The 113,089-nt window shown below is 56.4% G+C and carries 108 protein-coding genes and 4 tRNA genes (1 of these 112 only partly in view); 57 read left to right on the top strand and 55 right to left on the bottom strand.

The window, feature by feature from the left end; genetic code table 11:
• The 4 genes from ACE38U_RS06470 to lsrK form a co-directional block, all read right to left on the bottom strand.
• Positions 1–186, bottom strand: the 5' portion of a protein-coding gene (locus tag ACE38U_RS06470; RefSeq protein WP_176982720.1) for a sensor histidine kinase. The gene continues 1,116 nt to the left of window position 1, outside the view; only the first 186 of its 1,302 coding nucleotides appear in the window; its start codon is at positions 184–186; its stop codon lies beyond the left edge, outside the window.
• Positions 183–923 (bottom strand): response regulator, encoded by a 741-nt coding sequence (locus ACE38U_RS06465; protein WP_176982721.1) that lies wholly within the window; start codon positions 921–923, stop codon positions 183–185. The genes ACE38U_RS06470 and ACE38U_RS06465 overlap by 4 nt, the downstream gene beginning before the upstream one ends.
• Before the next feature lie 51 nt (positions 924–974).
• Entirely contained in the window at positions 975–1,958 is a 984-nt protein-coding gene (locus ACE38U_RS06460; protein WP_375529373.1) for an alpha/beta fold hydrolase, read from the bottom strand.
• Positions 1,959–2,146: 188 nt separating this feature from the next.
• Entirely contained in the window at positions 2,147–3,721 is a 1,575-nt protein-coding gene (lsrK, locus tag ACE38U_RS06455) for an autoinducer-2 kinase (RefSeq protein ID WP_375529372.1), read from the bottom strand.
• A 169-nt stretch (positions 3,722–3,890) separates the two neighbouring features.
• Here lsrK and lsrF point away from each other — a divergent pair, with 169 nt between their 5' ends.
• Positions 3,891–4,781 carry a 3-hydroxy-5-phosphonooxypentane-2,4-dione thiolase gene (gene lsrF / locus ACE38U_RS06450; protein WP_038476011.1) on the top strand — a complete coding sequence of 297 codons (891 nt, stop codon included), beginning with the start codon at positions 3,891–3,893 and terminating at the stop codon, positions 4,779–4,781.
• Positions 4,778–5,068, top strand: a complete 291-nt coding sequence (gene lsrG, locus ACE38U_RS06445) for a (4S)-4-hydroxy-5-phosphonooxypentane-2,3-dione isomerase (RefSeq protein ID WP_038476008.1) — start codon at positions 4,778–4,780, stop codon at positions 5,066–5,068. Before lsrF ends, lsrG begins: the two co-directional genes overlap by 4 nt.
• Before the next feature lie 113 nt (positions 5,069–5,181).
• On the opposite strand, the gene ygjG is transcribed toward lsrG, so the two are convergent.
• Positions 5,182–6,579 (bottom strand): putrescine aminotransferase, encoded by a 1,398-nt coding sequence (ygjG, locus tag ACE38U_RS06440; RefSeq protein WP_375529371.1) that lies wholly within the window; start codon positions 6,577–6,579, stop codon positions 5,182–5,184.
• 200 nt (positions 6,580–6,779) lie between these two features.
• Between ygjG and ACE38U_RS06435 the strand changes: the two genes are divergently transcribed.
• Positions 6,780–6,977, top strand: coding sequence for a hypothetical protein (locus tag ACE38U_RS06435; RefSeq protein ID WP_375529370.1), 198 nt, complete (start codon positions 6,780–6,782; stop codon positions 6,975–6,977).
• A 4-nt stretch (positions 6,978–6,981) separates the two neighbouring features.
• On the opposite strand, the gene ACE38U_RS06430 is transcribed toward ACE38U_RS06435, so the two are convergent.
• From ACE38U_RS06430 to proP, 6 genes are all read right to left on the bottom strand, one after another.
• On the bottom strand, positions 6,982–7,704 hold the full coding sequence (locus ACE38U_RS06430) for an ABC transporter ATP-binding protein (RefSeq protein WP_038476002.1): 723 nt from the start codon (positions 7,702–7,704) through the stop codon (positions 6,982–6,984).
• Positions 7,691–8,524, bottom strand: coding sequence for an ABC transporter ATP-binding protein (locus tag ACE38U_RS06425; RefSeq protein WP_375529369.1), 834 nt, complete (start codon positions 8,522–8,524; stop codon positions 7,691–7,693). Before ACE38U_RS06425 ends, ACE38U_RS06430 begins: the two co-directional genes overlap by 14 nt.
• Positions 8,517–9,350, bottom strand: coding sequence for an ABC transporter permease (locus tag ACE38U_RS06420; protein ID WP_176982725.1), 834 nt, complete (start codon positions 9,348–9,350; stop codon positions 8,517–8,519). Before ACE38U_RS06420 ends, ACE38U_RS06425 begins: the two co-directional genes overlap by 8 nt.
• A complete protein-coding gene (locus tag ACE38U_RS06415; RefSeq protein ID WP_375529368.1) occupies positions 9,350–10,393 on the bottom strand; it encodes an ABC transporter permease in 1,044 nt (347 codons plus the stop codon). The genes ACE38U_RS06420 and ACE38U_RS06415 overlap by 1 nt, the downstream gene beginning before the upstream one ends.
• Before the next feature lie 86 nt (positions 10,394–10,479).
• Positions 10,480–12,048, bottom strand: a complete 1,569-nt coding sequence (locus ACE38U_RS06410; RefSeq protein WP_038475990.1) for an ABC transporter substrate-binding protein — start codon at positions 12,046–12,048, stop codon at positions 10,480–10,482.
• A gap of 929 nt (positions 12,049–12,977) precedes the next feature.
• Positions 12,978–14,483, bottom strand: coding sequence for a glycine betaine/L-proline transporter ProP (gene proP, locus ACE38U_RS06405; RefSeq protein WP_375529367.1), 1,506 nt, complete (start codon positions 14,481–14,483; stop codon positions 12,978–12,980).
• 304 nt (positions 14,484–14,787) lie between these two features.
• Between proP and ACE38U_RS06400 the strand changes: the two genes are divergently transcribed.
• Positions 14,788–16,308 (top strand): methyl-accepting chemotaxis protein, encoded by a 1,521-nt coding sequence (locus ACE38U_RS06400; protein ID WP_375529366.1) that lies wholly within the window; start codon positions 14,788–14,790, stop codon positions 16,306–16,308.
• Between the two features lie 32 nt (positions 16,309–16,340).
• Here the strand turns inward: ACE38U_RS06400 and ACE38U_RS06395 are convergent, their stop codons facing one another.
• Positions 16,341–17,030 (bottom strand): response regulator, encoded by a 690-nt coding sequence (locus tag ACE38U_RS06395; protein ID WP_038475981.1) that lies wholly within the window; start codon positions 17,028–17,030, stop codon positions 16,341–16,343.
• Positions 17,031–17,040: 10 nt separating this feature from the next.
• Positions 17,041–18,657 (bottom strand): ATP-binding protein, encoded by a 1,617-nt coding sequence (locus tag ACE38U_RS06390; RefSeq protein ID WP_375529365.1) that lies wholly within the window; start codon positions 18,655–18,657, stop codon positions 17,041–17,043.
• 304 nt (positions 18,658–18,961) lie between these two features.
• On the opposite strand from ACE38U_RS06390, the gene ACE38U_RS06385 reads away from it, so the two are divergent.
• The 12 genes from ACE38U_RS06385 (at position 18,962) to uxuR (ending at position 30,535) form a co-directional block, all read left to right on the top strand.
• Positions 18,962–20,326, top strand: coding sequence for a 2-hydroxycarboxylate transporter family protein (locus ACE38U_RS06385; protein WP_375529364.1), 1,365 nt, complete (start codon positions 18,962–18,964; stop codon positions 20,324–20,326).
• 23 nt (positions 20,327–20,349) lie between these two features.
• The gene (locus tag ACE38U_RS06380; RefSeq protein ID WP_375529363.1) at positions 20,350–21,219 is read left to right on the top strand and encodes a fumarylacetoacetate hydrolase family protein; all 870 of its coding nucleotides are present in this window, start codon (positions 20,350–20,352) and stop codon (positions 21,217–21,219) included.
• 4 nt (positions 21,220–21,223) lie between these two features.
• A complete protein-coding gene (gene citC, locus ACE38U_RS06375; RefSeq protein ID WP_176982731.1) occupies positions 21,224–22,267 on the top strand; it encodes a [citrate (pro-3S)-lyase] ligase in 1,044 nt (347 codons plus the stop codon).
• 24 nt (positions 22,268–22,291) lie between these two features.
• On the top strand, positions 22,292–22,585 hold the full coding sequence (gene citD, locus ACE38U_RS06370; RefSeq protein WP_061278918.1) for a citrate lyase acyl carrier protein: 294 nt from the start codon (positions 22,292–22,294) through the stop codon (positions 22,583–22,585).
• The gene (citE, locus tag ACE38U_RS06365; protein ID WP_038475963.1) at positions 22,582–23,457 is read left to right on the top strand and encodes a citrate (pro-3S)-lyase subunit beta; all 876 of its coding nucleotides are present in this window, start codon (positions 22,582–22,584) and stop codon (positions 23,455–23,457) included. The genes citD and citE overlap by 4 nt, the downstream gene beginning before the upstream one ends.
• An 11-nt stretch (positions 23,458–23,468) precedes the next feature.
• Complete coding sequence (gene citF, locus ACE38U_RS06360) at positions 23,469–24,992, top strand: citrate lyase subunit alpha (protein ID WP_375529362.1); 1,524 nt, start codon at positions 23,469–23,471, stop codon at positions 24,990–24,992.
• Between the two features lie 5 nt (positions 24,993–24,997).
• Positions 24,998–25,537, top strand: coding sequence for a citrate lyase holo-[acyl-carrier protein] synthase (gene citX / locus ACE38U_RS06355; RefSeq protein WP_375529361.1), 540 nt, complete (start codon positions 24,998–25,000; stop codon positions 25,535–25,537).
• On the top strand, positions 25,515–26,360 hold the full coding sequence (gene citG / locus ACE38U_RS06350; protein ID WP_375529360.1) for a triphosphoribosyl-dephospho-CoA synthase CitG: 846 nt from the start codon (positions 25,515–25,517) through the stop codon (positions 26,358–26,360). Before citX ends, citG begins: the two co-directional genes overlap by 23 nt.
• A gap of 86 nt (positions 26,361–26,446) precedes the next feature.
• Complete coding sequence (curA, locus tag ACE38U_RS06345) at positions 26,447–27,478, top strand: NADPH-dependent curcumin/dihydrocurcumin reductase (protein ID WP_176982736.1); 1,032 nt, start codon at positions 26,447–26,449, stop codon at positions 27,476–27,478.
• Between the two features lie 551 nt (positions 27,479–28,029).
• Complete coding sequence (gene cspE, locus ACE38U_RS06340) at positions 28,030–28,242, top strand: transcription antiterminator/RNA stability regulator CspE (protein ID WP_038475948.1); 213 nt, start codon at positions 28,030–28,032, stop codon at positions 28,240–28,242.
• Positions 28,243–28,499: 257 nt separating this feature from the next.
• Positions 28,500–29,684 carry a mannonate dehydratase gene (gene uxuA, locus ACE38U_RS06335; RefSeq protein ID WP_375529359.1) on the top strand — a complete coding sequence of 395 codons (1,185 nt, stop codon included), beginning with the start codon at positions 28,500–28,502 and terminating at the stop codon, positions 29,682–29,684.
• A 74-nt stretch (positions 29,685–29,758) separates the two neighbouring features.
• Complete coding sequence (gene uxuR / locus ACE38U_RS06330; RefSeq protein WP_038475942.1) at positions 29,759–30,535, top strand: Uxu operon transcriptional regulator; 777 nt, start codon at positions 29,759–29,761, stop codon at positions 30,533–30,535.
• A gap of 11 nt (positions 30,536–30,546) precedes the next feature.
• On the opposite strand, the gene ACE38U_RS06325 is transcribed toward uxuR, so the two are convergent.
• The 5 genes from ACE38U_RS06325 to ACE38U_RS06305 form a co-directional block, all read right to left on the bottom strand.
• Positions 30,547–31,344 carry an anti-sigma factor family protein gene (locus ACE38U_RS06325; RefSeq protein ID WP_038475940.1) on the bottom strand — a complete coding sequence of 266 codons (798 nt, stop codon included), beginning with the start codon at positions 31,342–31,344 and terminating at the stop codon, positions 30,547–30,549.
• Entirely contained in the window at positions 31,341–31,889 is a 549-nt protein-coding gene (locus ACE38U_RS06320; protein ID WP_176982337.1) for an RNA polymerase sigma factor, read from the bottom strand. The genes ACE38U_RS06325 and ACE38U_RS06320 overlap by 4 nt, the downstream gene beginning before the upstream one ends.
• Positions 31,867–32,319: a tetratricopeptide repeat protein gene (locus tag ACE38U_RS06315; RefSeq protein WP_375529441.1), complete on the bottom strand. Its 453-nt coding sequence runs from the start codon at positions 32,317–32,319 to the stop codon at positions 31,867–31,869. Before ACE38U_RS06315 ends, ACE38U_RS06320 begins: the two co-directional genes overlap by 23 nt.
• A 100-nt stretch (positions 32,320–32,419) precedes the next feature.
• Positions 32,420–33,010: a cytochrome b gene (locus ACE38U_RS06310; protein WP_375529358.1), complete on the bottom strand. Its 591-nt coding sequence runs from the start codon at positions 33,008–33,010 to the stop codon at positions 32,420–32,422.
• Between the two features lie 123 nt (positions 33,011–33,133).
• On the bottom strand, positions 33,134–34,228 hold the full coding sequence (locus tag ACE38U_RS06305; RefSeq protein WP_038475934.1) for an adenosylhomocysteinase: 1,095 nt from the start codon (positions 34,226–34,228) through the stop codon (positions 33,134–33,136).
• 221 nt (positions 34,229–34,449) lie between these two features.
• Between ACE38U_RS06305 and ACE38U_RS06300 the strand changes: the two genes are divergently transcribed.
• Complete coding sequence (locus ACE38U_RS06300; protein ID WP_375529357.1) at positions 34,450–35,034, top strand: histidine phosphatase family protein; 585 nt, start codon at positions 34,450–34,452, stop codon at positions 35,032–35,034.
• Between the two features lie 57 nt (positions 35,035–35,091).
• Here the strand turns inward: ACE38U_RS06300 and ACE38U_RS06295 are convergent, their stop codons facing one another.
• From ACE38U_RS06295 to ACE38U_RS06285, 3 genes are all read right to left on the bottom strand, one after another.
• A complete protein-coding gene (locus tag ACE38U_RS06295) occupies positions 35,092–36,765 on the bottom strand; it encodes a carbohydrate porin (protein ID WP_038475932.1) in 1,674 nt (557 codons plus the stop codon).
• A gap of 89 nt (positions 36,766–36,854) precedes the next feature.
• A complete protein-coding gene (locus ACE38U_RS06290) occupies positions 36,855–38,177 on the bottom strand; it encodes a PTS sugar transporter subunit IIC (protein WP_038475930.1) in 1,323 nt (440 codons plus the stop codon).
• Between the two features lie 133 nt (positions 38,178–38,310).
• The gene (locus ACE38U_RS06285) at positions 38,311–38,625 is read right to left on the bottom strand and encodes a PTS sugar transporter subunit IIB (RefSeq protein WP_038475928.1); all 315 of its coding nucleotides are present in this window, start codon (positions 38,623–38,625) and stop codon (positions 38,311–38,313) included.
• 196 nt (positions 38,626–38,821) lie between these two features.
• Here ACE38U_RS06285 and ACE38U_RS06280 point away from each other — a divergent pair, with 196 nt between their 5' ends.
• The 3 genes from ACE38U_RS06280 to ACE38U_RS06270 all read left to right on the top strand — a co-directional run bounded on the left by ACE38U_RS06280 (position 38,822) and on the right by ACE38U_RS06270 (position 42,092).
• Entirely contained in the window at positions 38,822–39,565 is a 744-nt protein-coding gene (locus ACE38U_RS06280) for a GntR family transcriptional regulator (protein WP_052048991.1), read from the top strand.
• Positions 39,566–39,757: 192 nt separating this feature from the next.
• On the top strand, positions 39,758–40,651 hold the full coding sequence (bglK, locus tag ACE38U_RS06275; RefSeq protein ID WP_375529356.1) for a beta-glucoside kinase BglK: 894 nt from the start codon (positions 39,758–39,760) through the stop codon (positions 40,649–40,651).
• Positions 40,652–40,661: 10 nt separating this feature from the next.
• Entirely contained in the window at positions 40,662–42,092 is a 1,431-nt protein-coding gene (locus ACE38U_RS06270; RefSeq protein WP_038475924.1) for a 6-phospho-beta-glucosidase, read from the top strand.
• 50 nt (positions 42,093–42,142) lie between these two features.
• Here ACE38U_RS06270 and ACE38U_RS06265 read toward each other — a convergent pair whose 3' ends face one another.
• Genes ACE38U_RS06265 through ACE38U_RS06240 form a run of 6 tightly spaced genes read right to left on the bottom strand, consistent with a single transcriptional unit; the run spans position 42,143 to position 47,957 of the window.
• Entirely contained in the window at positions 42,143–42,907 is a 765-nt protein-coding gene (locus ACE38U_RS06265; protein WP_375529355.1) for a cysteine hydrolase family protein, read from the bottom strand.
• A complete protein-coding gene (locus ACE38U_RS06260) occupies positions 42,907–43,335 on the bottom strand; it encodes a cupin domain-containing protein (RefSeq protein WP_038475918.1) in 429 nt (142 codons plus the stop codon). The genes ACE38U_RS06265 and ACE38U_RS06260 overlap by 1 nt, the downstream gene beginning before the upstream one ends.
• Before the next feature lie 3 nt (positions 43,336–43,338).
• Positions 43,339–44,283 (bottom strand): ABC transporter permease, encoded by a 945-nt coding sequence (locus ACE38U_RS06255; RefSeq protein WP_375529354.1) that lies wholly within the window; start codon positions 44,281–44,283, stop codon positions 43,339–43,341.
• Complete coding sequence (locus tag ACE38U_RS06250; protein ID WP_038475915.1) at positions 44,280–45,395, bottom strand: ABC transporter permease; 1,116 nt, start codon at positions 45,393–45,395, stop codon at positions 44,280–44,282. The genes ACE38U_RS06255 and ACE38U_RS06250 overlap by 4 nt, the downstream gene beginning before the upstream one ends.
• A complete protein-coding gene (locus tag ACE38U_RS06245; RefSeq protein WP_375529353.1) occupies positions 45,379–46,935 on the bottom strand; it encodes an ABC transporter ATP-binding protein in 1,557 nt (518 codons plus the stop codon). The genes ACE38U_RS06250 and ACE38U_RS06245 overlap by 17 nt, the downstream gene beginning before the upstream one ends.
• A 14-nt stretch (positions 46,936–46,949) precedes the next feature.
• Entirely contained in the window at positions 46,950–47,957 is a 1,008-nt protein-coding gene (locus ACE38U_RS06240; RefSeq protein WP_375529352.1) for a BMP family protein, read from the bottom strand.
• 124 nt (positions 47,958–48,081) lie between these two features.
• On the opposite strand from ACE38U_RS06240, the gene ACE38U_RS06235 reads away from it, so the two are divergent.
• Positions 48,082–48,981, top strand: a complete 900-nt coding sequence (locus ACE38U_RS06235; RefSeq protein WP_154187050.1) for a LysR family transcriptional regulator — start codon at positions 48,082–48,084, stop codon at positions 48,979–48,981.
• A 27-nt stretch (positions 48,982–49,008) separates the two neighbouring features.
• On the opposite strand, the gene ACE38U_RS06230 is transcribed toward ACE38U_RS06235, so the two are convergent.
• Entirely contained in the window at positions 49,009–49,827 is an 819-nt protein-coding gene (locus tag ACE38U_RS06230) for a creatininase family protein (RefSeq protein ID WP_375529351.1), read from the bottom strand.
• A 430-nt stretch (positions 49,828–50,257) separates the two neighbouring features.
• Here ACE38U_RS06230 and ACE38U_RS06225 point away from each other — a divergent pair, with 430 nt between their 5' ends.
• The 3 genes from ACE38U_RS06225 (at position 50,258) to ACE38U_RS06215 (ending at position 53,163) form a co-directional block, all read left to right on the top strand.
• On the top strand, positions 50,258–50,707 hold the full coding sequence (locus ACE38U_RS06225) for a cupin domain-containing protein (protein ID WP_038475901.1): 450 nt from the start codon (positions 50,258–50,260) through the stop codon (positions 50,705–50,707).
• Between the two features lie 297 nt (positions 50,708–51,004).
• Positions 51,005–52,696, top strand: coding sequence for a methyl-accepting chemotaxis protein (locus ACE38U_RS06220; RefSeq protein WP_375529350.1), 1,692 nt, complete (start codon positions 51,005–51,007; stop codon positions 52,694–52,696).
• Positions 52,697–52,863: 167 nt separating this feature from the next.
• Positions 52,864–53,163, top strand: a complete 300-nt coding sequence (locus tag ACE38U_RS06215) for a DUF1889 family protein (protein ID WP_038475895.1) — start codon at positions 52,864–52,866, stop codon at positions 53,161–53,163.
• A gap of 604 nt (positions 53,164–53,767) precedes the next feature.
• Here ACE38U_RS06215 and ACE38U_RS06210 read toward each other — a convergent pair.
• Positions 53,768–53,843 (bottom strand) — tRNA-Ile (locus ACE38U_RS06210).
• Between the two features lie 126 nt (positions 53,844–53,969).
• Here ACE38U_RS06210 and mug point away from each other — a divergent pair.
• A complete protein-coding gene (gene mug, locus ACE38U_RS06205; protein ID WP_038475892.1) occupies positions 53,970–54,476 on the top strand; it encodes a G/U mismatch-specific DNA glycosylase in 507 nt (168 codons plus the stop codon).
• A 271-nt stretch (positions 54,477–54,747) separates the two neighbouring features.
• Here mug and rpoD read toward each other — a convergent pair whose 3' ends face one another.
• The 3 genes from rpoD to rpsU form a co-directional block, all read right to left on the bottom strand.
• Positions 54,748–56,592 (bottom strand): RNA polymerase sigma factor RpoD, encoded by a 1,845-nt coding sequence (rpoD, locus tag ACE38U_RS06200; RefSeq protein ID WP_038475889.1) that lies wholly within the window; start codon positions 56,590–56,592, stop codon positions 54,748–54,750.
• Between the two features lie 150 nt (positions 56,593–56,742).
• A complete protein-coding gene (gene dnaG / locus ACE38U_RS06195; protein WP_038482969.1) occupies positions 56,743–58,488 on the bottom strand; it encodes a DNA primase in 1,746 nt (581 codons plus the stop codon).
• Positions 58,489–58,641: 153 nt separating this feature from the next.
• A complete protein-coding gene (rpsU, locus tag ACE38U_RS06190; protein WP_001144069.1) occupies positions 58,642–58,857 on the bottom strand; it encodes a 30S ribosomal protein S21 in 216 nt (71 codons plus the stop codon).
• A 249-nt stretch (positions 58,858–59,106) separates the two neighbouring features.
• Between rpsU and tsaD the strand changes: the two genes are divergently transcribed.
• Complete coding sequence (tsaD, locus tag ACE38U_RS06185; protein WP_038475886.1) at positions 59,107–60,120, top strand: tRNA (adenosine(37)-N6)-threonylcarbamoyltransferase complex transferase subunit TsaD; 1,014 nt, start codon at positions 59,107–59,109, stop codon at positions 60,118–60,120.
• A 158-nt stretch (positions 60,121–60,278) separates the two neighbouring features.
• Positions 60,279–61,073: an indole-3-glycerol phosphate synthase TrpC gene (gene trpC / locus ACE38U_RS06180; RefSeq protein ID WP_375529349.1), complete on the top strand. Its 795-nt coding sequence runs from the start codon at positions 60,279–60,281 to the stop codon at positions 61,071–61,073.
• Positions 61,074–61,194: 121 nt separating this feature from the next.
• Here trpC and plsY read toward each other — a convergent pair whose 3' ends face one another.
• The gene (gene plsY, locus ACE38U_RS06175) at positions 61,195–61,815 is read right to left on the bottom strand and encodes a glycerol-3-phosphate 1-O-acyltransferase PlsY (RefSeq protein WP_038475880.1); all 621 of its coding nucleotides are present in this window, start codon (positions 61,813–61,815) and stop codon (positions 61,195–61,197) included.
• Between the two features lie 107 nt (positions 61,816–61,922).
• Here plsY and folB point away from each other — a divergent pair, with 107 nt between their 5' ends.
• Positions 61,923–62,291, top strand: a complete 369-nt coding sequence (gene folB, locus ACE38U_RS06170) for a bifunctional dihydroneopterin aldolase/7,8-dihydroneopterin epimerase (protein WP_038475877.1) — start codon at positions 61,923–61,925, stop codon at positions 62,289–62,291.
• Positions 62,292–62,407: 116 nt separating this feature from the next.
• Positions 62,408–63,229, top strand: coding sequence for an undecaprenyl-diphosphate phosphatase (gene bacA / locus ACE38U_RS06165; protein ID WP_038475874.1), 822 nt, complete (start codon positions 62,408–62,410; stop codon positions 63,227–63,229).
• 12 nt (positions 63,230–63,241) lie between these two features.
• Here the strand turns inward: bacA and ACE38U_RS06160 are convergent, their stop codons facing one another.
• Positions 63,242–64,483 (bottom strand): multifunctional CCA addition/repair protein, encoded by a 1,242-nt coding sequence (locus ACE38U_RS06160; protein WP_038475871.1) that lies wholly within the window; start codon positions 64,481–64,483, stop codon positions 63,242–63,244.
• Positions 64,484–64,564: 81 nt separating this feature from the next.
• A complete protein-coding gene (locus ACE38U_RS06155; protein WP_375529348.1) occupies positions 64,565–65,185 on the bottom strand; it encodes a TIGR04211 family SH3 domain-containing protein in 621 nt (206 codons plus the stop codon).
• Between the two features lie 235 nt (positions 65,186–65,420).
• Between ACE38U_RS06155 and ACE38U_RS06150 the strand changes: the two genes are divergently transcribed.
• Genes ACE38U_RS06150 through hldE form a run of 3 tightly spaced genes read left to right on the top strand, consistent with a single transcriptional unit; the run spans position 65,421 to position 71,078 of the window.
• A complete protein-coding gene (locus tag ACE38U_RS06150; RefSeq protein ID WP_375529440.1) occupies positions 65,421–66,719 on the top strand; it encodes a CYTH domain-containing protein in 1,299 nt (432 codons plus the stop codon).
• 26 nt (positions 66,720–66,745) lie between these two features.
• On the top strand, positions 66,746–69,601 hold the full coding sequence (glnE, locus tag ACE38U_RS06145; protein ID WP_375529439.1) for a bifunctional [glutamate--ammonia ligase]-adenylyl-L-tyrosine phosphorylase/[glutamate--ammonia-ligase] adenylyltransferase: 2,856 nt from the start codon (positions 66,746–66,748) through the stop codon (positions 69,599–69,601).
• A gap of 49 nt (positions 69,602–69,650) precedes the next feature.
• Positions 69,651–71,078, top strand: a complete 1,428-nt coding sequence (hldE, locus tag ACE38U_RS06140; protein WP_038475862.1) for a bifunctional D-glycero-beta-D-manno-heptose-7-phosphate kinase/D-glycero-beta-D-manno-heptose 1-phosphate adenylyltransferase HldE — start codon at positions 69,651–69,653, stop codon at positions 71,076–71,078.
• A 48-nt stretch (positions 71,079–71,126) separates the two neighbouring features.
• Here the strand turns inward: hldE and ACE38U_RS06135 are convergent, their stop codons facing one another.
• Both ACE38U_RS06135 and ACE38U_RS06130 read right to left on the bottom strand, forming a co-directional pair.
• The gene (locus ACE38U_RS06135; RefSeq protein ID WP_176982829.1) at positions 71,127–72,470 is read right to left on the bottom strand and encodes an NCS2 family permease; all 1,344 of its coding nucleotides are present in this window, start codon (positions 72,468–72,470) and stop codon (positions 71,127–71,129) included.
• 16 nt (positions 72,471–72,486) lie between these two features.
• Positions 72,487–74,274 carry an adenine deaminase gene (locus ACE38U_RS06130; protein ID WP_375529347.1) on the bottom strand — a complete coding sequence of 596 codons (1,788 nt, stop codon included), beginning with the start codon at positions 74,272–74,274 and terminating at the stop codon, positions 72,487–72,489.
• Between the two features lie 135 nt (positions 74,275–74,409).
• Here ACE38U_RS06130 and ACE38U_RS06125 point away from each other — a divergent pair, with 135 nt between their 5' ends.
• Positions 74,410–75,336: a LysR family transcriptional regulator gene (locus ACE38U_RS06125; RefSeq protein ID WP_038475852.1), complete on the top strand. Its 927-nt coding sequence runs from the start codon at positions 74,410–74,412 to the stop codon at positions 75,334–75,336.
• 20 nt (positions 75,337–75,356) lie between these two features.
• A complete protein-coding gene (locus ACE38U_RS06120; protein WP_375529346.1) occupies positions 75,357–76,097 on the top strand; it encodes a CDP-diacylglycerol diphosphatase in 741 nt (246 codons plus the stop codon).
• 40 nt (positions 76,098–76,137) lie between these two features.
• On the opposite strand, the gene ACE38U_RS06115 is transcribed toward ACE38U_RS06120, so the two are convergent.
• The 6 genes from ACE38U_RS06115 to ACE38U_RS06090 form a co-directional block, all read right to left on the bottom strand.
• A complete protein-coding gene (locus tag ACE38U_RS06115) occupies positions 76,138–76,647 on the bottom strand; it encodes a YjjA family protein (protein ID WP_038475845.1) in 510 nt (169 codons plus the stop codon).
• 150 nt (positions 76,648–76,797) lie between these two features.
• A complete protein-coding gene (locus ACE38U_RS06110; protein WP_038475842.1) occupies positions 76,798–77,226 on the bottom strand; it encodes an organic hydroperoxide resistance protein in 429 nt (142 codons plus the stop codon).
• A gap of 95 nt (positions 77,227–77,321) precedes the next feature.
• On the bottom strand, positions 77,322–77,768 hold the full coding sequence (locus ACE38U_RS06105) for a MarR family winged helix-turn-helix transcriptional regulator (protein ID WP_176982826.1): 447 nt from the start codon (positions 77,766–77,768) through the stop codon (positions 77,322–77,324).
• A 72-nt stretch (positions 77,769–77,840) separates the two neighbouring features.
• Positions 77,841–78,314 carry a threonine/serine exporter gene (locus ACE38U_RS06100; protein ID WP_038475836.1) on the bottom strand — a complete coding sequence of 158 codons (474 nt, stop codon included), beginning with the start codon at positions 78,312–78,314 and terminating at the stop codon, positions 77,841–77,843.
• A complete protein-coding gene (locus tag ACE38U_RS06095; RefSeq protein WP_038475833.1) occupies positions 78,305–79,081 on the bottom strand; it encodes a threonine/serine exporter family protein in 777 nt (258 codons plus the stop codon). The genes ACE38U_RS06100 and ACE38U_RS06095 overlap by 10 nt, the downstream gene beginning before the upstream one ends.
• 109 nt (positions 79,082–79,190) lie before the next feature.
• Positions 79,191–79,649, bottom strand: a complete 459-nt coding sequence (locus ACE38U_RS06090) for a YbaK/EbsC family protein (protein ID WP_176982825.1) — start codon at positions 79,647–79,649, stop codon at positions 79,191–79,193.
• 210 nt (positions 79,650–79,859) lie between these two features.
• Between ACE38U_RS06090 and ACE38U_RS06085 the strand changes: the two genes are divergently transcribed.
• Positions 79,860–80,165: a PTS sugar transporter subunit IIB gene (locus ACE38U_RS06085; RefSeq protein ID WP_038475827.1), complete on the top strand. Its 306-nt coding sequence runs from the start codon at positions 79,860–79,862 to the stop codon at positions 80,163–80,165.
• Between the two features lie 13 nt (positions 80,166–80,178).
• Positions 80,179–81,525, top strand: a complete 1,347-nt coding sequence (locus ACE38U_RS06080; RefSeq protein ID WP_375529345.1) for a PTS sugar transporter subunit IIC — start codon at positions 80,179–80,181, stop codon at positions 81,523–81,525.
• Between the two features lie 44 nt (positions 81,526–81,569).
• Here the strand turns inward: ACE38U_RS06080 and fhuF are convergent, their stop codons facing one another.
• From fhuF to ACE38U_RS06065, 3 genes are all read right to left on the bottom strand, one after another.
• Positions 81,570–82,361: a siderophore-iron reductase FhuF gene (fhuF, locus tag ACE38U_RS06075; protein ID WP_375529344.1), complete on the bottom strand. Its 792-nt coding sequence runs from the start codon at positions 82,359–82,361 to the stop codon at positions 81,570–81,572.
• A gap of 132 nt (positions 82,362–82,493) precedes the next feature.
• Positions 82,494–82,859 (bottom strand): hypothetical protein, encoded by a 366-nt coding sequence (locus ACE38U_RS06070; RefSeq protein ID WP_375529343.1) that lies wholly within the window; start codon positions 82,857–82,859, stop codon positions 82,494–82,496.
• A 108-nt stretch (positions 82,860–82,967) separates the two neighbouring features.
• The gene (locus tag ACE38U_RS06065; protein WP_375529342.1) at positions 82,968–84,032 is read right to left on the bottom strand and encodes a GGDEF domain-containing protein; all 1,065 of its coding nucleotides are present in this window, start codon (positions 84,030–84,032) and stop codon (positions 82,968–82,970) included.
• Positions 84,033–84,298: 266 nt separating this feature from the next.
• On the opposite strand from ACE38U_RS06065, the gene ACE38U_RS06060 reads away from it, so the two are divergent.
• Complete coding sequence (locus tag ACE38U_RS06060; RefSeq protein ID WP_038475813.1) at positions 84,299–84,538, top strand: DUF1435 domain-containing protein; 240 nt, start codon at positions 84,299–84,301, stop codon at positions 84,536–84,538.
• Between the two features lie 39 nt (positions 84,539–84,577).
• Here ACE38U_RS06060 and ACE38U_RS06055 read toward each other — a convergent pair.
• From ACE38U_RS06055 to rsmC, 4 genes are all read right to left on the bottom strand, one after another.
• Positions 84,578–84,664, bottom strand: a tRNA-Leu gene (locus ACE38U_RS06055).
• A gap of 46 nt (positions 84,665–84,710) precedes the next feature.
• Positions 84,711–84,797: transfer RNA gene (locus ACE38U_RS06050), tRNA-Leu, on the bottom strand.
• Between the two features lie 31 nt (positions 84,798–84,828).
• Positions 84,829–84,915 (bottom strand) — tRNA-Leu (locus tag ACE38U_RS06045).
• 122 nt (positions 84,916–85,037) lie between these two features.
• Positions 85,038–86,069 (bottom strand): 16S rRNA (guanine(1207)-N(2))-methyltransferase RsmC, encoded by a 1,032-nt coding sequence (gene rsmC / locus ACE38U_RS06040; protein ID WP_375529341.1) that lies wholly within the window; start codon positions 86,067–86,069, stop codon positions 85,038–85,040.
• 107 nt (positions 86,070–86,176) lie between these two features.
• Here rsmC and ACE38U_RS06035 point away from each other — a divergent pair, with 107 nt between their 5' ends.
• The 14 genes from ACE38U_RS06035 (at position 86,177) to yjjJ (ending at position 100,368) form a co-directional block, all read left to right on the top strand.
• Positions 86,177–86,596, top strand: a complete 420-nt coding sequence (locus ACE38U_RS06035) for a DNA polymerase III subunit psi (protein WP_038475807.1) — start codon at positions 86,177–86,179, stop codon at positions 86,594–86,596.
• Positions 86,565–87,008, top strand: a complete 444-nt coding sequence (rimI, locus tag ACE38U_RS06030) for a ribosomal protein S18-alanine N-acetyltransferase (RefSeq protein WP_038475804.1) — start codon at positions 86,565–86,567, stop codon at positions 87,006–87,008. Before ACE38U_RS06035 ends, rimI begins: the two co-directional genes overlap by 32 nt.
• An 18-nt stretch (positions 87,009–87,026) precedes the next feature.
• The gene (gene yjjG, locus ACE38U_RS06025; protein WP_038475801.1) at positions 87,027–87,704 is read left to right on the top strand and encodes a pyrimidine 5'-nucleotidase; all 678 of its coding nucleotides are present in this window, start codon (positions 87,027–87,029) and stop codon (positions 87,702–87,704) included.
• 100 nt (positions 87,705–87,804) lie between these two features.
• On the top strand, positions 87,805–89,394 hold the full coding sequence (gene prfC, locus ACE38U_RS06020; RefSeq protein ID WP_038475798.1) for a peptide chain release factor 3: 1,590 nt from the start codon (positions 87,805–87,807) through the stop codon (positions 89,392–89,394).
• A gap of 315 nt (positions 89,395–89,709) precedes the next feature.
• On the top strand, positions 89,710–90,321 hold the full coding sequence (gene osmY, locus ACE38U_RS06015; RefSeq protein ID WP_176982821.1) for a molecular chaperone OsmY: 612 nt from the start codon (positions 89,710–89,712) through the stop codon (positions 90,319–90,321).
• Positions 90,322–90,454: 133 nt separating this feature from the next.
• The gene (locus ACE38U_RS06010) at positions 90,455–90,616 is read left to right on the top strand and encodes a DUF1328 domain-containing protein (RefSeq protein ID WP_032299797.1); all 162 of its coding nucleotides are present in this window, start codon (positions 90,455–90,457) and stop codon (positions 90,614–90,616) included.
• Between the two features lie 293 nt (positions 90,617–90,909).
• Positions 90,910–91,983 (top strand): patatin-like phospholipase family protein, encoded by a 1,074-nt coding sequence (locus ACE38U_RS06005; protein WP_375529340.1) that lies wholly within the window; start codon positions 90,910–90,912, stop codon positions 91,981–91,983.
• A complete protein-coding gene (locus ACE38U_RS06000; RefSeq protein ID WP_176982819.1) occupies positions 91,980–92,756 on the top strand; it encodes a TatD family hydrolase in 777 nt (258 codons plus the stop codon). Before ACE38U_RS06005 ends, ACE38U_RS06000 begins: the two co-directional genes overlap by 4 nt.
• Positions 92,757–92,926: 170 nt before the next feature.
• Entirely contained in the window at positions 92,927–94,204 is a 1,278-nt protein-coding gene (locus ACE38U_RS05995; protein ID WP_038475786.1) for a NupC/NupG family nucleoside CNT transporter, read from the top strand.
• Between the two features lie 345 nt (positions 94,205–94,549).
• A complete protein-coding gene (gene deoC / locus ACE38U_RS05990; protein ID WP_176982818.1) occupies positions 94,550–95,329 on the top strand; it encodes a deoxyribose-phosphate aldolase in 780 nt (259 codons plus the stop codon).
• Positions 95,330–95,511: 182 nt separating this feature from the next.
• Complete coding sequence (gene deoA / locus ACE38U_RS05985; RefSeq protein ID WP_038475781.1) at positions 95,512–96,834, top strand: thymidine phosphorylase; 1,323 nt, start codon at positions 95,512–95,514, stop codon at positions 96,832–96,834.
• A gap of 52 nt (positions 96,835–96,886) precedes the next feature.
• The gene (gene deoB / locus ACE38U_RS05980; RefSeq protein WP_038475778.1) at positions 96,887–98,110 is read left to right on the top strand and encodes a phosphopentomutase; all 1,224 of its coding nucleotides are present in this window, start codon (positions 96,887–96,889) and stop codon (positions 98,108–98,110) included.
• 59 nt (positions 98,111–98,169) lie between these two features.
• Complete coding sequence (deoD, locus tag ACE38U_RS05975; RefSeq protein ID WP_008460099.1) at positions 98,170–98,889, top strand: purine-nucleoside phosphorylase; 720 nt, start codon at positions 98,170–98,172, stop codon at positions 98,887–98,889.
• Between the two features lie 150 nt (positions 98,890–99,039).
• Complete coding sequence (yjjJ, locus tag ACE38U_RS05970; RefSeq protein ID WP_176982816.1) at positions 99,040–100,368, top strand: type II toxin-antitoxin system HipA family toxin YjjJ; 1,329 nt, start codon at positions 99,040–99,042, stop codon at positions 100,366–100,368.
• Here the strand turns inward: yjjJ and lplA are convergent.
• A complete protein-coding gene (lplA, locus tag ACE38U_RS05965) occupies positions 100,365–101,381 on the bottom strand; it encodes a lipoate--protein ligase (protein ID WP_375529339.1) in 1,017 nt (338 codons plus the stop codon). The two genes, yjjJ and lplA, sit on opposite strands and share 4 nt — an antisense overlap.
• Before the next feature lie 74 nt (positions 101,382–101,455).
• Positions 101,456–102,091 (bottom strand): YtjB family periplasmic protein, encoded by a 636-nt coding sequence (locus ACE38U_RS05960; RefSeq protein WP_038475764.1) that lies wholly within the window; start codon positions 102,089–102,091, stop codon positions 101,456–101,458.
• A 149-nt stretch (positions 102,092–102,240) separates the two neighbouring features.
• On the opposite strand from ACE38U_RS05960, the gene serB reads away from it, so the two are divergent.
• The 3 genes from serB to nadR are packed head-to-tail and all read left to right on the top strand — an operon-like array spanning position 102,241 to position 105,894.
• On the top strand, positions 102,241–103,218 hold the full coding sequence (gene serB, locus ACE38U_RS05955; protein WP_038475761.1) for a phosphoserine phosphatase: 978 nt from the start codon (positions 102,241–102,243) through the stop codon (positions 103,216–103,218).
• Positions 103,219–103,232: 14 nt separating this feature from the next.
• Complete coding sequence (gene radA, locus ACE38U_RS05950; protein ID WP_176982815.1) at positions 103,233–104,615, top strand: DNA repair protein RadA; 1,383 nt, start codon at positions 103,233–103,235, stop codon at positions 104,613–104,615.
• Positions 104,616–104,661: 46 nt separating this feature from the next.
• On the top strand, positions 104,662–105,894 hold the full coding sequence (gene nadR, locus ACE38U_RS05945) for a multifunctional transcriptional regulator/nicotinamide-nucleotide adenylyltransferase/ribosylnicotinamide kinase NadR (protein ID WP_038475755.1): 1,233 nt from the start codon (positions 104,662–104,664) through the stop codon (positions 105,892–105,894).
• Positions 105,895–106,659: 765 nt separating this feature from the next.
• On the opposite strand, the gene ettA is transcribed toward nadR, so the two are convergent.
• On the bottom strand, positions 106,660–108,327 hold the full coding sequence (ettA, locus tag ACE38U_RS05940; RefSeq protein ID WP_038475753.1) for an energy-dependent translational throttle protein EttA: 1,668 nt from the start codon (positions 108,325–108,327) through the stop codon (positions 106,660–106,662).
• A 242-nt stretch (positions 108,328–108,569) separates the two neighbouring features.
• On the opposite strand from ettA, the gene sltY reads away from it, so the two are divergent.
• A complete protein-coding gene (sltY, locus tag ACE38U_RS05935; RefSeq protein ID WP_176982209.1) occupies positions 108,570–110,504 on the top strand; it encodes a murein transglycosylase in 1,935 nt (644 codons plus the stop codon).
• A gap of 55 nt (positions 110,505–110,559) precedes the next feature.
• Positions 110,560–110,898, top strand: coding sequence for a trp operon repressor (trpR, locus tag ACE38U_RS05930; RefSeq protein WP_038475749.1), 339 nt, complete (start codon positions 110,560–110,562; stop codon positions 110,896–110,898).
• Between the two features lie 5 nt (positions 110,899–110,903).
• Here trpR and yjjX read toward each other — a convergent pair whose 3' ends face one another.
• Positions 110,904–111,422, bottom strand: a complete 519-nt coding sequence (gene yjjX / locus ACE38U_RS05925) for an inosine/xanthosine triphosphatase (RefSeq protein WP_038475748.1) — start codon at positions 111,420–111,422, stop codon at positions 110,904–110,906.
• A 52-nt stretch (positions 111,423–111,474) separates the two neighbouring features.
• Between yjjX and gpmB the strand changes: the two genes are divergently transcribed.
• The gene (gene gpmB / locus ACE38U_RS05920) at positions 111,475–112,122 is read left to right on the top strand and encodes a 2,3-diphosphoglycerate-dependent phosphoglycerate mutase GpmB (protein ID WP_038475745.1); all 648 of its coding nucleotides are present in this window, start codon (positions 111,475–111,477) and stop codon (positions 112,120–112,122) included.
• On the opposite strand, the gene robA is transcribed toward gpmB, so the two are convergent.
• The gene (robA, locus tag ACE38U_RS05915; RefSeq protein WP_176982207.1) at positions 112,119–112,988 is read right to left on the bottom strand and encodes an MDR efflux pump AcrAB transcriptional activator RobA; all 870 of its coding nucleotides are present in this window, start codon (positions 112,986–112,988) and stop codon (positions 112,119–112,121) included. The two genes, gpmB and robA, sit on opposite strands and share 4 nt — an antisense overlap.
• Between the last annotated feature and the right edge of the window lie 101 nt (positions 112,989–113,089).

The following is a 113,089-nucleotide window of genomic DNA, read 5'->3' as shown; positions in this document are numbered from 1 at the left end:
CGGTAGCTTGTCGAGGATCGCCACGCTGGTGGAAACGTTGTTTTGCAGGTTATCCAGCATCACGCTGCGGGCGCTGTTCATTCGCTCAAGAGTGGTCAGCGCCAGGGTCAGGCCGTTAGCCAGCAGCAGGCCGACGAGAACGATGAGAAACAGCCGGGACAGCAGGGAGCGGGGCCACAGCCTCATTCTCGCGCCTCAACGATGGTGACGGGCATGGAAAGTACATAGCCTTCGCTACGCACGGTTTTGATGTAGGCAGGAGTCCGCGCATCCTCGTTTAAGCGCTGGCGCACGCGGCTGACCAGCAAATCGATCGAGCGCTCGAACAGCTCGGCATCGCGGCCCTGAGTCAGATTTAGCAGCTGATCGCGCGTCAGCACGCGCTGCGGGTGATCCAAAAACACGCGCAGCAGGCGGTATTCCGCGCCGCTCAGCGCAACGATCGTGCCCTGTAAATCAATCAAGTGGCGAGCGGAAGTATCCAGCTTCCACTCGCCGAAAGCGATGATCCTGCCCGCTTCGGTCACCTGCAAATTGGGCGGCAACGCGCGGAAGCGGCGGAGGATCGCTTTGATCCGCGCCAGCAGCTCGCGAGCGACAAAAGGCTTAACCACGTAGTCATCTGCACCCATCTCCAGGCCGAGGATCCTGTCGGTATCTTCGTTTCTGGCGGTCAGCATCAGGATCGGCAAGTCTTTATGTTTATCGCTGCGCAGCTGGCGGCAGAGCGTCAGCCCGTCGTCGCCGGGCATCATCACGTCCAGCACCACTAAGTCGACGTGCTGCTTGTCCAGCACGGCACGCATCTCCTTGCCGTTTGCCGCGCCGCTTGCCCGGTAGCCTGATTTTTCCAGATAGCTGACGATAAGCTCGCGAATATCGCGGTCGTCGTCCACCACGAGAATATGATCGATGTGTTCCACCTGGGGCTCCCGGCGCTAAAAGTGAAGGCTAAAACTAGCATAGCTTTTTTACTACAGCTTACCGGCATCTACTACTGCCTTCACAAACGCTTCCGGCGCTTCCTGCGGTGGGTTGTGGCCTATATTGCCGCTGAAGGTGCGGTGTTCATACTTGCCGGTAAATTTCGCGGCATACGCTGCCGGTGCAGGATGTGGTGCCCCGTTATTGGCGCCTTCAATCGTGATGCTCGGTACGGTGATGTTCGGCAGTGCGGCCAGCTTTTTCTCATCCGCCGCGTATTTCTGCTCGCCGTTTTCCAGCCCCTGACGCCAGCGATAGTTGCTTAGCGTAATGGCGACGTGATCCGGGTTATCCAGCGATTTGGCGCTGGTATTGAAGGTTTCGTCGCTGAACTTCCAGCCCGGCGAAGCCTGCTGCCAGATCAATCTGGCGAACTCATGGGTATTCTTCTCGTAGCCTGCCGCGCCGCGTGGGGTCGCGAAATAGAACTGATACCACCATTGCAGCTCGGCCTGCGGCGGCAGCGGTTTTTTCCCCGCTTCCTGGCTGCTAATCAGATAGCCGCTGACCGACACCAGCGCTTTGACGCGCTCCGGGTGCAGTGCCGCCACGATATCCGCCGTGCGTGCGCCCCAGTCATACCCGCCGAAAATGGCCTGTTTGATATGTAATGCGTCCAACAGCGCAACCGTATCCTGAGCCAGCGCGGCAGGCTCGCCGTTGCGCGGCGTGGAAGGGGAAAGGAAGCGAGTGCTGCCGAAGCCGCGCAGGTTAGGCACGATAACCCGGTAGCCCTGCTTTGCCAGCTCCGGTGCTACCGTATCAAAACTGTTGATGTCATAGGGCCAGCCGTGCAGCAGCACAACCGGCTGCCCGTCTTTTGGGCCGAGATCGACATAGCCGACGTTAAGCACGCCTGCGTTAATCTGTTTTATCTGATTAGCATCGAAACCCGCCGCTTCCGCCTGGCAGGCGAAAACCACCGAGAGGGAAAGTGGAGCAATCAGCGCAGACAGGGTGAATTTGTTGAACATGATGTTTTCTCCGAAGCCGTTATAAAGTGTTCGGCTATCACATCATGGGAATGTAGGTGGCGTGTTTCCCAATCAGCTCTTTTTGCATGACGGCGTATCTGGCGGAGTCGTAGATACAGTGTGATACAAAGCGGTTTTACCCTCACCCTGGCCCTCTCCCTGAAAGGGAGAGGGGATAAAAAATGTTCTCAGTCCCCTGGTACAATCCCCGGCGCCTGCCACATCGATGTCGTCAGGCCGCTGTCCACCAGCGTTAACTGGTCGGCATACACCTTTTGCCACTTGCGCTTCATCTCGTCGTAAAGCTCGCGGTGCGCCGGGTTCGGCGTGAACTCCCGCTGCCATTGCACAAGGCGCTCGCCGGTATTGGCCAGCGAATCGAAAATCCCGGCACCAACGCCTGCGGCAATGGCACAGCCCAACGCCGTTGCCTCTTTCACTACCGGAACACGTACCGGCAGGCCGGTGACATCGCTGAGGATCTGGCTCCACAGCGCGCCTTTTGAACCTCCCCCGGCGAAGACGAGCGAGTCGAACTTCACGCCAGAAAAGCCGGAAATCTGCTCCAGGTTACAGGCGGAGACAATCGCCGCGTTTTCCTCTAAGGCGCGAAATAGCGTGGCTTTGTTGCACTTCTCAGGGTCAATGGAAAGGTTAATGAATGACGGTGCGGCGTGGTACCACTGCTTGAAATGCATGGCGTCGGAGAAAATTGGCATCACGCCGTGGGAGCCCGCGGGCACGCGGCCTGCCATCTCTTCCATCAGCGCGTAGGTATCCACGCCGAGGCGCCCGGCAAGCAGCTTTTCTTCCGCGCAAAAGGCGTCCCGGAACCAGCGCATCGTCAGGCCGGTAAAGAAGCTGATCGACTCCGCCTGCACCATGTTGTGAATTACGTGCGGGTTAATGCGGATGTTCATATCTGGATCGGTTTTGATTGCCGGCAGGTTGACTACCTGCTGCCAGAACGTGCCGCCCAGCACCGCCGTTTGCCCGGCCCTGACGATGCCCAGCCCCAGGCAGCCCAGCTGAACGTCGCCGCCGCCCATCACCACCGGCGTGCCTTTCTGCAGCCCACTTTCTTCGGCAGCCTGCTGCGTTACGCTGCCCAATAAGGTGCCGGTTTCTTTCACCGGAGAAAGTATGTCGGCACGTAGCCCTGCCATATCGAGCAGAGCAGGGCGCCAGTCGCGGGTCGCCAGGTCCAGCATGCCGGTGGTGCCGGCGTTAGAAGGGTCAACCGCCAGCTCGCCGGAAAGTTTGGCGGCCAGCCAGTCGCTAATCATCGTGATGGTGGCCGCTTTGCGATAGATGTCCGGGCGATGGTGCGCCAGCCATAGCAGGCGCGGCATGGCGCTTAACGCCAGCGTCTGGCCTGAAACGTGGTACACCTCAGACTCGAACTGAAAGTCATGGATCTCCTTAAGCTCGCTGACCTCGCGGCTGGCGCGGGCGTCCACGTTAGCACAGGCCCAGACGGGCTCGCCGCTGCGATCGTAAAGGACGATCCCTTCCCGCATCGAGCAGCAGGAGACGGCGCTTATTGCCGAAGACGAGAGATTTGCCTTGTGCAAGGCCTCGTGGATGCAGCGGCAGGCGAGCTGCCAGTTGACGGTGAGATCGAATTCCATCGATCCCGGTACGTCGGTCACGCTGAGATGCTTCCATTCGGCCTGGCCAACGGCGATTTGCTGGCCCGATGTATCGAAGATAACGGCGCGGATACTGCCCGTTCCGGCGTCCAGTGCAAGTAAATAACTCATTCGCAGACCTCTTCCGTCGCCAGTTCAATAAATAAACTCTTATCTATTGCGAGCGATCTGGCCGATCTATTTGGATGTTTTGTGATCGCTGCACGGTTGCAATCGCCGATCCCTGACTAAGTTTTTGAACACTATCTCTTATTCACACACGGATCCGGGAGAGGACGTCATGGCAGATCTGGATGATATTAAGGACGGAAAAGACTTCGGTATTGGCCAACCGCAGGAGAACCGGGCTTTTTACCTGAAGGGAAGCGGGGCACTGGACTGGGGCATGCAGTCGCGGCTGGCGAGGATCTTTAACCCGAATACCGGGCGCACCGTAATGCTGGCCTTCGATCACGGCTATTTTCAGGGGCCAACCACCGGGCTTGAACGGATCGATCTCTCGATTGCGCCGCTGTTCCCTGAAACGGATGTGCTGATGTGTACCCGCGGCATTCTGCGCAGCGTAGTGCCTCCGGCAACCAACAAGCCCGTTGTGCTGCGCGCCTCAGGCGGCAACTCCATTCTTAGCGAACTCTCGCGCGAAAGCGTCGCGGTGACGATGGAGGATGCTTTACGCCTCAACGCCTGCGCGGTGGCCGCACAGATTTATATCGGCAGCGAGTATGAGCACCAGTCGATCAACAACATCATCAAGCTGGTGGATGAAGGCACGCGCTACGGCATTCCTACGCTGGCGGTGACCGGCGTCGGCAAAGAGATGGCGCGTGATGCTCGTTATTTCTCGCTGGCGAGCCGCATTGCCGCCGAACTTGGGGCGCAGTTTGTGAAAACCTACTTCGTCGAGGAAGGTTTTGAGAAAGTCGCCGCCAGCTGCCCGGTGCCGATCGTCATCGCCGGAGGCAAAAAACTGCCCGAACAGGAAGCGCTGGAGATGTGCTTTAAGGCGATAGACCAGGGCGCGTCCGGCGTGGATATGGGGCGCAACATCTTCCAGTCTGAAGCCCCGCTGGCGATGCTGCAGGCGGTGAAAAAAGTCGTGCACGAGAATATGTCGGCCCGCGAAGCTTATCAGTTCTGGCTTGAAGCGAAACATCAGGGAGATAAGGCATGAACGTAACGCTGGTAGAAATTAACATTAAGCCCGAGCGCGTCGACGAGTTTCTGGCGGTGTTTCAGGCGAATCACGAAGGGGCTATCAAAGAGCCCGGCAATTTGCGCTTCGACGTGCTGCAGGACCCGGATGTCGCGACGCGATTTTTTATCTACGAGGCTTACCTGGATGAGGCTGCAGTGCTGGCGCACAAGAAGACGCCGCACTACCTTGCCTGCGTTGAAAAGCTGGATGAGATGATGTCTGAGCCGCGTAAGAAGCGGAGTTTTATCGGGCTGCTGCCGTAGAGATTGCCCCTCACCCTGTCCCTCTCCCCAGAGGGGAGAGGGGATAAAAAAACGGTCAGCAGGCACGGAAAACTCCCTCTCCCTTTCAGGGAGAGGGTTGGGGTGAGGGTCAATCAGCTTTCCTGCGCCTCTGCCGTCTCATCCTGCGTCACTCTCAGCCGGTAAAGCGCGCGTTTAGCGCACTCCAGCACGTGCTCACATTGCTCAATCGTCAGGGTCAGCGGCGGCTCAACGCGAATGGTTTTTGAATTATTCAGCGTACCGGCCACCAGCACCTGCTGGCGGAACATCTGGCTGGCAAAGTTATAACCGATGTCGTTGTCGCGGAACTCAATCGCCATTAACAGCCCCTGGCCGCGCGCCTCAACGATGAGGTCCGGGAACTCACGGGCCAGGGCCCGGAAGCCATCCAGCAGCAGCTGCCCTTTCTGGGCCGCCTGAGCGGGCAGATTTTCTTCCAGCAGATAGTGGATGGTTGCCAGCGCCGCCGCACAGGCCAGCGGGTTGCCGCCAAAGGTGGTGGTGTGCAGGAACGGGTTATCGAACAGCACGGAAAACACCTCTTCCGTCGCGACCGTGGCGCCTATCGGCATTACGCCGCCGCCCAGCGCTTTTGCCAGGCACAGAATGTCCGGCTGCACGTTTTCGTGCTCGCAGGCAAACATCTTGCCGGTGCGTCCCATCCCGGTTTGCACTTCATCCAGAATCAGCAGTACGCCGAACTCGTCACAAAGCTGACGCACCGCAGGCAGGTAGCCCGGCGGAGGCAGGATCACGCCGCCTTCTCCCTGGATTGGTTCAAGGATCAGCGCCGCCACGTCATCGCCGGTTTTGCGGCATTCGCTGAACTGGCTGCGCAGCGCGTCGATATTGCCAAACGGTACATGGCGGAAGCCCGGCAGCAGCGGCATAAACGGTTTGCGGAACGTGGATTTCGCCGTGGCCGAAAGCGCACCCAGTGATTTTCCGTGGAACGCGCCGCTGGTGGCAATAAAGGTAAATTTACCCCGAGGCGACTGGTATGCCTTCGCCAGCTTTATGGCCGCTTCAACGGATTCGGTGCCGCTGTTGCTGAAGAAACTGTATTTGAGTTTACCCGGAGTGAGCGTGGCCAGCGTTTTAGCGAGCATCGCCCTTAGAGGGTCGAGCAGTTCCTGGCTGTGCAGGGGCTGTTTTTCCAGCTGATGCTGGACGGCGGAAACTACGACTGGATTACGGTGCCCCACGTTAAAAATGCCGAACCCACCCAGGCAGTCGATGTACTCTTTGCCCTGAGTGTCGACAAGCGTATTCAGGCTGCTCGCTTGCCACTCTACGGCTCCGTAATCCCCGCCGGCGGTAACGGACTTGCGGTACTCAAGAAATCCCGGGTTAACATGCTGCTGGAAGCTGTCGATAACCTCCCGGTTTAGCGCCTTCATCTCCTCATGGGTAAGTGACTTCTTTTCGATTATGTTCAGTGCGTGCGCCGTACAGGCAAGTGCCGAGGCGCTGGAAGGTAACCTGTTCAAAATGTGCTCCTGGGTGTGGCGTATCACGCGATACACAAAATAAGTATTGCAGGGATTGCGCCAGGTAACGTTCCGTAAGTGAAATCGGGATAAACGCCCGCAGGACTGCATCTGTGCAATAATTAATCACAATGGATTACATTTTGCGTGTTTTAATGCTGGCGGCGGCGACGTGATTTAGAGGGAAATAGGGGGTTTTGATGTATAAAAAGGACGTTTGCCCTGAAAGGGTGCAAAAGAGCGATTCATTAGCGATGGCCTGCCCCGGATCAGGCCAGAGGCCGACCCTGTACAGCGCCATTGGGCGCGCAGACAAAGCCATGTATTACGGCCAAAACACCGGCCGCAATCGCTGCATTCTGGCTTTGTCTGACGAGGAAATGGTGACGCTGGAATAATGCGTTACGCGTGCGCCATTCTGTGTTCACCGTTAACCAGCGCGGTGCGATCGAAGCTGCGCTCAATCACGCCATTCGCCATAAATGCCGCGCGGTCCGACATATGGGCAATCACGTCGGCATCGTGGCTGACCAGCAGGTAGGTCATACCGTGCTGCTGCTTCAGGCGGTTCAACAGGTTAAGGATTTCAGCCTGTACCGACATATCCAGCGCGGAAGTTGGTTCATCAAGCAGCAGGATTTTCGGGCGCAGCAGCAGCGCCCGAGCGATAGCCACGCGCTGGCGCTGGCCGCCGGAAAGCTGGTGCGGGTAGCGTTTCGCCGCATCGGCCGGCAGCCCAACCTGGCTTAACGCTTCTTCCACGCGTGCTTCGATATTGCTTTCACCGTGGATTTTTAGCGGTTCAGCCAGCGTGCGCCAAATCGTGTGGTTGGGGTGCAGTGAGGCGTAAGGGTCCTGAAATACCATCTGCACTTCGCGGCGCAGGGCTCCCTGAAAACGCCTCCCGGCAACAATGTTATTGCCCAGCAGTTCCACGCTGCCTTTCCACTCACGCTGTAGCCCGGCAAGCACGCGCAGAATGGTCGATTTCCCGCAGCCTGAAGCGCCAATCAGGCTAAAGGTTTCGCCCTGCTCAATCGCAAAACTGGCCCCGGCGACGGCGGTTTTGATGCCGCCTTTTGCGGCAAACTCGACGCCCAGATTATCAATCTTAACGATCGCCATGACTCTCTCCTGGCTGGAATTCGCTGCGGTTCAGCGTCGGCAGCATCTGCCCATAGGTGTCGGCATTTGGACGGCAGGTCCAGAGCGTGCGCGTGTAGGGATGCGTGGCCTGCGGCAGAGCGCTCGCCGCCATTTCATCCACTTTTTGCCCCTGATACATCACCAGCACGCGGTGGCAGTGTTCCGCCACCAGCGGCAGGTCGTGGCTAATCAGCAGCAGCGCCATTTGCCGCTGTTCGCACTGGGCTACCAGCAGCTCAAGGATTTGGTTGCGCAAGCGAGCATCCAGCGCCGAGGTTGGTTCGTCGGCAATCAGTACTTTCGGGTTATTAGCGAGCGCAATGGCGATCATCACGCGCTGGCCCATGCCGCCGGACAGCTCGCCGGGGTAACGCTGCAGCACCGCGTCCGGCAAACCCACGGACTGCACCAGCTCGCGGCAGCGATCGCGGCGTTCGGCGGAGGACAGCTTTTGGTGCAGGCGGAGCGCCTCGTCAATTTGCTGCAGCACGTTTTTCACCGGGTTTAGCGCATAGCGCGGGTCCTGCAGCACCATGGCGATATCGCTGCCGCGCAGCTGGTTCCAGCTACGGGCGTTCATATCGAGCAGGTCGTGCCCCATCACGCTAAGCTGCTCCGCGCTCACTTTGCCTGGCTTACGCACCAGCCCCATCAGGGCTCGCGCCGTCATGGATTTTCCTGAACCGGATTCCCCGACCAGCGCCAGGCGTTCATTGCCGAGGGTGAAGGAAAGGTTGCTGACAACCCGGCTGCCGGGGTAGTCGATATTCAGCCCGGAAACGGTAATTCTGTTAGTCATGTTGCGGCTCCAGCACGTCGCGCAGGCCATCGCCCAGCAGGTTAAAGGCCAGGCTGCTCAGCAGAATGGCGGTGCCAGGAATAGCGGCAATCCACCATTGATCGAAAATCACCTGCATCCCGTCGGCAATCATTGAGCCCCACTCGGACATCGGCGGACGGGCGCCGAGGCCCAGGAACCCGAGTCCGGCGGCGGCAAGAATAATCCCGGCAAGATCCAGCGCCAGGCGCACGATGGCGGAAGGCAGACACAGAGGCAGGATGTGGCCGCCCAGCAGCCGAATGCCTTTAATTCCCATCATTTCTGCGGCGGCAAGATAATCACTGTGGCGCAGCCGCTGTATTTCGCTTCTTGCCTGGCGCGCATAGGCAGGCCAGGTTGTCAAAGCGAGCGCCAGCGCGCCGTTAACCAACCCTGGGCCAAGCATCGCCACAAAAGCGAAGGCCAGGATCAGGCGCGGCATCGACATCACTACGTCGGTAAAGCGCATCAGAATACGCTCCAGCCAGCCGCCGTAATAGCCGGAAAGAATGCCAATCAGCAGCCCAACCGGCAGGGTAATGACCGTAACCAGCAGCACCAGGCCCAGCGCCGGGCGGGTGCCGTAAAGCAGGCGTGAAAGCAGGTCGCGACCGTAGCTGTCGGTACCCAGCAGATGGTGAGCGTTGGGTGCCTGCAGGCGCGCGGCGGCGTCCTGCCAGTTAGGATCGAACGGGGCCAGCAGCGGGGCAAACAGCGCAATAAGCACCAGCCCGGCAATGATAATCAGCCCGCTGAGGGCGGCCGGAGAGCGCAGCATGCGTCGCAGGAAAAGAGAAGACGGCATTAGCGGATCCTCGGATCGGTGGCACGCACCAGTATGTCGGTCAGGTTATTGATCAGCACAAACGACACGCCGATCAGCAGCGTGCCGCCCATAATCGCGGTGGTATCACCGGCAAACAGCGCGGTGGTGAGATAGCGGCCAATGCCCGGCCAGGAGAAGACGGTTTCCGTCAGCACGGCACCTTCCAGCATGCTGGTGTAAGCCAGCGCGATCACGGTGAACAGCGTGCCGCGAATGTTCGGCAGAACGTGGCGCAGCAGAATCGTCATGTCACCTGCGCCTTTCGCGCGAGCCAGCGTAATGTACTCTTTATTCATTTCGCTGAGGCAGGCCGTGCGCGTCAGGCGGGTGATGCTGGCGAGAGAATAATAGGCCAGCAGCAGCACCGGCAGAATCAGGTGGTTAACGGCGTTGAGGAACGCGCCTTTATCGCCGGAAAGCCAGGTATCAATCAGCACGAAGCCCGTTTTGGCCTCGACGCTGTACTGGTAAATATCATCGAGCCTTCCCGGCCCGGCGCTCCACTGCAGGCGGGCATAAAACAGCGCCAGCATCAGCAGGCCGAGCCAGAAAATAGGCACCGAGTTACCGAGCAGGGTAAACGTGCGCACCGCGAGATCCCACGGCGAACCGGCAAAGCGGGCGCAAAGCACGCCAAAAAGCACGCCCAGCACGCTGCCGATGATGAGCGCGAGGGTGGCAAGCTCAAGCGTGGCGGGGAAAGCCGAGAGTAAATCATGCAGCACCGGCTGGCCGGTTGAGCTGGCTATGCCCAAATCGCCGTGGGCAAGATTGACGAGGTAATGCCAGAACTGCACGGGCAGCGACCGATCCAGCCCTAGCTGGTGGCGAACCTGATCGTAAGTGGACTGGCTGGCGTGATCGCCGACGATTTGCAGCACTCTGTCCACCGGGGAAAGCGCGGACAAAGCAAAGGTAATCAGCAGCAGGCCAATAAGGGTGAGAGCAAGGGTAAATATTCCCTGAAGCAGGGTAAGCAGCGGGCGCCGCAGGCGCTGCGACGAGGGAGAAACTTCGGGCATGGGTAACTCTTTTTATGCGCTGATGGTGATTAACCTCTCGCCCCGTTTCTTTGATGGTGAAAAGGGCAGGGCGAGAGGCCGTTCAGTTATTTAGTGACGTTATCGTAATACACCATATCCGCATTCAGGCCTTGCTGATAGCCCTTGATGTTATCGCGCACCACAACCTGGGTTTTACCCTGGTCGACAAACACGTACGGGGAGCTACGCTGCAGCTCCTCCTGCAGTTTGGTATAGAGATCTTTGCGTTTGGCCGGATCGGCTTCCGCCACGGCGGCCAGCGTTTGTTTGTTCAGTTCCGGAATCTGCCAACCGTTCAGCCCGGCCACGGTGCTCGCTTTGCCGTCGTTATAGGCAAAGGCGCTGGCGTTGGAGTGGGCGTCGAAATAGTCCGGGATCCACAGGCGGATAGCGGCCTGGTGCTGCTTCGCACGAACGCGGGCGTAAACCTGGCTACCTGCCGCAGGCAGCAGATCCACCTTCACGCCGCCCTGGGCAAAGCTCGCCTGCATCGACTGCGCGATGGTGATAAACGGCGGTTTGTTTTCCACGTCCAGCGAGAAATGGGCGTCTTTGATGCCCGCTTTCGCCAGGATCTCTTTCGCTTTCGCCGGGTCGAATTTAAACGGCGTGTTTTCCAGTGCGCCAGGGAAACCGACCGGCAGGAAGCTCTGGTGCACGAAGTACTGGCCTTTCAGCAGATCTTTGGTGATGCCCTGATAATCAACCAGGTAGCGGGCCGCTTCCCACAGCGCAGGGTTTTTCAGCAGCGGGTTGGCATTGTTGCCGACGTTAAACACCAGGTAGTTTTGCTCGGCGGAAGGAATGCTCAGCACCTTCACGCCCGGTTTGCCCTCGAGCGCGCTGGTTTGGTCAGAGCCTAAATCACGGGCGATATCGGCGTCACCTTGCTGAATCAGCAGGCGGCGAGCGGCCGGATCGGGCACGTTTTTAATGATGATGTTTTTCACTTTTGGCGCGTCGCCAGGGGATGTCGGATTGGCATCCAGGACGATAGCCTGATGCGGCTGGTAGACGCGCATTTTGAACGGGCCGCTGCCGGCAGAGTGCATTTTCAGCCACTCGTTGCCGAAGTCGCCCGCTTTCACGTTGGGTTCAACCGCTTTTTCATCGACGATGGAGGCGATTGGCGTGGAAAGAATATTCAGGGCTACCGCCGGGCTTACGTCCGCGGTCCAGTGCACTTCCAGCGTGTGGTCATCCACTTTCTTCAGCTGGCTGGCGATGTTATCCGGCTGCCAGCCCAGCACGTTAAGAATAAAGGCCGGGGATTTGTTCAGCGTCACCGCGCGGGTGTAGGAGAAGATTACGTCTTCCGGGCGCAGCGGGTTGCCGGAGGCGAATTTAGCGTCCGGGCGCAGCTTGATGGTTAGCTTCTTATTCGCCGCATCGCCCTGCCAGCTTGCCGCCAGAATCGGCACAACTTTGGCCGGATCGGTACGGTCTGCCTGCACCAGGCGCTGGTACAGGCTTGGCACGGTCTGGATGCTTGAGAGTTCGTTGGCTTCGGCCGGATCAAGGCTGACGATGTCATCCAGGCCTTGAGCAACCACCAGGGTATCCGGTGGCGTGGCAGCGTGAGAAGCTGCAGACAGCGCAGCCAGCAGCAGTAATGGCAGGACTTTCTTTTGCATGTGTGTACCCTGTAATGGTGTTTTTTATCGGTTTTTCTCTGTGTATTTACGTTAGGTGAGTTATCTCAATTCACAAAGTCAAAATTGCGCTTTGCATATAAATATACGATATATCCAATGCGATAAAGTGATGAAAACTTGAGGCGGGGTCGCCGTCAGGGAGGATTACTCCGTCTCTAGAAATGGTCTCGATTATGCAGGGTCGGCTAAGGTTCCGTTCACCCGCAGATCTATTTTTCCCTGTACGTTCAGAGCACGGTGAACGTGTTCGGGGGATAACGCCATCCCCCGAACAGCCCCGGCGCCCGGCGAGCTCATCGCCGCTAAAGCGGTAAACCCACCGGCTATCACCCAAACATTCGGGGTCGTTCGCGATTCGTTCCCGACGATCGCTCTCTTTCGCTGCTCCCGGCAGCTCAACCCCGCCTGAGTTGGGTCATAACCGGGGACGATGAGAGCCGGGAACAAGGGCATGGCTTTAGGACTTGTAGCAACTTTTATGTTCAGTGTGGCTATGAGCCTGAAGCGAGGCACGGTTCCGGCTTAAATCGCCTCCGTTTTCTCTCCGACTGGCCAGGGTCCGGACGTCGGGAACGGCCGGAGGCTGAGAGCGTCGGGAACGCATCTCAGCCAACCCAGGACTGGGAGATAAAACGGAGGTCTGCCGCTTTAGCGGTCGATTTATTTGGCCGGGAGTCCGGGGTCTCGGGGGAATGACGGTGATTCTCCCGAGACGTTCACCGGTATAATGGTGACATGTGAAGCAGCTCTGGAAGTGAACGGAACCCTATCTGGCTCTGCATTATCGTGGATATTTGCCACGAAGAGGCAGAGCTGGAAAAAGAGCAAAAAAAAGCCCCCACGCGCAGGTGAGAGCTCTCTATTCATCCCCTCTCCCCCACGGGGAGAGGGTTAGGGTGAGGGGAAAACTACTCGTTAATCCTCGGGTGCTGATCCACCAGCAGTGAACGCTTCGCCTGCAGATCTTCGATTTCCTTATCCAGGTCCTCAATTTTCTGCTCGATATTGTCGTGGTGCTCCTGAACAATTTCACGCGCTTCCGCAATGTCCGATGCCGCCGGCGTCGCGCCTTTCAGCGGTTTATTGGCGGTTTCTTTCATGGTGACAGCGGTGATACAGCCGATAACCGCCACCACCATCAGGTAGTAAGCCGGCATCATCAGGTTCTGGGTGGTTTCCACCAGCCATGCGGCAACCGTTGGCGTCACGCCCGCAATCAGCACCGAAATATTAAAGGCGCTGGCCAGGGCGCTGTAGCGGATATGGGTCGGGAACATCGCCGGCAGCGTGGAGGCCATCACGCCGATAAAGAAGTTCAGCACCACCGCCAGGGTCAGCAATCCGGCAAAGATCAGACCAATCACGCCGCTGTTAATCAGCATAAAGGCCGGAATCGACAGCAGGAACAGGCCGAGACTGCCCAGCAGGATAAACGGCCGACGGCCAAAGCGGTCGCTCAGCAGGCCAATCATCGGCTGAACGAACAGCATCCCCACCATAATGGCGATGATGATCAGCACCCCGTGCTCTTCCGAATAATGCAGGTTATGCGAAAGATAACTCGGCATGTAGGTCAGCAGCATGTAGTAGGTGACGTTGGTCGAGATAACAATGCCAATACAGACCAGCAGGCTGCGCCAGTGCTTGGTGGCAATCTCTTTGAACGAAACTTTTGGACCGTCTGCCAGACCTTCGCGATCGCCCTGCTCCATTTTCTCAACGTGCTGCTGGAACGCCGGAGTTTCTTCCAGCGCGTGGCGCAGGTAGAGGCCGATGATGCCTAACGGCAGCGCGAGGAAGAACGGAATACGCCAGCCCCAGTCGAGGAAGTTCTCTTCGCCGACGATAGCGGTGATAAGCACCACCACGCCCGCGCCGCAGACGAACCCGGCAATCGAACCGAAGTCCAGCCAGCTGCCCATAAAGCCGCGCTTACGGTCAGGCGAGTACTCCGCCACGAAGATAGAGGCCCCGGTGTATTCGCCGCCTACCGAGAAGCCCTGAGCCATTTTTGCCAGCAGCAGCAGGATAGGTGCCCAGATGCCGATGGTGGCATAGGACGGAATCAGCCCGATAGCAAACGTACTGAGCGACATGATGACGATGGTGATAGCCAGGATTTTCTGACGACCGTATTTATCCCCTAGCATCCCGAAGAACAGGCCGCCCAGTGGACGAATCAGGAAAGGAACAGAGAAGGTCCCCAGCGCGGCGATCATCTGAACGCTCGGACTGGCATCCGGGAAGAAGACTTTACCTAGTGCGTAAGCAACAAAACCGTAAACACCAAAATCAAACCATTCCATCGCGTTGCCGAGTGAAGCGGCAGTGATGGCTTTTTTCAGACGCGCATCGTCAATGATAGTGACGTCACTGACCTTGATCGGTCTGACTTTCTTTTTCCTTTTTAGCATCTTTTATCCTCGTGTTTTCCTTGCGGGGGTAAAAATTCCCTCTGTAAGTGTAGTGCGCCGCGCAAGAAGCGCTGGCGAAAACTGCAGCACTCAGATGAGGCGGCAATAAAACGAAGTGAAAAGTAATAACCAATTGAAACTATGTGAAATGTAATGCTTAAGCTAGTCTCATAAATTATGTGGCTAATACTTAGAACTGTGATCAATATCAAATTTTTAAACTAAAGTAAAATTTCATCCCGCCGAAATAACATGCATACCACCAAAGCATTAACATCTGGATAACCTCTCAAAGGGAGTTGCTATGTCCGCCCATGTGCCGGTCACCCAGCGTGAATACACGCTTGATGACGATACGACCCTGATGTCCACCACCGATCTGAAAAGTTACATCACGCATGCGAACGATACCTTCGTGCAGGTCAGTGGCTTCCCGCTACATGAACTAAGCGGCGCCGCGCACAATCTCGTGCGGCATCCCGATATGCCAAAGGCGGCCTTTGCCGATATGTGGTTTACCCTCCAGCAGGGCGAACCGTGGACCGGCATCGTGAAGAACCGCCGTAAAAACGGTGACCATTACTGGGTACGTGCCAATGCGGTACCGGTGGTGCGTCACGGCAAAACTACCGGCTATATGTCTATTCGCACCAAGGCCTCGCCGGAAGAAATTGCTGGGGCAGAACCGCTCTACAAGGCGCTGAATGAAGGCCGCAGCAATAAGACCATTTATAAAGGGCTGGTGCTGCGTAAGGGGCTGTTCGGCAAACTGCCCACGCTATCTTTGCGCTGGCGCATCCGTGGGCTAATGAGCGGTTTGTTTATTCTGCTGATGGCCTCGGCGTTCGTGCTGGGACAAAGCCCGCTGCAAATGCTCGCCATCGCGGCGTTTACCGCCTTAGCTTGCGTATTGCTGGAATGGCAAATTGCTCGCCCGCTGGAAAACGTTGCCCGCCAGGCGCTGGAAGTGGCGACCGGCAACAGCCACCGCGTGAAGCACCTTCAGCGCAGCGATGAAATCGGCATTATCCTGCGCTCCATCGGCCAGCTTGGGCTGATGTGCCGCTGGCTGATAAACGACGTCAGCAGCCAGGTGGCGAACGTGCGCAGCGGCAGCGAGGCGATGGCGAAAGGAAACGACGATCTGAATGAGCGTACCCGTCAGACGGTGGTCAACGTGCAGCAGACGGTCGCCACCATGAACCAGATGGCGGCGTCGGTACAAACCAACTCGGAAACCGCGTCGGCGGCGGACAAACTCTCCAGCTCCGCCAGTGATGCGGCGGCGCAGGGCGGCCAGGCTATGGAAACCGTGGTGACCACCATGGATGACATTGCCGACAGCACCCAGCGCATCGGTTCTATCACCAGCCTGATCAACGATATCGCTTTCCAGACCAATATTCTGGCGCTTAATGCCGCTGTAGAAGCCGCCCGTGCCGGTGAGCAGGGCAAAGGGTTTGCCGTGGTGGCCGGGGAAGTACGTAACCTGGCGCAGCGTAGCGCCAGCGCGGCCAACGACATCCGCAAGCTGATTGACGCCAGCGCCAGCAAGGTGCAGTCCGGCACGGTGCAGGTTCACGAGGCGGGGCGCACCATGCAGGACATCGTGGCGCAGGTGCAGAACGTCACCCGGCTTCTCGGGCAGATAAGCCACGCCACGTCTGAGCAGGCGGATGGCCTGGCGGACATTACCCGCGCGGTGGCTGAACTGAACGCCATCACGCAGAAAAATGCCGAGCTGGTGGAAGAGGGGGCCCAGGTGTCGGCGATGGTTAAACACCGCGCGACTCGCCTGCAGGATGCGGTCACGGTTCTGGGCTAAGGCGTTCAAAGCGGATAGTTTGCGCTATTCGCTTAGCTCCGTTTATACAGGCGGCGAGGATGACCAATCTTGCCGTACAGCATTTCGACGCTGAGAAAGCCTTTCTCAACGCAGTGTTCCAGGTAGCGGCGGGCGGTGGTTTTGCTTAGCCGTGTTTCGCTGACCACGTCGTCAACCGAGAAGCAGCGCTGGGCCTCGCCTTCGCGGAACAGGCGCTGCACCAGCTCCAGCGTATTTTCCTCGATACCCTTGCTGCCCGCGTCCAGCGGGGCATTTCGTGCCTGAAGCTCGTAAAGCTTATCGACGTTCTGCTGATCGACCACCTTCCATTCGCGCTGCTGCTGGCTGAACTGGACAAAGCGCTCCAGCGAGTGGCTGAGGCGCTTCCACGATACCGGCTTGAGGATGTAGTCAAACGCCCCGCTGCGAATGGCCTGGCTGCAGGTGTCCATATCGCTGGCGGCGGTGATAAAAATCACCGAGCAGGCGTGCTGCTTGAGCAGGTCGCTGCCAAACAGCGTGATGCCTTTGCCGTCCGGCAGGTAGTTATCCAGCAGGATCAGCTGCGGCTGCTTTTCCAGCATCAGGCGCTGCGCGCTCGCCAGGCTGTTGGCTATCCCGACCAGGTGGAGGTGAGGGTGCTTATCAATCAGCTCGGCGTGGAGTGCGGCAAGTTCGCTTTCATCCTCCACGATAAGCACGTTAATCATTTCATTTTGCATACTCAAAGCCTTACGTTGGGTTGAGGTCGCTCCCCGGAACGACAACGTCTGGAATAAATACCGAGAACACGGTGCCGCTCGGCAGGTTGTCTGAAACCTCCACGGTGCCCTTCGCCAGCGCCACGTAGCTGGCGATAAGGTGCAGGCCGAGCCCGTGGTCGCCGTGGGTTTTGGTGGTGACGCCCGGCGTGAAAATGTGGTCGCGCAGCTCAGGCGCAATGCCGACGCCGTGGTCGGCCACTTCGATAACCAGCTCCCGGTCGTTCATCACGATATAAACTTCCACCGGCTGGTGCTCGCCTTCGGCGCGCTGGGTGGCTTCGATGGCGTTATCCAGCAGGTTACCAATAATCGAAATCAGCTCGGATTCCGGCACGTTAGACGGCATTCTCGTCATGCTGCAGGCCGGGTCGAACGCCAGCGACACGCCTTTTTCTCGTGCTCTGGCATATTTCCCCAGCAGCAGGCCGCACAGCGTGGCGGAACAGAAGCGTGCGGAGACAAAATCCAGCACTTCCTGCGCGTGCTCGGACTGCGCCTTGATATAGCGTTTGGCGTCGTCGTAGCGGGCCATATGCAGCAGCCCGGCAAGCGTTGCCATGCGATTAAGCTGCTCGTGCCGCATGATGCGCAGGTTGTCCACGTAACGCTTAACCTGGCTGAGCTGGAAGCTCAGGCTATCAATGTCTTTACGGTCGCGGAAGGTGATAACCCAGCCCTGCAAAACGCCCTCAAGTTCGATGCGGACCCGGCTGGCGAGCACGCTAAGATCGTTAAAGGCGCAGATTTCATCGTGGGTATCCCGCGCCAGCATTACCTGCGGATCAAAAAACGTTACCGGCTCGATCACCTCGGAGATTTGCTTGCCGCGGATCTCGCGCGAAGGCTGTTCCAGGCCAAGCAGTTTCTTCGCCGCTTTGTTGATCACCTCGATCTGCGAGCGGCTGTCAATGGCGATCACGCCCTCATAAATCGACTCCATCATCGCTTTTTGCTGGCGCACCAGCAGGCTGATCTGCCGTGGCTCCAGCGAGAACATCTGCTTTTTGATGCTGCGCGTGAAGTACCAGGAGAAAACAAACAGCGCCAGCAGCAGGATCACCGCCGCCAGCAGGATGTTGATCACCTTGCCGGACGTGACGTCATCCAGGTAGCTCTTCAGATAGCCCACCGACACGATGCCAATCACTTTGCCGTGCTGGTCGAATATCGGCGCTTTGCTGCGCAGCGACAGGCCAAGACCCCCCTGGCGCAGCGTGGTGATGCTTTTGCCCCGCAGCACCTCTTCGTTATCGCCGCCAACCAGGGTTTTGCCCACCCGGTCGGCATGCGCGGAATGGTAGAGGTGGATGCCGTGTTCGTCGCCGATGACGATAAAGCTGGCATCGCTATGGATGACCAGCTTTTGCATAAAGTCGTGTATCGCCGGAATATCTTTTTTTTCTACCGATTCCCGCAACGAAGGAATTAAAGCAATATCCTCTGCCTGCATTCTCGCCCGGGTACTCATTTCCTGGTAAAGCTGGCGGCCAACGTCGAAATAGTAATAGGTCCCGAGCATGGCAAATAGCACGGAAAAGAAAGCAACCAGATAGATAAATAAGCGTATTTGAAAGGAGACTTTCATAGGCCAGCGTGTATTCAGTGAGGCAAAACGGCAGCTTAACACCTATAAACCGCTGGCTTCGCGGCTTTGAGCGAAAGTTTGAACAACCTCACGCAACGGCACTTTTCGGCAATTTCAGCCGATTTTTTCCTTCTCTTAAGGTTTATCTAAGCCTGGGAATAAAAACCATAAAAACCACGGCGGGAATTAAAACCATTAACGTCATAGATGCCTTTAAATTAACGGTTTTAATCTGCTATCCCTCACATTACATAGGTATTTAATCTTTTAGTCTGCCCCGACAAATTAAAAAAGGGGCTTGAATATGAGCACGACCGATGATTCCTACAACATCATTCCTGAATCTATTGATATTAATAAGCCGACGCTCAAGGAGCGCTGGTGGCATATTCTCGACAGCTGGAAGGTGGGCATCATCCCGCTGCCGCTGTTTGTGCTGGCCGGGGCGCTGATCGCCATCGACTGCCTCGGCGGTAAGCTGCCGAGCGATATCGTGGTGATGGTGGCGACGCTGGCCTTCTTTGGCTTTGCCTGCGGCGAGTTTGGCAAGCGCCTGCCGGTGATTGGCAAGATGGGCGCCGCCGCCATCTGTGCCACCTTCATCCCTTCCGCGCTGGTGTATTACGGCCTGCTGCCGGATGCGGTGGTGGAGTCCACCACCAAATTCTATAAATCCACCAACATTCTTTACCTCTACATCTGCTGCATCATCGTCGGCAGCATCATGAGCATGAACCGCACCACGCTGATTCAGGGTTTCCTGCGCATCTTCTTCCCGATGCTGTGCGGCGAAGTGGTGGGCATGGTAGTCGGCATGGGCGTTGGTCTGGCTTTAGGCCTTGAGCCGTTCCAAATCTTCTTCTTCCTGATCCTGCCGATCATGGCCGGAGGCGTGGGGGAAGGGGCGATCCCGCTGTCTATCGGCTACGCCACGTTGCTGCATATGGACCAGGGCGTAGCGCTGGGGCGCATTCTGCCTATCGTGATGCTGGGCAGCCTGACGGCTATCGTTATCTCCGGCTGCCTGAATCAACTGGGTAAACGCTTCCCGCACCTGACCGGTGAAGGTGAGCTGATGCCGGGCAAAACCAACGGCGGCGAAAAAGAACAAACCGCTGCCCTGTTTAGCGGCAAAGCGGACGTTACCACTATCGCTTCCGGCGCGCTGCTGGCAGTGCTGCTCTACATGGTAGGCATGCTGCTGCATAAACTGATTGGCCTGCCTGCGCCGGTCGGCATGCTGTTTGTCGCGGTGCTGATCAAGCTCTGTCACGGCGTTTCCCCACGTATGCTGGCGGGTTCTCAGGTGGTTTATAAATTCTTCCAGACCGCCGTGACCTACCCGATTCTGTTTGCCGTCGGCGTGGCGATCACCCCGTGGAACGAGCTGGTTGACGCTTTCACCCTTACCAACCTGCTGGTGATCGTCAGCACCGTCAGCGCGCTGGTGGCGACCGGCTTCTTCGTCGGGAAAAAGATCGGCATGCACCCAATCGATGTAGCCATCGTCTCCTGCTGCCAGAGCGGGCAGGGCGGCACCGGCGACGTCGCGATTCTTACCGCCGGCAACCGTATGTCGCTGATGCCGTTCGCCCAGATTGCTACCCGCATCGGTGGGGCGATCAACGTTTCGGTGGCGCTGCTGGTGCTTGGCAACTTTCTTGTCTGATTTTTGATTAACCAGGAACTGTTATGAAACTCGCAAGTTATTTACTTCAGGGTCAGCGGAGCTACGGCGTGGTTACACCGGAAGGCATCATCGACCTGGGCCGCCGTTTAGGCTCGCGTTTTGCGGACCTGAAAGCGCTACTGGCGGCGGACGCCGTGCATGAAGCGCTGGCGTTTGCCGGGCTGAAGGCCGATGTTGCGGCCGCAGACGTTCGCTGGCTGCCGGTCATCGAACGCCCGGAGAAAATCCTCTGCGTTGGCATGAACTACGCCGACAAGCGCAAAGAGTTCGACCAGCACAACCCCGCCCCGACGCTGTTTGTGCGCTTCGCGGACTCCCAGACCGGGCATGATTCCCCGGTGGTGAAACCTCATCATTCCAGCGAATTCGACTACGAAGGCGAGCTGGCGGTGATCATCGGCAAAGGCGGCGTGGACATTGCCGCGGCGGATGCGCTGAGCCACGTGGCCGGCTACAGCTGCTATATGGACGGTTCGGCGCGCGACTGGCAGCACACGTGGTTTACCGCCGGGAAAAACTGGCCGCAGACCGGCGCTTTTGGCCCGTGGATGACCACGGCGGATGAAATTCGTGACCCGCACGATCTGGCGATCCGCACCTGGCTGAACGGCCGCATGGTGCAGGAAGACAACACCAGCAGCATGATCCACAAGGTGGCCGAGCTTATCGAATACATCTCAACCTTCACCTCGCTCAGCGCGGGCGACGTGATTATTACCGGCTCTCCCGGCGGCGTTGGCAAGAAGCGCACGCCACCGCTGTTTATGAAGCCGGGCGACCGCATCGAGGTTGAGATTGAGCGTATCGGCCATCTCAGCAACGTGATCGTTGAGTCCCGCGTGGCGCAGGTTTCAGGGGCGGTGGCCCACTAACGCTATGTTCCAGTCCAACCCTATCGAGTTCAGCACCGTCGATCCGCAGCGCCAGCCGCAGGCGCTGGCGGCCATACGGGATCTGCTGGGGCGTAACCAGCTCGGGCTGGACGGCGACATTCAGCTGTTCGTCGTCGCCCTTGCCGGGGCAAAGATCGTCGGCTGTGCGGGGCTGGCGTGGCGCACCATCAAGTGCGTGGCGGTGGATGAAGCCTGGCGCGGGGATAACCTCAGCGTGCGGCTGCTGGGGGAAATTCAGCATATCGCGATGGAACGCGGGCAGGCGCATCTGTTCCTGTTTACCCGCCCGTACAACCTTGACCGGTTTCGCCAGAGCGGTTTCTGGCCGCTGGTGCAGGTCGACGAGGCTGCGGTGCTGATGGAAAACACGCCTGTCGGCATCAGCCGCTACTGCGCCGGGTTGGAAAAATTGCGCAAACCGGGAAATCGGATCGGCTCCATCGTGATGAACGCCAACCCGTTCACCCTCGGCCACCGCTACCTGGCCGAACAGGCGGCGGCGCGCTGCGACTGGCTGCATCTGTTTGTGGTCCGTGAGGACGCTTCATTTTTTCCGTTCGAGGAGCGGTGGGAGATGGTTCGCCAGGGAGTGGCTCACTTACCCAACGTGATTGTGCATCCCGGCTCTGACTACCTGATCTCCCGCGCCACCTTTCCGGGTTATTTCCTGAAAGAAAGCGGGCTTATCGACAAAACCTGGAGCGCAATGGACCTGATGATTTTCCGTGACTACGTCGCTCCGGCGCTGGGCGTGACCCACCGGTTTGTCGGCAACGAGCCGTTCTGCGCCGTCACCCGCGAGTACAACCAGGCCATGCGCTACTGGCTGGAGGTGCATCGCCACCACAGCGCGGCGTCGATTCAGGTGGTCGAGCTGCCGCGTAAATGCCATGCCGCCGGACGAGAGATTTCCGCCTCTGAAGTCCGTGCCTTACTCAAGAGCCAGCAAATGGCCCGCATCCGGGAAATTGTCCCGGACAGTACCTTTAGCCATCTTCAGCGGCACTACGCGCTGGATATGGCCTGATTTCTTTAACCAGGACAAAGCCTTATGAGAATCGTAAAGCAAGCCTTAGCCGGGACGTTGGAGTCCAGCGATCTGCTGGTGAGAGTGGCCCCCGCCGAAGGCGAGTTCAGCCTGATGATCCACAGCGAAGTACAAAAGCAGTTTGGCGACCAGATTCGCCGGGTGGCGGAGCAAACCCTTGCCCAGCTCGGCGTGAAAGAAGGGATTTTTATTCTGGAAGACAAAGGCGCGCTGGACTGCGTGATCCGCGCCCGTTTGCAAAGCGCGGTGCTGCGCGCCGCCGATGCCGAAAAAATTGACTGGGAAAAACTACAATGAAAAAACTCCGTCGCAGCATGCTGTTCCTCCCCGGCGCCAACGCCGCCATGCTTTCCACCGCCTTTATCTACCGCCCGGATTCGATCATGTTCGACCTGGAAGATGCCGTGGCGCTACGTGAGAAAGATACCGCCCGCGTGCTGGTGTTCCACGCCCTGCAACACCCGATGTACCGGGACATTGAAACCGTGGTTCGCATTAATCCGCTGAATACGCCGTTTGGCCTGGACGATCTTGAGGCCGTGGTGCGCGCAGGTGTGGACGTGGTGCGCTTGCCTAAAACCGACACGCCGGAAGACATCTTCCTGCTGGAGTCTCACCTCGAACGCATTGAGAAAGCGTGCGGGCGCGAGCCTGGCTCCACCAAACTCGTGGCAGCGATTGAATCCGCCGTGGGCGTGATCAACGCCGTTGCCATCGCGCGTTCTTCCCCGCGCCTTATCGGCATTGCGCTGGCGGCCTTTGATTACGTGATGGATATGCAAACCGAACGAGGCGATGGCACGGAGCTGTTCTATGCCCGCTGTGCGGTACTCCATGCCGCACGCGCCGCCGGGATTGACGCATTCGATGTGGTTTGGTCTGACGTGAATAACGAAGCCGGGTTCCTGCGGGAAGTCGAGCTGATCCGCAAAATGGGCTTCAACGGCAAATCGTTGATCAACCCCCGGCAGATCGAGCTGCTGCATAACGCGTACGCGCCAACGCAGGACGAAGTCGACTATGCCCGCCGGGTCATTGCCGCCGCCGATGAAGGGGAGCGCAACGGCCTGGGCGTGGTGTCGCTCAACGGCAAGATGATCGACGCGCCAATCATTAACCATGCGCAGGTGGTGCTTGAGCGCGCCACGGCTTCCGGCGTGCGTCGCTAAGGATAAAAACAATGAGCAATATGACCGAACTTTTACACCTTGAGTACCCGCACCTTTCTCACCTGCGAAGCTTTGACGGGGCACATCAAACCACCCCGTGGCTGGCGGATGCCGAAGCGAAGAAAACTCGCAAGCTTTGCGACACGCTGGAGCAGGCGATTGCCCAAAGCGGGCTGAAAGACGGCATGACTATCTCCTTCCATCATGCTTTCCGGGAAGGCGATCGGGTGATTAATCACGTGGTTGCCACGCTGGCCCGCCTCGGCTTTAAAAATCTGACGCTGGCTTCAAGTTCGCTAATGACCTGCAACGAGGCGCTGATCGAACCCATTCGCGACGGCGTGATTAGCCGTATTTACACCTCCGGCATGCGCGGCAAACTGGCTGAAGCTATTTCTCACGGCCTGATGGCCGAACCGGTACAGATTCACTCCCACGGCGGGCGCGTGAAGCTGCTGCAGGACGGCGAGCTGAAAATCGACGTGGCGTTTCTCGGCGTGCCGTGCAGCGATGAATACGGCAACGCCAACGGTACCCACGGTAAATCCTGCTGTGGATCGCTGGGCTACGCCAAAGTGGACGCCCATTTTGCCCGCAAGGTCGTGCTGTTAACCGAAGAACTGGTGCCGTTCCCCAACATGCCCGCCAGCCTGATGCAGGACGAGGTGGACTACATCGTTCAGGTCGATACCGTGGGTGACCCGGCAAAAATCAGCGTCGGGGCGGCGCGCGTCACCAGCAACCCGCGTGAGCTGATGATTGCCCGTACCGCAGCCGAAGTCATTGAACATTCGGGTTACTTCCGCCACGGCTTTTCCATGCAGACCGGCTCCGGGGCGGCGGCCACCGCCTGCACGCGCTTTATGGAGGAAAAAATGGAGCGCAACGGCGTGGTGGCACGCTTTGCCCTCGGCGGGATCACCGGCAGCCTGGTGGATCTCCACGAAAAAGGGCTGATCGAAAAACTGCTTGATACCCAGTGTTTTGACGGTCAGGCGGCGGCCTCGCTGTCGCGCAATCCTAACCACATTGAGATCTCCACCAACGTCTACGCCAACCCCGGAGCGAAGGCCACGAGCTGCGACCAGCTTGACGTGGTGATCCTCAGCGCGCTGGAGATCGACATCGACTTTAACGTCAATGTGATAACCGGATCGGACGGCGTGATGCGTGGCGCATCCGGCGGGCACTGCGACGTGGCGAGCGCGGCAAACCTGACGATTGTGGTTGCTCCGCTGCTGCGGACCCGAATTCCGACCGTCGTCAAACGGGTGACCACGCAAGTCACGCCGGGTGAAAGCATTGACGTGCTGGTGACTGATCACGGCGTGGCGGTTAACCCGGCCCGCCCGGAGATCCGCGCGCGGCTTGAAAGCGCGGGGATGAAGATCGTCAACATCGAAGATCTTTATCAGCGCGCCATTTCCCTGACCGGCGAACCGAAGCCGATCGAATTTACGCCGCGCATCGTCGGTGTGATCCGCTACCGCGACGGCAGCGTGATCGACGTGGTGCGCCAGGTAAAAGAGGAGTAAGCCAAATGAGTGAAACGCTTCTGGAGGTGCAGGGCGTTACCCTTGCCGCCCTGCTTGAGGCCAAAGAGCGACGGGCGAACCGGCAGCACGAGTGGCTGCTTAAGCATAGCCAGCCGGTGCTTTCCCTGACGCTGGTAACGCCGGGCCCGCTGAAAGACAGCATTCGCTATCGTAACTGCATGGCGGTGGCGCTGCAGGCCTGTGACCAGCTGCTGTGGCGCTATCGCTGGCCGGTTCTCGAGCGGCGGGTGCTGTGGCTGCCGACCGGCGCCGAAGCGATGTGGAGCGTGGCGCACTCCGCCAGCGAGCTTAAAGCGGCCACGGTCGAGCTGGAGCAAACCCATCCGCTCGGCAGGCTGTGGGATGCGGACGTGATTTGCCCGCAAAACGGCCCGGTGGGGCGAACCTCGCTGGACCTGTCGGGGCGGCGCTGCCTGGTGTGCAACGAGCCCGCGCATGCCTGCGCGCGTTCTCGCCGCCACCCCATGGATGAAGTCACCGCGCGCGTTGAGAGGCTGATAGATGGCTGGTTTGCCAGGGATTAACCCAGCTTCTGCCGCCGCACCGGATGTGCCAGGTCTGGTGCGGCAGGCGCTGCTGGACGAAGTTTGGTTGACGCCAAAGCCGGGGCTGGTGGACGGCGCCAACAGCGGCTCGCACCGCGATATGGATCTGCCGATGTTTCTCGACAGCATCGCCGCCATTGGCCCCTGGTTCAGCACGTTCCACGCTCTGGGGCGTGAACATGCGGGGCGCGGAGCCTGCGAGATGCTGCGGCTGATCCGTCCGGCGGGCATCGCCTGCGAGCAGGCAATGTACCAGGCCACCCAAGGGGTGAATACGCACAAAGGCGGCGTGTTTTCGCTGGGGCTGCTTTCAACCGCCGCCGGCCGCCTGCAGGGGCAAGGCAAAGCGCTCAGCGCATCGGCTTTATGTGCCAGCGTGAGTGAGATATGCAGCGGACTCGTGGAAAGAGAGCTGGTCGCGGCCCGTAAGGCTTCGTCGGTTGGTGAAAGGCTCTATCAGCAGTTTGGCCTGACCGGCGCACGCGGCGAGGCGGAAAGCGGATTCCTGACGGTGCGCCAGCACGTGCTGCCTTACTGGCAGACTGAGAGTTGCCCGAAACGTCGCCGGCTTAATGCGATGCTGCGCCTGATGGCCGCTAACCCGGACACTAACCTGGTTTCACGCGGCGGGCTGGCCGGGCTGCGCTATGTGCAACGCTATGCCGCGCGCTTGCTGCAACAGGGCTGGCACGAGGACGATCTCCGGCAAATGGACGCCGACCTTATCGGCCGTAATCTTAGCCCCGGCGGAAGCGCGGATCTGCTGGCGGTCAGCGCTGTTTTAGCGGAAATTGCGGCGTAACGGCTATCCAGCACGAATTTCATGCTAATGCCGCGGTTTTTTGTCTAGTCTGAGGTTTTCACTCTGGAAAATAAAAGGAGTACCTCATGGCTCAGACCGCAGATAAAAACCGCCGCTTTGTGCTGGCTAAGCGCCCGCAGGGAATGCCGACCCGCGAAGATCTCCATCTGGAAGAAGTGACTGTTCCAACCCCCGGTAAAGGCGAGGTGCTGCTGCGCACGCTTTTCCTGTCCCTCGACCCGTATATGCGCGGGCGCATGAGCGACGCTAAATCCTACTCGGCGCCGATTGGCATCGGTGAAGTCATCGTCGGCGGCACCGTTAGCAGGGTGGAAAGCTCGCAGCATCCTGATTATCAGCCGGGTGACCTGGTGCTGGCTGATTCTGGCTGGCAGGACTATTCGATTTCAAATGGAGAAGGCCTGCGGAAGCTGGATAAAAACATGTCTCACCCTTCCTGGGCGCTGGGGCTGCTCGGCATGCCGGGCTTTACCGGCTACATGGGGCTGACCGATATCGGCAACCCGCAGCCGGGTGAAACCGTAGTTGTAGCTGCCGCCAGCGGCGCAGTGGGCTCCATCGTGGGGCAAACGGCTCGCCTGCGCGGCGCTAAGATCATCGGCATTGCGGGTGGTGAAGATAAATGTCGCTATGTAAAAGAGACCCTGAAGTTTGATGAGTGCCTCGATCACCGCGCCAGCGATTTTGCTGCACAGCTGGCCAAAGCCTGCCCGAACGGCATCGACGTCTATTTTGAAAACGTCGGCGGCGCGGTGTTTGACGCGGTCTTCCCGCTGCTGAATACCAAAGCGCGTATCCCGGTTTGCGGCATGATCAGCCAGTACAACGGCGGCAGCAGCGCGTTTGAGCACGATCGTCTGCCTGAGCTGATGGCAACCATTCTGAAAAAACGCATGCGCGTGGAAGGGTTTATCATCAGCCAGGATTACAGCCACCGCTACGAGGAGTTCTTTAAGCAGATGAGCGCGTGGATCGCCGCCGGAGAGATTGAGTTCCGTGAAGATATCGTGGACGGCCTGGAGAATACCGTGGAGGCGTTCCAGGGGCTGCTGTCCGGGAAGAACTTTGGCAAGTTGATCGTGAAGATAGCGGAATAGGGTTTAGGCTCATCGTCAGTATATTGAGTGTCGGGATATATCTTTAGCCCCGTAACAGCCCCGGCGCCCGGCGAGCTCATCGCCGCTAAAGCGGTAAACCCACCGGCTATCACCCAAACAGTCGGGGTCGTAACCGGGGGCGATGAGAGCCGGGAACAAATCTTCCCCTCACCCCAGCCCTCTCCCCAAAGGGGCGAGGGAGAAAACAAAAGTTACGGGAAACAATATTTATTCCCTCTCCCTTCCAGGGAGAGGGTGAGGGTAAAAATAAGAAGCGAGGCACGGTTCCGGCTTAAATCGTCTCCTTAAATGAGAATTTTTTTTATTTATTCTTAACCCTTGCTAAATCACTTCGGACGTGAGAGATTAGCACCCGGTTTGGAACACAGACCTTATGAAAGCAGTTTTAGTAAAGCAGTCCTCAGTTCAAGCGCTATCTTAGATATCCCTTCTTCTCGAGTCTCCTCCTAAGTGCCCGAATAAGTCCAACTCTGCTGAACAGACCATGTTCGCCGCGTTTAGTGGCTCAAGAAAACGAAAAGGTAATATCTATGTCTAACAAAATGACTGGTTTGGTAAAATGGTTCAACGCTGAGAAAGGTTTCGGCTTCATCTCTCCTACCGATGGCAGCAAAGATGTATTCGTACACTTCTCTGCAATCCAGAGCGATAACTTCAAAACCCTCGACGAAGGTCAGAAAGTTGAGTTCTCTATCGAGAACGGCGCTAAAGGCCCAGCTGCTGCTAACGTTGTTGCGCTGTAATTCAGCCTGACGTTTCAGAAGTGAAAAAAACCCGCTACGGCGGGTTTTTTTGTGCCTGCAGTTTAGAGATGTCCTATAGCTTTTGCCCATACCCTCGCAATGCTGTGTGTTAAATTGTGATTTTGGTTAACCAATTGTCGCGTGTAGATTGACACACCACTCAAATTGGCTGAACTTAGATGCCATCTGGCGCATAAATAACGGCGCTTAATCAAAAATATTTATTGGTCAACCAATTTGAGCTGTAAGGGGATATCATGAAGCAAACCTGGCGCTGGTATGGTCCAAACGATCCGGTCACTCTGGCCGATGCCCGGCAGGCGGGGGCGACGGGCATCGTCACCGCGCTGCACCACATTCCCAACGGTGAAGTCTGGCCGGTCGAAGAGATACAGAAACGTAAAGCCGTGGTGGAGGCTGCCGGGCTGGTCTGGTCGGTGGTGGAAAGCGTACCTATCCATGAAGAGATCAAAACCCACCGTGGGCAATATGATTTATGGATAGAGAATTACCGCCAAAGCCTGCGCAATCTGGCTGAATGCGGCATCTACACCGTGTGTTACAACTTTATGCCGGTGCTGGACTGGACGCGAACCGACCTTGAATACCCGCTACCGGATGGTTCTAAAGCGCTGCGCTTTGACCAAATCGAGTTCGCCGCTTTTGAGCTGCATATTCTGAAGCGCAAAGGGGCAGAGGCCGATTACAGCGCGGAAGAAATCGAGCAGGCAAACCGTCGCTTCGCGGAAATGCGTGATGACGAGAAGGCGCGGCTGACCCGCAACATCATCGCTGGCCTGCCCGGGGCGGAAGAAGGCTACACGCTCGACCAGTTCCGCGCCCAGTTGGACACCTACAAACACATCGACAAAGCGAAGCTGCGCGAAAACTTTGCGTACTTCCTTGAGGCCATCATCCCTGTCGCCGAGCAGATGGGAATTAAAATGGCGGTGCACCCGGACGATCCTCCGCGCCCAATCCTTGGCCTGCCGCGCATTGTTTCTACCGTGGAGGATATGCAGTGGATGGTGGATGCGGTCAACAGCCCGGCAAACGGCTTTACGATGTGCACCGGCTCCTACGGCGTGCGGGAAGATAACGATCTGGTCGGGATGATTAAACGCTTTGGGCCTCGAATCTACTTCACGCACCTGCGCTCGACGCTGCGGGAAGATAATCCGAAGACGTTCCATGAAGCCGCGCACCTCTATGGCGATGTGGATATGTATGAAGTGGTGAAAGCGATCGTCGAGGAAGAGCAGCGTCGCGAGGCGAACGGGCAGCGCGAGCTGATTCCTATGCGCCCGGATCACGGCCATCAAATGCTGGATGACCTGAATAAAAAGGTGAATCCAGGCTATTCCGCGATTGGTCGCCTGAAAGGGCTGGCGGAAGTGCGCGGCGTTGAGATGGCGATTCAGCGCGCGTTCTTTGGTAAATAGCACTCGCCGGGCCAGGGAATGGGTCAACCAGTTATGCTATAGTCCGGCTCATTCCCTACCTGCCGTGAGTAAAGATGAAACAGCAAATCCAGGACAAACCTTCCGCGCAGCCGCAGCGGCCTTATCAGGAAGTTGGCGTGATGCTGCGAGACATGATTGCGCGGCAGCAGTATGCCCTGGGGGACCGTCTTCCGCCGGAGCGTGAAATCGCGGCGTTGCTGGCGGTTAGCCGCACCGTAGTGCGCGAAGCGCTGATCATGCTGGAGATTGAAGGGTTGGTGGAAGTGCGTCGCGGCGCTGGCATATTTGTCGTTGCTATGCCCCATCAGACGGTTAACGCGCCGGTGAGCCAGTGCAACGATGCCGGGCCGTTCGAGCTACTGCAGGCGCGCCAGCTGCTGGAAAGCAATATCGCCGAGTTCGCCGCTCAGCAGGCGACCCGGGAAGATATCCTGAAAATGCGCCAGGCATTGCAGATACAAGAGCAGGAGCTGGTTTCCGGCGGGAACGAAAGCGGCGACAGGCAGTTCCACCTTGCCGTGGCCGAGGCCACCCACAACAGCATGCTGGTGGAATTGTTCAAACAATCCTGGCAGTGGCGTGAAAATAACCCGATGTGGATCCAGCTGCACAGCCATCTGGAGAACAACCACTATCGGCAGGAGTGGCTTGCCGACCATAAACAAATCCTTGCGGCGCTGATCAAGAAAGACGCCAAAGCCGCGAAACATGCGATGTGGCAGCATCTGGAAAACGTCAAAAATCGGCTGCTGGAGCTGTCCGATATCGACGATATTAATTTTGACGGCTACCTTTTTGAATCCTGGCCGCTGAACGAGCCTGGGCGTTAACCCCGCCAGCTTCACACGAGCCGCTGTTGCAGCAGCTTCCCGCTTTGCTGTAAATCCTGCTGCGGATTACGGCCTGTCAGCACATATTCATACCCCTTGCTGCGCCACCAGACCAGGTTTAGCCCGCGGCGGACTTCATGCTTCAGCGCTGTACTGTCGCTCGTTTTGCTGCGGGAAATGCACAGCGCCATCGGCCCAAAGCTGGCGTGCAGATAAGCCATCTGCGCGATGGAGGTGCTGTCGTAACGCAGCATTCTCACGCTTTTTAGCTCTGCTTCAGGGATCTCAACGGCCGCCTGAGTGAGCGTCAGGCCGATATCCTGCTGCATACGGTTCAGGCCGCTTTGCAGACCTTGGGGCGTGACGTTGATGTCGGCCAGCGTTTCGGCGCTGTAGAGCGACATGTACTGCGCAATGAGGTCGCGAATTTCCGGCTCGCCGCTGAGCTTTTGTTCACCAGGGCGAATAAAGCGCCCGGCCAGCACTCCGACGGCGAGAAAACTCAGCGAAGCGGCTATCAGGCTGCGGCGGCTGACGCCTTTCGCCTGCGGCTTCACGTTCACCGGCTGATGAAGCAGGACATTCAACTTTTGCTCCATGCGGCTGACCGGCGCTTCCTCCAGCAGAGGCGCAAAAGCCTGTTCCCAGGGCTGGTTACTTTGCATTAATCGTTCAACACGAGCGGCCAGATCGGCATCGTCATTAAGCTGTTGGTCAAAGGCGCGGCGTTCGTCATCGCGCATCTCACCGTCCAGCCAGGCCACGATAGCCTCATCGCTCCACGGAGCGGAGAAGGATTGACGCGTCATTTGAGCTCCTTCTTCATCGTCGGCATCAGGTGTTTGGCGAGCGTCAGGCGTGCGGCGGCCAGGCGGCTCATCACGGTGCCAATGGGAATGGCCAGCGTGTCGGCCGCTTCCTGATAGGTGAAACCTTCGACATAAACCAAAAACACGGTGTTGCGCTGCGCTTCGGGAAGCTCGCTGACCTGCAGCAGCAGCGCGTGGTACTGATGTTTGTCTTCGGTGCTTTCGCTGTCCGCAAGCTGACTCAGTTCGTCGCTGTCGACAAAGCCCTGGCCCTGGCGAACACGCAGGGCGCGAATTTCATTGATCCAGATAGAGTACAAAATCGCAAACAGCCAGCGGTCGATGCGGGTGCCGGACTGAAATTGACTGCAGCGCTCCAGAGCGCGCACGCAGGTGGACTGAACCAAATCTTCAGCCACATCGCGATTGCGGGACAGCACCATGCCGTAGCGCCAGAGGCGGGCAAGGTGCTGTCCCAGCTGTAAACGAACTTCGTTGACGGTGATTTTTACGTCCTCAAACTTAGGACTCCGGGTGCCCGTCAATGGCGGCTTTCAAATCGCGATACTCCTCGCAGCCGGTTCCGCAGAGCGTTTTAATGGTGGCCAGTTGGGCCTTCGCCAGGTCCGGGCGCCCTTTAATCATCCAGGCTTCGCCGAGGTACTCACGCACTTTGGCGTAGTGCGGATCCAGGGCGATAGAACGCTGATAATAGCCGATCCCTTCGTCGGTGCGCCCCAGTTTTCTTGTGGCGTAGCCGCGGTAGTTCCAGGCTTCACGCGTGTTGGGCTGCTGCAGGGTATCCAGCAGGTTTAACGCATCCTGATAACGGCCAGATTTTGCCAGATGATAAGCGTACTGCGTCTTATCGCCGTCGCTTAACATACTGCTCTTTTCCACGGTACAAGTTTTGTTTTTGCTGTCATACACCTGGCCTTTCGGGCAGTCCGGCGTTTTGGAATCATCGTCGCCCATGGCGCTGGCGGCGGCGGAGTAGAAAAGCCCGCTGGCAACCAGGCACAGCAAAGGCAGCAGTTTACGGCTTGAAGGCATGTTCATGGTGTCGTCCTGTAGGTTAACGAGAGTTGCCTTTGCAGGCGGGAAGCATGCGGCGCAGCGTGCCGTCACGCAAAACATAGTGGTGGAGCAGGGCGGCGGCGGCGTGCGCACCCGCCAGCAGGATCAGCGCCCAGGCCACGTTGTTGTGCAGCATTGCCAGGGTATGGCGCAGCGTCGGATCGACGTTAAACACGTCCGGGACTTCAAAGAGGTTGAAGAACCAGAAAGGCTCGCCCTGCGCCCAGCGGAACAGGAAGCCAAGCGTGGCCTGTGTCAGCAGCAGGATGTAGAGCACGCCGTGCGTGGCGTGGGCGGCGATGCGAAACGCACCCGGCATCGGTACTTTTTCCAGCTTTCTGGAGGGGGAGAAAGCGGCGCTGATGCGCCAGACCAGCCGGACTAAAATCACCGCACCCAGCAGGATGCCAAATGAAATGTGTAGCGATTGCAGACCTTTGCGCAGCGGCGTGCCTCGCTCAAGGACTTCCCATATGTGAGCGCTGGCGAACAGGAATATCACGCAGAAAGCGGTGACCCAGTGCAGGGACATGCTAAAGGCGTCGTAGCGCTTGCGGGGCAGCCGGGTTTCGGTGGGCAGGTAGCTCATGATTGTCTCTTCTTCAGGGTCTGGTAAGGAGTAAACAATCGGGGCGGAGATTTTATTCGGCGAGGATGAAAAAAAAGTCAGGCCCCCGAAAGAGGCCTGACTTGATAAGGGTTGGAGGGCAGCTTACAGCGCTTTTTCCCACACGGACTGAGGCAGCAGATACACCGCTTTTTCAGCGTGCTGGCCGTCGGTCACAATATGTTTGATGCCGCTCGCCATCACGGCCAGCGTCACGTCGAAGGCGTTCAGGCTGTCACCGAAGCCGGCGGTCAGGTTGAGCATTGAACCGTTCGCCATCAGGTAAAGCGTCTTGCCGTTCAGCTGGTAGGCGTTGATAAACGGCATCACTTCTTCGGTCGGGTATTGCTGCAGGTAGCCGCAGTCGATCTCTTCCGCAACATGGCCGACGTTTAGCACGAACACGCCGTCTTTGGCGTTATCCAGTACCGCTGCGCTGACGACTTTTTTCGCGCCGGTTGCGGTGGCGACCACGTCGGTGGTGGCAATCACGTCATGAATATCAACCACGTGCCAGCCGTCGTAGGCGGCCTGCAGGCGGCGAGCCGGGTCTAATTCGGCAACCATTACCTGGCCTCCGTAGGCTTTGGCGGCGGCGGCAACGCCCTGGCCCACCAGGCCATAGCCAATCACCAGCACTTTCTTTTCGTGCAGGGTAAGGTGAGTGGTCTGGAAGAAGGTCTGCCACGCGGTGAGGCCGACCATATGGCGGTTGTGAAGCCCTTCTTTTACCGGCAGATCGTCCCAGTTAAAAATCGGGTAGCCGGGGCGAAGATCGGCGAGGCGGTTGACGCCGGAGCCGGTGGCTTCCAGGCAGGCGACCACGTCGCCAAACTCGCCGCGTTGATGCAGCAGCGTGGTGATGTCCGCGCCCATTTCGCACAGGTGGGTTGGGCGCCAGGCTATCGCTTTTTCCCACGAGTTGCGCCAGTCGGCGTCGCTCATATTGCGCCATGCGCAGGCTTCCGCTCCGGCGGCGACCAGGTAAGCGACAACGTCATCCTGCACGGTGGTTGGGTTGCAGGTGGTGAGGAAGACCTGGGCATTTTTCTTCAGCAGGCCTTCAACCAGCGGGATCATTTTCAGGTCGAGATGCATGTTGCAGGCGATACGGACGTGGCTTAAGTCTGGCAGCGACTGAACCTGCTTAAGGGTACGAACCATGTGACGGGTAGACCACGCAATCTCTTTGTTAAACATCTCGCTCTGGGTACTCACGGCTTTTCCTTATTAATTGTTTTTACTGATTTTTATAGAATATATCATCGTGTTAAGGGGCATCAGAATAGCAAAATGGCGGGCGGTTGTTAACCGATGAAGCTGGCGGGGCAAGTGTGATTTCTGCTTACCAATGTTTTGTTTTTTCCCTCGATTTCTTCTCTATAGTAGAAGCTTCATCCCCTGATAAAAACGAGAAAAACATGATCAAAAAAGCGCTTGTTGTGTTGCTGAGCAGTGCCTTGTTGACCCCGATGATAGCGAAGGCCGACAGCACCATAGTGTTCCTGCGCCACGGCGAGAAACCGGCTAACAATAGCGGACAGCTGACCTGCAAAGGGTTGAACCGCGCATTACAGCTGCCTTCGGTTCTGTTAAGCCAGTACGGCAAGCCGGATGCTATTTACGCCTCCGCGCCGAAAGAGAACAAAACCGGCAGCTCGCTGCGCCCGTTAACGACCATCACGCCGACCGCCATCCGAGTTTCTCAGGCTATCGACCTGCGCTACCACGCCGGGCAGACGGACGAACTGGCGGATGATTTATTGAAAACCCAAAGCAGCGGTCGCCTGACTTTTGTCTCCTGGGAGCACAAAAACCTGGTGGTGGCGGCGCAGAAGCTGGTGAAGGAAACCGGCGGCGATCCTGCCGTGGTGCCGAAGTGGCCGGGCAGCGATTTTGATTCGCTGTACATCATCAAACTGGACGATCAAAAGCGATTTAAATCTTTCACCCACGGCGCGGAAGGGCTGAACAACGTGCCGGATAGCTGCGCGGGCGCAAGCTGAATAAAAAAGAAAACCCGTCTTCGCAGACGGGTTTTTTATGCGTTTAGCGCAAGTGGATTACCACCACACTTCGGCCTGAACGCCTGCCATAAACTCGTTTTTGCTGTTCTCGTTAAAGCGGAAGTCAGACAGCTCGTTATCCAGGATATTCAGGTATGTGCCGTAGAAACGAATCTCAGGACGCGAGCCGAGCAGGCTTGGGCCAACCTTCAGAGCGTGATAGAGCGTGGTTTTGTAGCCAGACTCTTTCAGGTTCACGCCCTGCTCGGTTTTGTTTTTCTGGGTAAACCAGCTCAGCTCCAGGCCGGTCTGGTTCCAGGTATCCCAAATCCACGCCGGGCGAATAACGGCCCGAATGCTGCTGAAGTCGCTGTGGGCGCCGCTCTCATAGCTGTAGACATCGCTACCCTGGGAGTAAACCAGCGCGTTCGCCATGATGATTCTGTCCGCGAGGTACATTTCGCCCTGCGAAATCAAACGCCACGCTACGCCGTCAGTCTGGTCGCCATAGTAATAACGGCCCGGTGCCATTGAGTTGCTGGCCCCCGAGAAGTTCGCGAAGCTGCTGGCATAAGAGTTATTGGCCACCTGCAGGGTGAACTCGTTGAAGGTGTCACGCGGCAGATCCTGACGCACAATGGCCGTCGCCATCCAGGTATCCTTCAGCTTAAAGAAGGAGCCGTTATTTTCGTTGTCTTTCTGGTCGTCGGTTTTATTGGCAAAGGCGTATTTGCCCATCAGAGACAGCGAGCCTTTTTCCCACAGCGGAATGTTGCGGTAGCGCAGGTCAACCGAGTTGGTGTTCATCTGCGTGGTGTGGCTGAAGTCGCGGGAATAAACGTCGACGTCATTACGGCTGAGAGAGGCGTCAAGCTGGCCCACGCCAAGGTTCCAGTTCTGGATCCCCACGGCGGCGGCCACCTGGGTCGTTAATGACTTCCAGTCGAGCATCTGGATTTCGTATTCTGGCAGCTTGTGTTTACCCACCCAGAAGTCAGCTTCCGGCGCAAACGGCAGGAAACCTCTGGTGGTCAGGAAAATATCGCTGAACTGCATGATATTTTCGTTGCCGTTGTTATCGCCAAACCAGGCGTCGTTATACTGCTCGCCGACGTTACCATCGTAGGTCACGATGGCGTTGGCAGTTTTGCCGTCCTGGTTGTAGACGCGTTGGTTCAGCGTTAAGTCGAACCAGCCGCTCATCTCGTTCCCGAAACGCCCGAGTGACCCGGCGGCGTAGGTTTGCGCTGACCCGTGGTTTGCCGCCGCCCAGCCGGAGCGGAAGTAGCCTTCGTAGCTAAAGCCAATATCGTCCTTAATGTATTTGCTGATGTCTTTCAGGGTGACGTTTTGTACGCTGGTTTTGCCACCTTCATTATTTACAACGGCCACTTTCTGAGTGCCTTTAACCGGCGTTGGCGGCGATTTGGTGTCGAGATGATTATTTTCATTCTCGATGTTGTCGGCTACCGGAGAATAGACCGTCGGGTTAACCTGCGCCGTCGTGGACTGAACGTTGTTGCCGGTTGGCTGCAGTTGAGCGACCTTATCTTTATATACGGCTAACTCTTTCTGCGTTTTATTTAATTCTGATTTGTTTTCTGATAATTGTCTTTCAAGCAATTCCAGACGCTGCTCAACCGTTAATTTTGCCGCCATTACGCTGGTTGAGGATAACGCCAGAAGGATGGATGAAGACAATAAGCTAACCTTCAATAAACTTGAATTCATAGAATGTCCCAGAAGTATAATTATTATTTGCCTCCGGCTTGAATAGCCGGAGGCGGGTGAAAATTAAATTGCTATCATCGGTTTATTTATTACTGCGCCGCCTGCGCTGCATTTACCTTATTGGCGGCAATGACGAACGGTAAATAAATTAGCGTGGAGATGGCCAGGCATAGCAGCCCGACAATCAGCGCCATCCAGTTCCCCCCGGTGCCGAAGAAGGCAATGAGCGGCCCCGGCGTCGTCCACGGTACGGCGTAGGCAATCGGCGGAATAATCTCCAGCGTGACAAAGGTGTAGCCCACCAGAGAGTTCACGAAAGGCACCATAATGAATGGAATGATCAGAATCGGGTTCAGGACGATCGGCAGGCCAAAAATCACCGGTTCGTTGATGTTAAACAGGCCGGGCACGAAGGCCATTTTTGCCAGGTCGCGGTAGTCGGCGCGGCGGGAGGCGATAAAAATAGCCAGCAGCAGGCCAAGCGTCATCCCCGAGCCGCCGTAGTTGGCGAAGGCGTCGTTGATGCTCCCCCAGGTGATAGGGTATGGCGCGCCCCACGTTGAACCGTTGGAAGCGGCGAACGAGAGGTTTTCGAGGTTAGCTTCGGAGAAAATAGTCTCGCGAATAGCCGCCGTGGTGTTCGGCCCGTGAATACCCAGCACCCACAGGAAGTTGGTGACCAGGCCAAGCACCAGCACCGCGACGATATTGGTGCCCATGTTTTTCAGCGGCGCCTGAATCAGGGTATAAATCAGCTCGTTCAGGCCGTTAGGGGAGATTTTCGTCAGGCAGTAGTTCAGCACCGAGAAGAAAATCATCACGAAGAAGATAGGAATCAGTACTTTAAAGGAGCGGGCTACCGCCGGCGGTACGGCGTCCGGCATGGTGATGGTAATTTTCGGGTTGCGCGCCAGGCGGCAGAAAATTTCCCCGGTAATCAGGGCCACAATCACCGCCACAAACAGTCCCTGAGGCCCCAGGTACTGGGTCGTCAGATACGACTGCCCACCCATCATTTGATACGGGGTATAGACCACAAAGAACGCGCCGATGGCGGTCAGGCCGCACAGCAGGTCATCCTGTTGATAGCTGATGGCGATATTACGGGCGACCAGGAAGGCTATCATGATCGACATAATATTCACCGACCCGTTCATCACCGGGGAGAATATATTTTGAGCTTCGGCTAAATTAGGAAACAGAGTTCCAAGATGAAGCAGTGAGGCAATAAAACCATCCGGAGAAAGAATGGCAAAGTTAATCAGCACGATCAGCGAACTGGCCATGACGATCGGGAACGACAAAATAAAAGCATCACGGATGGCCGAGACGTGTATCTGAGAGTTTAATTTAATCGCAATAGGAACAAGAAGTTTTTCCATACCGCGTTCAAAGGCATTCATTATACTCATGATGCGCCCTTTATAATTAGAGAGATATTGACTGGTGATTTAAATTTATCGATAAAAAACCTTCCTCTAACCAGGAGGCGTGACGATAAACCTAATCAATTAATCAGCGAGTTATTATTTCGACCAGAAAGAATTAATGGCCGCCAAGCAGAGTTAACGCAGTATCCAGAACGGACTTTCCGTCCATTTGCCCATAATGCTTCATATCAATTACCGACACAGGAATTTTTCCCTGAGCAATTTCCTCGATTTCGCTTTTTTGGAAACGAACCTGAGGGCCCAGCAGGACCACATCCGCTTCATTTTTCTTTATTCTTTCTTTCGCTTCAGCAATCGCCAGTGCGTTAATATTGACCGAAATATTTCCCGCTGCAGCGTGATCCTGCATTCTTTTAACCAGCATGCTGGTGGACATCCCTGCCGCGCAAACCAATAATATGTTCTTCATTTTTACCCTTAACTATTTTGTCGATAATCAGTCAGCGGCTAACTTAATGAATATCAATTTATTCATCTGCCATTTCGATCACAGTTAGTGACCACCGAGTGGTGCAAAAAACAGAATGAAAATGAACCTGTGTTGAACTTTCGGCATTAATGAGATAGTAATTGATTGTTTTTAAATGAATTAAGGAGGTTCAAAAGTGGTTTATAAAGATGTTGTTAACTTACTAAAAAGCCGAATCAGTAGCCCAACCTGCAATATCGGCGACAGCCTCCCGTCCGAAAAAGAGCTGGCTGAATTCTACAACGTGTCGCGCAATACGCTGCGCAAAGCTCTGAGGGTGCTGGAAGATGAATCTCTGATCGAGCGCAGGCACGGCTCCGGTACCTACGTGAGAAACAAGCACTTTCAGGCCTCGGTTACTCACCTGGATAGCTTTACGGAAATTGCTAAAAGTGAAGGTAAAAAACCCTCCAGCCAGGTGCTGAGATTTGAGCTACAGCAAGCCTCCGAGGAGATAGCCAGCCGCCTGCAGCTGGCCATCGGCGAGCCGGTGTATTACGCCAAAAGGCTGCGCCATATCGACAATGTCCCGATGCAGGTGGAGGAAACCTGGCTGTCGGTGAACCGTTTTCCAGATCTGACGGTTAATCACATGAAACGATCGAAATTTTCCTACATCGAGGATGAGTGTGGCGTAGAAATTCATGGCTGCTATGAGTCATTCCAGCCGCTGCTGCCGCCGGCCGACATTGCTAAATTACTGCATATCAGCGTGCGCGATCCGATTATTCGTATGGAAACTCAGTCGGTTGACGAGACTCACAGTCCTATTGATTACTCTATCCTCTACACCAACGTGTTTGAATTTCAGGTGAAGTATTATCTACCGCGTAAGGCGGGTCACAGTTCTGCGCAAAAAAGAGGTTCATTAATCATCTGATAAATAAACCTGTTCCCCGAGTACTGTTAAAAATGCGGTTAACTCTATGTAAATAATGCATTTAAACAGGTCCAAAAGTTGTTCAATTCGTGTTTTCTCCCTGCTTGCCTGACAGGCTTTCGATTGATTAAGCTTTGAATCATTGTCGGCAAGAAATACGCCATCGCGAGAATAGCTGGGAGAAAGTAACGTATGAATATCGCCGCATTTGATATCGGTGGTACCGCCTTAAAAATGGGGATCGTCAGCTCACAGGGCGAGATCCTGGCCAAGGGCAAAGAGACGATTAACGACAGCGACGGCGAGCAAATCTTACAGGTTATTCTGGCGTGGATTACCGCTCACCCCGGCTGCGAAGGCGTGGCGATCAGCGCGCCTGGCTATGTGAACCCGCATACCGGATTTATCGAAATGGGCGGCGCTATCCGCCGGTTTGACAATTTCGCCATCAAAGCGTGGCTGGAAGAACGTACGCAGCTGCCCGTCGCCATCGAAAACGACGCCAACTGCGTACTGCTGGCCGAACGCTGGCAGGGCAAAGCGGCAGAGATGAGCAATTTTCTTGTGCTCACCATTGGCACCGGCATCGGCGGCGCAATTTTCTGTAATAACCAGCTGGTACACGGCGCACGCTTCCGGGCGGGAGAGTTTGGCTACATGCTGACCGAGCGCCCAGGCCCGCGCGATGTTCGCCGCTACACCATGAACGATACCTGCACGCTGAGAACCTTACGCAAAGACTACGCTGAGTACGTCGGCAAGCCGCTTGAAGAAGTCAGTGGAGAAGAGATTTTCGACCGCTTTGATGCGGGCGACGTGGCCTGCCAGCGCATGGTGACCGCGTTCTTCAACGATCTCGGCACCGGCCTGTATAACCTCGTCAATCTGTTCGACCCGGAAAAAATTCTGCTCGGCGGAGGCATTGTGGAACGCCCTGGCTTCCTCGAACTACTGCGCGAACACCTGGCCTGGTTCACCATCGACGACTTTATCGACACCGTCAGCCACGGCAACGATGCCGGGCTCATTGGCGCGGTCTACCATTTTAATCAGCACTATCGGTCGCAGCATGCGATCTCTAATTAAGGGAGAGAATATGTCTGGATTTAAAGAAGGTTTTCTGTGGGGCGGCGCGGTTGCGGCGCATCAATTGGAAGGCGGCTGGAAGGAAGGCGGCAAAGGCATTAGCGTTGCCGATGTGATGACGGCCGGCGCCCACGGCGTCCCGCGTGAAATTACCGACGGCGTGCTGCAGGGTAAAAATTACCCCAACCATGAAGCGATCGATTTCTACCACCGCTATAAAGAAGACATCCAGCTGTTTGCCGAGATGGGCTTCAAATGCTTCCGCACCTCCATCGCCTGGACGCGTATTTTCCCGCTGGGTGACGAGCTGGAGCCGAACGAAGCTGGCCTGCAGTTCTACGACGACCTGTTCGACGAGTGCCTGAAGCACGGCATCGAGCCGGTGATTACGCTGTCGCACTTCGAAATGCCTTATCACCTGGTGACCGAGTACGGCGGCTGGCGCAACCGTAAGCTGATTGATTTCTTCCTGCGCTTCTCAAAAGTGGTCTTCACCCGCTACCAGCATAAAGTGAAGTACTGGATGACCTTTAACGAGATCAATAACCAGGCCAACTACCACGAAGATTTCGCGCCGTTCACCAACTCGGGCCTCAAGTATCAGCCGGGCGAAGACCGTGAGCCGGTGATGTACCAGGCCTCTCACTATGAGCTGGTTGCCAGCGCCCTGGCGGTTCGCGCCGCTCGTGAAATCAACCCAGCGCTGCAGGTAGGCTGCATGATTGCCATGTGCCCAATCTACCCGCTGACCTGTGCGCCGGGCGACATGATGATGGCGATGAACGCGATGCACCGCCGCTACTGGTTCACCGACGTGCACGTGCGCGGCAAGTATCCGCAGCACCTGCTGAACTACTTCGAGCGCCGTGGTTTTGAGCTGGATATCACCGACGAAGATCTGGCTGCGCTTGCCGAAGGCTGCGTCGATTACATCGGCTTCAGCTACTACATGTCGTTTGCCACCAAAGCCAGCGCCGATAACCCGCAGTTTGACTACGACGAGTCGAAGAGCCTGGTCTCTAACCCGTACGTGCAGAAGTCCGACTGGGGCTGGCAGATTGATCCGGTGGGCCTGCGTTACTCCCTGAACTGGTTCTGGGACCACTATCAGCTGCCGCTGTTCATCGTGGAAAACGGCTTCGGCGCGATTGACGTTGCGCAGGATGACGGATTTGTTGATGACCAGTACCGCATCGACTATTTGTCTGCTCACGTCGCGGAAATGAAAAAAGCGGTGGTTGAAGACGGCGTTGACCTGATGGGCTACACCCCGTGGGGCTGTATCGACCTGGTGTCCGCCGGAACGGGCGAGATGAAAAAACGCTACGGCTTTATCTATGTTGATAAAGACAACGAAGGCCGCGGTAGCCTGAGCCGCAGCCGCAAGAAGTCCTTCAAATGGTATAAGGACGTGATTGAGAGCAACGGCGAAAAGCTCTGATAATACTCGTGGTTAACTGAATGAACGCTGGCTTAAAAACCAGCGTTTTTTTATTTCAGCTTCGCCAGCAATTCGCCGGAGTTGACCACAAAACCGAAGCACTGCTGTACGTTATATAAGGTGGCATCCACGCAATATTCCGGCGACGTGGTGGCACTGCAATCCTCCAGCAGCAGGCAGTCATAGCCGTGGAAGTTGGCGTCCTGCAGCGTGCACAGCACGCACTGATCAACGTTCACGCCCGCAAACAGCAGCGTGGTTACGCCCAGGTTTCTCAGCACGCTGTCCAGCACGGTGTCCTGAAAGCCGGACATTCGGTATTTATCGATGCGAATATCGCTTGGGACGGGAGCAAGTTCTTCCACGATATCTGCCGCCCAGCTTCCCGCCTGAAGTACAGGCGCGCCGGACTCCGGCAGCGGGTCGCCCAGGCCCGTTTGGGTGCCGTCCGGGTTATAAACATGCAGCAGCGCGGGGCTAAGGTTGAGCCTGTCCGGGCGGTTGCCCCAGTTAAGCCAAATCACCGGCACATCGGCCGCACGTGCCGACGGCAGCAGCCTACGCAGCGGATCAATTGGTGCGCGGGCGGGCGTGACGTCCACCCCAATATGCGCCAGCCAGCCTCCCGGATGGCAAAAGTCATTTTGCATATCAATGACGATCAGTGCGCTATGTTCCAGATCGAGCGTGATCTCGCGCCCACGGCTTTCCAGAGATACCGGCCGTGAAGGGCGGCCCGCACGAACCATGTTCACGCTTTGCGGTGTCACCAGCCACTGATTGCGCGGGGCGCTGCCGAGGGGATAACCAGCCATTACTCTGCTTCTCCTTGCAGCACCAGGAGATCTTCTTCGTCCAGCGAGACCGGGCTTCCGCGGCGGATCAATTCGGCGAAGCCTTCGTTTGGCGTCATTACCGTTAACGTATACAGCTTGCCCTTGCCGGTATTGCGGATGGCGTGTTCATTGCCCGGATGCAGCAGCAGGGCATCGCCTTTGCGAATTGCCGTCTCCTCATCGTTACAGCGCGCGATACCTTCCCCCGCGAGGACATAGAAAAATTCATGCGCTTCGGCATGCACATTAGGAGGTGTGGCGCCGCCGGGGGTAAATATTTCAACCACGAACACGTTTTCGATGTCGTCCTGCTGCTTGTCGAACAGCACGGCAAAGTAGTTGCTGTCCGTTGGGCTGATGCGAAAAGCCTGGGCGCTGGACACGTCGGTAAGGCGGAAATGTTTCATCGATTATGACTCCTTGCGATAAGGCTGCGTCAGGGCGCGGGGCTGGAGGGTTCGCCCCACCACGCCGGACATCGCCAGAATAGTTAACAGGTACGGCAGCGCCAGCAGAACCTGCGGCGGCAGCGAGCTTTCGAAGACTTGTAAAGAGAGCTGCAGCGCGTCGGCGGCGCCGAAAATAAAGGCGGCCAGCAGGGCTTTTAGCGGGCTCCAGCGGCCAAAAATCACGATAGCTAAAGCAATAAACCCCTGGCCGCTGACGACGTTATCGCGGAACAGGCCGATTTGCGCGGTGACCAGATAGCCGCCGGCAAGGCCAGCCCCGAGGCAGGAAAACAGCACGCCCCAGGTGCGAAGTTTCAGCACGTTAAGCCCGGCGGCATGGGCGGCTTTAGGATTTTCCCCCACGGCACGCAGCGCCAGGCCAAAGCGGGTATGGAACAGGCCAAAGTGAGCGATAAACACCAGAGCCAGGGTGAGATAGAGTGGCCAGGGCTGGGTAAAAAGCACCGGGCCGATGAAGGGCAAGGATGACAGCAGCGGTACGGGCCAGGCGGCAAACATAGGAATTGTTGCCGCCGTCCCGGTACTGCCTATTGCCAGGGAATAAATCCATGAGGCCAGCCCCGCCGCAAGAATGTTAAAGACAATGCCGATCACAATCTGGCTGGCGTGGGCGCGTAAATAAAGCGCGGCCAGCAACACGCCAACGAGCAGCCCGCCTGCGCCGCCGGCAAAAAAGCCGAGCAGCGTCGAGCCGGTATACGCGGCCGCAAGATAGCTGCTGAGCGCGCCCAGCAAAATGGTGCCTTCCAGGCCAATATTCAGCACGCCCGCGCGTTCGGCGTAGATCTCACCGAGCGCAGCCAGCAATACCGGGCCTGCAAGACGGATGGCCGCAGCCAGCCAGCCAATGAAAAAGGCGGCATCCAGATGGGTCATTGCGCTCATGATTTTTTCTCCACTAAAGCATCCTGCACGACTGTCCGGGCTGGCAGGCGCAGGCGGTAATAACGCAGCACGTCTCCTGCCAGAATCATCATGACCACCAGGCTTTGTAATATCAGCACCACCGAAGTTGGCAGGCCGGTTTCACGCTGCATGGCACCGCCGCCAACCTGCAGCCCGCCGTACATAATCGCGGTAGGGATCACCAGCAGCGGGTTCAGCCGCGCCAGCAGCGCCACGACCACGCCGATAAAGCCGACGCCGCCGGAAAGTCCGTCCATCAGGCGGTGCTGAACGCCGAGCACGGCACACAGCCCGGCGAGAGCCGCAAAGCCGCCGCCCAGGTAAACCGCGCTCATTTGGCGGCGGGCAACATCGACTCCGCCATAGCGTGCTGCTTTCGGATTCAGCCCCGCCAGGTTGATTTCGTAGCCTGCAGGCGTGCTGCGTATCAGCCAGCAGGTGAACAGCGTGGCGATGAGCGCGAGAGCGATACCCCAGTGCGTTTTTATGCCGCTGAGAACTATCGGCAGCCAGGTTTCCTGCGGCAGGCGGGGCGTTTGCGGCAGATCTCCCGGCGCACGCATCGGCCCAGAAACCAGGTACTGAACTAAAAAGATGGCGACATAATTCGCCATCAGAGAAATCAGGACGTCGTTGCCGCCAAAGCGCACGCGCAGGGCACCCACCCAGCCAGCCCAGAGCGCGCCGGCGATAAACGTCACTAGCAGCACTATCGGCCAGTAAAGCTCGGCCGGCAGCTTCCACGGCAGGCCCTGCGGCGTGCCGGAAAGTGCTATCCAGCTTGCCGCCGTCGCGCCAACCAGGAAGCAGCCTTCAAAGCCGATGTAGCCCAGTCCCGCGCGCCAGATGACCAGCGTTGCCAGCGCGATAAGCATCAGCGGCGTGGCCTGCACCAGGCTAAGGCCAAACCCGCGAGCGGAGCCAAAAGCCTCGCTGAACAGGAAGCCATAAGCGGTTAAAGGGTTCGCGCCGAAGGGTAAAAACAGCAGCCCGCCGACGATAAATGCGGCGAGAATGCCGCCGAAGCTGGTCAGCGCCAGCGCCGAGGGCGACTGTGCCGGGGAAAGGCGTCGTTCAAGCCACTTTGTCATGCTGCTGTTCCGCGTGAGTCGGGCTGCCACCGGCCATCAGTTCAGAAAGGAGGGTCGGCGTGGCGTGTGCCGTCTCCAGCTCGCCCGCGATCTGGCCGTTGTACATCACGGCAATGCGGTCCGAGAGGTTGATAATTTCTTCGAGTTCGGCGGAGATAAGCACGATGGCGCAGCCGCTGTCTCGTGCCGCCAGCAGGCCCGCCCAAACGGCCTCAACCGCGCCCACGTCCAGCCCGCGAGTGGGTTGCTCAACGATCAGTAATTTCGGGTTCTGCGCGACTTCGCGCCCGAGGATCAGTTTTTGCAGATTGCCGCCTGAAAGCTTGCCGGCTTCGAACTGAGCGTCCGGGGCACGAACGTCAAAACGCGCCATGATTTCTTTGGCATGGCGGGCTATTTTCAGGCGATCCAGCAGCCAGCCTTTGGCTTTGGTGAAGCTGCGCTGGGAGCCGAGCATGGCGTTTTCTTCCAGCGAAAGGGTGACGAATGAGCCGACTTCCCGGCGGTCTGCGGGAATAAAACCGATGCCTTTCTGGCGACGCTGAGCGGGCGTAGCATCCGAAATATCTTCCCCTTCCAGCAGAATACGGCCGGCTTCTATCGGCATCAGGTTGAGCAGGGCGCTTGCCAGCTCCGACTGGCCGTTACCTTCCACGCCGGCGATGCCAAGGATCTCGCCCGCTGCGACCTTAAGCGAAGCACGCCAAATTTTTTGCTGGCCGGTTTCGTCGCGCAGGGCAATGCTGTCCACGTGCAGCACGTTGCGGCCAGGCCTGCACGGCGTTTTCTCGACCCGCAGCACAACATCACGGCCAACCATGCGGCGAGCCAGATCGGTTTCGGAGGTGTCAGACACCGCCACGGTTTCCACCATTTTTCCGGCCCGCATGACGGACACCCGGCGAGCAATCGCCATGATTTCATAAAGCTTATGGGTGACGATCACCACGGATCGTCCTTCGGCGCAGAGCGACTTCAGCGTGGCAAACAGGCCTTCTTTCTCTTTCGGCGTGAGCACCGCCGTGGGCTCATCCAGGATCAGAACCTGCGCGTCACGGTAGAGCAGCTTGAGGATCTCAACCCGCTGTTGAACGCCAACGGAAAGGTGCTGTACTCGCGCCCAGGGATCGATGGCCAGGCCATGTTTGTCCGACAGCGTCTGCAGCCGTGCGGCCGCGGCCTTCAGGTTGAGCGCGCCGCTGGCATTCTCTTTCAGGCCGAGCACCACGTTTTCGACGACCGTCATCGGCTGCACCAGCATAAATTCCTGATGAACCATGCCGATTCCGCAGGCGATGGCGTCGCTCGGGTCGCGAAACTTCACGCTTTTACCCGCTACCACAATATCGCCTTCATCGGCCTGATAAAGGCCGTAGAGAATTTGCATCAGGGTACTTTTTCCTGCGCCGTTTTCACCCAACAGAGCATGGATCTCACCGGCTTCAATGGTCATCGAGACGTTGTCGTTGGCGGTGACGCGGGCAAATCTTTTGGTGATGCGATTCAACGCTACACGCGGCAAAGGCGCAGCTATGCTCATCTGTTAACTCCCGGTCAGGCGGTGGCGGATAATGCGCCGGTATCAAGCTGCTGCCAGATTTTCTGGAAGGCTTGCCAGGCGCTGTCGCTCACTAAGCTGGCGTTGTGGGATGTGCTACCGTAGATAACCGACCAGGCTTTGGCGACGCTCGGCGACCACTCTTCGCCGCCCTTAAAGGCGTGACCTGCCGCCGCGCTGCCCACCTGCTCCACAACCCAGTCCAGGTTTTGCTTAAAGCTGCAGGCGATGTGGCTGGGGGAGACATCTTTCTGATCGGTGTAGCAGCCAATGGCTTTGACGTTCGCGGCAATCGCACCCTGAAGCGCCCCGAGGCCGGTGACGTCGGCGGCATGCCAGATAACGTCGGCGCCATTGGTTATCATGGCCGTGGCGGCCTCACGCCCCTTCGTCGCGTTGCCGTAGTCGCCGGTGACGACGCCAAGGCCCTTAATGCCCGAGCGCGTTTTTTCCGCCCCGAGGATAAAGGCGCGCATCATGCCCTGCTGGGTCGGGTTATCGCCGCCGCCCACAAAGCCCACGGCTTTGCCTTTGTCGGAAATCAGTGCGGCCAGCGCGCCTGCGGCATACGCGGCCTGAATGTAGGCCAGATTGATGTATTCCACGTTTTTCGGTGCCGCTTCCGCAGGCTTAAACGTGGAGGCGAAAAAGTCGGTATCCGGGTAGTCCGGCGCGATTTCGGTGAACGCCGCGCCGTACTCAAAGCTGTGGCCGATAATCAGGTTGTAGCCATCGTCCGCGTAGCCGCGAATCGACTGTTCCATCTGTGCCTGCGGCACGCTTTCGCTCCAGGCCACCTTAATGCCGGATTTTTTCAGGCTTTGCAGGCCCTGATACGCCAGCGTATTCCAGCCGCCGTCGGAAATGGTCCCCGGCAGCAGCAGCGCCACCTTGAACTCTTTCGTTGCCGCCAGAGCAGAGCGTGACATTACGGGGGCAAGCGCGGGGAGTACCACGGCGCCTGCCAGCATTTTTGCGAAGTTTCTGCGGGTGATGCCTGCCATCTTTTCTCTCCCAGGATTGTGGATGGAGGATAATTGATGACTTCAGTTATGCCGCGCTTAGCGATATCTTAAAAGCACGTATTTTCGTACTGACTGATGCCTTTTAGGCAACGCAGGAGCCCCGATGCTGAAATATCGTTTACTGGTTTATCTTGATGAGGTGGCGCGCAGCGGTTCGATTCGTAAGGCTGCGGAACGCCTGCACATTTCCGCTTCGGCTATCAACCGCCAGCTGCTGGCGCTGGAGGAAGAGCTGGGCACGCCGCTGTTCCAGCGCCTGCCGCGTAAAATGATCCTTACCGCAGCCGGTGAAACGCTGATTCACCACGTGCGCCAGAGCTTTAAAGAGCTGGAATGGGCGCAGATTAAAATTGAGGAGCTAAAAGGACTGCGGCGTGGTGAAGTGACGGTGGCAATGATGAGCGGGCTGGCGGCTAACCTGATCCCGCGTGCGGCAGCCGATTTCCGCCGTGCCAACCCACGGGTAAAGCTGCATTTGCAGCAGATGACACGCGGCGAGGATATCACCAGCGCGGTGGCTTCCGGCGATGTGGATTTGGGGATTGGTTTTGATTTTGAAATGCGCTCAGCGCTGCGCAGCATTGCCAGCGTGACGGGCAGGCTGGGCGCGGTCGTTGCGCCGGGGCATCCGCTGGCAGATAAAAGCAGCCTGCGCCTGAGCGACTGTATGCCGCATCCCATGGTTATCGCCGATGATTCCACGGTGATTCGCCCCTACCTGAACGACGTATTTGCCCGTGCGATGGTGGCGCTGCAGCCGGTTATCGAAACTAACTCTATCGAGGTGATGCGCCAGTCGGCGATGATGGACCAGGCGCTGACGTTCCTGACGCCGTTTGATATCGAAACCGACCTGAGGAGCGGGCGGCTGGTTTATATTCCGGTGCGGGAGCTGGGCCAGCAAACGCAAACGCTGATGCTGATAGGCCACGATCGCGGCACCAGCGCCATCGGCAGCGTGTTGGCCGAAACGCTTAAAGGCATGATGCTGCAAATGGAGTAACGCCCGACAGGAAGCCGGGCGAAACATTCAACGGCTAAAGGCAGTGTGCGGGGTAAACATGCTGAGGTCGGCTTTACTGACCTCTTCTATGAGTTGAAGCAGGGCGCGGGCGGCGCGTTCGACCTCAATTTCACCTCTTTCGGCATCGGCGGCCGCAGCATTCCCCGTTGTGCCTGAAGGATGGAGATCCTGAGCCATCCAGCCAAAGCTGACGCCGCCTTCCGGCGTGAGTATGCCCCCCTTGGCTTCTATGGCTACCGAGGCTGAGACAAAATTATCCGCATGCTGCATGTGCACTAACTCCGGGTGGAGGTGCAGCATCACGCTGGTTTCTGATTCGCCGCCGTGAATGCCGTGCTGACGTTCCGCTTCGCTATAAAGATCGGAAGTATCAATGGTGCGGAACCAGCTGGCGCCAACGGCCAGCATATCCAGCTCCACGCGCAGCTTGCGACACACCATTTCCATCAGCTGCGGCTGCCCGCCGTGCGAGTTCCAGAACACTATCTTGCGGATACCTGCCCGCCAGGCGCTTTTGGCCACTTCAAACCACACCTGACCGAGCACTTCGTAAGGCAGCGTGAGCGTACCCGGATAGGCGAGATGTTCGTCAGACTTACCGATAAGCAAAGCGGGCATAAACAGCACGGGTAGATTACCGGGGCGGAGCTGTACCGCGCGCTGTATAATACCGGCGTTGATGGCGGCATCGACCCGCACCGGCAGATGGGGGCCATGCTGTTCCACGGCGCCAACGGGCAGCACCGCAACAATATTGTGCATCTCCAGCTCGCTGAATTCACGAGTGGAAAGATCCCACCACCAGGGGGAAGAGGGCTGTTTCATAGGGCGTCTCCTTTTCCCTCAACCTGGCATACCTGACGGCATCGTTAAAGCAGCAAAAATGGCGCATTGCGTTGCCTTTTTGAGAACGGACTCGTTGCTGAACGAATCAGGCGAATAACGTTTATCCCTGGCCATAAGCCAAATTCTGGTTATCACTGCCTGTATTTAGTTTATTTGGTTCTCAGTCATTCTTTTTTAGCTTAACGATAAGTGAGTTTATGCTCGAATTAAATTAATTGTGACGAAGAGAATCCCTTTTTAGGGCTGAATTATTTTCTTTATTTATATTTAATTTATTAACTAAATAAACTTGTGTTGTAAGCTGTTGACGAAATTCATCGCCTCTGATGTACTAATCCGACATTTATTTCTTAACCTCGCGATCTGTTACTCAGAGTATCTCTGGGTGAAATTAACTCTGGACATTATCATGAAAAAAATAACACGACTTCTGCTGGCGACCGCAGGTTTGTTGATGGCAATGGTTGGGCATGCAGAAGAGCCTAAAAAAGGCATTAGCGAGCACCGTATTCCAGCCGTGAAACTGATTAACACCGCGAATAATCACTCTGCATTTGTAAAAGGCTCAATTCCTTCCCTGGCAAAACTTTCTTCCGAGAATCTCTACTTCAGTAATACTTTTGAAGAGTGGCAGAAAGGCGTGCATCCGGCGCCGAAAAAACAGTACGTGGTGACCCTTAAAGGCAGGCTGAAGTTTAAGGTCAGCGACGGCTCAACTTTCATCATCGAGCCAGGTACGGTGCTGCTTGCGGCCGATACGGCGGGTGAAGGGCATAGCTGGGATATCATCGACGGGAAGGAGTGGGTTCGCGTTTATATCCCGGTAGGCGATGACGACCACTTTATTGCGGATAAATAATTATTCTGCCAGGGACTCATCAATTTCAGCTCCGTTAACCATAAAGTGGGGAGGGGCTGCCACTCCTAAATATAGTAGTTTTAATTTTATCAAAAATATAAGTAGTGACCATTTATTGTCATCTTTCTGTCATTGTTTCTTGTTGTAAGTTCCTGGTGAATATTAGCTAAAGAAGTCTCATAAGTTGCCGATAAAAATCCGATAATTCAAAATATACTGTCGCAACCGTTGATGTGATTTCTACCGATTACCTCCTCTTATTGCCTGCGATATAACCATGAAAGCTCAGAGGGATTTATGAACAAACTGAAAAATATGCGGCTCAGCACTATGCTTGGGGCTGGCTTTGCGCTGGTCATCGCCATTGGATTCTTTGTCGCATTATTTGCCAGAATGCAGTTGGTTTCTGTTGGAAATAACCTGAATTACGCAGCGAATGTCCGCCTGGTAAATTTACTGCTGATCGTGAAAATTAAGGACAATATTACGGACAACGCCCACGATATTCGTGATATGGCGTTGTTCACGACGCTGCCGCATACCGAAGCAGAGAGCCGGGACTACATTACAAAAACCAACCTGGTACTGGAAAAGCGCATCACCGATAACAATACCCTTTTAAAACAGCTGGATAAGGCGCTAAAACTTAAGCGTTCCCGTGAGCTGTTCGACAATCTGAATAGCGTTCGCCCGGCCTATTCCCAGGCGCTGCGCAAGGTGATGAGCGTTAGCGCGGCAGGGCAGTACGATGCGGCTCGATCGCTGGTTATCAATGAAGTGGTTGGCCCGCAGGCCAGGGTACTGGACGCGCTGAGTGAGATGATTGGCGATCACTCCGGCACCACGGTGGCAATGTCGCGCAATTATGTCGATGAAGCGCACTTCTCGGGCAACCTGCTGCTGCTTATTACTATCATCAGCGCGGTGATTGGCTCTTTGATTGCCTGGGGCATCGGGCGAGCGGTTAAAGGCCAGCTTGGCGGTGAGCCAGCTTATGCCGTGTCCGTTGCCAAACAGGTTTCTGAGGGGCAGCTCAATACGGCCGTCGAGCTGAAGAGCGGTGATACCCGAAGCCTGCTTGCCGCCATGGACGATATGCGCAACCGCCTTTTAGGCATCGTCCGTGAAGTGCGTGATAGCAGCCATTCTATCTCTGTTGGTGCCAGCGAAATTGCGGCCGGCAGCACCGATCTTAGCCAGCGTACCGAAGAGCAGGCGGCCAGCCTGCAGGAAACGGCGGCCTCGATGGAACAAATGAGCCAGACTATTCAGCAGAATGCCGAGACGGTGCGCACCGCGACTCGCCTGGCAAACTCGGCAAGCGAAACGGCGACCCAAAGCGGCAATGCTGTGAATAACCTGGTGCTGACGATGCAGGAGATTAGCGACAGTTCGCGGAAAATTGGCGATATTATCGGCGTTATCGACGGTATTGCCTTCCAGACAAACATTCTGGCGTTAAATGCCGCCGTTGAGGCCGCCCGTGCGGGAGAGTCCGGACGCGGTTTTGCGGTCGTCGCCGGGGAAGTGCGTTCTCTGGCACAGCGTTCAGCTTCTGCGGCCAGTGAGATCAAAACCCTGATTGAGGACAGTATGCGAACAGTGACAAAAGGATCGGATATGGTTAGCTCTGCCGGTACGACGATCGATGACCTGGTACAGCAGTCCCACCGCGTGGCCGGGCTGATCTCTGAGATTGGCGTGACCACGGAAGAGCAGGGACAGGGCATCGTCCAAATCAACGTCGCTATCACTCAGTTGGATCAGGTGACGCAGCAGAACGCTGCGCTGGTGGAGGAGTCAGCCAGCGCCGCCGAGAGCCTCCGCGATCAGGCCACCAGGCTTGTGCAACTGATGAGTATTTTCAATACCGGGCAGGCTGTAGCGGCCGCTAACGCGCGGCTGGTTCAGGCTGCACCCGTTTTAGCGACGCGTAAAACCGCGCTTGCCGTGAGCGGCGGTAGCTCAGATAACTGGGAGAAGTTCTAATCTTCAGCGGCTGCCTGCCGGGTGCAGAGCAGCCGCATCCAGATACTGATAAGGCGTCAGAGGCTTTAAACGTGACTGACCCTGAAAAAATGAAGTTTGATTAATGGTACATTTGATCTCGCGTGTCACAGTCTTATTTATTAAGCGGTTGATTTTAAGGATAAATTATGACAACAGCGATTGATAAAGCATTAGACTTCATTGGCGGTATGAACACCACGGCCTCCGTGCCGGACCCTATGGATGAAAGCACCGCGAAGGGAATGTTTAGTTACCTGAAGCAGCTGGGCGTCCCGGCTAGCTCAGACGACGTAACGGCCCGAGGCGTTCAGGAGGGATGGAACGCCGATTTCACCAAAAAAGTTGCCGGTTGGGCGGACAAGGTTGAGTCCGGTAACCGCCTTATCATTAAAAACCCTGAATATTTCTCTTCCTACATGAAGGAAGAACTCCGGGCGCTGGTGTGACCTGAATACCCGTAATCGAGAAAATAAAAAGGCTGACTGAAGAGTTGGCCTTTTTTTTTAAGACGGAAAAGCTATAACATCTAATTTATTGATGTGAGGGGTATAATGTTTATATAAATGAATCAGTCAGAGCATTTTTACTCGGATAAAGGCTGAACGTCGATCTCATCATATATAAGAAAAACCAAAAAATGCATATTGCATATATTGATTTACACGAAGAACTGCGTGCGTTGAATGCACAGCAGGACGCACTGGCGGCGTTCACTATTCTGATGGCAGCACACATATTTCGGGCTTGATCACCGCGACTCAGGCTTTTAACGGACTGGTGCAGGCTGCAGAATTTAACTATCAAAACGCGTTACGCCGCGTGGCTCGGGAGCCGACCGAAGAGTCATAAAACTCTTTGCTGATGTGGGAAGGTACGTTTTTTTCAGCCTTTCGTGTGATGCAGACGATCTTATTTATCAAATGCGCCAGGTACGGCTGAACTGCCATTTAAGGTGGACAGGTTAGCGACACTTTATCGCCATCTAAAAATGAAACAACAAAAAAGCCACTCTTTCGGGTGGCTTAATTATATGATTTTAAAGCTAAAATTTGGTGGCCCCTGCTGGACTTGAACCAGCGACCAAGCGATTATGAGTCGCCTGCTCTAACCACTGAGCTAAGGGGCCATGGCGCTGGATTATAATGTAACTGTCGATGGCAATCCAGCGCTTAAATAGCATGTGCTGATTTTATAAACAATTGCTAATCAATCCCTTATACTTTCCACTCGATTCATTCAGATGGGAAATGCAATGGTCAGCGATATCCTTCAGCCGAACCTGCGGGTCGTGTTCTGCGGCATAAATCCGGGAAAATCATCCGCTCATCTCGGGTTACCTTTTGCTCATCCTGCTAATCGTTTCTGGAAGGTTCTTCACCTGGCGGGTTTTACCGACCGACAGCTCAAGCCTGAGGAAGCACAACTGCTGCTTTCCTACGGCTGTGGCGTGACGAAGCTGGTTGAGCGGCCTACGGTTCAGGCAAGCGAAGTGGCGTTGCAGGAGCTGCGTGCCGGTGGCCGAGAGCTGATTACAAAGATGCAGGACTACCAGCCGAGAACGCTGGCTATTCTGGGCAAGCAGGCCTTTGAGCAGGCTTTCAGCCAGCGTGGTGCGAAATGGGGCAAGCAGGAGATTACCATCGGTGATACCGAGGTGTGGATTTTGCCTAACCCGAGCGGCTTAAGCCGCGTGACGTTGGATAAACTGACGGAAGCCTATAAAGAGCTGGATGAATCTCTGGCGGCTCGGGGGCGGTAAGCATAGTGTTGCTGTATGCCCTCACCCCGACCCTCTCCCAGAGGGAGAGGGGGAATTGAAAGAGGCACCCAGAGGGAGAGGGGGAATTGAAAGAGGCCCCCAGAGGGAGAGGGGGAATTGAAAGAGGCACCCAGAGGGAGGGGGGAATTGAAAGAGGCACCCAGAGGGAGAGGGGGAATTGAAAGAGGCCCCCAGAGAGAGCGGGGAGAAACCGCAAATTCAGGGCAAAAAAAAGCTCCCGGGCGGGGAGCTTTTCAGTTTTCTGAACCGATTAATCGTCCAGGAAGCTACGCAGCACTTCAGAGCGGCTTGGGTGGCGCAGTTTGCGCAGCGCCTTCGCTTCGATCTGACGGATACGTTCGCGGGTCACGTCGAACTGTTTACCCACTTCTTCCAGCGTGTGGTCGGTATTCATGTCGATACCGAAGCGCATACGCAGGACTTTCGCTTCACGCGCCGTCAGGCCAGCCAGAACGTCGTGCGTTGCGGAACGCAGGCTTTCGGAGGTGGCAGAATCCAGCGGCAGCTCGAGGGTTGTATCCTCGATGAAGTCACCCAGATGCGAATCTTCATCGTCGCCGATTGGCGTTTCCATGGAGATAGGCTCTTTGGCAATTTTCAGCACTTTACGGATTTTGTCTTCCGGCATCAGCATACGCTCGGCTAGCTCTTCCGGCGTTGGCTCACGGCCCATCTCCTGCAGCATCTGGCGCGAAATACGGTTGAGCTTGTTGATAGTCTCAATCATGTGCACCGGAATACGGATGGTACGCGCCTGGTCGGCGATGGAGCGGGTGATAGCCTGACGGATCCACCAGGTCGCATAAGTCGAGAACTTATAGCCACGGCGGTATTCAAACTTATCAACGGCTTTCATCAGGCCGATGTTGCCTTCCTGAATCAGGTCGAGGAACTGCAGACCACGGTTGGTGTATTTCTTGGCGATAGAAATAACCAGACGTAAGTTGGCTTCAACCATCTCTTTCTTCGCACGGCGCGCTTTCGCTTCACCGATGGACATACGACGGTTGATGTCTTTTACCTGTTCGATGGTCAGGCCGGTTTCTTCTTCGATCTGCTGCAGCTTCTGCAGGCCGCGGTGAACGTCATCGGCAACGTCGTGCAGCTTTTCAGACCACGGCTTGTTCATCGCAATGGCCGCGTTGAACCAGGTTTCGCTGGTTTCGTTGCCGGTGAACAGCGTGATGAAGTTTTTCTTCGGCATTTTGCACTGCTCAACGCACAGCTTCATGATGATACGTTCTTGAGTACGAACGCGGTCCATCATGACGCGCATGCTGTTGACCAGGTAGTCGAACTGCTTCGGCACCAGGCGGAACTGTTTGAACACTTCAGACAGCTGCAGGATTTCGGCTGCGGCATCCGGGTGGCTGCGGCCCTTCGCTTTGATGGTGTCGCGAGCCAGTTCATACTGTTTACGCAGTTCACCGAATTTCTCACGCGCCAGTTCCGGGTCGATGCTGTTGTCATCGTCGGAGCTGTCGTCGTCAGACTCTTCGTCTTCGTCTTCATCGTCGTCCCTCTCTTCCTGAGAGAGTTCGGAACCGACGTGCGTCGCGGTTGGTGCGAGGTCTTCTTCAGCGTTCGGGTCAACAAAGCCGGTGATGAGGTCGGACAGACGCGCTTCTTCGGCTTCAACGCGATCGTACTGCTCCAGCAGATAGGTGATCGCTTCCGGATACTCGGCGACAGAGCACTGTACCTGGTTGATACCGTCTTCGATACGCTTCGCGATATCGATCTCACCCTCACGGGTTAACAGTTCAACGGTGCCCATTTCGCGCATGTACATGCGCACTGGGTCGGTGGTACGTCCAATCTCGGACTCCACGCTGGACAGTACCTGTGCGGCCGCTTCTTCCGCGTCTTCATCGGTATTGTTAGAGTTTTCAGCAAGCAAAAGATCATCGGCATCAGGGGCTTCTTCCATCACCTGAATGCCCATGTCGTTGATCATTTGGATGATGTCTTCGATCTGATCGGAGTCGACGATATCTTCCGGCAGATGGTCATTGACCTCGGCATAGGTCAGATAGCCTTGCTCTTTACCACGTTGGACAAGAAGCTTGAGCTGTGACTGCGGGTTTTGCTCCATAAGACGGTATCCACACTTCAGTATTAGGGTTGTGTCGGTAGGCGTTGCCGCCAACAATAACGTACGAGGGCTGATTTATTTTTATGCCGCAGCCCGTCCGTGCGGCGTTCGGGGGTGACCCGATCAATGTTCGGCAGTTAAGCCGCGAATCTATTTTTTGGCGCGCGATTGCGTTATCACGCGAACTTCTTCACGCTCCGCCGGGGTCAGCCCCGTCGTTCTGGAACGTGCCATTAATTCTTCAAACCTTAACTCTAGCGCCGACTCGAAAAGATGGTCCAGCGAGTCGGTGAACGTTTTTTCAGCAATGTCTCTATCTGCTATATCGTCCCACGCCGAGAGTTTTTCAAGGGTCGTGGCCTCATTTGTGCCACGATATTGCTCCAGCAACTGCCCGGTGGTCAGCCCCGGCTGCGCCATACAGGCGTCAACCAGGCTGCTGAACAGCGTTAAACCCGGCAGCTTTGTGGCATCCAGTCCGCTAAGTGGCGGGACCAGCGGGGCCAGTTCCGGGTTCTGTACCAGTAACCCTATCAGTATACGCATGGTTGTGCGTTTTAGCTGAGGCGCCGGGCGAGGTGTAGCACCTTCAGCCTGTTTGGGCATCAGCTTTTCAAGCTGGCTGTCGTCCAGGATACCGAGCTTGTTGCCCAACTCCTGGCGCAGATAGATACGCAGCGTTTCGCCGGGGACCTGGCTAATCAGCGGCAGAGCCAGGGTGCTTAACCGCGCTCTTCCGTCTGGCGTACTCAAGTCAACCTGAGGCATCAGGCTGTTAAACAGGAAAGTGGAGAGCGGCTGAGCCTGCTCCATCCGCGCTTCAAACGCGTCCTTTCCTTCTTTACGCACCAGCGTATCCGGGTCTTCGCCGTCGGGCAGGAACATAAAGCGCAGCTGACGGCCGTCCGTCATATAAGGTAGCGCAGTTTCCAGCGCACGCCATGCCGCGTCTCGTCCCGCACGATCGCCGTCATAGCAGCAGACCACGTTGTCCGTTACCCGGAACAGCAGCTGAATATGATCGGCGGTTGTGGAGGTGCCAAGGGACGCTACGGCGTAAGAAATGCCGTACTGCGCCAGCGCCACCACATCCATATATCCTTCGACTACCAGAAGACGCGCCGGTTCCGGCTGGCTCTGCTGGGCTTCATACAGGCCATACAGCTGGCGGCCTTTGTGAAAAATGTCGGTTTCCGGGGAGTTCAGGTACTTCGGCAGGGCATCGCCCAGCACGCGTCCACCAAATCCGATGACCCGGCCGCGTTTATCGCGAATCGGGAACATGACGCGCTCGCGAAAGCGGTCATAGCTGCGGCCCTGGTCGTTGGTGACCAGCATGCCGGCGTCCGTCAGAGCCTGGCGGTTTTCACTGTTGCCGCCAAAGCGTTTAAGCGCATTGTCCCAGCCTGGTGGCGCATAGCCGATGGCGAAGTGGCTAATCACCTCGTCGCTCAGGCCACGCTTGCCCAGATACTGGCGCGCCGGTTCTGCGGCGGGCTGCTTCAGCGCCTGCTGATAAAAGGCGTTCAGACCGTCCATCAGTTGGTACAGGCTTTGGCGCTGGTGTCGTTCGATCTGGCTTGGGCCGTTGCCAGCCTCGTACGGCACTTCAAGGTTGTGCATGGTCGCCAGCTCTTCAACGCTTTCGACAAACTCAAGCTTGTCGTAGTTCATCAGGAAGTCGAGGGCATTACCGTGTGCGCCACAGCCAAAGCAGTGGTAAAACTGTTTATCACCGTTCACGGTGAAAGAGGGGGTTTTCTCGTTATGGAATGGACAACATGCGTGGTAGTTCTTGCCCTGTTTTTTCAGCTTCACGCGAGCATCGATCAGGTCGACGATGTCGGTGCGAGCGATCAGGTCATTGATAAAAACACGCGGGATTCGTCCAGCCATAGGCCCCATGCTATATCCGTCATCTCTCAGGCCGGGGCCTAAAAGCTCAGGGATATGTCAGTTTATAAACGAGAATAAGCCGCGCATTCCTTTCGGAAGCACGGCCTTATAACTACTACTCAGTCTGAAGTTGAGGAGTGAATCCTCAGAAGATTAGTACAGACGAGTGCGGCGTGCGTTTTCGCGAGCCAGTTTCTTCGCGTGGCGTTTCACAGCAGAAGCTTTAGCGCGCTTACGTTCGGTCGTTGGTTTTTCATAGAACTCACGACGACGGACTTCAGCCAGAACGCCTGCTTTTTCGCATGAACGCTTGAAGCGACGCAGTGCTACGTCGAACGGCTCGTTTTCACGTACTTTAATTACCGGCATGTAACTCTCACCTTTAATAATTCGGTTTGCCGCTGGCATACAGGCCAGCTTAATTCAAAATGGTGCGGAATTTTACTGCAACTCTTGCTGCTTTGTAAAGCACCGAACGACGAGAAACCTGGCTTTTAGGGCCGGTATCTTCCAGGACCGCAGATTATACACCATCAGGCGGGGTATAGGGCAGCAAAGTTTTACAAAGGAAGCCACCGGGATTAAACTTCGCGCCGGGCCAAAGAGGTAAAACAAGCCATGCGTGTACTGGGAATCGAAACATCCTGTGATGAAACCGGCATCGCCATTTATGACGATGAGAAAGGGTTATTAGCCAACCAATTGTATAGTCAGGTGAAACTGCACGCTGACTACGGCGGCGTGGTGCCGGAGCTGGCCTCCCGCGATCACGTTCGCAAGACCGTGCCGCTTATCCAGGCCGCGCTGAAAGAAGCCGGATTAACCGCAAAAGATATCGACGGCGTAGCCTATACCGCCGGGCCGGGTCTGGTGGGCGCGCTGCTGGTTGGCGCCACGATTGGCCGCTCGCTGGCGTTTGCCTGGGATGTGCCAGCCGTGCCGGTACACCATATGGAAGGTCACCTGCTGGCCCCGATGCTGGAAGACAATCCGCCCGAGTTTCCGTTTGTCGCGCTGCTGGTTTCCGGCGGCCATACCCAGCTCATCAGCGTGACCGGCATTGGTAAATATGAACTGCTGGGCGAGTCTATCGACGATGCGGCCGGTGAGGCATTTGATAAAACCGCCAAGCTGCTGGGGCTCGACTATCCAGGTGGGCCGCTGCTGTCCAAAATGGCGGCGCAGGGCACGGCGGGGCGCTTTACCTTCCCACGCCCGATGACTGACCGTCCGGGGATGGACTTTAGCTTCTCTGGTCTGAAAACCTTTGCCGCAAACACCATTCGCGATAACGACGCTGACGATCGGACTCGCGCTGATATCGCCCGCGCTTTCGAAGATGCGGTTGTGGACACGCTGGCAATCAAATGTAAACGCGCGCTCGATCATACCGGCTTTAAGCGGCTGGTGATGGCGGGCGGCGTGAGCGCAAACCGTACCCTGCGCGCAAAACTGGCCGAGATGATGACTAAACGCCGCGGCGAAGTGTTTTACGCTCGCCCGGAGTTTTGCACCGACAATGGCGCAATGATTGCCTATGCCGGGATGATTCGCCTGAAAGCCGGCACCTCCGGCGAGCTGAGCGTTAGCGTGCGTCCACGTTGGCCGCTGGCAGAGTTACCCGCCGCCTGATAAGCAAACTAAAAGGAGCGTTTAACCGCTCCTTTTTTGTCCCCGCAGCCCATCCTGCCTGGTAATACTCTGCAACAAACGAAAGCGGAATTTGCCCGGTACTTTCGGCGCACAATCCGGCAATCTATCGCGATACCCGACTGAACCTGGAGAACATTGTGTCCGATATCCTCAGCAAAATTATCGACGTTAAGCATGAAGAAATTGCCGCCGCTAAAAAAGCAATTTCCCTAAGCCAGCTTGCTGAACAGGCCGCCGCACAGAATCACCGTGATTTTGTTGCCGCGCTGCGCCACAAGCGTGATGCAGGTCTGGCTGGGGTGATTGCCGAAGTGAAAAAGGCCAGCCCGTCGAAAGGGTTGATTCGTGAGAATTTCAATCCTGCTGAGATAGCGGCATCGTATCAACAGGGCGGTGCCGCCTGCCTGTCGGTGCTGACTGACGTGCAGTTCTTCCAGGGCAGCGCGGCTTATCTGCAGCAGGCTCGTGCCGCCTGCGAGCTGCCGGTTTTACGCAAAGATTTTATCATCGATCCGTGGCAGGTTGTGGAAGCCAGGGCGATGGGGGCAGATTGCATTCTGCTTATCGTCTCCGCGCTTGAAGACGGCCAGATGCAGGAGCTTGAGGCGCAGGCCCACGAACTGGGCATGGCGGTGCTGGTAGAGGTTCACGATGCCGATGAGCTGGAACGTTCACTCCGGCTGACCACGCCGCTTATTGGCGTCAACAACCGTAATCTGCGCACCTTCGAAACAACGATCGAAACCACGATTAGCCTGTTAGCTCAGCTTCCGGCGGATCGAATGGTGGTGACCGAGTCCGGCATTGCCACGCGTGAACATGTGATTCGCCTGCGCGAAGCCAACGTGAATAACTTCCTTGTCGGTGAAGCTTTTATGCGGGCAGATGAGCCGGGCCAGGAGCTTGCCGCGATGTTTTTCCCTGGCCGGTAAACGGCAGAGCGATTGTTAAACCACGCCTAAAGTCCGCTGGGATAGCAGGCTTGTTACGGGCGTAAAAAAGGAGTGATTTATCACTCCTTTGTTGTTTCTGGCTGGTCTCAAGCGAGACGGGTTATTCCTGCTCGGTTTTTTTCTTTTTCTTCTTAAACCGCGCCCAGATCTTTGTTTCCTGGCCACGCCACAGGCGCTGAATATTGTCGTGGTGACGCATCAGAATCAGGCAGGAAAGCATGGCTACCGGGAAGGTGAACTGCGGCTTGAACCACCACACGTAGAACGGGGCGATCAGCGCGCTGATAATCGCGCCGAGAGAAGAGTAGCCGCTTAATAACACGCTTAGCAGCCAGGTTCCGGCCATCACGCCGGTTAAATCCCAGCCGATGGGTGCGATGGCGCCAAATGCCGTCGCCACGCCTTTACCGCCGCGGAATTTAAAGAACACCGGCCAGATATGGCCGAGGCAGGCGGCAATGGCAATCAGGCCAAGCCAGAAGGGGGTCACACCCAACGCCCACGCCGCCCAGACGGGCAGCATGCCTTTCAGAACGTCAAAAATCAGTACCGCTGCGGCTGCACCTTTACCGCCAATGCGTAATACATTGGTTGCTCCTGGGTTACCGGAGCCGCTCTCGCGTGGATCGGGGAGACCGGCAATGCGGCAAACCAGAATGGCGCTAGAAATCGAGCCGCAAAGATACGCGAGGAGGATCATACCAGGCGCGATTGCACTCATAACGCTGTTCCATGTTGAAAGTGTCGAAGTCTTCTTTGCATCTGTGGATAATACGCATATTTCGCCGGAAGTGGTATCCGGCATGACTAAAAACCGGGCAGGGCGTGATGGACATTGTATTTATAGAGCAGCTTTCGGTAATCACCACCATCGGTGTTTACGACTGGGAACAGACCATTGAACAGAAGCTGGTGTTCGATATCGAAATGGCCTGGGATAACCGCAAAGCCGCGGGCAGCGATGATGTAAAGGATTGCCTCAGCTATGCGGATGTGAGCGAAGCCGTGATTAAGCACGTCAGCGGCGGACGCTTTGCCCTGGTGGAGCGCGTGGCTGAAGAAATAGCGGAACTGCTGCTGGCCCGCTTTAACTCGCCGTGGATTCGCCTGAAGGTGAGTAAGCCAGGGGCGGTAGCTCAGGCCGCTAACGTTGGGGTTATCATCGAGCGTGGCAGTAATCTGAAACCAGGCAAATAATTACCGGGATCGTTAAACCAAACGGTGACCGGCGGGTCTTATCAACGTATCTTTTGCGGCTAACGTCCTGCGTAGGCCGTTTTTTTGTGTCTGTTTTTGGGGATGAGGGTTAAGTGATGAGCGATCTACCAACCTTGGCAATTGCCGCCATTCTTGGCGTTGTTGAAGGGTTAACCGAGTTTTTACCGGTATCGTCTACCGGGCACATGATTATTGTGGGGCATCTTTTAGGCTTTGAGGGGCAGACGGCTGAAACCTTCGAAGTGGTTATCCAGCTTGGCTCTATTCTCGCCGTGGTCGTGATGTTCTGGCGTCGTCTGTTTGGCCTGATTGGCATTCATTTTGGCCGTCCTCCCGAGCATGAAGGGGTAGGCACGGGGCGTCTTTCACTGATTCATATTCTGCTCGGCATGATACCGGCGGTGGTGCTGGGACTTGTTCTTCACGATGCCATTAAATCGCTGTTTAACCCGGTGAATGTGATGTATGCCCTGGTGGTCGGCGGCGTGCTGCTGATTGCGGCGGAATGCCTGAAGCCGAAGGTGCCGAGTGCGGTTGGCGTGGACGACATAACCTACCGTCAGGCATTTATGATTGGCTGCTTCCAGTGTCTGGCGCTTTGGCCGGGCTTCTCTCGTTCCGGGGCAACCATTTCCGGCGGGATGCTGATGGGCGTTAGCCGCTATGCGGCCTCTGAGTTCTCGTTCCTGCTGGCGGTGCCGATGATGATGGGGGCGACGGCGCTTGACCTCTATAAGAGTATCGGCTTCCTGACGATGGGCGACCTGCCAATGTTTGCCGTGGGCTTTGTTACCGCCTTTATCGTCGCGCTAATCGCCATCAAAACCTTCCTGCATCTGATTAAGCGAATTTCGTTTATTCCGTTCGCTATCTACCGCTTCGTGGTAGCCGCAGTGGTGTTCTTTATCTTCACCTAGTTTCTGATGCCCTCAGCCTTGCGGCTGGGGGCAGTGCTGCTCCTTCCAGACCGCAACCGCTTTAATTCTCCGCTTCGTCAGCTCTTCCCTGATTGCCGGGCCGCTGAATCCAGCTTCAATCACTTCTTTGTTCGTTACGCTCTGCGCCGCAATCCAGGCCGCGCGCAGCATTCTGCCCTGCGGATAATCACTGGCCTCAAAACCGGTGCGCCCTCGGGCATCGGCCTCGCTGGTTAAGGCGATTTGCTCCACGCGATGCGGCTTACGCCAGGCGTCGATGGCGTCGAACAGCTTTATCACCGTTTTTGGCTGCAAAATCGGGAAGGTGTGGATCAGGTCGTGGAACTCGGCGACCAGTTTTGCCAGGTCACGAATGTCATTCGGGATGCGCAGGCGGGCACAAAGTTGCTCCACAAGCTTAACGCCCGCCGGGCCGTGGCCGTGGTGGCTTGGCCATTTTTCTTTTGGCGTCAACCCCTTGCCGAGGTCGTGACACAGCGTGGCAAAGCGAACGTCTACCTCCGGGCTAAGCTGCGCGGCAATAGACAGGGTCATCAGCGTATGAATACCGGTGTCTATTTCCGGGTGCCATTTTGCCGGCGCCGGAACGCCGTATAGCGCGTCGATTTCCGGGAACAGGACTTTCAGGGCGCCGCATTCGCGCAGCACGGCAAAAAAGACCTGCGGGTTACGGCTGGTCAGCGCGTTTTCCGTCTCCTTCCAGACGCGTTCGGCGGTGAGATGGGCGATTTCACCGTTGTCGGTCATTTCACGCATCAGCGCGAGGGTTTCTGGCGCTATCTGGAAATTCAGGTGGGCGTAGCGTGCAGCAAAACGCGCCACGCGCAGGACGCGCAGCGGGTCTTCATTGAAAGCCGGTGAAACATGGCGCAGCAGGCGACGCTCGATGTCGGCGAGGCCGTTATACGGATCGATAATCTCGCCGTTCTCATCCTGGGCAATGGCGTTGATCGTCAGGTCGCGGCGCAGGAGATCCTGTTCAAGCGTGACGTCCGGGGCTGAATAGCAGGTAAAGCCGGTATAGCCCTGGCCTGATTTCCTTTCGGTACGGGCCAGAGCATACTCTTCGTGGGTTTGCGGATGCAGGAACACAGGAAAGTCTTTCCCGACCTGCTCGTAGCCTTCATCCAGCATTTGCTGAGGCGTCATCCCAACCACAACCCAGTCTTTATCCTTAACCGGTAGTTTTAATAACCCATCACGAACTGCACCACCGACCAGATAAATCTTCACGCTTTACACCCCAGGCACCGTTATTGAACCACGAATGGTAAGTGTAGATGCGAGGGGGAAGCAACGGCTAATGTGTCGCCGTTAGTTCATCCAGCGGTCTTTCTTCTTACGGCTTGGGATCATGTGCGGAAGCAGCAGGCCAATCAGCAGGCCAAACCCAGCCACACCGCCGCCGTACATAAACCACTGCATGATGATGGCGCGCTGTTTATCGTCAAGCTGGACGTTGGCGGCATCCACCTTTTTCTTGGCGACGATTAGCTGGTTTTTGAGCTGCTGATTCTCGTCCTTCAGGCCGTTAATCACGGTGTCGCTCTGGGCAACCTTCTGCTGCATTTCAGCGGTACGCTGGTTCCAGGTTGTGTCGATGTTATTCAGCTTGTCGGTCAGCGTTTTGACCTGGTTTTCCAGATCGGGTACGCGGGTACGCAGGCTTGGATTGGCGCTCAGCTGAGCAAGCGGGATCCAGGAAGTGCGCCCGTTGCTGTCGCGTACCTGGCCGTATTTCGTTTCTTCATTGCTTTGCAGCAGCGTGACTTGTTCCCCTGCGTTGACGGTGCCAACCAGGCGGTAGTTATCGCCCGGGCCACTGCGGACCCAGGTGTTCAATTCATCAGAGACATAACGTTTTTCTTCGGCATGAGCCACGACGGAAACGCTAAGGGACAGCAAAGTGAGGCAAATCAGGCGTAATTTCTGCATTATTTCGTCGTTATTTTCATAAAGTGTGGAACGATAGTAGTGGCAACAGTCTGACGGTGCAATCCGTAAACCTGAATGAGAATCATCCTGATGTCAATTTCACCACCAGGCGTTCCTGCACTACCGCAAATTCGCTACCCGAAGGGGTATTTTGTCGTACTATTACAGACCTAATCGACGCTATTTAGTTCGCCAGGATGTTGCCTGGTGTGACGTAAACAAAAGTAAAGAAGACATGGCTCAGGAAATCGAACTCAAATTCATCGTTAACCCTGCTGCGCTTGACGCGCTGCGCGACAAGTTGAATGCCCTGCCGGGCGAGCACAGCGATCCACGGCAGTTGCTCAATATCTATTATGAAACAGCGGATAACCAGCTGCGTCGTCACGACATGGGGCTGCGCATTCGTGGGGATGCCGGGCGCTATGAAATGACGATGAAAATCGCCGGACGCGTGACCGGCGGGCTGCATCAGCGCCCTGAATATAACGTAGAGCTAAGCAAGCCCGAGCTGGATCTCGCTTTGCTGCCGGCGGAAGTGTGGCCCGAAGGGCTGGACGTGGCGGCGCTGCAGGCCGGGGTTAAGCCGCTGTTCAGCACCGACTTTGCGCGTGAAAAGTGGGTGGTTACTCACGGTGCGAGCCGCATTGAGCTGGCGCTGGATCTCGGTGAAGTGAAAGCCGGGGAGCACCAGACGCCGATCTGCGAACTCGAACTTGAACTGTTAGCCGGTGAAACGTCAGACCTGCTGGCCCTGGCGGAAAGCCTGGTCACTGAGCCTGGCCTGCGTCAGGGCAGCCTGAGCAAAGCGGCGCGCGGTTATCACCTGGCTCAAGGCAATGCGGTGCGCGAAGTGAAGCCGCTGGGCGTGCTCTACCCACCAGCTAAAGCCACCGTTGAACAAGGTCTGGAAGGTTCCCTGGAGCTGGCGCTCGCTCACTGGCTCTACCATGAAGAGCTGTGGCTTAGCGGCGTGAAAGCGGCCAGACAGCAGGTGATTGATGCCGTGGGCCTGGTGCGTCATGCTCTGGCGCTTTTCGGCGGCATAATTCCAAGAAAAGCGAGCACTCACTTGCGTGAGCAGCTGATTGCGCTTGAAACCCGCTTTGCCGACGATGAAAAAGCCGAGGCAATGGTGTACAGCGCGCAGGCAAGCAGCGCCAAACTGGCGTTGACCCGCTGGCTGGTGGAGCGCCAGTGGCAGGCGTTTGTTGATGAAAAAGCGCGCGCTAAGCTGGATGGCTCCTTCAAGCGTTTTGCCGATACTCACCTTTCCCGCCACGCGGCCGAGCTGAAAGAGACCTTCCAGCGCCCGCTGGGAGACAGCTATGCTGACCAGCTGCCGCGCCTGGCGCGTGAGACGGATTCTATTCGCCTGCTGGCCGGGGTATACAGCGATGCGCAAACTCAGCCATGGTTGGAAAACTGGCACGGACTGCGCCACGCCATCGTTACCCGCCAGCGCATCGAAATAGAGCATTACCGAAACGAAGCGATCTCGCAGGCGCCATTCTGGCTGCATAGCGGGAAATAATAGACTGGCAACGGATACCCACCATGATGTCGCTGACTCCTTTATTACAGCAGCACCTGCAGGCGTTTTTGCCGCGCCTGCCGCAAGAGATTGACTCCCTGACACTGAGCGACGAAGCTCGCGCGGTGCTGGCGATAAGTGATTTTGTTGGTGACAGCGTGGTGGCGTATCCCGCCTGGCTGCAAACGTTGCAGCAGGACGCGCCCAAGGCTGACGAATGGCAACATTATGCCGCCTGGCTGCAGCATGACTTGCAGGATGTACACGACGAAGCGGCATTAATGAAAGCGCTGCGTTTTTTCCGTCGCCGCATTATGGTGCGCATTGCCTGGGGGCAGGCGCTGGAGCAGGTGGATACCCAAAGCACGCTGCAACAGCTTAGCGTGCTGGCTGAAACGCTTATCGTGGCCGCCCGCGACTGGCTCTATGCTGCCTGCTGTCGCGAGTGGGGCACGCCCTGTAACGCAGCCGGAGAGCCTCAGCCGCTGCTGATCCTCGGCATGGGCAAGCTCGGCGGTGGCGAACTGAATTTCTCTTCCGATATCGACCTGATTTTTGCCTGGCCGGAGAACGGTTCAACCCAGGGCGGACGACGCGAGCTGGATAACGCCCAGTTCTTTACCCGCATGGGGCAACGCCTGATTAAAGTCCTCGACCAGCCGACGCAGGACGGTTTTGTTTACCGCGTGGATATGCGCCTGCGTCCGTTTGGCGACAGCGGCCCGCTGGTGCTCAGCTTTGCCGCGCTGGAAGATTATTACCAGGAGCAGGGGCGCGACTGGGAGCGCTACGCGATGGTGAAAGCGCGCATTATGGGTGACAACGACGACGTGTGGAGCCAGGAGCTGCGCAACACGCTGCGCCCGTTCGTGTTCCGCCGCTACATCGACTTTAGCGTGATCCAGTCCTTGCGTAACATGAAGGGCATGATTGCCCGCGAAGTGCGCCGCCGGGGGCTGACGGACAATATTAAGCTCGGCGCGGGCGGTATCCGTGAAATCGAGTTTATCGTTCAGGTCTTCCAGCTCATCCGCGGCGGGCGAGAGCCTTCGCTGCAGTCCCGCTCTCTGCTGCCTACCCTCGACGCCATCCAGCAGCTTCATTTGCTCCCGGAAGAGGATGCACAGAAACTCCGCGCGGCCTACCTCTATTTGCGTCGGCTGGAAAACCTGCTGCAAAGTATCAACGACGAGCAGACGCAAACCTTGCCGGGGGACGATCTTAATCGCGCTCGCCTGGCCTGGGCGATGCAGGCCGCAGACTGGAATGCGCTTCAGCAGACGCTGCTGCTGCATATGAACGACGTGCGCCAGGTCTTTAATGACCTGATTGGCGACGATGAGCCCGAAGCCGGGGAGGATAAAGTCTCTGAGGCATGGCGTGAACTGTGGATTGACGCCCTGGACGCCGATGAAAATACGGCGGTGCTAAGTCATTTAACTGCTGAGGCACGGGCCGAATTACTCAAGCAAGTTAGCCATTTCCGTCAGGAGATCGACAAGCGCACTATTGGCCCACGTGGCCGCCAGGTGCTGGATCAGCTGCTGCCGCACCTGCTGAGCGAAGTCTGTTCCCGGGCCGACGCGCCGTTGACGTTTTCCCGCTTAACGCCGTTGCTGTTTGGCATTCTCACCCGCACGACCTATCTGGAGCTGCTCAGCGAATTCCCCGGCGCGCTCAAGCACCTGATCACACTCTGTGCGGCCTCGCCGATGATTGCCGCGCAGCTTGCCAGCTACCCGCTGCTGCTTGATGAATTGCTCGATCCCAACACGCTGTACCAGCCAACGGCAATGGATGCTTATCGCGACGAACTCCGTCAGTACCTGCTGCGAGTGCCGGACGAAGACGAAGAGCAGCAGCTCGAAGCGTTACGCCAGTTCAAACAGGCCCAGATGCTGCGCGTGGCGGCAGCCGATATCGCCGGAACCTTGCCGGTCATGAAGGTTAGCGACCATTTGACCTGGCTTGCCGAGGCTATTCTGGATGCGGTGGTTCAGCGAGCCTGGACGCAAATGGTGGCGCGCTACGGTCAGCCCCGGCATCTGCAGGACAGAGAAGGCCGTGGCTTTGCCGTGCTGGGATACGGAAAACTGGGCGGCTGGGAACTGGGCTACAGTTCCGATCTGGATTTGGTCTTCCTGCACGATTGCCCGATGGAAGTCATGACGGACGGCGAGCGGGAAATCGATGGTCGCCAGTTCTACCTGCGCCTTGCCCAGCGCATTATGCACCTGTTCAGCACGCGAACCTCGACCGGTATTCTGTACGAAGTCGATGCTCGTCTCAGGCCATCCGGTGCGGCAGGAATGCTGGTGACAACGGCAGAATCCTTTGCCGATTATCAGAAAAATGAAGCCTGGACCTGGGAGCATCAGGCGCTGGTCCGGGCCCGCGTTGTTTACGGTGACCCGGCGCTTAACCGCCAGTTTGATGCCATTCGTCGCGAGATCCTTTGCACGCCACGAGAAGGGCAGGCGCTGCAGGTTGAAGTGCGCGAGATGCGTGAAAAAATGCGCGCGCATCTGGGCAATAAACACCGCGATCGTTTTGATATTAAAGCCGATGAAGGCGGTATCACTGACATCGAATTTATTACGCAATATCTGGTGCTGCGCTATGCCAGCGAAGCGCCGAAGCTTACCCGCTGGTCTGATAACGTCCGCATTCTGGAGCTGATGGCGCAAAACGACATTGTGGCAGAGTCCGAGGCTAAAGCCCTGACCCACGCCTATGTCACGCTGCGCGATGAATTGCACCATCTGGCGTTACAGGAATTGCCTGGGAACGTTGCGCTGGACGCTTTCGTTGAAGAACGTGAGCAGGTGCGCCGCAGCTGGCAAACCTGGCTTGGCGAGCCGCAAACGCACGCCGGGGCGTAATTATGTTATCATCCCGCGCAAAATTTTATCCCTCGCTGGAGAGTCAGGAATGAAAGTAACGCTGCCCGAATACAGCCGTGCAGGCGTCATGGTGGTTGGTGATGTGATGCTGGATCGCTACTGGTACGGCCCAACCAGCCGTATCTCGCCGGAAGCCCCGGTGCCGGTGGTAAAGGTGGATACCATTGAAGAACGCCCTGGCGGTGCGGCTAACGTGGCGATGAACATTGCTTCGCTTGGCGCTAATTCTCGCCTGGTCGGCCTGACCGGTATTGACGATGCGGCTCGTGCGCTCAGCCAAAGCCTGGCCGGCGTCAACGTGAAGTGCGACTTCGTGTCCGTTCCGACTCACCCAACGATTACCAAGCTGCGCGTGCTTTCCCGTAACCAGCAGCTGATTCGCCTCGACTTTGAAGAAGGGTTTGAGGGCGTAGATCCAGAACCCTTGCACGAGCGTATCAGCCAGGCGCTGCCGCAGATTGGCGCGCTGGTGCTTTCCGACTACGCCAAAGGCGCGTTGGCAACCGTGCAACAGATGATTCGCCTCGCGCGTGAAGCCAAAGTGCCGGTGCTGATCGACCCGAAAGGTACGGACTTTGAGCGTTACCGTGGTGCCACGCTGCTGACCCCGAATCTTTCCGAGTTCGAGGCCGTGGTCGGCAAATGCAAAACCGAAGCCGAGCTGGTGGAACGAGGCATGAAGCTGATTGCCGACTATGAACTGTCGGCGCTGCTGGTGACGCGTTCCGAGCAGGGCATGACGCTGCTGCAGCCGGGCATTGAGCCATTCCATCTGCCAACCCAGGCGCAGGAAGTCTACGACGTGACCGGGGCCGGTGATACGGTGATCGGCGTGCTGGCGGCGACGCTTGCGGCGGGAAACTCTCTGGAAGAAGCTTGCTACTTCGCCAACGCTGCGGCGGGCGTGGTCGTTGGCAAGCTGGGAACGTCAACCGTTTCTCCGGTCGAGCTGGAAAACGCGGTACGTGGTCGCGCAGAAACGGGCTTTGGCGTAATGACTGAAGCCGAGCTGAAAGTTGCCGTCGCCGCTGCGCGCAAGCGCGGTGAGCGTGTAGTGATGACCAACGGCGTGTTCGATATTCTGCATGCGGGCCACGTATCTTACCTGGCGAACGCCCGCAAGCTGGGTGACCGTTTGATTGTGGCGGTGAACAGCGATGCTTCTACCAAACGCCTGAAAGGCGAAACTCGCCCGGTCAACCCGCAGGATCAGCGCATGATCGTGCTGGCGGCGCTGGAAGCCGTGGACTGGGTAGTGCTGTTTGAAGAAGACACGCCGCAGCGCCTGATTGGTGAGGTCCTGCCGGATCGTTTAGTGAAGGGCGGCGACTACAAACCAGAACAGATTGCCGGCAGCAAAGAAGTTTGGGCCAACGGCGGGGAAGTGATGGTACTGAACTTCGAAGATGGCTGCTCTACCACCAATATCATCAAGAAGATCCAGACCAACGGCTAAATCCAGCCGCCTGAAGAAAAATGCCCTCTTCCGAGGGCATTTTTGTTTCTAGTGCTTCACTAACGTGGCGAAGTAATAGACCAGCGGAATCGCCAGCAGGTACAGCCCCACCGGAATTTCACGCCACTTACCGGCAATCACTTTAATGATGATGTAGAACAGCAGACCGCCGGCGATCCCGGTGCCGAAGCTGTTGGCGATAAGCGTGATCATCACCATCATCAGTACCGGCAGGCCGTCGGTAAAGTTCCCCAGATCCACTTTGCGCAGGCCGCTGAACATGTTCAGGCCGATAAGGATCAGCGCGGGTGCAGTCGCTTCTTTAGGGATCATCAGTGCGATCGGCGTAAACAGCAGCATCAGCAGGAACATCACCGCCGCCGCCAGCGCGGTCAGGCCGGTTTTACCGCCAGCTTCTGCCGCCGCCGAAGACTCAATCAGCGCGGTGGCGGCCGGAATGCCGACCCACGGGCCCAGCGCTGCGGCAATGGAGTCCACCATAAACGGACGGTTGATGTGCTGCATGTTGCCATGTTCGTCCAGCAGCCCGGCTTCGCCGCCCACCGCCAGCGTGGTGCCCATAGTGGAGAAAAACTCTGAAGCAAAGAACACAAACAGGAACGGCAGGAAGGCGATGTTCAGCGCGCCGAGCATATCAACGTGGCCCAAGACCGGTGCCAGCGAGTGCGGCATAGCGATAAAGCTTTGCGGCAGATGGGTGACGCCCAGCGGTATGCCGACCAGCGTGGCAAACAGGATAGCCCACAAAATGGCGCCCGGTATGCGGCGAGCCTGAAGGGCAATGGCCAGGAACAGGCCGCACAGCGCAACCATCGCGCCAGCAGAGGTAAAGTCGCCGAGCGCCAGAGCGTTGGTTTTCGCGTTTGCCAGCACCAGGCCAGCGTTACGGAAGCCCAGCACCGCGACGAACAGCCCGATGGAGGCCGTAAGCCCGAGCTTTATCGACTGCGGCACCGAGCGCGTCACGACCTCGCGCAGGCCGAGGCGGGTAAGCGCAAAGAACAGAATGCCTGACCAGCAGGCGATGCCGAGGCCAATCTGCCAGCCAATATGCTCGCTCCCGGCGAGCGTAACGCCCACCAGCACCGAGCCGCCGATACCCGGCCCGACAATAAACGGCAGGTTGCCGTAAAACGCCATCAGCAGGGTGCCGATGACGAAGACGATGATCGTCCCGGTAGTTGCCGCGCCTTTATCCATGCCGCCTACGGCAAGCAGGCCGGGGATAACCACTAAAAGATAAGCTGCAGCGAGAAAGCCGGTCACGCCCGCGAGGCATTCGGTTTTCACTTTGCTTTGGCGGCTGCGGAGCTGGAATCGCCGCTCCAGCCAGCTTTCACTGGCGGCCTGAGACACTGAATTTTCGGCCATTATTTGGCTCTCCGGATTAATGTGTTGTGTGTGCGTCTGCCGGATGTTCGTGGCATTCAATAAGCGGGTCGACTATCTGGCGAGTGCTGCCATCCGTCAGGCCCAGATCGGTCAAATGTGGCCCGGCGTTACAGGCGAGGCAGGTGCCTTCGATAGCCTTGAACACGCGGTACGGCGGCTCCCAGTCGGCGACTTTATTGCTCAATTCGCGTAATTGAGCAAACTGCTGCGCCAGCTCGGCGGCGGGAAGATCGGAGAGCATTCCGGCAATCGGCATTTCTACCTTCGCCAGCATCTGCCCGTTCTGGCTCAGCGCCATCCCGCCCCCGCAGGCGATAAGCTCGTTGGCGGCCAGCGCCATGTCGTGCGGATCTCTGCCCAGCACCACCAGATTGTGCGAGTCGTGCGAATAGGTTGTGGCAATGGCCCCGCGAAGTTCTCCCCAGCCTTCGAGCAGCGCCAGCTGAGGTTTTGCCTCGTGGCGGCCGTGACGATGCTGAACCCAAATCAGGCTGAAACCTTCTGGCAGCTGGACTTCACCGTGCCGGACTTCCACCTCGACTTCGCTCCATTGGGTGAAGCGAGCGCCCTTGATGTGGCGCAGGCGTGCGCGGCCATTGTTGACCGGCACTTTGAGTACAAAATCGTTTGGGTTTAGCGGCTGCAGCTGCACGGTATCTCGCGGAGGAACGATAGACGGCGCCGCGACGGGCTCCAGCATTTTCCCCTGTTCGGCTACAAGCTTCCCGGCAACGTAAACGGTTTTGGCGCTCAGTTTTTCCAGTGAATCAAACACCACCAGATCGGCGGTGCGCCCTGCGGCAACCAGACCGAGATCCGGGCGCTGCAGGCGCAGCGAGGCATTGAGCGTGGCCAGACGCAAAGCATCCGTGGCCTTCATGCCGTGATCAATAAGCAGGTTAAGCAGCGCCACAATCCCCCCTTTTGCCAGCAGCATGTCCGGCGGCACGTCATCGGTGCAGACGGTGACCTGTGAGGAAAGATGCGGCAGGCCGTTCAGCGCGGCGACGATCTCCGGCAGCAGATACGGGTGTGAACCACGAATTTCCAAAGTCAGCCCGGCGCGCAGTTTTTCCAGCGCATCTGCCGCGGAGGTCAGTTCATGGTCGGACGTTACGCCAGCCGCCAGGTAGGCCTGCAGTCCAGCGCCGCTGAGGCCCCGCGCATGCCCTTCAATCAGCTTGCCGCTCTCCAGGCCAGCGTTAAGAATTTCCAGCATTCTCTCGCTGCCGTTGAGCACGCCGTGCATATCCATCACTTCGGCTACGCCTGCCACTTCAGGCCAGGAGAGCAGGGTTTCCATCTCTTTCCCGGCAAAATCTGCGCCGGACATCTCCAGCCCCGGCGTTGAAGGCACGCTGGACGGCGCCGCGCAGATCACGCGCAGCGGCAGGTTGCGGCTGGCGTCAACGGCGTAGCGTACGCCCTCAATGCCGAGCACGTTCGCCAGCTCGTGCGGATCCCAAAAAATAGTTGTGGTGCCCTGGGCAACGACGATTTCGGCATAGCGGGCGGGCGGCAGGTGGGAGCTTTCAACGTGAACGTGGGTATCCATCAGCCCTGGGCTGAGGTAATTGCCGGCAAGATCGTGGGTCTGGGCGGCATCTTCGCGGCTGCCGCGAGGATGTACGCTGGCGATAAGCGTGCCGACTATACCGACATCGGCTTCACGTGTTTCTCCGGTTGCCATATCAACGACTCTGCCATTAATGAGCAGCAGGTCGAAAGGCGCTTCACCGAGGGCGGCTTTTACCGCCCGGCGTCGTAAATCAGCAGAGGTCATGGCAGGGTTCCAAAAAAGAGGCTCTGGCGGCTACTCTAGGCAGGGGAATACGCTTTGCCCAGATGATTTAATTTATCAGCCGATAAGAAACGTTTATCCTGTGGCAAACGTTTACCTGGCAACCCTGATACCCCAATGGCTGAACCCTGGCAGCGCCTTCCCGCACTCTCGTTAAAACAGATCCAGTATTTTGTGACGCTGGCGAAACTTCGTCATTTCACCGATACCGCCAGCCGGCTGGCGATCAGTCAGCCCGCGCTGAGCAGCGCGCTACGGCAGATTGAGTCCGTGCTGGGCGGCAAGCTGGTAAATCGTACCGCGGCCGCAGTGACATTAACGGACTTAGGCGCGGCGCTGCTGCCTCATGCCGAACGCGTGCTCAACGTCGCGCAGCGCTCCTTTGACGATATGCAGCGTATTGTGCAGGACGGAGGCGACGGCACGCTTCGCATAGGCCTGGTGCCGTCGGTAGGTAGCCTGCTGTTCCCCGATATTCCCCAATTGATCGCCGAAGCTTTTCCTCGCCTGCGCGTAGAGTTTCACGATCGCACCAACGATGCGCTGATAGCCCAACTGGAAAGCGGTCAGCTGGACTTTGGCCTGGGCGCGCTGGACAGTTCGGTGCCTAAAACGCTGGAAATCCATCCGCTGCAGGAGGATCCCTTTGTGGCGGTAGTCAACTGTCACGATCCTCTGGCAGAATCCAGCCATGCGCCGTGGCGGAGCCTGGTGAAGCGGGACATCGCCGTATTTTCAAAAGGCAATATCAGCCGGCTGGTGGCGGCAATGGCCGAAAGCCAGCGGCTGACGCTAAATGCACGCTATCAGGTCGATTTTATTGAAACGCTTTACGGGCTGGTGCGCTCGCAGCTGGCGGTGGCGATTTTGCCGCAGCTTTACACCACCTTTTTGCAGGACCCCGAGCTGAAAGTGATTCATTTGCAGCAGCCTTCGCTCAGCCGCACCGTGGCGCTGATGCGAAGCACCGAGCCGTTTGCGCCGCAAATTGAAGCCTGCTTCCAGCTTATTGTTCGCGTATTACAACAACGAAAAGCACCCTGATTTCACAAGGAAAACCTGACATGAAAAAGATCCTGCGCGTGGTGGTTGTGCTGCTGATTTTGCTGCTGGCCGCCGTCGCAATCCGCCTGTGGCTGCTGCATCGCCACAGTGATGCTCTCTGGAATATCATCAGCCAGCAGTGCATTCCTAACCAGCAGCAGAACAACTCACCGGCGCCTTGCCTGAAGGTCGACCTGGCGCAGCGCTACCTGGTGTTCAAAGATGCGAAGGGCCCGCTGCATACTCTGCTGATGCCGACGGACAAAATTACCGGCATTGAAAGCCCGAAAATTCTCGAAAACGGCGCGCCAAACTATTTCCAGGACGCGTGGGATAACCGCCATTTCCTGCTGGATGAAACCACAAAAGCGGTGCGAGATGACGATTTAGTGCTGGCAATCAATTCCCGCTACGGGCGCTCCCAGAACCAGCTACATATTCATCTCTCCTGCCTGCGTCCTGAGGTGTACCAGTCCATTAACCAGCTTGCCGATAAAGTGGGTACCCAGTGGCAGCCGTTTGGCGCGGAGATCCTCGGGCATAAATATCTGGCGATAAAAGTCCCTGCAGAAGCTAATCCGTTTACCGTGCTGGCGGAGTATGTGAAGGCGCAGGATGACGAAATGGAGAACTTTGGCCTGGCGCGCGTGGTGACAGCGAAAGGGGATGTGGTGCTGTTGGCCAATCCTCGCCAGCTGCTGGGCGGGAATCAGGGCTCGGCGGAAGAGATGCTGGACTACAGCTGCTCGCTGGCAAACTAAATAAAAACGGCCTCTTCGAGAGGCCGTTTCTTTGCTGCCGTTACGACAGGTAATTCATGCCCTGTTTGAGTACCAGGTCGCAGGCTTTAGTTTTCACTTTTTCGGCTAGCGGCGAGTTGCCGATGCTGTTCAGATCCAGCTTCTGACCGTTGGCCGTATTCAGCAGGCCCATTAGACCCTGGTTGTAGTCCTGCTTGTCGGCAGGCTTGGTGCTGCTTTCCAGCCCCAGCTTAGTCATCAGCTGGTTTTTGATATTGTCGGTATTGGTGACGGAAGCCAGTTTATTCTTCGCGCAGTATTCCATTACGCCGGCCGCATTGGTCATCGTGCTTGAGCTAAGTGACTTGCTGTTGCCGTTAAGCAGGCTGGTCAATGAAGAGAGAGAAAGACCGCCACTTTGAGCGCCGTTGCTGGCGGTCGTGCCGTTGCTTTTGCTCAGCTCGCTTGCGGCACTGGAAAGCTGATCCTGCCAGCTTGCAGCAGTTGCCTCGCCGGTGAAAAAGGCCGCTGCCAGAGCCATGGCGCAGAGAGTTTTATTCCTTGCTTTCATCTTGTGATACTCGCTTTGTTTGCCTGCAGTGCAGGAGATTTCAGGCGAGAGTATAGCGCTTTGGCCGCAAGCAGGGGGATTGAGAGTTGTCTTAAACCGGGGATTCAGGTGAAAAAGCCGGGTTTCCCCGGCTCGTTACATCAGTTCACATCAGTTGATGATGTTCAGGGTCACGTCGATGTTGCCGCGGGTCGCGTTGGAGTAAGGGCAAACGATGTGTGCTGCGTCGACCAGTTTTTTCGCTTCGGCAGCGTCCATACCAGGCAGGTGGATGTTCAGCTTAGCTTCGATGCCGAAACCGGTCGGCAGTGGCCCGATGCCGACTTCACCTTCAATGAAAGCTTCAGACGGCATGGAGATTTTGTCACGGCCGGAGACGAACTTCATCGCGCCCAGGAAGCAGGCAGAATAGCCTGCGGCGAATAGCTGCTCAGGGTTAGTGACTTCGCCACCCGCGCCGCCCATCTCTTTTGGCAGGCCCAGCTTGACGTCCAGCACGCCGTCGGAAGAGGTTGCGCGGCCTTCACGGCCACCGGTAGCTTTGGCTTTTGCGGTATAAACGACTTTTTCTAAAGACATGGCAGGTTCCTCATCTTACATTGCATTTACGCTATAAAATAGCGTGCGATTTATATGGTGTTTTAAAAACCGCCGACAATATCGACGGTTAATTATTACGTATTTAAATTACTGCGCAAGGTTTCCAGCTGTGTTTTGAGCGCCAGCATGCTGTCCACGCTGCAGGCCGAAGCACAGCGGACGGAATCTGGAATACCCAGCGCTTTTTCCTGCAGCGCTTTCCCTTCCTGGGTCAGCGTCACGGCTACCTGGCGCTCATCTTCGCGTGAACGCTGACGTAACAGCAGCCCCGCGTTTTCCAGGCGTTTCAGCAGCGGAGTCAGGGTGGCCGAGTCTAAAAACAGACGCTCGCCAATTTGCGACACCGTGACATCGTCCTGCTCCCACAGCACCAGCATCACCAGATATTGCGGATAGGTAAGCTGCAGCGGCGCGAGCAGCTGGCGGTAGAGCTTGTTCACCGCCAGGTTGGCGGAGTAGAGCGCGAAGCAAAGCTGGTTGTCCAGCAGCAGGGCGTTCGTTTCGGTCGATGTCTTCTTCATGGTTCTCAATATAGATAGTGCACTATTAAATAGCAAGTTTTATTTTGCGGCGGCTTCTCTGCCCGCTCATCATCAGACCCGAGGTTTTTTGCGATACAGCCAAAGCCCCGGCAGCGAGAGGCCAATCGACAGCGCGCCTACGATAAACGAAGCCTTCAGAAAATTAGTCACCAGCTGGATCATCAGCGGATCGCTGTAGCCGAAGTGTGTCAATTTTACCGCCGAGATCATGGCGGTGTAGGCGTAGATCCCTGGGAACATGGGAATAACGGCCGCAACGGTGAAAACTTTTGGATGAGCAAGATACCAGCGTGACCACTGAATACCAATGATGCCGACCAGAATCGAAGCCAGAAAAGTGCTCCATTCGATGTTCAGGCCTGCGCTCATCATCGCCATACGCGAACCGTGGCCGATGCCGCCGAGCAGGGCGCAGTAGGGCAGGGCGCGCTGGGGTACGTTAAACACCAGCGCAAAACCTGCCGCCGGCACGGCGGACAGCGCCATATCCTGAAGCAAAGCCAGAATAAATTCGATTATGCCCATCCTCGCAGCCCCCATACCGACATCGCCATCACCACGCCGATGCAGGTGGCAAGCGTGAGCAGGCTGGCCATCGCCCAGCGGGCCAGGCCGGTGTTGACGTGGCCTTTGAACATATCGGCTACGGCGTTAATCAGCGGGAAACCGGGAACCAGCAGCAGTACGCTTGCGGCCATCGCAATGTTGGAGGTAGCGGCAAACGGGCCCTTGGCGATCAGCAGCCCGGAGACGCTGGTGGCGACAAACGCGGTGATGCAGAAGTTTATCTGTGGGTGAAGCTGGCGATGCGTGAGCAACTGGCGTACATACATCGCCAGCGAGCTGGCAATAAAGGTGACCAGCGCGCCGTCCCAGCCGCCGTTATTCAGTTTGCAGAAGCAGCCGCAGGAAAGACCGACCATCAGCATCACCATCCAGCGCGGGTAGCGCAGCGGTTTGATGTGTTCGAAGCGCTTATGAACGTCCCCTGCATCGAGCAGTTTGTGTTCGGCGAGGATCACGATGTGCTGCACTTCGGTCACAACATGCATATTGATCCCGCGATCGACATTTTTACGCGTGGTCGTCAGGCATTGGTTGTCTTTGATGGTGCTGAGCACAATGGCGTTAGCGGAGATTGAGCTTTCCACGCTGTCCATGCCCAGCGCTTTGCCGAGGCGGGTTGAAAGCTCTTCTACCAGCGCGCTTTCTGCCCCGTGCTGCAGCAAAAAGAGCGCACACTGAATACATAAACGAGTGACGTCCCGTTGGGGAACAACATCTGGCTGCATGCTTATCCTGACGAAAGAGAATGAAATGCGCTTAACGTTTATCCATTTAACATGAGCGCATCGCTTCATTAGTCGCGTCAGATCAAGCTTTGAGTCACTTAAGCCGCAATTACAGGCAGACGTCCACCCATTTAGCCTGAGTTAATTCGGCCATACGTTCAGGGGAGATGCGGACGGCGCTGTGGATAGCGCCTGCGGCGGGCAATACTTCATCGTACTGGCGCAGCGAAATGTCGCAGAATACCGCCAGCGGGTTTTCTAGCCCAAACGGGCAAACGCCGCCGACCGGATGCCCGGTCCAGTTCACTACTTCATCGCTGCTGAGCATGCGCGCTTTAGCGCCAAAAGCTTCTTTAAGTTTCTTATTATCAAGACGAGCATCGCCTTTCGCGACGATCAGAATAATGTCGTTTTTGACTTTTAATGAGAGCGTTTTGGCTATTTGCCCGGGGGCCACATTGTGGGCCGCAGCGGCAAGCGCGACGGTAGCGGTGCTTTGGCTTAGCTCGATGATATCTATATCTGGGGCATGATCGGCGAAGAATTGCCGCACGGACTGCAAACTCATGATTTTCTCCTGATCCAGGTGGCAAATAATTTCGCATAAGCTTGTGCTTTCTGTAAACCGCTTATACTTATCTCATACCCGCCTTGTCAGAAATTTCTGGATCTCCTTCACAATCAATGAAACCGGTTGCAGTAACCGGTTGCAGTAATAAATTCCGCGAGGAATACTGAATCCCGTAACCACCCCTGTACCTAATAATAAGAGTCGTCTATGAAACGTATCCTTTTATGCTGTGCCGCTGGTATGTCTACCAGTATGGTCGTGAACAGGATGAAACAGGCCGCCCAGGATCAACAGATTGAGGTTGAGATTAAGGCGGTGGGTATCGAAGAGTTCACGGATGCTTTGCCTGAATTTGATTGCTGTTTACTCGGTCCGCAGATCAAATACCGTCTGGAAGATTTTAAGGCTCAGGCCGCTCCCAAACGGATCCCGGTCACGGTCATTAACTCTATGGATTACGGAATGATGCGCGGCGACAGAATTCTCGCCGACGCACTCGCGTTGATAGCCTGACAGGAGAGCCAATATGTCTTCCAACCACGCTGCATTTAATTTAATTTTCCGCTTTGTTGAAAACTACGTCAGCCCTGTTGCCGGGCGTATTTCCTCACAGCGTCACGTCATGGCCATTCGCGACGGCTTTATTTCCGCGATGCCGTTCATGATTGTCGGATCGTTCCTGCTGGTCTTTGCTTATCCGCCGTTTTCGCCCACCACAACCTGGGGTTTTGCTCGCGCCTGGCTCGATTTGGCGAAGCAGTTCGAGGGGCAAATCCTGACGCCGTTTGATATGACGATGGGCATTATGTCTATCTACATTTGTGCGGCGATTGCCTACAACCTGGGCAAACATTACGTCAAATCGCACGGGCTTGATCCCTTCATGTGCGCCATGCTGTCGCTGATGGCCTTCCTTGTGGTTGCAGCCCCGAAAACCAAAGGGACGCTGCCGGTGGATAGCCTCGGCGGTACCGGGATCTTCACCGCGATTCTGGTGGCGATTTACTGCGTAGAGATGATGCGTTTCCTGAAGGCACACAACATCGGCATTAAGCTGCCGGACCAGGTGCCGCCGATGATCAAAAACTCTTTTGACCTGCTGATCCCGGTGCTGGTGGTTGTGCTGACGCTGTATCCGCTGAGCCTGTTTATCCAGTCCCAGTTCGATATGCTGATCCCTCAGGCCATTATGGCGCTGTTTAAACCGCTGGTGTCGGCTGCGGATTCCCTGCCTGCGATTCTGCTGGCGGTGCTGATTGCCCACCTGCTGTGGTTCGCGGGAATCCACGGGGCGGCGATTGTCTCCGGGATGCTGCAGATGTTCTGGCTGACTAACCTGGGCCTGAACCAGGGCGCACTGGCCGCCGGTGCACCGCTGCCGCATATCTTTATGGAAGCGTTCTGGACCTTCTTTATCGTGGTCGGTGGTTCCGGGGCGACGATGGGCCTGGTTGTCTGCTATCTGCGCAGTAAATCTGCTCACCTGCGCTCTATTGGCCGGCTTAGCATCGTGCCAACCTGCTTTAACATTAACGAGCCGGTTATCTTCGGGACACCGATTGTGATGAACCCGGTGTTCTTCATTCCGTTCCTGCTGGCGCCAATGGTTAACGCCGTGCTGGCCTGGGGCGCGATGAAGCTGGATCTGATTGGCCGCGTAATTTCCGTTGTGCCGTGGACGGCACCTGCGCCAATTGGCGCTGCCTGGGCGCTGGGCTGGGACTTCCGTGCGGCGATTCTGGTGATTCTGCTGGCCTGCGTCTCGTCGATTATCTACTTCCCGTTCTTCAAAGTGTACGAGAAGCAGCTGCTGGAACAGGAGAAAGAAGAGGCGCAAAGAGCGAACGAGGAAGGAAACCAACAGCTGGCTTAATAGCTTAGCTAGAGAGAACGAACGGCGGGGAAACCCGCCGTTTGCTATTTCAGAGTACAGTCGCCACAGCGTTGGACGTCGGGCAGCTTGTAGCGCTGGCAGCAGGTGCGGCGAACCAAAACGCCATCACGTGGGATCACGGTGCGGTAAAGCGGGTTTTCCCTGCCGCATGAGAGCTGCTTTTCAAAGAAACAGGCATTCACCAGCGCTGCCAGGCTCTGCTCATCCAGCAGCGGTTTCAGCTCGCCGAAGAACCAGTTCACCAGGTAGCCGGTGTTGCTCCAGATAAGCCGGGCGTTGATGTCTTCGCTAGCTTCTAACGCCGCTACAACGGGAATCAGGCCGTGGGTAATGAAATGCTCCAGGCGCAGGCGTAGCGGTAGCTCGTTTGCCTGGCTGTCTTCTTCCACGTTAATCCAGAAGCATTTGGCTCGCCCCGTGGCATGGAACTCCACGCGCATGTGTTGGGGAGCAATGTTCAGCGCTTTAGGTTGGGTCAGCAAGGCCATCATCATCGGCGGCACCAGCAGGCCAATGTACCACTGCGCCCACAGGGACTTCAGCGGCTTTTGCTCGCGGGAAAGCTGAGGCTGGTTACGATAAATATGGTCGCCGTAGGCCGCCATCAGTGAAGTCAGCACGGCAGGTTTTCGCCACTCGCTTAGCGTCATCGCTGAGGCAGGCACGGGCTCGTTTAATTTGATGATGTCGTTGAAGTAAGGCCGGTGGGTGGCGAAATGTTCCCGCAGAGAATCGGCCAGCGGACGCGCCGCCGGAGACCAGGGGAGAACCAGGCACCCGCTGTCGTCGCTGAGCTGAAGGGATTGAAGCGCCATACTCTCGTCAAGAAGTAATCTAAATGATAATGATTAGCAATCCTAACTATGCTGGCTTCCTCTGGCAAGATGATTTCGCCGCCATCGCAAATTGAAGGCGGCTTTTGCGATCTGGCGCGGCTTATCGGCAGGCTATTTTGCGGCGAATTTGTAAGCCGTTTTGCCGTCAGGGAAGAAAGCGTAGGTCACGTACATTGGGATCGTGCGGCCGCAGGCGTCAAACTTCCAGGCTTCTTTCGCTGAACCTGAAATCAGCGCCGTTCCGGCGGCATTAGTGCGGATATCATCCGATTTACTGACCAGGGCTACGGAGACGGATTTTGGTTTGTCCCGGCAGCCGCTGGTGATAGGCAGCATCGGGATAAGGTGCTGCAAAACATAGGCTGGATCGCTGGTCAGCGGCTGGCCTTTGACCTGCAGTCTGCCGGCGTTATTGTTGGCACAGGCGGTGAGAAGAAGTACGGGAAGTACGACGAGCGCAGGAAAAACGTTAGCCATTATTATTCCTCAGAGATACAAAGTATTGCCGTAAGCGGCATGTTTTTATTGTCTGAAATATGAACAATATGCTGCCGGTACGCAACCACATTATTTCTGAGGAAAAGGCTAACCTGCGGTGGCCATTTCGTTGGTCAGAATGCTGTTTCGTCCGCGATTTTTTGCCTGATACAGCGCCTTGTCCGCCTGGCTCAGAGCGTCATCAATGCTGCCTCCGGTAAAGGGCGCCAGGCCGATACTGACGGTGACGTTGGTCGCGACCTGGTTATTAAACATATGGGGAATCTCCAGATCGAAAACGCGCTGGCGGATCCTTTCGGCAGACTGCAGCGCGCGCTCGCCGTCGATGTTGGTGAGCATCACCATGAACTCTTCGCCGCCGTAGCGCGTGACGATATCTCTTGAACGCACGGCATCGCGGATGGCGGCCGACACGCGGATCAGCGCCTGATCGCCCATCGCATGGCCGTAGTGATCGTTGTAGGACTTGAAGTAGTCGATATCCAGCAGCAAAACGTAATGGCTGCCGCTGCCGGAGGACTGAATATGTTCGAGGCGGTTTTGAAAGCCACGGCGGTTATACAGTCCGGTTAAAGGATCGAGCATGCTGAGGTCGTTCAGCGTCTCTTTCTCTTCGAGAAGCTTATTCATCAGCCGCTGGGTAAAACGCTCGTTACGCTTTTGAATAATATGCTGAATGGTGATGCCGATGGCGGGCAGCGCAATAGAGTAGAGCACCCGTAACCACTGATCGACATCCCCCAGCCAAAGCACCACCAGCGCGACGGGCAGGCTTTGTAGCAGGAAGGCCACGATATTATTAATAAACGAAATGGCGCCAATAAAGAGCACCGACATCAGGCTGATAACCAGAAATGAAGTATCCAGATAGCCGATAGCCTCGTGCTTAATAAAAATGTGCAGCGCCCATAATAATCCGAGAGATAACGAGACAATATTCAGGTTAATCAATCGCTTTTTATTGATAACCTGCCAGGCCAACAGCGCCAGGCTGGCGAGAAGAATGGTGATAGCGGGCAGCGTTACGCGCATGGCCGAATGGATCGGGAAGAGCATAGCAAAAGCGGCTGCCAGGGCGTTGAGCAGCAAAAATAAACGTAAAGAAAGCTGGTGCTTTGCTTTGAGTAAGGCTCGCCAGGTTTGGGCTGTCATAGAACGGTTATGTCTTGGGTAAGTGCGTCAGGTGTTGTGTGTGTCGTATCAATGAAAAGCGGGTTATTTGCTTTTCTGGCAACTATTGGAATTTTTATGAGGCAAACTAAAGCCGGCGGTCAATCTATCACCTTACTGAAAATCTGTCATTAAATGACGCGTCAACCCTGGCTATTTCAGCGATAGCTCTCGCGCGTTTTCACGCTGACAATTGAGAAATTTTATCATATGATATTGGTTATCATTATCATGATTGAGGCGCGAAGATGCTGCAACGACGACTCGAAGGTGGCTGGAGTGTAATGGTGGCGGGCCTTGCCGTCGCGCTGCTTGCCTGTATGGATCTGTCTTTCAGCCAGTGGCGAGTGCTGGTGGTCGTCGGGCTGTTGGCAACGGCGCTGATGCTGTATCACAAGACGTTACGGCACTTTGTTTTACTGCCATCATGCGTAGCATTTGCCAGCGGATTGCTGCTGATTGTGATGAATTTGGGAACGATGAGATAAACAATAGGGGGATAAAAAAGAGGGTCACTTCGTAAGAAGTGGTGCGAAGAGAGGGACTTGAACCCTCACGTCCGTAAGGACACTAACACCTGAAGCTAGCGCGTCTACCAATTCCGCCACCTTCGCACAGTTTTCAGATTTGCACCTGAAGAATTTGATATCGCCTTCGCATTGGTGCGAAGAGAGGGACTTGAACCCTCACGTCCGTAAGAACACTAACACCTGAAGCTAGCGCGTCTACCAATTCCGCCACCTTCGCGCAGTGCGAACGATATCTTTCGTGGTTGTGTTGGTGCGAAGAGAGGGACTTGAACCCTCACGTCCGTAAGAACACTAACACCTGAAGCTAGCGCGTCTACCAATTCCGCCACCTTCGCATACCTGTCATACCGAAGTATCACAACCACGGAGGCGCATTCTAGATGTTTTCTGAGCTTCGTCAACACTTAATTTGGTGCCGCTTTTCTGACTGATGCAAAAAGCGGCACACGAAGCGTGTTTAGCGTTTTTTGCCCGCGCGGGTCAGAACGGCACGGTAGACCTTGAAGCGGCCGGTTTGGGCAATAACTTCATGGCTGCCAAACACTTCGTCCAGCACGTTAGGGTAGGCCAGGAAGGCGTTCGCCACGATGCGCAGCTCGCCGCCCATGTTCAGATGGCGTGCTGCACCGCGAATAAGCTGGTGAGCCGCATCAAGGCTGGTTTGCATACCGTCGTGGAACGGCGGGTTGGAGATAATCATGTCGAAACGACCGTTGATCTCCGAGTAAACGTTACTGGCGATGACTTCGCCTTCAATGCCGTTTGCCGCAAGGGTTGCACGGCTGGCAGCTACTGCAGGCGCGCTGACGTCGCTCAGCGTGAGGCGAACTTTTGGCGAGTGGCTGGCCAGGGTGATGGCCAGTACGCCCGCGCCGCAACCTACGTCCAGCACTTTGCCTTTGGTGTGCGGCGTCAGCGTGGAAAGCAGCAGCTTGCTGCCGGTATCCAGGCCGTCACGGCTGAAGACACCCGGCAGGGTTTTCACCGTCATCGCGTCATGTGGATATTCGCCCCACCAGCCGTCTTCATCAAACGTTGGCTGCTGCTCAAGGCGGCCGTGGTACAGGCCACAGCGGCGAGCGCTGTCGATTTTGGTCAGCGGGCAAATGTCAGCCAGCATCTGCTCGGCGCTGCGCACGCCGGAACGGTTTTCGCCCACGACGAAAACGTCGGTGCCAATCGGCATCAGCGACAGAATGTTCATCAGCTGGAACTGGGCTTCTGGCTTGTTCTTCGGCCAGTAATAAATCAGCGTATTGCTGTCAGCAACGATGTCCGCACCGGCCACGAGGCCGTACTGTGCGTTCTCACCCATCTGCGCGCTGAGTACCTGCCAGTGGTGGAATTGCTGGGTGTGGGCGCGGCTGGCGGCGGTGTCGAAACGCGCCGGCAGGTCGTCTTGCATGTCACCGGCAAACAACACACGGCTCTCGGTAAAATCATCGCTGTGGCGCAGCAGTACTTCACTCGCCGGGGTAAACGCACTCATCAAATTGCTCCTGGAAAATCAGAGCGTGGATTATAGAGCTTTAATGGCGTGGATTCGATGAATTTGCTATATTTGCCGCCCTAATTACGCTCCAGATAGGTTTCGCTATGACTTCCCCTTCCCGACGCGACTGGCAGTTACAGCAGCTGGGTATTACCCAGTGGGTGCTGCGCCGTCCGACGGCTTTGCAGGGTGAAATTGCGGTTTCTTTGCCTGCTGGCGTGCGTTTGGTGATGGTCGCCGAGGCGCTGCCGGCGCTGAACGATCCGCTGGTGAAGGACATTTTACGCAGCATGGCGTTAAGCCCTGAGCAAGTGATGCAGCTGACCCCAGAGCGCGTTGCGATGATGCCGCCCGACAGCCGCTGCAATAGCTGGCGTCTGGGCGTGGAGCAGCCGCTGACGCTGGACGGCGCGCAGCTGACTTCCCCCGTGCTGGATGAGCTTTATCACAATGGCAACGCGCGACAGGCGCTGTGGCAACAAATTTGCGAACATGAACACGATATCTTCCCTGACGCCGAATGATTTAGCGGCGGCGTACGCCATCGAGCTACGCAGTCATGCTTTTCCCTGGAGTGAAAAAACGTTTGCCAGTAATCAGGGCGAACGCTACTTCAATTTACGGCTGGACGTTGACGGCAAGCTTGCCGCTTTTGCGGTGACGCAGGTCATTCTCGACGAAGCCACGTTGTTTAACATCGCGGTCGATCCGGCATACCAGCGGCAGGGGCTTGGAAAAGCGCTGCTTGAGTACCTTATCGAGGAGCTTGAGAAGCGGGATGTCTTTACGCTGTGGCTGGAGGTACGTGCCTCCAACGTTGCGGCAAGAACGCTGTACGAAAGTCTGGGCTTTAACGAAGCGACGGTGCGTCGTAACTATTATCCTGCAAAAGAAGGTCGGGAAGACGCAATCGTGATGGCGCTTCCCCTCGGTTAATATTGAAAAGGTGTGTGGATGAACTGGGACTGGATTTTATTTGATGCGGACGAAACGCTGTTTACTTTTGACGCGTTTGGCGGTTTACAGCGGATGTTTCTCGACTATAGCGTGACCTTTACCGCAGATGATTTCCAGGAATACCAGGCGGTGAACAAGCCGCTGTGGGTGGATTACCAGAACGGCGCGATTACCGCGCTTCAGCTTCAGCTCAGGCGTTTTGAGGACTGGGCCGAGCGGCTTAGTGTTCCGTCGGCTGAACTTAACACCGCCTTTTTATCCGCGATGGCGGAAATTTGCTCCCCGCTGCCGGGGGCCGTTTCTTTGCTTAATGCGCTGAAGGGTAAGGCTAAACTCGGCATTATCACCAACGGCTTCACCGCGCTGCAGCAAATCCGCCTGGAGCGTACCGGCCTGCGAGACTATTTCGACCTGCTGGTTATTTCCGAGCAGGTGGGCGTGGCAAAACCCGATCGCCGTATTTTCGACTATACCTTTGAGCAGATGAATCAGCCTTCGCGTGACCGCGTATTAATGGTGGGCGACACCGCGGAATCCGACATTCTTGGCGGCATTAACGCCGGGATAGCAACCTGCTGGCTTAACGCCCACGGACGCACCGCGCCGGAAGGGATAGAACCGACCTGGCAGGTCACCTCGTTAAGTGAACTGGAGCAACTGCTGTGTAAGCCATGATTGTTGATTGTTAAACCCGCAATGATGGGTAAAATAGCCGCCAAATAACGTTCACTCGGCGCGTGGCTCAAGGCCGTGCGCACTTAAAGAAGATGTAATTATGACTTTGTCTCCTTATTTGCAAGAGGTGGCGAAACGCCGCACTTTTGCCATTATCTCCCACCCGGATGCCGGTAAAACGACCATCACCGAAAAGGTTCTGCTGTTTGGACAGGCGATTCAGACCGCCGGGACGGTAAAAGGCCGTGGCTCAAGCCAGCACGCTAAATCCGACTGGATGGAGATGGAAAAACAGCGTGGGATCTCGATCACCACTTCGGTGATGCAGTTCCCGTACCGCGACAGCCTGGTTAACCTGCTGGATACCCCAGGGCACGAGGACTTCTCCGAAGATACCTACCGTACCCTGACCGCCGTTGACTGCTGCCTGATGGTTATCGACGCCGCGAAAGGTGTAGAAGATCGTACCCGCAAGCTGATGGAAGTGACCCGCCTGCGCGATACGCCGATCATCACCTTTATGAACAAGCTCGACCGTGACATCCGCGACCCGATGGAAGTGCTGGATGAGGTTGAGCGCGAGCTGAAGATTGGCTGTGCGCCAATCACCTGGCCAATTGGCTGCGGCAAGCTGTTCAAAGGGGTTTATCATCTTTATAAAGATGAAACCTACCTCTACCAAACCGGTAAAGGCCACACCATTCAGGAAGTACGCATCGTGAAAGGGTTGAATAACCCGGAACTCGATGCTGCCGTGGGTGAAGATCTCGCTCTGCAGCTGCGTGACGAACTGGAGCTGGTGCTGGGTGCTTCTAACGAATTCGATCACGAGCTGTTCCTGGCCGGTGAGATAACGCCTGTGTTCTTCGGGACTGCGCTGGGTAACTTCGGCGTAGACCATATGCTGGATGGCCTGGTGGACTGGGCTCCGGCGCCCATGCCGCGTAAAACCGACACGCGTCTGGTTGAAGCTGATGACGAGAAGTTCACCGGCTTTGTCTTTAAGATTCAGGCCAACATGGACCCGAAACACCGTGACCGCGTGGCCTTTATGCGCGTCGTTTCCGGCAAATATGAAAAAGGCATGAAGCTGCGCCAGGTACGTATTGGTAAAGACGTCATTATTTCTGACGCGCTGACCTTTATGGCCGGTGACCGTTCCCACGTGGAAGAGGCTTACCCTGGCGACATCATCGGCCTGCATAACCACGGCACGATTCAGATAGGCGACACCTTCACCCAGGGTGAGATGATGAAGTTCACCGGTATTCCGAACTTCGCCCCAGAGCTGTTCCGCCGCATTCGCCTGCGCGATCCGCTCAAGCAGAAGCAGCTGCTTAAAGGCCTGGTTCAGCTTTCTGAAGAAGGTGCGGTGCAGGTGTTCCGTCCTATTGCCAACAACGATCTTATCGTTGGTGCGGTCGGGGTTCTGCAGTTCGACGTGGTCGTTGCTCGCCTGAAAAGCGAATATAACGTGGAAGCGATTTACGAATCGGTGAACGTGGCGACGGCGCGTTGGGTTGAAGGGAATGACGTGAAGAAGTTTGAAGAATTCAAACGTAAAAACGAAATTCAGCTGGCGCTGGATGGCGGGGATAACCTGACCTACATCGCGCCAACGATGGTGAACCTGAACATTACTCAGGAACGTTATCCTGACGTTACCTTCCGTAAAACCCGCGAGCACTAATTGCCTGACAGAACGCGGCGTTCGCCGCGTTCTTTTCACTTTCCCTGTCTTTTGAATCCCTTGCGGAATCCTCTTAATTTCACGCTAATCCTGCGTTATCGCTGCTTTTTCCATCACTTCGCCATGCAGTTTTAAGATTGTGATCTATATTTAACAAAGCGATGACAATTTTATTGGACGAAAGCTCCGGGAATTAATCATTTCCTGGTGTCTTGTTAGCGTTTCCCCGGTCATCTCAATATTAACAGCTGATTTTTTTCGGCTTACGGGAAACGAGAAAGCTCAAATGATGAGCAAACCTACAGGAATTAATCGATGACTACGACTAAGATTTCAAAAACTCTGCTGGCGGTTGTGTTGGGCTCAGTACTGGCAAGCACCAGTGCCTTTGCCGAAGACACTATGCTCAATAAAACGGAGTCTACCGCCGATAGCGCAGGGAAAAAAATCGATAGCTCTATGACTAAAGTCGGTAATTTCATGGACGACAGCGGCATCACAGCGAAAGTTAAAGCAGCACTTGTAGACGACAAAAATATTAAAAGCACCGACATTTCGGTGAAAACCGAAAGCAAAGTGGTCACCCTGAGCGGTTTTGTTGAGAGCCAGGCTCAGGCCGAGCAGGCCGTTGCCACGGCGAAAAAAGTGGAAGGTGTGACCTCGGTTAGCGACAAACTTCATGTCCGTGACGCTAAAGAGCAGTCGGTGAAAGGCTATGCCGGTGATGCGGCAACGACCAGCGAGATCAAAGCGAAATTACTGGCCGACAGCATTGTGCCTTCCCGTCACGTAAAAGTGGAAACCACCGATGGGGTGGTTCAGCTGTCCGGTGAAGTGAAGTCCAGCGCCCAGTCCGAGAAGGCTGAAAGCATTGCCAAATCGGTTGAAGGCGTGAAAAGCGTTAAAAACGATCTGAAAGTGAAGTAACGGCAGCACCCGAAACGTCTTCCCCGGTTAGCCCGGGAGACGATAAGTACCACCATTACACATTATCGCCTGCGGGTTAGCCATCCGGCGCCCGTGAAGAAGCGATAAGATTCACTATGGTTAAGGAGAGTCTATGTTTCGTTGGGGCATTATTTTTCTGGTTATTGCGTTGATCGCTGCGGCCCTGGGCTTCGGTGGTCTGGCTGGTACCGCTGCAGGTGCTGCAAAAATCGTCTTTATAGTCGGTATCATTCTGTTCCTGGTCAGCCTGTTTATGGGACGCAAACGTCCTTAGCGACGCTCATTAAGTAACATACCGATACAAAAGAAAAGCCAGTCCTCGTGACTGGCTTTATACTGGCGACAACGCTCTGTCGTTAGAAAAGAAATACCAGACGGCTCGTTAAAAAAAACAGGGAAATCAATTCATTGATTTTCGGCTGCTCACCACAAAGAGGGAAAAATCACGCTTTTTCCCTCTTTGTCGGCAACCTTAAGCCAGTCCTCGTGACTGGCTTTCGCCGTTTTACTTAGCGCGCTATGGGTATAGGGTAGAAACTCACAACAACAGAAATTCAGGAAAGCAGGGTGGGACATCGTATACCCGTTACGCTCGGCAATATTGCGCCGCTGGCGATCAAACCTTTTCGTCCTGGAAAACTCGCTCTGATTTGTGAAGGGGGCGGGCAGCGCGGGATCTTTACGGCCGGGGTTCTGGACGAATTTATGCGCGCGGAATTCAACCCCTTTGATCTGTTCTTTGGCACCTCTGCCGGTGCACAGAACCTTTCTGCCTATGTCTGTAACCAGCCGGGGTATGCGCGCCGCGTGATTACGCGTTTTACCACGACCAGGGATTTCTTTAACCCGCTACGCTTTGCGCGTGGAGGGCACCTGATCGACCTCGACTGGCTGATAGAGTCCACCTCCACGAGGCTACCGCTTTCGATGTCCAGCGCGGACCCGCTTTTTGAGCAAGGAAAAGAGTTCTTTATGTGCGCCTGCCGCAGCGATGACTATGCGGCGAATTACTTTTCACCGAATGCGGATACGTGGCTAAATTTACTGAAAGCCTCAAGCGCTATTCCGGGCTTTTATCGCGCTGGCGTGGAGATTGACGGCGTCAGCTATCAGGACGGGGGCATAAGCGATGCGGTGCCGGTGCGGGAAGCCGCTAATCGCGGGGCTGACACGCTGGTGGTCATTCGCACCGTGCCTTCACAGATGTACTACACGCCGCAGTGGTTCAAACGCATGGAACGCTGGCTCGGTGACAGCAGCCTGCAGCCGCTTTTGAATCTGGTGCAGCATCACGAAGAGAGCTATCGTGATATCCAGAGTTTTATTGAGAAACCGCCCGGCAAGCTGCGAATTTTTGAGATTTACCCGCCGAAGGCGCTGCTGAGTAGCGCGCTCGGAAGCCGCCTGCCCTCGCTGACGGCAGATTACCAAACGGGCCGCCTGTGCGGGCGTTATTTCCTCGCAACCATCGGCAAGCTGCTGGTCGCGAAGCCACCGTTAAGGCGGCATTTGCCGCGTGTGAATACGCCGGGGCCATTGGTCATTCCTCCGGCGGCGGCGGCAAACGAATCCCTGGTCAAACCGATTGGCTCAGGCCTGCAGGCAAATGATGCCGCGTTTGATAATGAGGATCTTGCGTGAGTTTTACGTTCTACGACACCCATTGCCACTTTGATTTCCCCCCGTTTACCGGTGATGAAGCCCACAGCCTCGAGCTTGCCGCCGAGGCCGGGGTTCGTAAAATCATTGTGCCCGCAGTTGAAGCAGGGCGTTTCGATCGCGTACTTGCGCTGGCGCAGAACTACCCGGCGCTTTATGCCGCTATCGGCCTGCATCCGATAGTGATTGAAAAACATGATGAAGTCGGGCTGGCGGCGCTGGAGGATCGTCTGCGGCAAAAACCGGAGAAGCTGATCGCGATCGGCGAAATTGGGCTGGATCTTTATCGCGAGGATCCGCAGTTCGACAGACAGGAATTTATCCTCGACGAGCAGCTAAAGCTGGCGAAGCGCTACGATCTCCCTGTGCTGCTACATTCTCGCCGTACCCATGACAAGCTGGCGCTGCACCTGAAACGCCACAATTTACCGAGAACCGGCGTGGTTCACGGTTTTGCCGGTAGTCTGCAGCAAGCTGAGCGCTTCATAGCGATGGGGTACCGCATCGGGGTAGGCGGCACTATCACCTATCCGCGAGCCAGCAAAACCCGGGATGTGATGGCCCGCCTGCCGCTTTCATCGCTGCTGCTGGAAACGGACGCGCCTGATATGCCACTTAACGGCTGGCAGGGGCAGCCAAACCGCCCCGAACGTGTGGCAAAAGTCTTCGAATCCTTGTGTGAACTCCGACCGGAGCCGCCTGAAATCATCGCTAACGCCTTGAAAAAAAACGCAGACGAATTATTCGCTTTCTAATTAGCTGCCTGAAAGCGTGATGTTAGTCACCTTGCTGTGTAAATGTTTCTATATATTTCCTCCTGTACGTGATTGCTCCCGCACTTTTCACCCCCCTGTGGTTATAATCCGCGCGCTAAAAAGCGGGCTGGCAAAGCCCGAATCTTCCAGTTGATACACAGGGATACTGTATGCAAATACTCATGGGATTGGTCGGCATGGCCTCGCTGATGCTGATCGCCGTTTTACTGTCCAGCAACCGTAAAGCGATCAACCTGCGTACCGTCATTGGCGCGTGGCTGATTCAAATCGGCATCGGGGCGCTGATCCTTTACGTACCCGTCGGGCGTAAAGTTCTGCTCGCGATGTCAGAAGGGGTGGCTAACGTCATCGCCTACGGCAATTCAGGGATTTCCTTCCTGTTTGGCGGGCTGGTTTCTGACAAAATGTTTGAAGTCTTCGGCGGCGGCGGCTTTATTTTCGCGCTGCGCGTCCTGCCGATCATCGTCTTCTTCTCCTCGCTTATCGCCGTGCTTTACTACCTGGGCGTAATGCAGCTGGTGATCCGCGTGCTTGGCGGCGGCCTGCGCAAGGTACTGAAAACGTCCCGGACCGAATCGCTGTCGGCGACGGCGAACATTTTCGTCGGCCAAACCGAAGCGCCGCTGGTGGTACGTCCTTATATCGCCACCATGACCCGCTCTGAACTGTTTGCCGTGATGTGCGGGGGCCTGGCCTCTGTTGCAGGCTCCGTGCTGGCGGGTTATGCGCAAATGGGCGTGCCGCTGGAATACCTGATCGCCGCGTCCTTTATGGCCGCGCCGGGCGGGCTGCTGTTTGCCAAGATCATGCTGCCTGAGACGGAAACTCCGAACGACACGCCGGAGCTGGAGTCGATGAAAAACGATCCGGATCGCCCGGCTAACGTGCTGGACGCGGCGGCGTCTGGCGCAGCCTCCGGGATGCAGCTGGCGCTGAACGTGGGGGCGATGCTGCTGGCGTTTGTTGCGCTGATTGCCCTGCTGAACGGGATGCTTTCCGGGATTGGCGGCTGGTTCAATTATCCACAGCTTTCTCTGGAGCTGATGCTCGGCTGGGTGTTCTCTCCGGTGGCCTGGCTGATTGGCGTGCCGTGGAGCGAAGCCAACGTGGCTGGATCGTTTATCGGTCAGAAGCTTATCATCAACGAGTTTGTCGCCTACCTGAACTTTGGCGCTTACCTGAAAGATGACGCCGAGGTTGCGGCGGCGGGCCTGCAGGTACTTTCTGGTCACACCAAGGCGATTATCTCCTTCGCGCTATGTGGATTTGCTAACCTTTCTTCTATCGCCATCCTGATTGGCGGCCTGGGCAGCATGGCACCAGCCCGTCGGCATGATGTGGCCCAGCTGGGCATGAAGGCCGTGGCGGCGGGGACGCTGTCTAACCTGATGAGCGCCACCATCGCCGGGCTTTTCCTGGCGCTGTAAGGTGCAATAAAAATGTTATAATAATAACATTGCGCGGTAACCAATGGCTGGCGCCCTGCCGGCCATTTTCTTGCGACCAGGCGCAATTTAGCGCGTTATTTTGTTTCTTTAATCACATATACTCTCTGAAAGCTTGCAATTCACTCTTTGGCTTTTGTGAGGCGAGACACAAAATTGCATCGGTAGTGGGTGTTAGAATTCTAACATTGCAACCGGCAATGTGCGGTGAGAAGGATCTCAACGTGAGGGTGACCGAGGTGACCACTCTTCTTCAAGGAACCAAGTCCGCTCCAACGTGTTGAGTTTCCGGGCCGGAGACTTTTTTACCTTTTGTTGGAGAGCGTTATGACCGATTTAACCCAAAGCAGCCTGCGTGCGCTGAAACTGATGGATCTGACTACCCTGAACGACGATGACACTAACGAGAAAGTCATCGCTCTGTGCCATCAGGCAAAAACCCCAGTCGGTAACACAGCTGCGATTTGTATCTACCCGCGCTTTATCCCAATCGCCCGCAAGACCCTCAAAGAGCAGGGCACGCCGGACATCCGCATTGCGACCGTGACTAACTTCCCGCACGGTAACGACGATATCGACATCGCGCTGGCAGAAACCCGCGCCGCTATCGCCTACGGCGCTGACGAAGTGGACGTAGTTTTCCCTTACCGTGCGCTGATTGCCGGTAATGAGCAGGTTGGCTTTGACCTGGTGAAAGCGTGTAAAGACGCCTGTGCCAGCGCTAACGTGCTGCTGAAAGTGATCATCGAAACCGGCGAGCTGAAAACCGAAGAACTGATCCGCAAAGCTTCTGCTATCGCCATTAAAGCGGGCGCAGACTTCATCAAAACCTCTACCGGTAAAGTGCCGGTTAACGCGACCCCTGAAAGCGCCCGCATCATGATGGAAGTGATCCGCGATATGGGCGTGGAAAAAAACGTGGGCTTCAAACCAGCCGGTGGCGTTCGCTCCGCTGAAGATGCCGCGCAGTTCCTGGCTATCGCTGACGATCTGTTCGGTGCCGACTGGGCCGACTCCCGCCACTACCGCTTCGGGGCTTCCAGCCTGTTGGCCAGCCTGCTGAAAGCGCTGGGCCACGGGGACGGTAAAAGCGCCAGCAGCTACTAATTGCTCGTCATACTTCAAGCCGCAGGTGCGTAAGCTGCACTCCCTCACCCCAGTCACTTACTTCAGTAAGCTCCTGGGGATGAGCTCTTTTGCTGCCTTCCTGCGACTCGAATTATCTAGAGTAATCTTTAATTGCGGCGGGTTTTCCGCCGCTCCTTACCCGCATTTCCCAGGGGGTTGCCGTGTTTCTCGCACAAGAAATTATTCGTAAAAAACGTGATGGCCTGGTACTGAGCGACGAAGAGATTCGTTTCTTTATCAACGGTATTCGCGACAACACCGTCTCTGAAGGGCAAATTGCTGCTCTGGCGATGACCATTTTCTTCCACGACATGACCATGCCGGAAAGGGTCTCGCTGACGATGGCGATGCGGGATTCCGGTACCGTGCTGGACTGGAAAAGCCTTAATCTCAACGGCCCGATTGTGGATAAACACTCCACCGGCGGCGTGGGTGACGTGACCTCGCTGATGCTTGGCCCTATGGTGGCAGCCTGTGGCGGTTATGTACCTATGATTTCAGGCCGCGGCCTGGGACACACCGGCGGGACGCTGGATAAGCTGGAGGCGATTCCGGGTTTTGATATCTTCCCGGACGATAACCGCTTCCGCGACATTATTAAGGACGTCGGCGTGGCCATCATCGGCCAGACCAGCTCTCTGGCACCGGCGGACAAACGTTTCTATGCTACCCGTGACATTACCGCGACGGTGGACTCTATTCCTCTTATTACCGCTTCAATCCTGGCGAAGAAACTGGCCGAAGGGTTGGATGCGCTGGTGATGGATGTGAAGGTAGGCAGCGGCGCATTTATGCCGACCTACGAGCTTTCAGAGCAGCTGGCCGAAGCTATCGTTGGCGTTGCCAACGGCGCTGGCGTGAAGACTACCGCCTTGCTGACGGACATGAATCAGGTGCTGGCTTCCAGCGCGGGTAACGCCGTGGAAGTCCGTGAAGCGGTGCAGTTCCTGACCGGTGAATACCGCAACCCGCGTCTGTTCGACGTCACGATGGCGCTGTGCGTGGAAATGCTAATTTCCGGCAAGCTTGCCAAAGACGATACGGAAGCTCGCGCGAAGCTTCAGTCCGTGCTGGATAACGGTAAAGCGGCTGAGGTGTTTGGCCGGATGGTTGCCGCGCAGAAAGGCCCGAGCGACTTCGTTGAAAACTATGCGAAGTACCTGCCAACGGCGATGCTGAGCAAGGCGGTATATGCCGAAGCGTCCGGTTTTGTCTCGGCGATGGATACCCGCGCGCTGGGTATGGCGGTGGTGTCGATGGGCGGCGGTCGTCGTCAGGCTTCCGATACTATCGATTACAGCGTCGGCTTTACCGATATGGCCCGTCTGGGTGAATCTATCGACGCTGAGCGCCCGCTGGCCGTTATCCATGCGAAAGACGAAGCCAGCTGGCAGGAAGCGGCGAAGGCGGTGAAAGCGGCAATCAGGATTGACGAAAAAGCACCGCTGGAAACACCAACGGTCTATCGTCGAATCACCGAATAACGGTATACTGATCTGATCCCTATTTTATAGAGCACAAGGTACGGAGAATAATATGAAACGTGCGTTTATTATGGTGCTGGACTCGTTCGGCATCGGTGCTACCGAAGACGCTGAGCGCTTCGGAGATGTCGGCTCTGATACTTTCGGTCACATCGCGGAAGCTTGCGCCAAAGGCGAAGCTGACAAAGGCCGTAAAGGGCCTCTGACCCTGCCTAACCTGACTCGTCTTGGCCTGGTTAAAGCCCACGAGGGCTCTACCGGGAAAGTTGCCGCAGGCATGGACCCTAACGCAGAAGTTATCGGTGCGTACGCCTGGGCACATGAGCTTTCCTCCGGCAAAGACACCCCGTCTGGCCACTGGGAAATCGCCGGCGTGCCGGTGCTGTTTGACTGGGGCTACTTCAGCGACCACGAAAACAGCTTCCCGCAGGAGCTGCTGGACAAACTGGTCAAGCGTGCCAATCTGCCGGGCTACCTCGGTAACTGCCACTCTTCCGGGACCGTGATTCTGGACGAACTGGGCGAAGAGCACATGAAAACCGGGAAACCGATTTTCTACACCTCCGCTGACTCCGTGTTCCAGATTGCCTGCCACGAAGAAACCTACGGCCTGGATAAGCTTTATGAGCTGTGCGAAATCGCGCGTGAAGAGCTGACCGAAGGCGGCTACAACATTGGCCGCGTTATCGCTCGTCCGTTTGTTGGCGATAAAGCTGGCAACTTCCAGCGTACCGGCAACCGTCACGATTTAGCCGTTGAGCCGCCTGCCGCAACCGTGCTGCAGAAATTGGTTGATGAGAAGCAGGGCCAGGTGGTTTCCGTGGGTAAAATTGCGGACATCTACGCCAACTGCGGTATCACCAAAAAAGTGAAGGCAACCGGCCTGGACGCGCTGTTTGACGCGACCATCAAAGAGATGAAAGAAGCCGGTGACGAGACTATCGTTTTCACCAACTTCGTTGACTTCGACTCCTCCTGGGGCCACCGTCGCGATGTGGCAGGCTACGCGGGCGGCCTTGAGCTGTTCGATCGTCGTTTGCCAGAGCTGATGTCGCTGCTGAAAGAGGACGATATTCTGATCCTCACCGCGGACCACGGCTGTGACCCGACCTGGCAAGGTACCGACCACACTCGCGAACACATTCCGGTGCTGATCTACGGCCCGAAAGTGAAAGCCGGTTCTCTGGGGCATCGCGAAACCTTCGCGGACATCGGCCAGACGGTAGCGAAGTACTTCGGTCTTTCCGACATGGACTACGGCAAAAACATGCTGTGATCCCTTTGGGCGGGCGTTTGCCCGCCTGATTGCTAACTTTTTAAATCAAGGAATACACAATGGCTACGCCACACATTAATGCGGAAATGGGCGATTTCGCTGACGTAGTACTGATGCCGGGCGACCCGCTGCGCGCTAAGCACATCGCGGAAACCTTCCTGGAAGACGTGCGTGAAGTGAACAACGTGCGCGGCATGCTCGGTTTCACCGGGACTTACAAAGGCCGTAAGATCTCCGTGATGGGCCACGGCATGGGCATTCCATCCTGCTCTATCTACGCTAAAGAGCTGATCACCGACTTCGGCGTGAAGAAAATCATTCGCGTAGGCTCCTGCGGCGCGGTACGTGCAGACGTTAAGCTGCGCGACGTGGTTATCGGCATGGGCGCGTGTACTGACTCCAAAGTAAACCGTCTGCGCTTCAAGGATCACGACTTCGCGGCTATCGCGGACTTCGATATGGTTCGTAACGCGGTTGACGCGGCTAAAGCGCTGGGCGTTGACGCTCGCGTGGGCAACATCTTCTCTGCAGACCTGTTCTACACGCCAGATCCGTCCATGTTCGACGTGATGGAAAAATACGGTATCCTGGGCGTGGAAATGGAAGCGGCCGGTATTTACGGCGTTGCCGCAGAGTTCGGTGCTAAAGCGCTGACCATCTGTACCGTGTCTGACCACATCCGTACTCACGAGCAGACCACCGCCGCTGAGCGTCAGACCACCTTCAACGACATGATCAAAATTGCTCTGGAATCCGTCCTGCTGGGCGACAAAGAGTAAGTTTTTCTTCTCGTTTCAAAGGCGCCTGAGGGCGCCTTTTTTATGTCTGGTATCTATTCATTTTATTTCTCATCTTTAGCGAATAGCCTTTACCAGACAGGGTATTTTGGCTATAAATCAATTCAAGTATCTATTCATGAATCTATTCATATGAGCGAGCTAACCGACCTCCTTCTTACCGGTCCACTTCCTGGCAGGGCGCTGGCCCAACGGCTGGGTATCAGTCAGGCGACCTTCTCTCGCCGGGTTTTACTTGAGCCGGACGTCATAAAGTTTGGCCAGGCCCGAGCGACGCTTTATGGACTGAGGCATCCGGTAAGGCAGCATCGGGAATTTCAGCTGTGGCAGATTGATGACGCCGGTAAAGCGTGGGACTTTGGCGTGCTTTATCCTGTGTGGCCGAGGGGAAGCTGCCTGGTTGTGCATAACAACGGGGATAGCCGATGGTTTGACGGTTTGCCGTGGTATCTCAACGATCTCCGCCCGCAGGGTTTTTTGGGGCGAGCCTGGGGACGCGAGCTGGCTAAAAATAGCGATCTGCCCGAGGATATCCGGCTGTGGCGGGAAGAAGACGTGCTTTTTGCCCTCTCTGCGCAGCGGCTGGAAAACCTGGGCGGATGGCTGGTCGGCGAAGAGAGCTACCGCCGCTGGACACAAACAGTCGGTCTCAAGCCTATTGCTCTCGATGAGCGCCTTGAGGCTTACGCTGAGCTTGCTCACCGGGCAATAGACGGCGAAATTGTAGGTTCAACTGCCGGAGGAGAGCAGCCTAAATTCTCCTGCTACAGTGAAACGCTTTGCGGGCCACGGCATGTCATCGTCAAGTTCACCTCGCCCATACGAAACGATAACCAGCGCCGCTGGGTAGATTTACTGACCTCCGAGTGCAGTGCTTTAGCGCTATTAAATCAAATGGGTATCCCTGCCGCCCGGTGTGACCTGCTCTCGGCTGAAAGCGGGCAGGTCTTCCTTGAGGTTGAACGCTTTGACTGTGCCGGTACTTTCGGACGACGTAGCATCGTGTCTCTTGAAAGCGTGCAAAGTGAATATGCCGCGGGCGTACTTAGCTGGCCTAAGGCCGTCGCACGTCTAAAAGAAGAGGGTATGGTTGAGGCCGCCACGCTTCGGCAGGTGCAGCGAATTTGGGCTTTTGGCCGGCTGACAGGTAACAGCGATATGCATGCCGGGAATCTCTCCTTCTTTTTGTCCGACCGTCCGCTCGAGCTAACGCCGGTCTACGATATGCTGCCTATGGCCTGGGCGCCGGGCAGTTCGGGCAATATGCGGGAGGGCGGCATTGAAATTAATATTGATGCCGAAGTTCCCGGCGAAATATGGCTGGAGATGCAGCCGTGGGCACAGCGTTACTGGCGTGAGCTAAGCCTTAATTTGAAAATAAGCGAGCCATTCCGGCAAATAGCGGCAGGAATGGCCGGGCAAGTAGGCCAGTTAAGCGAGCGGCTTAAACGTCTCGCTTAACGAACCGCCTGGGCAATCCACGCCGAAAGCTCTTTCAGTTCGGCTTCCTGTTCCGGGAAGCTGTAGATCAGCGTTTCGCACTCCTGCTGCAGTAAAATACTGCGATACAGGCAGCCTTTTAGCCGGGCTGCCAGCGCTTCAAGCGGGGCAGGATTAAGGCTATCGGTGAACACCTGGGCGCGGGTGATATGCCCTTTCTCAACGTCAAAATGGAGTTCGACGCCGCCCCAGCTAAAGCGGTTATCCAGCAGATGCGTAAAGGCTGGCGCCTGGCCAAAGTTCCATTCCCAGCTGCTCTGGCGGGCAAAAGTATCGGCAAAACCCGGCAGGTCAGGCAGCGCTTCGGGCGAGATATGCTCTGCTTTAACGCGTTCGCCATAGTGGGCGAAGAAAGCCTCCGTTATCGCCTCGGCTATCTGCTCGTGGGTCAGTCCCGGCTTGATATCGCTGAGGTTTGCGACGCGGCCTCTCACCGAGGTAATGCCCTTAGCCTGCAGTTTTTTCGGATCGGGATTGAGGTAGTTTGCCAGGCGGCTAAGGTCGGCATTCAGCAGCAGGGTACCGTGGTGGAAGCCGCGATCCATGGTTTCGCGGTAGGCCGATCCGGAAATTTTACGCGTTCCCTCAGTGGTTTCGACCTCAAGATCGTTACGCCCGGAAGCGGTGGCATTCAGGCCAAGGCTTTCCAACGCGCTCAACACGATAGACGTGGAAATACTCTTGTCGTATTCCGGCTTGCCGGCCATAAAAGTGAAGCAGGTATTGCCGAGATCGTGGAACACCGCACCGCCGCCGCTGCTGCGTCTTGCCAGCCGAACGTTGTCCTGCTCCATTCGCCCGGTATTACATTCTTTCCAGGGGTTTTGGGCGCGGCCAATAACCACCGTGTCCGCATTACGCCACAGGAACAGAACCCGCTGAGTGGCGGGCATCTGCCGAAAAATTGTCTCTTCAACGGCCAGGTTAAACCACGGGTCGTAAGAGTCAGATATAAGCAAACGCAAAGTCGACATAGCAAAGATCCTTTTCCCAGAAGAATGGCGCCATCTTAGCATGACGCCATCACCGAGCATTTACCGTGGGAGCTTTACTTAGACTCGTCTTCCTCCGTTACCTTCTTATTGGCGGTCAGCAGGAACGGTGATTGCTGCCAGCGGGTGCGCTTGCCGTGCAGCAGCGTGCGGGTGAGAACGATGCCGATCGCGACCGCGAGCAGCAGCATCAGGCGCAGAATATTAGTGGTGTTGTCCACCTGCTTGGCTTCGGTGGCGAGAGTATGCGTATCCAGCGTAATTCGCAGGTAGCCGATGGGGCCGCTTTTATCCGCGATAGGTTCGACGATTTGCTGGTTGAAGTAGCTGCCGGCTTTTTGGCCATCCAGCGCCAGGCGGTCGCGAACCTCGATATTTTCCCCCGCACGCGCAATTTGATCGCCTTCGCTGTCATACACGGCGGCATCAAGCACGCGGCTATCCCTGGTCAGCAGGTTAAGTACGGTCGAGATGCGTTTTTCATCAGGGTTTTCGGTTTTCATGACCGGCACCAGATTAAACGCTACCTGGCGGGAGAGGGTACGGGCCAGCTCTTCCATCTGAACGTTTCGCGCCTGCTGGCTGCCCCGGCTAAACCAGGAGGCACCCTGCATCAGCGCGACTAAAAGTGCGAGGCAGGACAGCACAATCACTGCGCGGTGGAGCCGAAATTTAAATTTTACCCGAACCATGATGCACCTTTGGAAAATTGCGTACTTTAATGTTGCCAGAAGCAAGGCGGACAAGGTAGCCTCATGCGTTGTTTTTACCCGGATACCTTTCTGCCATTTTCCCGGATTCCGACGGCGCAAGGGTATGTTTACTTGATTCTGGAGCCGCAATGCCAAACAGTTTGACCTGGTGCGATTTGCCTAACGATGTTTCACTTTGGCCTGGGTTGCCGCTTTCCCTGAGCGGTGACGAAGTGATGCCGCTGGACTACCGCGCCGGCCGCAGCGGCTGGCTCCTGTACGGACGTAATCTGGACAAGCAGTGCCTGAACAAATACCAGCGTAAGCTGGGCGCGGCGATGGTGATTGTGACCGCCTGGTGCGTGGAAGATTACCAGGTTATTCGCCTGGCTGGCTCTTTAACGCCGCGCGCGACCAAACTTGCGCATGAGGCCGGGCTCGACGTTGCGCCACTGGGCAAAATCCCGCATTTAAAAACGCCTGGCCTGCTGGTCATGGACATGGACTCTACCGCCATTCAGATCGAGTGCATCGACGAGATTGCCAAACTGGCGGGAACGGGTGAAATGGTGGCCGAAGTCACCGAACGCGCAATGCGCGGCGAGCTGGACTTTACCGCCAGCCTGCGCCAGCGCGTGGCGACCCTCAAAGGTGCCGATGCCAATATTCTGCGCCAGGTTCGTGATGAACTGCCGCTGATGCCGGGGCTAAAATCTCTGGTGCAAAACCTGGATATCCTGGGCTGGAAAGTGGCGATTGCTTCCGGCGGGTTCACCTTCTTTGCGGAATACCTGCGCGATACGCTGAACCTGACGACGGTGGTTGCCAACGAACTTGAAATTTGCGACGGCAAGCTGACCGGCGAAGTGCTGGGGCAGATTGTGGACGCTAAATTTAAAGCGGTAACCCTGAAGCGGCTGGCCGAAAAATATGAAATTCCCGCCGCGCAGACCGTAGCGGTTGGCGACGGGGCCAATGACTTACCGATGATCCATGCCGCAGGCCTGGGCATTGCCTATCACGCTAAGCCGAAGGTGAATGAGAAGAGCGAAGTCAGCATCCGCCACGCGGATCTGATGGGTGTGTTCTGCATCCTTTCCGGCAGCCTGATTCAGGAAGAACGCTAACAAGAGGTATAAAGGTGGCGAAAGCTCCAAAACGCGCATTTGTTTGTAACGAGTGTGGTGCGGATTACCCGCGCTGGCAGGGGCAGTGCAGCGCCTGTCACGCGTGGAATACCATTACCGAAGTGCGCATCGCCGCTTCTCCTCAGGTTGCCCGCAACGAGCGTCTTTCCGGCTACGCCGGGAGCGCCGGCGTCAACCGTGTTCAAAAGCTTTCAGACATCAGCCTTGAAGAGCTGCCGCGTTTTTCCACCGGTTTTAAAGAATTTGACCGCGTGCTGGGCGGCGGCGTGGTGCCGGGAAGCGCTATCTTAATCGGCGGCAACCCGGGTGCGGGGAAATCGACGCTGCTGCTGCAGACGCTTTGCAAGCTGAGCGAGCAAATGAAAACCCTGTACGTCACCGGCGAGGAGTCACTCCAGCAGGTGGCGATGCGTGCGCACCGCCTGGGTCTGCCGACGCAAAACCTCAATATGCTGTCGGAAACCAGCATCGAACAGATCTGTGCGATCGCCGATGAAGAACAGCCGAAGCTGATGGTGATCGACTCGATCCAGGTGATGCATATGGCGGACGTGCAGTCTTCGCCGGGCAGCGTGGCCCAGGTGCGTGAAACCGCAGCCTACCTGACGCGCTTTGCGAAGACGAAAGGTGTGGCTATCGTGATGGTCGGGCACGTGACCAAAGATGGCTCCCTGGCGGGGCCAAAGGTTCTCGAGCACTGTATCGACTGCTCGGTAATGCTCGACGGCGATGCCGATTCTCGCTTCCGTACTCTGCGTAGTCATAAAAACCGCTTTGGCGCGGTGAATGAATTGGGCGTGTTCGCGATGACCGAGCAGGGCCTGCGTGAAGTGAGCAACCCGTCAGCCATCTTCCTGAGCCGCGGCGATGAAGTGACGCCGGGCAGCTCGGTGATGGTGGTCTGGGAAGGAACTCGCCCGCTGCTGGTAGAGATTCAGGCGCTGGTGGATCAGTCTATGATGTCCAACCCTCGCCGCGTGGCCGTGGGCCTGGAGCAAAACCGTCTGGCGATTTTGCTGGCCGTGCTGCACCGTCACGGTGGCCTGCAAATGGCCGACCAGGACGTGTTCGTGAACGTGGTCGGTGGCGTAAAAGTTACCGAAACCAGCGCCGATCTGGCGCTGCTGCTGGCGATGGTTTCCAGCTTACGGGACAGAGCCTTGCCGCAGGATTTAGTGGTGTTTGGCGAAGTCGGGCTGGCCGGCGAAATCCGCCCGGTACCCAGCGGCCAGGAACGTATTTCCGAAGCGGCAAAACACGGCTTCAAGCGTGCGATTGTGCCGCAGGCCAACGTACCGAAAAAAATTCCTGAAGGGATGCAGGTCTTCGGCGTGAAAAAACTTGCTGATGCGCTTTCTGTATTCGACGACTTATAATTGAGTAACTTGCGGGAATCGTTCCCGCTCCGGCAGGAGGCAGCGCGTGTCGTCATTCGACTATATTAAAACGGCTATTCGTCAGCAGGGGTGTACCTTGCAGCAGGTGGCGGATGCCAGCGGCATGACTAAAGGCTACCTGAGCCAGTTACTGAACGCGAAAATCAAAAGCCCCAGCGCGCAGAAACTGGAAGCGCTGCACCGCTTTCTGGGGCTGGAATTCCCGCGCCGCGAAAAGAAAGTCGGCGTGGTGTTCGGCAAGTTTTATCCCCTGCATACCGGGCATATCTACTTAATCCAGCGCGCCTGTAGCCAGGTGGACGAGCTGCATATCATCATGGGCTATGATGAGCCCCGCGACCGCGCCCTGTTTGACGATAGCGCGATGTCCCAGCAGCCAACCACCGGCGATCGTCTGCGCTGGCTGCTGCAAACCTTTAAGTACCAGAAGAATATTCGCATTCACTCCTTTAACGAGGAGGGGATGGAGCCTTATCCACACGGATGGGACGTCTGGAGCCGAGGTATCAAGGCGTTTATGGACAGCAAGGGGATTTCCCCTGATCGAATCTATACCTCGGAAGAAGGGGATGCGGCAAAGTTTACCGAGCATCTCGGCATCGAAACGGTGGTTGTCGATCCTAAGCGCACTTTTATGAACATTAGCGGAACGCAAATCCGCGAAAACCCGTTCCGCTACTGGGAATACATTCCTACTGAGGTAAAACCGTTCTTTGTGCGCACCGTGGCGATACTGGGCGGCGAGTCGAGCGGTAAGTCATGGATGGTGAATAAACTCGCCAATATCTTCAACACCACCAGCGCCTGGGAATACGGCCGCGACTACGTCTTCTCTCACCTTGGTGGGGACGAAATGGCCCTGCAGTATTCCGACTATGACAAAATTGCTATCGGCCACGCGCAGTACGTCGATTTTGCGGTGAAATACGCCAATAAAGTGGCGTTTATCGACACCGATTTTGTGACTACTCAGGCCTTCTGCAAGAAGTATGAGGGGCGCGAGCACCCGTTTGTGCAGGCGCTGATCGACGAATACCGCTTCGATCTGGTTATCCTGCTGGAAAACAATACGCCGTGGGTGGCGGACGGTTTACGCAGCCTCGGCAGCGACGTAGACAGAAAATCGTTCCAGAACCTGCTGGTGGATATGCTCCAAGAGAACAACATCGACTTTATTCACGTTGAGGAGTCTGACTATGACTCACGCTTCCTGCGCTGCGTGGATCTGGTGAAAGAGATGATGGGCGAGCAGCGATAAAGAATGGGCTTTGAGCCCTCAGTTTTGTGCTCTCGTTTGGGGCGGTAGATTAGTCTCGAATTCCTGTGGTTATGTAGGAGTGGTTCTGATTCCGTTCACTCGTACATTTGTTTCCCCTGCACTTTCAGCGCACGGTGAACGTGTCCGGGGGATCACGCCATCCCCCGAACAGCCCCGGCGCCCGGCAAGCTCATCGCCGCTGAAGCGGTAAACCCACCGGTTATCACCCAAACATTCGGGGTCGTTCGCGATTCGTTCCCGACGATCGCTCTCTTTCGCTGCTCCCGGCAGCTCAACCCCGCCTGAGTTGGGTCATAACCGGGGGCGATGAGAGCCGGGAACAAAGGCGTGGCTGCGGGTCTTGAAGCGACTGTGACTTTGTGTGTAGCTGCGGGTTAAAAGCGAAGCACGGTTCCGGCTTAAATCGCCTCCGTTTTCTCTCCGACTGGCCAGGGTCCGGACGTCGGGAACGGCCGGAGGCTGAGAGCGTCGGGAACGCATCTCAGCCGACCCAGGACTGGGAGATAAAACGGAGGTCTGCCGCTTTAGCGGTCGATTTATTTGGCCGGGAGTCCGGGGTCTCGGGGAAATGACGGTGATTTCCCCGAGTCGTTCACCGGTTCTGGGGTGACATATGAAACAGGACTGGAAGTGAACGGAACCTCAGTCGGGCTTGGCATAATCGTGGGTATTTGTAACTAATAAACATCCCCCATGGACCGGGCGCTAGCCATAAAAAAGGCACCGTGAAGGTGCCTTTTACATTTACTTGGTAACGCGCTTGTACTTGATGCGTTTTGGCTCCAGGGCATCGGAGCCGAGGGTACGCTTCTTGTACTCTTCGTATTCGGTGAAGTTACCTTCGAAGAACTCCACTTTACCTTCATCCTGGTAGTCCAGAATGTGGGTCGCGATACGGTCAAGGAACCAACGGTCGTGCGAGATAACCATCGCGCAGCCCGGGAACTCCAGCAGGGCGTTTTCCAGCGCGCGCAGGGTTTCGATATCCAGGTCGTTGGTTGGTTCATCGAGCAGCAGAACGTTGCCGCCAACCTGCAGCAGTTTCGCCAGGTGCAGACGACCGCGCTCACCGCCGGACAGCTCGCCTACGCGTTTGCCCTGGTCGACGCCTTTGAAGTTAAAGCGGCCGACGTAGGCACGGCTTGGCATCTCGGTGTTACCGATACGCATAATATCCTGGCCGCCGGAGACTTCTTCCCACACGGTTTTGCTGTTATCCATGGCGTCACGGAACTGGTCCACGGAGGCCAGCTTCACGGTATCACCCAGGGTAATAGAGCCGCTGTCAGGCTGTTCCTGACCGGACATCATGCGGAACAGGGTGGATTTACCCGCGCCGTTCGGACCGATGATGCCCACGATAGCGCCTTTCGGTACGGAGAAGCTCAGGTCGTCAATCAGCAGGCGGTCGCCGTAGGATTTACGCAGGTTGCTAACTTCCACCACTTTATCCCCCAGGCGTGCGCCAGGTGGAATAAACAGTTCGTTGGTTTCGTTACGTTTCTGGTATTCGGTGTTGTTCAGCTCTTCGAAGCGTGCCAGACGGGCCTTGCCCTTAGACTGACGGCCTTTAGCGCCCTGACGAACCCACTCCAGCTCTTTCTCAATAGATTTACGGCGAGCGGCTTCCGTTGAGGCTTCCTGCGCCAGACGTTGATCTTTCTGCTCCAGCCAGGAGGAGTAGTTACCTTCCCATGGAATACCTTCCCCACGGTCAAGCTCCAGGATCCAGCCGGCGACGTTGTCGAGGAAGTAACGGTCGTGGGTGATCGCCACAACGGTCCCTTCGAAGTCGTGCAGGAAGCGTTCCAGCCACGCCACGGATTCTGCATCCAGGTGGTTGGTTGGTTCGTCGAGCAGCAGCATGTCTGGTTTTTCGAGCAGCAGGCGGCACAGCGCAACGCGGCGGCGTTCACCCCCGGACAGCTTCTCAATTTTTGCATCCCAGTCTGGCAGGCGCAGGGCATCGGCGGCGCGCTCCAGCTGCACGTTCAGGTTATGGCCGTCGTGCGCCTGGATAATTTCTTCATACTTGCCCTGCTGCGCGGCCAGCTTGTCGAAGTCCGCGTCCGGCTCGGCGTATTTGGCATAGACTTCGTCCAGGCCTTTCAGCGCGTTAACCACTTCGGAAACGGCTTCTTCTACGGACTCACGTACGGTGTGTTCCGGGTTCAGCTTAGGTTCCTGCGGCAGGTAGCCAATCTTGAGGCCAGGCTGAGGACGGGCTTCACCTTCGATATCGGTATCGATGCCGGCCATGATGCGCAGCAGGGTGGATTTACCGGCACCGTTCAGACCCAGCACGCCGATTTTGGCGCCAGGGAAGAAGCTGAGCGAAATATTTTTCAGAATATGTCGTTTCGGCGGGACAACTTTGCCGACACGATGCATGGTATAAACGAATTGAGCCACAGTGCGACTTTGCCTCTTTTATCGTGATGTAAGATGGTACATAACAAAGGCGAAGTGTAGCGGTTTTCCCGGTCTAATCCCAGCGGGGCATCGTGGTTCTGCCGCGCATGGCGTCTTTATACGTTTAATGACCAAAATATACCTTTCGGACATGGCGTATTGTGTCTCCCCTGGTTAGCATGAATTCATTCGCTTATTGCAGCGCAGGCATGATGCCGTCAGGAAAACAGTGAGGAGAAGGTGTGTTAAAAGCCAAACAAGTCGCATGGCAGTTGCTTGCCGCGGGCGTTAGCCTGGTGATGTTAAACGGCGCGGTACGTGCGGATTCTCTGGATGAGCAACGCAGCCGCTACGCGCAAATTAAACAGGCCTGGGATAACAAGCAAATGGACGTGGTGCAGCAGCTGATGCCCACTTTGCAAACCTATCCTCTTTATCCTTATCTCGAATACCGTCAGCTAACCGACGACCTGATGAACGAGCCGACCGTGGCGGTGACTCAGTTTATTCAGGCTAACCCAACGCTGCCTCCGGCGCGAAACTTGAGCTCCCGCTTTGTTAACGAGCTGGCAAGGCGTCAGGACTGGCGTGGCCTGCTGGCCTTCAGCCCAGAGCCGCCTGCAACCAATGAAGCAAAATGTAATTACTATTTTGCCAGGTGGAACACCGGGCAGACAGACGCCGCCTGGGCCGGCGCGAAAGATCTCTGGCTAACGGGAAAAAGCCAGCCGTCGAGCTGTGACGCGCTGTTTTCCGCATGGCGTGCTTCCGGCACTCAGGATCCGCTGGCTTACCTTGAGCGCATCCGTCTGGCGATGAAAGAGGGCAACACCTCGCTGGTGAACGCGCTGGCGAACCAGATGCCCGCTGACTACCAGACTATCTCCAGCGCGTTGATAAGCCTGCAAAATAACCCGAGTACGGTGCTGACTTTCGCCAATACGGTGGGCGCGACGGACTTTACGCGGCAGGCTGCGGCTATCGCCTTCGCGAGCGTAGCCCGCCAGGACGTGGAAAATGCCCGGCTGATGATCCCGTCTTTAGTACAGGCGCAGAAGCTTACCGAGGAGCAGGCGCAGGAATTGCGTGACGTTGTTGCCTGGCGGTTAATGGGCAGCGACGTGACGGATGAGCAGGCCCGCTGGCGGGATGACGCGATTATGCGTTCCCAGTCTACATCGTTGATTGAGAGACGAGTGCGTATGGCTCTGGGCGCCGGTGACCGTTCAGGCCTGAATACCTGGCTTGCGCGTCTGCCGATGGAAGCCAAAGAGAAAGACGAATGGCGCTACTGGCAGGCCGATTTGCTGCTGGAACGCGGGCGTGATGATGAAGCCAAAGGGATCCTGCGATCTCTGATGCAGCAGCGCGGTTTCTACCCGATGGTGGCCGCACAGCGGCTGGGGGAAGAATATCCCCTGCGTGTGGATAAAGCCGAACCCGTTAACCCCGCTCTGGTGCAGGGGCCTGAAATGGCGCGAGTCCGTGAGCTGATGTACTGGAATATGGACAATACCGCACGCAGCGAATGGGCAAACCTGGTCACCAGCCGCAGCAAGCAGGAGCAGGGTGGGCTGGCGCGGTACGCCTTTGAGCAGGACTGGTGGGATCTTAGCGTGCAGGCAACCATTGCCGGCAAGCTGTGGGATAACCTGGAAGAGCGCTTCCCGCTGGCCTATAAAGGCACCTTTGCCCGCTACGTGAGCGGCAAAACCGTGCCACAAAGCTATGCGATGGCGATTGCCCGTCAGGAAAGCGCCTGGAACCCGAAGGTGCGTTCTCCGGTAGGAGCCAGCGGCCTGATGCAAATCATGCCGGGTACCGCCACCCATACCGTGAAGATGTTCAGCATCCCTGGCTACAGCAGCCCGGTGCAGCTTCTGGATCCTGACACCAACATCAATATCGGCACCAGCTACCTGCAGTACGTGTTCCAGCAGTTTGAGAACAACCGTATTTTCGCTTCCGCCGCCTACAACGCCGGGCCGGGACGAGTGCGGACGTGGCTCGGCAACAGCGCAGGGCGGATTGATGCCATCGCGTTTGTGGAAAGTATTCCGTTTTCCGAAACGCGTGGCTATGTGAAAAACGTGCTGGCTTATGACGCTTATTACCGCTACTTCATGGGGCAACCTGACAAAATTCTGTCCGACAGCGAGTGGCAGCGGCGTTATTGATTGGGCGGAGAGTATGTTATGCTGCCGTACTAGTTAAAGAGTATGGTGGCCTGACATGACTCAGCTCTCTCAATATTCGGCGGAACAGGCCGAGCAAAGTAATAAAGAGTGGCTCCGCTTTGTGGGGCTGTTGCAGCAAGCTTTTGGGCAGGACCTTCATATGCCGCTGCTGACGCTGCTGTTAACGCCGGACGAGCGTACAGCGTTAGGAACGCGAGTTCGGATAATCGAAGAGTTACTGCGCGGCGAGCTTAGCCAGCGTGAACTGAAGAACGAACTGGGCGCGGGTATTGCAACCATTACCCGCGGCTCCAACAGCCTGAAGGCCGCGCCGACTGAGCTGCGTGAATGGCTTGAAAAAGAGCTGCTGCAGGGCGGAAAGCCAACTCGCTAAATACGCTACCGGCGGTAAATCTCGTTATGAAACGGGCTTAACGCCAAAATCACCGCCTGATGATAAACGCTGCTACGCGTGAGCTTTCCGGCGGTGAACACCCCAATCGCTCCCTCTTTACGTCCAATCTTATCAATGCCCGTATAGTCAGACATCACCGGCCCCAGGGCGTTTCCGGCGCTGACTTTCTGCAGAATAATTTCCGGCAATGGCAGGGTAGCGGAACGGGCTTCACCGCGCTGCTGACGGTTCTCAATCACCACCCAACTGAAGGTGCTACCTTCGTCGATTCCGGCCTCAATGGCGACCCAAAAGTCGGCATCTGGTCTGATCTCCCGGGCATTTGCTACCCGGCACCGTGCGCCAGTTCGCGTTTCCTGACAGCCGTTGGGCTGCTCCGGCACGCCACTATCGACGACCACGGGCTCAATATGGCAGGATCCTTCACCATAAATCTCGCTAAACGCCTGCAGAATCGCCTGAATTTTGGCGGGATTGGTTGTTGCAGCAACGACATGGTTCATAATAAGTCAGAACTCTCGATATTTCGTGACCGGAGTATAACGGAAAAAACGCATGTTACAGGTATACCTTGTTCGTCATGGCGAAACGCAGTGGAATGCGGAGCGCCGCATTCAGGGGCAGTCAGACAGCGCGCTGACTGATAACGGAGAACGCCAGGCCTGGCAAGTGGCCGAGCGGGCCAGGGCCCTTGGCATCACCCACATCATCAGCAGCGATTTAGGTCGTACTCGCCGCACCGCAGAGATCATCGCCGAAGCCTGCGGCTGCGAGATTATCTTCGATGCCCGCCTGCGCGAGCTAAACATGGGCGTGCTTGAACGTCGTAAAATGGACTCGCTGACCGAAGAGGAAGAGAGCTGGCGCCGTCGCCTGGTGGACGGCACGCCTGACGGGCGTATCCCTGAAGGCGAAAGCATGCTGGAGCTGAGCAACCGTATGCACGAAGCGCTGAATGCCTGCCGGGAACTGCCGGCCGGAAGCCGCCCACTGCTGGTGAGTCACGGCATGGCGCTGGGTGGGCTGGTTAGCACGATTCTGGGGTTGCCTGCGTGGGCTGAACGTCGCCTGCGTCTGCGCAACTGCTCAATATCTCGCGTGGATTATCAGCACAGCCCGTGGCTGGCTTCTGGATGGGTCGTTGAGACAGCAGGAGACATCTCGCATCTTGATGCCCCTGCTCTGGATGAAATACAGCGTTAACGGCGTACCGGGATCAGGTATTCACAGCGGATATGCATCGGCACATCCTGATCCCGCGTTTCATCCTGAGGATAGAAACGTTCGATGTCCTGGCCCTTACGGCGAGTCAGGTTTAGCGACGGCATGCAGGTGCCGTACACCGTCAGGATAAAGTCCTGCAGCCCGGTGCCCAGCCCTTCGTAGTTAAACTGCACATAATCACCGCCTTCCAGCATTACCGGATGAGAATCCGGCAGAAAGCCATTGGCCAGCTCCGGGGTGAGCGCCGTGGTGTAGAAGACTTCCTGCTCGTCGTCTTTTTCCGAGCTTGGACGAGGTTCATGCAGGCCGTACAGCACTCGCGGAATCGTCGGTGAGTTGCCCAGGAACTGTGTCCAGAACTGGATGCGCATCTCATTACGGAAGTCGGAGATTTGTTCCAGCGTGCAGCTGTAGCTTTGCGTTACCCCAACCAGATGCGTTTCCGGCAGAGTAATGAAATGGGCTTGCGGCAGCGTAAATTCACCGAGACGCAGCGGCGGGCGCATACCAAAAGCGCTCCAGTCAGGAGAACGTCGATAAAGCGCGGGCGTTTGGGCGAACTGTTTTTTAAACGCGCGAGTAAATGTTTGCTGCGAGTCAAAGCGGTACTGAAGCGCAATGTCCAGAATAGGGCGCGCAGTCAGGCGCAGGGCAACGGCAGATTTGGAGAGTCGGCGGGCGCGAATATAGGCACCAATAGCGTGCCCGGTAACCTCTTTAAACATCCGTTGTAAATGCCACTTGGAATAACCTGCCTTTGCCGCCACATTATCAAGGGCGAGAGGCTGATCGAGGTGGCCCTCCAGCCAGCTAAGAAGATCGCGAATGATCCCAGCCTGATCCATAAAATATCCTCATCCATACAAGCGAATGCCTGTTTACTAAGGTAGCGGATGATAGCATTTTTGTACTTTATGCATTCACCGTTTTTTTTTAACAAGTTGTG

The organism is Cedecea selenatireducens, from assembly GCF_042138895.1.
GTDB lineage: Bacteria > Pseudomonadota > Gammaproteobacteria > Enterobacterales > Enterobacteriaceae > Cedecea > Cedecea selenatireducens.
This window is presented reverse-complemented; position numbering and strand designations above follow the sequence as displayed.

Excerpts from the sequence above, each read along its gene's own strand:
- ACE38U_RS06460 (WP_375529373.1), bottom strand. The coding sequence starts at position 1,958 with ATGTTCAACAAATTCACCCTGTCTGCGCTGATTGCTCCACTTTCCCTC.
- lsrK (WP_375529372.1), bottom strand. The coding sequence starts at position 3,721 with ATGAGTTATTTACTTGCACTGGACGCCGGAACGGGCAGTATCCGCGCC.
- lsrF (WP_038476011.1), top strand. The coding sequence starts at position 3,891 with ATGGCAGATCTGGATGATATTAAGGACGGAAAAGACTTCGGTATTGGC.
- lsrG (WP_038476008.1), top strand. The coding sequence starts at position 4,778 with ATGAACGTAACGCTGGTAGAAATTAACATTAAGCCCGAGCGCGTCGAC.
- ACE38U_RS06435 (WP_375529370.1), top strand. The coding sequence starts at position 6,780 with ATGTATAAAAAGGACGTTTGCCCTGAAAGGGTGCAAAAGAGCGATTCA.
- ACE38U_RS06430 (WP_038476002.1), bottom strand. The coding sequence starts at position 7,704 with ATGGCGATCGTTAAGATTGATAATCTGGGCGTCGAGTTTGCCGCAAAA.
- ACE38U_RS06425 (WP_375529369.1), bottom strand. The coding sequence starts at position 8,524 with ATGACTAACAGAATTACCGTTTCCGGGCTGAATATCGACTACCCCGGC.
- ACE38U_RS06420 (WP_176982725.1), bottom strand. The coding sequence starts at position 9,350 with ATGCCGTCTTCTCTTTTCCTGCGACGCATGCTGCGCTCTCCGGCCGCC.
- ACE38U_RS06415 (WP_375529368.1), bottom strand. The coding sequence starts at position 10,393 with ATGCCCGAAGTTTCTCCCTCGTCGCAGCGCCTGCGGCGCCCGCTGCTT.
- ACE38U_RS06410 (WP_038475990.1), bottom strand. The coding sequence starts at position 12,048 with ATGCAAAAGAAAGTCCTGCCATTACTGCTGCTGGCTGCGCTGTCTGCA.
- proP (WP_375529367.1), bottom strand. The coding sequence starts at position 14,483 with ATGCTAAAAAGGAAAAAGAAAGTCAGACCGATCAAGGTCAGTGACGTC.
- ACE38U_RS06400 (WP_375529366.1), top strand. The coding sequence starts at position 14,788 with ATGTCCGCCCATGTGCCGGTCACCCAGCGTGAATACACGCTTGATGAC.
- ACE38U_RS06395 (WP_038475981.1), bottom strand. The coding sequence starts at position 17,030 with ATGCAAAATGAAATGATTAACGTGCTTATCGTGGAGGATGAAAGCGAA.
- ACE38U_RS06390 (WP_375529365.1), bottom strand. The coding sequence starts at position 18,657 with ATGAAAGTCTCCTTTCAAATACGCTTATTTATCTATCTGGTTGCTTTC.
- ACE38U_RS06385 (WP_375529364.1), top strand. The coding sequence starts at position 18,962 with ATGAGCACGACCGATGATTCCTACAACATCATTCCTGAATCTATTGAT.
- ACE38U_RS06380 (WP_375529363.1), top strand. The coding sequence starts at position 20,350 with ATGAAACTCGCAAGTTATTTACTTCAGGGTCAGCGGAGCTACGGCGTG.
- citC (WP_176982731.1), top strand. The coding sequence starts at position 21,224 with ATGTTCCAGTCCAACCCTATCGAGTTCAGCACCGTCGATCCGCAGCGC.
- citD (WP_061278918.1), top strand. The coding sequence starts at position 22,292 with ATGAGAATCGTAAAGCAAGCCTTAGCCGGGACGTTGGAGTCCAGCGAT.
- citE (WP_038475963.1), top strand. The coding sequence starts at position 22,582 with ATGAAAAAACTCCGTCGCAGCATGCTGTTCCTCCCCGGCGCCAACGCC.
- citF (WP_375529362.1), top strand. The coding sequence starts at position 23,469 with ATGAGCAATATGACCGAACTTTTACACCTTGAGTACCCGCACCTTTCT.
- citX (WP_375529361.1), top strand. The coding sequence starts at position 24,998 with ATGAGTGAAACGCTTCTGGAGGTGCAGGGCGTTACCCTTGCCGCCCTG.
- citG (WP_375529360.1), top strand. The coding sequence starts at position 25,515 with ATGGCTGGTTTGCCAGGGATTAACCCAGCTTCTGCCGCCGCACCGGAT.
- curA (WP_176982736.1), top strand. The coding sequence starts at position 26,447 with ATGGCTCAGACCGCAGATAAAAACCGCCGCTTTGTGCTGGCTAAGCGC.
- cspE (WP_038475948.1), top strand. The coding sequence starts at position 28,030 with ATGTCTAACAAAATGACTGGTTTGGTAAAATGGTTCAACGCTGAGAAA.
- uxuA (WP_375529359.1), top strand. The coding sequence starts at position 28,500 with ATGAAGCAAACCTGGCGCTGGTATGGTCCAAACGATCCGGTCACTCTG.
- uxuR (WP_038475942.1), top strand. The coding sequence starts at position 29,759 with ATGAAACAGCAAATCCAGGACAAACCTTCCGCGCAGCCGCAGCGGCCT.
- ACE38U_RS06325 (WP_038475940.1), bottom strand. The coding sequence starts at position 31,344 with ATGACGCGTCAATCCTTCTCCGCTCCGTGGAGCGATGAGGCTATCGTG.
- ACE38U_RS06315 (WP_375529441.1), bottom strand. The coding sequence starts at position 32,319 with ATGGGCGACGATGATTCCAAAACGCCGGACTGCCCGAAAGGCCAGGTG.
- ACE38U_RS06310 (WP_375529358.1), bottom strand. The coding sequence starts at position 33,010 with ATGAGCTACCTGCCCACCGAAACCCGGCTGCCCCGCAAGCGCTACGAC.
- ACE38U_RS06305 (WP_038475934.1), bottom strand. The coding sequence starts at position 34,228 with ATGTTTAACAAAGAGATTGCGTGGTCTACCCGTCACATGGTTCGTACC.
- ACE38U_RS06300 (WP_375529357.1), top strand. The coding sequence starts at position 34,450 with ATGATCAAAAAAGCGCTTGTTGTGTTGCTGAGCAGTGCCTTGTTGACC.
- ACE38U_RS06295 (WP_038475932.1), bottom strand. The coding sequence starts at position 36,765 with ATGAATTCAAGTTTATTGAAGGTTAGCTTATTGTCTTCATCCATCCTT.
- ACE38U_RS06290 (WP_038475930.1), bottom strand. The coding sequence starts at position 38,177 with ATGAGTATAATGAATGCCTTTGAACGCGGTATGGAAAAACTTCTTGTT.
- ACE38U_RS06285 (WP_038475928.1), bottom strand. The coding sequence starts at position 38,625 with ATGAAGAACATATTATTGGTTTGCGCGGCAGGGATGTCCACCAGCATG.
- bglK (WP_375529356.1), top strand. The coding sequence starts at position 39,758 with ATGAATATCGCCGCATTTGATATCGGTGGTACCGCCTTAAAAATGGGG.
- ACE38U_RS06270 (WP_038475924.1), top strand. The coding sequence starts at position 40,662 with ATGTCTGGATTTAAAGAAGGTTTTCTGTGGGGCGGCGCGGTTGCGGCG.
- ACE38U_RS06265 (WP_375529355.1), bottom strand. The coding sequence starts at position 42,907 with ATGGCTGGTTATCCCCTCGGCAGCGCCCCGCGCAATCAGTGGCTGGTG.
- ACE38U_RS06260 (WP_038475918.1), bottom strand. The coding sequence starts at position 43,335 with ATGAAACATTTCCGCCTTACCGACGTGTCCAGCGCCCAGGCTTTTCGC.
- ACE38U_RS06255 (WP_375529354.1), bottom strand. The coding sequence starts at position 44,283 with ATGAGCGCAATGACCCATCTGGATGCCGCCTTTTTCATTGGCTGGCTG.
- ACE38U_RS06250 (WP_038475915.1), bottom strand. The coding sequence starts at position 45,395 with ATGACAAAGTGGCTTGAACGACGCCTTTCCCCGGCACAGTCGCCCTCG.
- ACE38U_RS06245 (WP_375529353.1), bottom strand. The coding sequence starts at position 46,935 with ATGAGCATAGCTGCGCCTTTGCCGCGTGTAGCGTTGAATCGCATCACC.
- ACE38U_RS06240 (WP_375529352.1), bottom strand. The coding sequence starts at position 47,957 with ATGGCAGGCATCACCCGCAGAAACTTCGCAAAAATGCTGGCAGGCGCC.
- ACE38U_RS06235 (WP_154187050.1), top strand. The coding sequence starts at position 48,082 with ATGCTGAAATATCGTTTACTGGTTTATCTTGATGAGGTGGCGCGCAGC.
- ACE38U_RS06230 (WP_375529351.1), bottom strand. The coding sequence starts at position 49,827 with ATGAAACAGCCCTCTTCCCCCTGGTGGTGGGATCTTTCCACTCGTGAA.
- ACE38U_RS06225 (WP_038475901.1), top strand. The coding sequence starts at position 50,258 with ATGAAAAAAATAACACGACTTCTGCTGGCGACCGCAGGTTTGTTGATG.
- ACE38U_RS06220 (WP_375529350.1), top strand. The coding sequence starts at position 51,005 with ATGAACAAACTGAAAAATATGCGGCTCAGCACTATGCTTGGGGCTGGC.
- ACE38U_RS06215 (WP_038475895.1), top strand. The coding sequence starts at position 52,864 with ATGACAACAGCGATTGATAAAGCATTAGACTTCATTGGCGGTATGAAC.
- mug (WP_038475892.1), top strand. The coding sequence starts at position 53,970 with ATGGTCAGCGATATCCTTCAGCCGAACCTGCGGGTCGTGTTCTGCGGC.
- rpoD (WP_038475889.1), bottom strand. The coding sequence starts at position 56,592 with ATGGAGCAAAACCCGCAGTCACAGCTCAAGCTTCTTGTCCAACGTGGT.
- dnaG (WP_038482969.1), bottom strand. The coding sequence starts at position 58,488 with ATGGCTGGACGAATCCCGCGTGTTTTTATCAATGACCTGATCGCTCGC.
- rpsU (WP_001144069.1), bottom strand. The coding sequence starts at position 58,857 with ATGCCGGTAATTAAAGTACGTGAAAACGAGCCGTTCGACGTAGCACTG.
- tsaD (WP_038475886.1), top strand. The coding sequence starts at position 59,107 with ATGCGTGTACTGGGAATCGAAACATCCTGTGATGAAACCGGCATCGCC.
- plsY (WP_038475880.1), bottom strand. The coding sequence starts at position 61,815 with ATGAGTGCAATCGCGCCTGGTATGATCCTCCTCGCGTATCTTTGCGGC.
- folB (WP_038475877.1), top strand. The coding sequence starts at position 61,923 with ATGGACATTGTATTTATAGAGCAGCTTTCGGTAATCACCACCATCGGT.
- bacA (WP_038475874.1), top strand. The coding sequence starts at position 62,408 with ATGAGCGATCTACCAACCTTGGCAATTGCCGCCATTCTTGGCGTTGTT.
- ACE38U_RS06155 (WP_375529348.1), bottom strand. The coding sequence starts at position 65,185 with ATGCAGAAATTACGCCTGATTTGCCTCACTTTGCTGTCCCTTAGCGTT.
- ACE38U_RS06150 (WP_375529440.1), top strand. The coding sequence starts at position 65,421 with ATGGCTCAGGAAATCGAACTCAAATTCATCGTTAACCCTGCTGCGCTT.
- glnE (WP_375529439.1), top strand. The coding sequence starts at position 66,746 with ATGTCGCTGACTCCTTTATTACAGCAGCACCTGCAGGCGTTTTTGCCG.
- hldE (WP_038475862.1), top strand. The coding sequence starts at position 69,651 with ATGAAAGTAACGCTGCCCGAATACAGCCGTGCAGGCGTCATGGTGGTT.
- ACE38U_RS06135 (WP_176982829.1), bottom strand. The coding sequence starts at position 72,470 with ATGGCCGAAAATTCAGTGTCTCAGGCCGCCAGTGAAAGCTGGCTGGAG.
- ACE38U_RS06130 (WP_375529347.1), bottom strand. The coding sequence starts at position 74,274 with ATGACCTCTGCTGATTTACGACGCCGGGCGGTAAAAGCCGCCCTCGGT.
- ACE38U_RS06125 (WP_038475852.1), top strand. The coding sequence starts at position 74,410 with ATGGCTGAACCCTGGCAGCGCCTTCCCGCACTCTCGTTAAAACAGATC.
- ACE38U_RS06120 (WP_375529346.1), top strand. The coding sequence starts at position 75,357 with ATGAAAAAGATCCTGCGCGTGGTGGTTGTGCTGCTGATTTTGCTGCTG.
- ACE38U_RS06115 (WP_038475845.1), bottom strand. The coding sequence starts at position 76,647 with ATGAAAGCAAGGAATAAAACTCTCTGCGCCATGGCTCTGGCAGCGGCC.
- ACE38U_RS06110 (WP_038475842.1), bottom strand. The coding sequence starts at position 77,226 with ATGTCTTTAGAAAAAGTCGTTTATACCGCAAAAGCCAAAGCTACCGGT.
- ACE38U_RS06105 (WP_176982826.1), bottom strand. The coding sequence starts at position 77,768 with ATGAAGAAGACATCGACCGAAACGAACGCCCTGCTGCTGGACAACCAG.
- ACE38U_RS06100 (WP_038475836.1), bottom strand. The coding sequence starts at position 78,314 with ATGGGCATAATCGAATTTATTCTGGCTTTGCTTCAGGATATGGCGCTG.
- ACE38U_RS06095 (WP_038475833.1), bottom strand. The coding sequence starts at position 79,081 with ATGCAGCCAGATGTTGTTCCCCAACGGGACGTCACTCGTTTATGTATT.
- ACE38U_RS06090 (WP_176982825.1), bottom strand. The coding sequence starts at position 79,649 with ATGAGTTTGCAGTCCGTGCGGCAATTCTTCGCCGATCATGCCCCAGAT.
- ACE38U_RS06085 (WP_038475827.1), top strand. The coding sequence starts at position 79,860 with ATGAAACGTATCCTTTTATGCTGTGCCGCTGGTATGTCTACCAGTATG.
- ACE38U_RS06080 (WP_375529345.1), top strand. The coding sequence starts at position 80,179 with ATGTCTTCCAACCACGCTGCATTTAATTTAATTTTCCGCTTTGTTGAA.
- fhuF (WP_375529344.1), bottom strand. The coding sequence starts at position 82,361 with ATGGCGCTTCAATCCCTTCAGCTCAGCGACGACAGCGGGTGCCTGGTT.
- ACE38U_RS06070 (WP_375529343.1), bottom strand. The coding sequence starts at position 82,859 with ATGGCTAACGTTTTTCCTGCGCTCGTCGTACTTCCCGTACTTCTTCTC.
- ACE38U_RS06065 (WP_375529342.1), bottom strand. The coding sequence starts at position 84,032 with ATGACAGCCCAAACCTGGCGAGCCTTACTCAAAGCAAAGCACCAGCTT.
- ACE38U_RS06060 (WP_038475813.1), top strand. The coding sequence starts at position 84,299 with ATGCTGCAACGACGACTCGAAGGTGGCTGGAGTGTAATGGTGGCGGGC.
- rsmC (WP_375529341.1), bottom strand. The coding sequence starts at position 86,069 with ATGAGTGCGTTTACCCCGGCGAGTGAAGTACTGCTGCGCCACAGCGAT.
- ACE38U_RS06035 (WP_038475807.1), top strand. The coding sequence starts at position 86,177 with ATGACTTCCCCTTCCCGACGCGACTGGCAGTTACAGCAGCTGGGTATT.
- rimI (WP_038475804.1), top strand. The coding sequence starts at position 86,565 with ATGAACACGATATCTTCCCTGACGCCGAATGATTTAGCGGCGGCGTAC.
- yjjG (WP_038475801.1), top strand. The coding sequence starts at position 87,027 with ATGAACTGGGACTGGATTTTATTTGATGCGGACGAAACGCTGTTTACT.
- prfC (WP_038475798.1), top strand. The coding sequence starts at position 87,805 with ATGACTTTGTCTCCTTATTTGCAAGAGGTGGCGAAACGCCGCACTTTT.
- osmY (WP_176982821.1), top strand. The coding sequence starts at position 89,710 with ATGACTACGACTAAGATTTCAAAAACTCTGCTGGCGGTTGTGTTGGGC.
- ACE38U_RS06010 (WP_032299797.1), top strand. The coding sequence starts at position 90,455 with ATGTTTCGTTGGGGCATTATTTTTCTGGTTATTGCGTTGATCGCTGCG.
- ACE38U_RS05995 (WP_038475786.1), top strand. The coding sequence starts at position 92,927 with ATGCAAATACTCATGGGATTGGTCGGCATGGCCTCGCTGATGCTGATC.
- deoC (WP_176982818.1), top strand. The coding sequence starts at position 94,550 with ATGACCGATTTAACCCAAAGCAGCCTGCGTGCGCTGAAACTGATGGAT.
- deoB (WP_038475778.1), top strand. The coding sequence starts at position 96,887 with ATGAAACGTGCGTTTATTATGGTGCTGGACTCGTTCGGCATCGGTGCT.
- deoD (WP_008460099.1), top strand. The coding sequence starts at position 98,170 with ATGGCTACGCCACACATTAATGCGGAAATGGGCGATTTCGCTGACGTA.
- yjjJ (WP_176982816.1), top strand. The coding sequence starts at position 99,040 with ATGAGCGAGCTAACCGACCTCCTTCTTACCGGTCCACTTCCTGGCAGG.
- lplA (WP_375529339.1), bottom strand. The coding sequence starts at position 101,381 with ATGTCGACTTTGCGTTTGCTTATATCTGACTCTTACGACCCGTGGTTT.
- ACE38U_RS05960 (WP_038475764.1), bottom strand. The coding sequence starts at position 102,091 with ATGGTTCGGGTAAAATTTAAATTTCGGCTCCACCGCGCAGTGATTGTG.
- serB (WP_038475761.1), top strand. The coding sequence starts at position 102,241 with ATGCCAAACAGTTTGACCTGGTGCGATTTGCCTAACGATGTTTCACTT.
- trpR (WP_038475749.1), top strand. The coding sequence starts at position 110,560 with ATGACTCAGCTCTCTCAATATTCGGCGGAACAGGCCGAGCAAAGTAAT.
- yjjX (WP_038475748.1), bottom strand. The coding sequence starts at position 111,422 with ATGAACCATGTCGTTGCTGCAACAACCAATCCCGCCAAAATTCAGGCG.
- gpmB (WP_038475745.1), top strand. The coding sequence starts at position 111,475 with ATGTTACAGGTATACCTTGTTCGTCATGGCGAAACGCAGTGGAATGCG.
- robA (WP_176982207.1), bottom strand. The coding sequence starts at position 112,988 with ATGGATCAGGCTGGGATCATTCGCGATCTTCTTAGCTGGCTGGAGGGC.